At 59.2% G+C, this 115,343-nt stretch carries 105 protein-coding genes and 8 tRNA genes (2 of these 113 cut by a window edge); 17 read left to right on the top strand and 96 right to left on the bottom strand.

The genetic code is table 11. The features are described 5' to 3' along the window. The 10 genes from OU997_RS15795 to OU997_RS15750 all read right to left on the bottom strand — a co-directional run. A protein-coding gene (locus tag OU997_RS15795) for an efflux RND transporter permease subunit (protein ID WP_108486104.1) crosses the window boundary here: on the bottom strand, positions 1-448 show its start. It extends 1,931 nt beyond the left edge of the window; 448 of the gene's 2,379 nt are visible here — the first part of the coding sequence; it begins with the start codon at positions 446-448; its stop codon lies beyond the left edge, outside the window. A 19-nt stretch (positions 449-467) separates the two neighbouring features. Continuing rightward, positions 468-1,559, bottom strand: a complete 1,092-nt coding sequence (locus OU997_RS15790; protein WP_371920673.1) for a WD40/YVTN/BNR-like repeat-containing protein — start codon at positions 1,557-1,559, stop codon at positions 468-470. A gap of 195 nt (positions 1,560-1,754) precedes the next feature. Continuing rightward, complete coding sequence (locus OU997_RS15785; protein ID WP_108486106.1) at positions 1,755-3,125, bottom strand: DUF1329 domain-containing protein; 1,371 nt, start codon at positions 3,123-3,125, stop codon at positions 1,755-1,757. A gap of 64 nt (positions 3,126-3,189) precedes the next feature. Next, entirely contained in the window at positions 3,190-5,184 is a 1,995-nt protein-coding gene (locus tag OU997_RS15780) for a DUF1302 domain-containing protein (protein ID WP_267807444.1), read from the bottom strand. Between the two features lie 629 nt (positions 5,185-5,813). After that, positions 5,814-8,489, bottom strand: a complete 2,676-nt coding sequence (gene pepN / locus OU997_RS15775; RefSeq protein ID WP_267807442.1) for an aminopeptidase N — start codon at positions 8,487-8,489, stop codon at positions 5,814-5,816. A 54-nt stretch (positions 8,490-8,543) separates the two neighbouring features. Then, a complete protein-coding gene (locus tag OU997_RS15770; RefSeq protein WP_267807441.1) occupies positions 8,544-9,380 on the bottom strand; it encodes a DUF2797 domain-containing protein in 837 nt (278 codons plus the stop codon). Continuing rightward, positions 9,380-9,643 carry a YeaC family protein gene (locus OU997_RS15765; RefSeq protein WP_108486110.1) on the bottom strand — a complete coding sequence of 88 codons (264 nt, stop codon included), beginning with the start codon at positions 9,641-9,643 and terminating at the stop codon, positions 9,380-9,382. Before OU997_RS15765 ends, OU997_RS15770 begins: the two co-directional genes overlap by 1 nt. Positions 9,644-9,689: 46 nt before the next feature. Continuing rightward, positions 9,690-10,559, bottom strand: coding sequence for a rhomboid family intramembrane serine protease (locus OU997_RS15760; protein ID WP_108486111.1), 870 nt, complete (start codon positions 10,557-10,559; stop codon positions 9,690-9,692). After that, positions 10,556-11,530 carry a metallophosphoesterase gene (locus tag OU997_RS15755; RefSeq protein ID WP_108486112.1) on the bottom strand — a complete coding sequence of 325 codons (975 nt, stop codon included), beginning with the start codon at positions 11,528-11,530 and terminating at the stop codon, positions 10,556-10,558. Before OU997_RS15755 ends, OU997_RS15760 begins: the two co-directional genes overlap by 4 nt. Next, entirely contained in the window at positions 11,530-12,417 is an 888-nt protein-coding gene (locus tag OU997_RS15750; protein ID WP_108486113.1) for an NAD(+) kinase, read from the bottom strand. Before OU997_RS15750 ends, OU997_RS15755 begins: the two co-directional genes overlap by 1 nt. 97 nt (positions 12,418-12,514) lie before the next feature. On the opposite strand from OU997_RS15750, the gene OU997_RS15745 reads away from it, so the two are divergent. After that, positions 12,515-13,459: a DUF1853 family protein gene (locus tag OU997_RS15745; RefSeq protein ID WP_267809923.1), complete on the top strand. Its 945-nt coding sequence runs from the start codon at positions 12,515-12,517 to the stop codon at positions 13,457-13,459. Position 13,460: 1 nt separating this feature from the next. On the opposite strand, the gene OU997_RS15740 is transcribed toward OU997_RS15745, so the two are convergent. From OU997_RS15740 to OU997_RS15720, 5 genes are all read right to left on the bottom strand, one after another. Then, positions 13,461-14,570 (bottom strand): cyclic nucleotide-binding domain-containing protein, encoded by a 1,110-nt coding sequence (locus OU997_RS15740; RefSeq protein WP_108486114.1) that lies wholly within the window; start codon positions 14,568-14,570, stop codon positions 13,461-13,463. A gap of 27 nt (positions 14,571-14,597) precedes the next feature. Continuing rightward, positions 14,598-15,545: a 1-aminocyclopropane-1-carboxylate deaminase/D-cysteine desulfhydrase gene (locus tag OU997_RS15735; protein ID WP_267807437.1), complete on the bottom strand. Its 948-nt coding sequence runs from the start codon at positions 15,543-15,545 to the stop codon at positions 14,598-14,600. 2 nt (positions 15,546-15,547) lie between these two features. Further along, positions 15,548-16,918: a chromosome partitioning protein ParA gene (locus tag OU997_RS15730; RefSeq protein ID WP_267807435.1), complete on the bottom strand. Its 1,371-nt coding sequence runs from the start codon at positions 16,916-16,918 to the stop codon at positions 15,548-15,550. A gap of 265 nt (positions 16,919-17,183) precedes the next feature. Next, positions 17,184-17,552 carry a polyketide cyclase gene (locus OU997_RS15725; protein WP_108486135.1) on the bottom strand — a complete coding sequence of 123 codons (369 nt, stop codon included), beginning with the start codon at positions 17,550-17,552 and terminating at the stop codon, positions 17,184-17,186. A gap of 126 nt (positions 17,553-17,678) precedes the next feature. Further along, a complete protein-coding gene (locus tag OU997_RS15720; protein ID WP_267807433.1) occupies positions 17,679-19,712 on the bottom strand; it encodes an NADPH-dependent 2,4-dienoyl-CoA reductase in 2,034 nt (677 codons plus the stop codon). Positions 19,713-19,932: 220 nt separating this feature from the next. On the opposite strand from OU997_RS15720, the gene OU997_RS15715 reads away from it, so the two are divergent. Then, positions 19,933-20,970, top strand: a complete 1,038-nt coding sequence (locus OU997_RS15715; protein WP_267807431.1) for an AraC family transcriptional regulator — start codon at positions 19,933-19,935, stop codon at positions 20,968-20,970. 285 nt (positions 20,971-21,255) lie between these two features. Here the strand turns inward: OU997_RS15715 and OU997_RS15710 are convergent. From OU997_RS15710 to gspE, 12 genes are all read right to left on the bottom strand, one after another. After that, positions 21,256-21,332: transfer RNA gene (locus OU997_RS15710), tRNA-Asp, on the bottom strand. A gap of 98 nt (positions 21,333-21,430) precedes the next feature. Beyond that, positions 21,431-21,507, bottom strand: a tRNA-Asp gene (locus OU997_RS15705). 33 nt (positions 21,508-21,540) lie between these two features. After that, positions 21,541-21,616: transfer RNA gene (locus tag OU997_RS15700), tRNA-Val, on the bottom strand. Positions 21,617-21,741: 125 nt separating this feature from the next. Then, positions 21,742-22,263 (bottom strand): type II secretion system protein M, encoded by a 522-nt coding sequence (locus OU997_RS15695; RefSeq protein ID WP_108486121.1) that lies wholly within the window; start codon positions 22,261-22,263, stop codon positions 21,742-21,744. Beyond that, a complete protein-coding gene (gene gspL, locus OU997_RS15690; protein WP_267807428.1) occupies positions 22,260-23,396 on the bottom strand; it encodes a type II secretion system protein GspL in 1,137 nt (378 codons plus the stop codon). The genes OU997_RS15695 and gspL overlap by 4 nt, the downstream gene beginning before the upstream one ends. Continuing rightward, positions 23,393-24,358 carry a type II secretion system minor pseudopilin GspK gene (gene gspK / locus OU997_RS15685; RefSeq protein WP_267807426.1) on the bottom strand — a complete coding sequence of 322 codons (966 nt, stop codon included), beginning with the start codon at positions 24,356-24,358 and terminating at the stop codon, positions 23,393-23,395. Before gspK ends, gspL begins: the two co-directional genes overlap by 4 nt. Continuing rightward, entirely contained in the window at positions 24,355-25,050 is a 696-nt protein-coding gene (gene gspJ, locus OU997_RS15680) for a type II secretion system minor pseudopilin GspJ (RefSeq protein ID WP_267807424.1), read from the bottom strand. Before gspJ ends, gspK begins: the two co-directional genes overlap by 4 nt. Next, a complete protein-coding gene (gene gspI / locus OU997_RS15675) occupies positions 25,047-25,436 on the bottom strand; it encodes a type II secretion system minor pseudopilin GspI (protein WP_267807422.1) in 390 nt (129 codons plus the stop codon). Before gspI ends, gspJ begins: the two co-directional genes overlap by 4 nt. Further along, positions 25,433-25,975, bottom strand: coding sequence for a type II secretion system minor pseudopilin GspH (gspH, locus tag OU997_RS15670; protein ID WP_090252280.1), 543 nt, complete (start codon positions 25,973-25,975; stop codon positions 25,433-25,435). The genes gspI and gspH overlap by 4 nt, the downstream gene beginning before the upstream one ends. A 5-nt stretch (positions 25,976-25,980) precedes the next feature. Next, positions 25,981-26,406, bottom strand: a complete 426-nt coding sequence (gene gspG, locus OU997_RS15665) for a type II secretion system major pseudopilin GspG (RefSeq protein ID WP_267807418.1) — start codon at positions 26,404-26,406, stop codon at positions 25,981-25,983. Positions 26,407-26,409: 3 nt separating this feature from the next. Next, a complete protein-coding gene (gene xcpS / locus OU997_RS15660) occupies positions 26,410-27,627 on the bottom strand; it encodes a GspF family T2SS innner membrane protein variant XcpS (RefSeq protein WP_267807416.1) in 1,218 nt (405 codons plus the stop codon). Between the two features lie 3 nt (positions 27,628-27,630). Then, on the bottom strand, positions 27,631-29,127 hold the full coding sequence (gspE, locus tag OU997_RS15655; RefSeq protein ID WP_256583060.1) for a type II secretion system ATPase GspE: 1,497 nt from the start codon (positions 29,125-29,127) through the stop codon (positions 27,631-27,633). 237 nt (positions 29,128-29,364) lie between these two features. Here gspE and OU997_RS15650 point away from each other — a divergent pair, with 237 nt between their 5' ends. Both OU997_RS15650 and gspD read left to right on the top strand, forming a co-directional pair. Next, positions 29,365-30,009: a type II secretion system protein N gene (locus tag OU997_RS15650; protein WP_267807415.1), complete on the top strand. Its 645-nt coding sequence runs from the start codon at positions 29,365-29,367 to the stop codon at positions 30,007-30,009. Positions 30,010-30,013: 4 nt separating this feature from the next. After that, positions 30,014-31,963, top strand: a complete 1,950-nt coding sequence (gene gspD, locus OU997_RS15645) for a type II secretion system secretin GspD (RefSeq protein WP_267807413.1) — start codon at positions 30,014-30,016, stop codon at positions 31,961-31,963. A gap of 85 nt (positions 31,964-32,048) precedes the next feature. On the opposite strand, the gene OU997_RS15640 is transcribed toward gspD, so the two are convergent. The 16 genes from OU997_RS15640 to leuC all read right to left on the bottom strand — a co-directional run bounded on the left by OU997_RS15640 (position 32,049) and on the right by leuC (position 54,470). After that, a complete protein-coding gene (locus tag OU997_RS15640) occupies positions 32,049-34,793 on the bottom strand; it encodes a peroxidase family protein (RefSeq protein ID WP_108486132.1) in 2,745 nt (914 codons plus the stop codon). A 139-nt stretch (positions 34,794-34,932) separates the two neighbouring features. After that, positions 34,933-37,572, bottom strand: coding sequence for a LuxR C-terminal-related transcriptional regulator (locus OU997_RS15635; protein WP_267807411.1), 2,640 nt, complete (start codon positions 37,570-37,572; stop codon positions 34,933-34,935). 221 nt (positions 37,573-37,793) lie between these two features. After that, positions 37,794-39,005 carry an O-succinylhomoserine sulfhydrylase gene (locus OU997_RS15630; RefSeq protein ID WP_267807409.1) on the bottom strand — a complete coding sequence of 404 codons (1,212 nt, stop codon included), beginning with the start codon at positions 39,003-39,005 and terminating at the stop codon, positions 37,794-37,796. A gap of 96 nt (positions 39,006-39,101) precedes the next feature. After that, positions 39,102-40,610, bottom strand: a complete 1,509-nt coding sequence (gene purF / locus OU997_RS15625; RefSeq protein ID WP_108489090.1) for an amidophosphoribosyltransferase — start codon at positions 40,608-40,610, stop codon at positions 39,102-39,104. A gap of 45 nt (positions 40,611-40,655) precedes the next feature. Then, positions 40,656-41,210 carry a CvpA family protein gene (locus tag OU997_RS15620; protein ID WP_108489089.1) on the bottom strand — a complete coding sequence of 185 codons (555 nt, stop codon included), beginning with the start codon at positions 41,208-41,210 and terminating at the stop codon, positions 40,656-40,658. Between the two features lie 139 nt (positions 41,211-41,349). After that, a complete protein-coding gene (locus OU997_RS15615) occupies positions 41,350-41,946 on the bottom strand; it encodes an SPOR domain-containing protein (protein ID WP_267807407.1) in 597 nt (198 codons plus the stop codon). Next, the gene (gene folC / locus OU997_RS15610) at positions 41,930-43,237 is read right to left on the bottom strand and encodes a bifunctional tetrahydrofolate synthase/dihydrofolate synthase (RefSeq protein WP_267807405.1); all 1,308 of its coding nucleotides are present in this window, start codon (positions 43,235-43,237) and stop codon (positions 41,930-41,932) included. Before folC ends, OU997_RS15615 begins: the two co-directional genes overlap by 17 nt. Next, positions 43,234-44,118 carry an acetyl-CoA carboxylase, carboxyltransferase subunit beta gene (gene accD, locus OU997_RS15605; protein ID WP_108489086.1) on the bottom strand — a complete coding sequence of 295 codons (885 nt, stop codon included), beginning with the start codon at positions 44,116-44,118 and terminating at the stop codon, positions 43,234-43,236. Before accD ends, folC begins: the two co-directional genes overlap by 4 nt. A 202-nt stretch (positions 44,119-44,320) precedes the next feature. After that, a complete protein-coding gene (locus OU997_RS15600) occupies positions 44,321-44,941 on the bottom strand; it encodes a phosphoribosylanthranilate isomerase (RefSeq protein ID WP_267807403.1) in 621 nt (206 codons plus the stop codon). Between the two features lie 108 nt (positions 44,942-45,049). Further along, on the bottom strand, positions 45,050-45,916 hold the full coding sequence (gene truA, locus OU997_RS15595; RefSeq protein ID WP_108489084.1) for a tRNA pseudouridine(38-40) synthase TruA: 867 nt from the start codon (positions 45,914-45,916) through the stop codon (positions 45,050-45,052). A gap of 3 nt (positions 45,917-45,919) precedes the next feature. Then, entirely contained in the window at positions 45,920-48,772 is a 2,853-nt protein-coding gene (locus OU997_RS15590) for a FimV/HubP family polar landmark protein (protein ID WP_267807401.1), read from the bottom strand. Positions 48,773-48,925: 153 nt separating this feature from the next. Then, complete coding sequence (locus tag OU997_RS15585) at positions 48,926-49,936, bottom strand: aspartate-semialdehyde dehydrogenase (RefSeq protein ID WP_267807400.1); 1,011 nt, start codon at positions 49,934-49,936, stop codon at positions 48,926-48,928. Positions 49,937-50,082: 146 nt separating this feature from the next. Next, entirely contained in the window at positions 50,083-51,195 is a 1,113-nt protein-coding gene (gene asd / locus OU997_RS15580) for an aspartate-semialdehyde dehydrogenase (RefSeq protein WP_069521323.1), read from the bottom strand. Positions 51,196-51,249: 54 nt separating this feature from the next. Further along, positions 51,250-52,332 carry a 3-isopropylmalate dehydrogenase gene (gene leuB / locus OU997_RS15575; RefSeq protein WP_267807397.1) on the bottom strand — a complete coding sequence of 361 codons (1,083 nt, stop codon included), beginning with the start codon at positions 52,330-52,332 and terminating at the stop codon, positions 51,250-51,252. A gap of 51 nt (positions 52,333-52,383) precedes the next feature. Continuing rightward, the gene (gene leuD / locus OU997_RS15570) at positions 52,384-53,031 is read right to left on the bottom strand and encodes a 3-isopropylmalate dehydratase small subunit (RefSeq protein ID WP_108489080.1); all 648 of its coding nucleotides are present in this window, start codon (positions 53,029-53,031) and stop codon (positions 52,384-52,386) included. Between the two features lie 11 nt (positions 53,032-53,042). Beyond that, positions 53,043-54,470, bottom strand: a complete 1,428-nt coding sequence (gene leuC, locus OU997_RS15565; protein WP_267807396.1) for a 3-isopropylmalate dehydratase large subunit — start codon at positions 54,468-54,470, stop codon at positions 53,043-53,045. Between the two features lie 181 nt (positions 54,471-54,651). Between leuC and OU997_RS15560 the strand changes: the two genes are divergently transcribed. Continuing rightward, positions 54,652-55,545: a LysR family transcriptional regulator gene (locus OU997_RS15560; RefSeq protein WP_267807395.1), complete on the top strand. Its 894-nt coding sequence runs from the start codon at positions 54,652-54,654 to the stop codon at positions 55,543-55,545. Between the two features lie 103 nt (positions 55,546-55,648). Continuing rightward, entirely contained in the window at positions 55,649-58,948 is a 3,300-nt protein-coding gene (locus OU997_RS15555; RefSeq protein WP_267807394.1) for an EAL and GGDEF domain-containing protein, read from the top strand. Positions 58,949-58,995: 47 nt separating this feature from the next. Here OU997_RS15555 and OU997_RS15550 read toward each other — a convergent pair whose 3' ends face one another. The 6 genes from OU997_RS15550 to OU997_RS15525 all read right to left on the bottom strand — a co-directional run bounded on the left by OU997_RS15550 (position 58,996) and on the right by OU997_RS15525 (position 64,410). After that, entirely contained in the window at positions 58,996-59,439 is a 444-nt protein-coding gene (locus tag OU997_RS15550) for an Hsp20 family protein (protein ID WP_108489076.1), read from the bottom strand. 151 nt (positions 59,440-59,590) lie between these two features. Further along, entirely contained in the window at positions 59,591-60,571 is a 981-nt protein-coding gene (locus OU997_RS15545; RefSeq protein WP_108489075.1) for a tRNA dihydrouridine synthase, read from the bottom strand. 116 nt (positions 60,572-60,687) lie between these two features. Continuing rightward, positions 60,688-61,137: an acyl-CoA thioesterase gene (locus OU997_RS15540; RefSeq protein WP_108489074.1), complete on the bottom strand. Its 450-nt coding sequence runs from the start codon at positions 61,135-61,137 to the stop codon at positions 60,688-60,690. Beyond that, complete coding sequence (locus OU997_RS15535) at positions 61,134-61,784, bottom strand: bifunctional 4-hydroxy-2-oxoglutarate aldolase/2-dehydro-3-deoxy-phosphogluconate aldolase (protein ID WP_108489073.1); 651 nt, start codon at positions 61,782-61,784, stop codon at positions 61,134-61,136. Before OU997_RS15535 ends, OU997_RS15540 begins: the two co-directional genes overlap by 4 nt. A 35-nt stretch (positions 61,785-61,819) precedes the next feature. Beyond that, positions 61,820-63,628, bottom strand: coding sequence for a phosphogluconate dehydratase (gene edd, locus OU997_RS15530; protein WP_267809922.1), 1,809 nt, complete (start codon positions 63,626-63,628; stop codon positions 61,820-61,822). Positions 63,629-63,729: 101 nt separating this feature from the next. Further along, a complete protein-coding gene (locus tag OU997_RS15525) occupies positions 63,730-64,410 on the bottom strand; it encodes a 6-phosphogluconolactonase (RefSeq protein ID WP_108489071.1) in 681 nt (226 codons plus the stop codon). A gap of 93 nt (positions 64,411-64,503) precedes the next feature. On the opposite strand from OU997_RS15525, the gene OU997_RS15520 reads away from it, so the two are divergent. Then, positions 64,504-66,363: a sensor domain-containing diguanylate cyclase gene (locus tag OU997_RS15520; RefSeq protein WP_267807391.1), complete on the top strand. Its 1,860-nt coding sequence runs from the start codon at positions 64,504-64,506 to the stop codon at positions 66,361-66,363. Between the two features lie 134 nt (positions 66,364-66,497). Here OU997_RS15520 and OU997_RS15515 read toward each other — a convergent pair. The 5 genes from OU997_RS15515 to gltX all read right to left on the bottom strand — a co-directional run bounded on the left by OU997_RS15515 (position 66,498) and on the right by gltX (position 68,606). Continuing rightward, positions 66,498-66,573: transfer RNA gene (locus OU997_RS15515), tRNA-Glu, on the bottom strand. A 64-nt stretch (positions 66,574-66,637) separates the two neighbouring features. Beyond that, positions 66,638-66,713, bottom strand: a tRNA-Ala gene (locus OU997_RS15510). Between the two features lie 51 nt (positions 66,714-66,764). After that, positions 66,765-66,840: transfer RNA gene (locus tag OU997_RS15505), tRNA-Glu, on the bottom strand. Between the two features lie 63 nt (positions 66,841-66,903). Beyond that, positions 66,904-66,979 (bottom strand) — tRNA-Ala (locus tag OU997_RS15500). 145 nt (positions 66,980-67,124) lie between these two features. After that, positions 67,125-68,606 (bottom strand): glutamate--tRNA ligase, encoded by a 1,482-nt coding sequence (gene gltX, locus OU997_RS15495; protein ID WP_267807389.1) that lies wholly within the window; start codon positions 68,604-68,606, stop codon positions 67,125-67,127. 245 nt (positions 68,607-68,851) lie between these two features. Here gltX and OU997_RS15490 point away from each other — a divergent pair, with 245 nt between their 5' ends. Beyond that, on the top strand, positions 68,852-69,748 hold the full coding sequence (locus OU997_RS15490) for an EamA family transporter (RefSeq protein ID WP_108489068.1): 897 nt from the start codon (positions 68,852-68,854) through the stop codon (positions 69,746-69,748). An 80-nt stretch (positions 69,749-69,828) separates the two neighbouring features. Here the strand turns inward: OU997_RS15490 and uvrB are convergent, their stop codons facing one another. Continuing rightward, entirely contained in the window at positions 69,829-71,844 is a 2,016-nt protein-coding gene (gene uvrB / locus OU997_RS15485; protein WP_267807386.1) for an excinuclease ABC subunit UvrB, read from the bottom strand. Between the two features lie 175 nt (positions 71,845-72,019). On the opposite strand from uvrB, the gene OU997_RS15480 reads away from it, so the two are divergent. The 4 genes from OU997_RS15480 (at position 72,020) to OU997_RS15465 (ending at position 75,819) form a co-directional block, all read left to right on the top strand. Continuing rightward, positions 72,020-73,216 (top strand): amino acid aminotransferase, encoded by a 1,197-nt coding sequence (locus OU997_RS15480; RefSeq protein WP_267807385.1) that lies wholly within the window; start codon positions 72,020-72,022, stop codon positions 73,214-73,216. A 67-nt stretch (positions 73,217-73,283) separates the two neighbouring features. Beyond that, positions 73,284-73,359: transfer RNA gene (locus OU997_RS15475), tRNA-Asn, on the top strand. 567 nt (positions 73,360-73,926) lie between these two features. Next, complete coding sequence (locus OU997_RS15470) at positions 73,927-74,151, top strand: DUF2061 domain-containing protein (protein ID WP_108489065.1); 225 nt, start codon at positions 73,927-73,929, stop codon at positions 74,149-74,151. Positions 74,152-74,259: 108 nt separating this feature from the next. Next, positions 74,260-75,819 (top strand): beta (1-6) glucans synthase, encoded by a 1,560-nt coding sequence (locus OU997_RS15465; RefSeq protein ID WP_267807383.1) that lies wholly within the window; start codon positions 74,260-74,262, stop codon positions 75,817-75,819. Here OU997_RS15465 and OU997_RS15460 read toward each other — a convergent pair whose 3' ends face one another. Continuing rightward, positions 75,820-76,188 carry a hypothetical protein gene (locus OU997_RS15460; RefSeq protein ID WP_108490514.1) on the bottom strand — a complete coding sequence of 123 codons (369 nt, stop codon included), beginning with the start codon at positions 76,186-76,188 and terminating at the stop codon, positions 75,820-75,822. A gap of 173 nt (positions 76,189-76,361) precedes the next feature. On the opposite strand from OU997_RS15460, the gene OU997_RS15455 reads away from it, so the two are divergent. From OU997_RS15455 to OU997_RS15445, 3 genes are all read left to right on the top strand, one after another. Continuing rightward, complete coding sequence (locus OU997_RS15455) at positions 76,362-76,943, top strand: hypothetical protein (protein WP_267807381.1); 582 nt, start codon at positions 76,362-76,364, stop codon at positions 76,941-76,943. A 131-nt stretch (positions 76,944-77,074) separates the two neighbouring features. Then, the gene (locus OU997_RS15450; protein WP_108490512.1) at positions 77,075-78,373 is read left to right on the top strand and encodes a serine/threonine protein kinase; all 1,299 of its coding nucleotides are present in this window, start codon (positions 77,075-77,077) and stop codon (positions 78,371-78,373) included. Then, positions 78,366-79,142, top strand: a complete 777-nt coding sequence (locus OU997_RS15445) for a VacJ family lipoprotein (protein ID WP_420713203.1) — start codon at positions 78,366-78,368, stop codon at positions 79,140-79,142. The genes OU997_RS15450 and OU997_RS15445 overlap by 8 nt, the downstream gene beginning before the upstream one ends. Before the next feature lie 70 nt (positions 79,143-79,212). On the opposite strand, the gene OU997_RS15440 is transcribed toward OU997_RS15445, so the two are convergent. The 10 genes from OU997_RS15440 to ccmA form a co-directional block, all read right to left on the bottom strand. Then, positions 79,213-79,539: a hypothetical protein gene (locus OU997_RS15440; protein WP_420713202.1), complete on the bottom strand. Its 327-nt coding sequence runs from the start codon at positions 79,537-79,539 to the stop codon at positions 79,213-79,215. After that, on the bottom strand, positions 79,536-80,738 hold the full coding sequence (gene ccmI, locus OU997_RS15435) for a c-type cytochrome biogenesis protein CcmI (protein WP_108490510.1): 1,203 nt from the start codon (positions 80,736-80,738) through the stop codon (positions 79,536-79,538). The genes OU997_RS15440 and ccmI overlap by 4 nt, the downstream gene beginning before the upstream one ends. Further along, complete coding sequence (locus OU997_RS15430) at positions 80,738-81,220, bottom strand: cytochrome c-type biogenesis protein (protein WP_267807378.1); 483 nt, start codon at positions 81,218-81,220, stop codon at positions 80,738-80,740. The genes ccmI and OU997_RS15430 overlap by 1 nt, the downstream gene beginning before the upstream one ends. Then, a complete protein-coding gene (locus OU997_RS15425; RefSeq protein ID WP_108490508.1) occupies positions 81,217-81,753 on the bottom strand; it encodes a DsbE family thiol:disulfide interchange protein in 537 nt (178 codons plus the stop codon). Before OU997_RS15425 ends, OU997_RS15430 begins: the two co-directional genes overlap by 4 nt. Continuing rightward, positions 81,750-83,723, bottom strand: coding sequence for a heme lyase CcmF/NrfE family subunit (locus OU997_RS15420; RefSeq protein WP_267807377.1), 1,974 nt, complete (start codon positions 83,721-83,723; stop codon positions 81,750-81,752). The genes OU997_RS15425 and OU997_RS15420 overlap by 4 nt, the downstream gene beginning before the upstream one ends. Beyond that, positions 83,720-84,208, bottom strand: a complete 489-nt coding sequence (ccmE, locus tag OU997_RS15415; protein ID WP_108490506.1) for a cytochrome c maturation protein CcmE — start codon at positions 84,206-84,208, stop codon at positions 83,720-83,722. Before ccmE ends, OU997_RS15420 begins: the two co-directional genes overlap by 4 nt. Further along, positions 84,205-84,381: a heme exporter protein CcmD gene (gene ccmD, locus OU997_RS15410; protein ID WP_267807376.1), complete on the bottom strand. Its 177-nt coding sequence runs from the start codon at positions 84,379-84,381 to the stop codon at positions 84,205-84,207. Before ccmD ends, ccmE begins: the two co-directional genes overlap by 4 nt. After that, positions 84,378-85,136, bottom strand: a complete 759-nt coding sequence (locus tag OU997_RS15405) for a heme ABC transporter permease (protein WP_177480016.1) — start codon at positions 85,134-85,136, stop codon at positions 84,378-84,380. Before OU997_RS15405 ends, ccmD begins: the two co-directional genes overlap by 4 nt. Positions 85,137-85,209: 73 nt before the next feature. Further along, positions 85,210-85,881, bottom strand: coding sequence for a heme exporter protein CcmB (ccmB, locus tag OU997_RS15400; RefSeq protein ID WP_108490504.1), 672 nt, complete (start codon positions 85,879-85,881; stop codon positions 85,210-85,212). Beyond that, entirely contained in the window at positions 85,878-86,513 is a 636-nt protein-coding gene (gene ccmA / locus OU997_RS15395; RefSeq protein ID WP_108490517.1) for a cytochrome c biogenesis heme-transporting ATPase CcmA, read from the bottom strand. Before ccmA ends, ccmB begins: the two co-directional genes overlap by 4 nt. Positions 86,514-86,676: 163 nt before the next feature. Here ccmA and OU997_RS15390 point away from each other — a divergent pair, with 163 nt between their 5' ends. Both OU997_RS15390 and OU997_RS15385 read left to right on the top strand, forming a co-directional pair. After that, on the top strand, positions 86,677-88,221 hold the full coding sequence (locus tag OU997_RS15390) for a flagellar hook-length control protein FliK (RefSeq protein ID WP_267807375.1): 1,545 nt from the start codon (positions 86,677-86,679) through the stop codon (positions 88,219-88,221). Beyond that, positions 88,218-88,544 (top strand): EscU/YscU/HrcU family type III secretion system export apparatus switch protein, encoded by a 327-nt coding sequence (locus OU997_RS15385; protein WP_108490502.1) that lies wholly within the window; start codon positions 88,218-88,220, stop codon positions 88,542-88,544. Before OU997_RS15390 ends, OU997_RS15385 begins: the two co-directional genes overlap by 4 nt. A 23-nt stretch (positions 88,545-88,567) precedes the next feature. Here OU997_RS15385 and OU997_RS15380 read toward each other — a convergent pair whose 3' ends face one another. The 30 genes from OU997_RS15380 to fliG all read right to left on the bottom strand — a co-directional run. Beyond that, a complete protein-coding gene (locus OU997_RS15380; protein ID WP_108490501.1) occupies positions 88,568-88,972 on the bottom strand; it encodes a DUF2802 domain-containing protein in 405 nt (134 codons plus the stop codon). 3 nt (positions 88,973-88,975) lie between these two features. Beyond that, positions 88,976-89,455, bottom strand: a complete 480-nt coding sequence (locus tag OU997_RS15375; RefSeq protein ID WP_108490500.1) for a chemotaxis protein CheW — start codon at positions 89,453-89,455, stop codon at positions 88,976-88,978. 105 nt (positions 89,456-89,560) lie between these two features. Continuing rightward, positions 89,561-90,397, bottom strand: a complete 837-nt coding sequence (locus OU997_RS15370; protein ID WP_267807373.1) for a CheW domain-containing protein — start codon at positions 90,395-90,397, stop codon at positions 89,561-89,563. A gap of 87 nt (positions 90,398-90,484) precedes the next feature. Then, on the bottom strand, positions 90,485-91,273 hold the full coding sequence (locus OU997_RS15365; protein WP_267807371.1) for a ParA family protein: 789 nt from the start codon (positions 91,271-91,273) through the stop codon (positions 90,485-90,487). A 50-nt stretch (positions 91,274-91,323) separates the two neighbouring features. Beyond that, on the bottom strand, positions 91,324-92,193 hold the full coding sequence (gene motD / locus OU997_RS15360; protein WP_108490498.1) for a flagellar motor protein MotD: 870 nt from the start codon (positions 92,191-92,193) through the stop codon (positions 91,324-91,326). Positions 92,194-92,205: 12 nt separating this feature from the next. Continuing rightward, positions 92,206-92,946: a flagellar motor protein gene (locus tag OU997_RS15355; protein ID WP_108490497.1), complete on the bottom strand. Its 741-nt coding sequence runs from the start codon at positions 92,944-92,946 to the stop codon at positions 92,206-92,208. Continuing rightward, complete coding sequence (locus tag OU997_RS15350) at positions 92,946-94,061, bottom strand: protein-glutamate methylesterase/protein-glutamine glutaminase (RefSeq protein WP_108490496.1); 1,116 nt, start codon at positions 94,059-94,061, stop codon at positions 92,946-92,948. The genes OU997_RS15355 and OU997_RS15350 overlap by 1 nt, the downstream gene beginning before the upstream one ends. A 43-nt stretch (positions 94,062-94,104) precedes the next feature. Beyond that, entirely contained in the window at positions 94,105-96,351 is a 2,247-nt protein-coding gene (locus OU997_RS15345) for a chemotaxis protein CheA (RefSeq protein WP_267807368.1), read from the bottom strand. Positions 96,352-96,363: 12 nt separating this feature from the next. Beyond that, positions 96,364-97,152, bottom strand: coding sequence for a protein phosphatase CheZ (locus OU997_RS15340; protein WP_108490494.1), 789 nt, complete (start codon positions 97,150-97,152; stop codon positions 96,364-96,366). 19 nt (positions 97,153-97,171) lie between these two features. Beyond that, positions 97,172-97,546 (bottom strand): chemotaxis response regulator CheY, encoded by a 375-nt coding sequence (locus OU997_RS15335; protein WP_177480012.1) that lies wholly within the window; start codon positions 97,544-97,546, stop codon positions 97,172-97,174. A gap of 97 nt (positions 97,547-97,643) precedes the next feature. Then, positions 97,644-98,390: an RNA polymerase sigma factor FliA gene (gene fliA, locus OU997_RS15330; RefSeq protein ID WP_108490492.1), complete on the bottom strand. Its 747-nt coding sequence runs from the start codon at positions 98,388-98,390 to the stop codon at positions 97,644-97,646. Beyond that, positions 98,387-99,217 carry a flagellar synthesis regulator FleN gene (fleN, locus tag OU997_RS15325; protein WP_177480010.1) on the bottom strand — a complete coding sequence of 277 codons (831 nt, stop codon included), beginning with the start codon at positions 99,215-99,217 and terminating at the stop codon, positions 98,387-98,389. Before fleN ends, fliA begins: the two co-directional genes overlap by 4 nt. Before the next feature lie 77 nt (positions 99,218-99,294). Further along, positions 99,295-100,602 (bottom strand): flagellar biosynthesis protein FlhF, encoded by a 1,308-nt coding sequence (flhF, locus tag OU997_RS15320; RefSeq protein ID WP_267807363.1) that lies wholly within the window; start codon positions 100,600-100,602, stop codon positions 99,295-99,297. Positions 100,603-100,617: 15 nt separating this feature from the next. Then, on the bottom strand, positions 100,618-102,741 hold the full coding sequence (gene flhA / locus OU997_RS15315; RefSeq protein WP_267809918.1) for a flagellar biosynthesis protein FlhA: 2,124 nt from the start codon (positions 102,739-102,741) through the stop codon (positions 100,618-100,620). 134 nt (positions 102,742-102,875) lie between these two features. Beyond that, a complete protein-coding gene (flhB, locus tag OU997_RS15310; protein WP_108490489.1) occupies positions 102,876-104,012 on the bottom strand; it encodes a flagellar biosynthesis protein FlhB in 1,137 nt (378 codons plus the stop codon). Continuing rightward, on the bottom strand, positions 104,013-104,789 hold the full coding sequence (fliR, locus tag OU997_RS15305; protein ID WP_108490488.1) for a flagellar biosynthetic protein FliR: 777 nt from the start codon (positions 104,787-104,789) through the stop codon (positions 104,013-104,015). Between the two features lies 1 nt (position 104,790). Beyond that, complete coding sequence (gene fliQ / locus OU997_RS15300; RefSeq protein WP_090252096.1) at positions 104,791-105,060, bottom strand: flagellar biosynthesis protein FliQ; 270 nt, start codon at positions 105,058-105,060, stop codon at positions 104,791-104,793. Positions 105,061-105,062: 2 nt separating this feature from the next. Beyond that, positions 105,063-105,848: a flagellar type III secretion system pore protein FliP gene (gene fliP / locus OU997_RS15295; RefSeq protein WP_108490487.1), complete on the bottom strand. Its 786-nt coding sequence runs from the start codon at positions 105,846-105,848 to the stop codon at positions 105,063-105,065. Continuing rightward, on the bottom strand, positions 105,848-106,279 hold the full coding sequence (gene fliO / locus OU997_RS15290; RefSeq protein ID WP_108490486.1) for a flagellar biosynthetic protein FliO: 432 nt from the start codon (positions 106,277-106,279) through the stop codon (positions 105,848-105,850). The genes fliP and fliO overlap by 1 nt, the downstream gene beginning before the upstream one ends. Before the next feature lie 2 nt (positions 106,280-106,281). Continuing rightward, complete coding sequence (fliN, locus tag OU997_RS15285; RefSeq protein ID WP_267807358.1) at positions 106,282-106,752, bottom strand: flagellar motor switch protein FliN; 471 nt, start codon at positions 106,750-106,752, stop codon at positions 106,282-106,284. 37 nt (positions 106,753-106,789) lie between these two features. Beyond that, positions 106,790-107,761, bottom strand: a complete 972-nt coding sequence (gene fliM, locus OU997_RS15280) for a flagellar motor switch protein FliM (protein ID WP_108490484.1) — start codon at positions 107,759-107,761, stop codon at positions 106,790-106,792. A gap of 13 nt (positions 107,762-107,774) precedes the next feature. Next, positions 107,775-108,305, bottom strand: a complete 531-nt coding sequence (fliL, locus tag OU997_RS15275) for a flagellar basal body-associated protein FliL (protein WP_267807356.1) — start codon at positions 108,303-108,305, stop codon at positions 107,775-107,777. Between the two features lie 309 nt (positions 108,306-108,614). Continuing rightward, complete coding sequence (locus OU997_RS15270) at positions 108,615-109,877, bottom strand: flagellar hook-length control protein FliK (RefSeq protein WP_267807355.1); 1,263 nt, start codon at positions 109,875-109,877, stop codon at positions 108,615-108,617. 113 nt (positions 109,878-109,990) lie between these two features. Then, positions 109,991-110,344: an Hpt domain-containing protein gene (locus OU997_RS15265; protein ID WP_267807353.1), complete on the bottom strand. Its 354-nt coding sequence runs from the start codon at positions 110,342-110,344 to the stop codon at positions 109,991-109,993. A 30-nt stretch (positions 110,345-110,374) separates the two neighbouring features. Next, complete coding sequence (locus OU997_RS15260) at positions 110,375-112,069, bottom strand: fused response regulator/phosphatase (RefSeq protein ID WP_108490480.1); 1,695 nt, start codon at positions 112,067-112,069, stop codon at positions 110,375-110,377. Positions 112,070-112,083: 14 nt separating this feature from the next. Beyond that, the gene (locus tag OU997_RS15255; RefSeq protein WP_108490479.1) at positions 112,084-112,389 is read right to left on the bottom strand and encodes an STAS domain-containing protein; all 306 of its coding nucleotides are present in this window, start codon (positions 112,387-112,389) and stop codon (positions 112,084-112,086) included. 155 nt (positions 112,390-112,544) lie between these two features. Further along, on the bottom strand, positions 112,545-112,997 hold the full coding sequence (gene fliJ, locus OU997_RS15250) for a flagellar export protein FliJ (RefSeq protein WP_108490478.1): 453 nt from the start codon (positions 112,995-112,997) through the stop codon (positions 112,545-112,547). A 3-nt stretch (positions 112,998-113,000) separates the two neighbouring features. Next, positions 113,001-114,362: a flagellar protein export ATPase FliI gene (fliI, locus tag OU997_RS15245; RefSeq protein ID WP_267807350.1), complete on the bottom strand. Its 1,362-nt coding sequence runs from the start codon at positions 114,360-114,362 to the stop codon at positions 113,001-113,003. Next, positions 114,352-115,170, bottom strand: a complete 819-nt coding sequence (gene fliH / locus OU997_RS15240) for a flagellar assembly protein FliH (RefSeq protein ID WP_108490476.1) — start codon at positions 115,168-115,170, stop codon at positions 114,352-114,354. Before fliH ends, fliI begins: the two co-directional genes overlap by 11 nt. Before the next feature lie 3 nt (positions 115,171-115,173). Continuing rightward, positions 115,174-115,343, bottom strand: the 3' portion of a protein-coding gene (gene fliG, locus OU997_RS15235) for a flagellar motor switch protein FliG (RefSeq protein WP_108490475.1). It continues 847 nt past the right edge of the window; only the last 170 of its 1,017 coding nucleotides appear in the window; the start codon falls outside the window, past its right edge — the gene reads right to left on this strand; the stop codon is at positions 115,174-115,176.

Raw genomic sequence — 115,343 nt, 5'->3', positions numbered from 1 at the left:
CTTCAAGGCTTTCCGGGCTGCCATCATAGGTTTGCGGAATCACTTCGCCGCCGGCAAAACCTTCCTCGGTTACTTCGGTCCAGCGCACGCTCGGCGTCCACAGGGACTTCAGGCCAGAACGATCGACACCTGGAATATAGAACGCCTCGTCGTTGATCTGACGCAGGGTCTCCATGTATTCCTTGGTGAAGATGTCGCCATCTTTGGCTTCCACCGAAATACGCACCGTGTTGCCCAGGTTGGCCAGGTCATTACGGTGTTCCATCATGTTCTGAATGAACGGATGGCTCAGCGGGATCATTTTTTCGAAGCTGGTCGAAGGACGGATTTGCGTCGCCTGGTAGAACAGGAAAATGCTTACCAGCAAGCAGATCAAAATCACTGCCGGCCGGTTATTGAAAATCAGGCGTTCAAGAAAGCTCGCCTTGTCCTGGTGATGGTTACTCATCAAACGCTACCCCAGCTTATTATTGTTGGCCAAGACTGGCATCAGTCGACGCGGAAACATGTACGCCACCCTGCCCGACGAGGATCAGACGGCCATTGTTATCCATGGCCACGCCAGCCAAAGACAAACGATCCGGGCGATTCAGCACGCTGAAACTGCGCCCCTTGTCGATGCTGCGCAGCACACTGCCGCCGTGGCCGACAATCATGATGCTGCCATCTTTGAAGACGCTGCCATTGGCCAGGCCAAACTCCAGCTCTCCCTTGTTCGCGCCCTTGAGCGAAATACGCTCCCAGGTGTTGCCGAAGTCAGCCGAGCGAAACAGGTGACCACGCAAGCCATACACCATCAGCGCGTTTGGTTCGCCGACACCCAAGGCGCCGAACAGCGAACCCTCATAAGGGCTTTCCAGCTGTTCCCAGGTTTGCCCCCAATCCGGCGAACGGAACATCACGCCCTGTTCACCGACGATGATCAGACCGGAATCCTTCACTTCGACAATGGCATTGAGGTGATAGGCGTCCTCGTTGTCCATGCGATCGCTGACATCGTCCCAGGTCGCACCACCATCGGTGGTTGCCAGCAAGGCGCCATAGGCCCCCACCGCAAAACCGTTGTTGCGGTCCTTGAACCAGACATCCAGCAATGGTGCTTCGCGTTCGAGGTCTTCGAACTGCTTCACCCAGGTGCTGCCACCATCACTGCTGGCAAGAATCTGGGCGTCATGACCGACAGCCCAACCGTGGCTATCGTCGATAAAGAAAACGGCCGTCAACATCTGCTTGGATGGCACGCTGGCCTGAGTCCAGCTATCGCCATTGTCATCGGAGTACAGGATATGGCCACGGTCGCCTACGGCAACCAGGCGCTTACCGACACTGGCAACATCAAGCAGCAAGCTGTGCTGCGCCTTGGCGGAGACTACCGACTGAACTTCGGTTTTGGCAGTTTCGGCTTGCACGTGCACAGGCGCACTGGCGAGCATCAGTATGGACAGCACACTGCACAGCGAAAGCGCTTTAGTCAGTGGCGAGTGAACGCGGAACGCCGGCGTGCAGGACGACCCCACAACATGACCGGCCTGGGTGCGCCGCATAATGGGCTCACTCATATACCTTCCCCCTTATTCTTATAGGTAGCACTACCCTAATAGCAGTCCACCTATCCTACTGAGCTTTCAAAAGGCCTGACAATCGGTGCGACGTTATGTTTTGTTAAACCAGACCGTCTACCCTGCCCTGTCCGACCCACAAATAGCAAAGGGCCGCTACAACAGTAGCGGCCCCTTGTTCAACCTACACGCGAATTAGCGCGTGCCGCGACGGCGCAGAGCAGCTGGTTTGAAGTAACCATCGTCCGGAACCGGCTGACTGAAGTCGATCGTGCTCGGCTCTTCGTTGTCCAGGTTCTGTACGTGGTAACGACGGGCCTGCAGATCGTGGAAGGTATCCAGCGCAGACCAGGTGGTCGGCAGGTCGTAGTAGTTTTTCAGGTAGGCAATCGATACGCGCCACAGCTCGCCGCGACCGTCGTACTGATCAACCACTGCTGCTTGCCAGCTGTCCTCGTCGAGGAACAGGGTACGCTTGGAGTAGATGTGGCGAGCGCCGGATTTCAGCGTGCCCTCAACGACCCATACGCGGTGCAGTTCGTTGCGGGTCACAGCCGGGTTCAAGTGACCGACCTGCAGCAGGTCCTTGTACTTGACGTCCGGGCTGGTGACTTTGTAGCTGTTGTAAGGAATATAGATTTCCTTCTTACCGATCAGCTTCCAGTCATAACGATCAGGCGAGCCGTTGATCATGTCGGTGTCGTCTGCAGTGCGCAGACCGTCAGCGGCAGCAATCGGGGTGTCATAGGCCAGGTTCGGCGCGCGGCGTACACGACGCTGACCGGCGTTATAACCCCAAGCCTGACGCGGCTCTTTCACCTGATCCAGCGTCTCGTGCACCAGTACCGCACCACCAGCCAGACGCGCAGGGCTCTTGGTGAAGGACAGGTAGTAGAACATGATGTTGTTCAGGTCGGCTGCAGTCCCTTTCGGGTTGTAGAACTTGAACATGGCTTCCTGCTGCGAGGTCACCAGGGAGTAGCTGCCGTTACGCTGCACGGCCACTTCCGAAGCGCGACGCACAATGTAGGTACCGCGGTAGCGTGCGATGTGGTTCCACAGCGCTTCTACACCATTTTGCGGAATCGGGAACGGAATGCCGCCATAGGCATCAGCAAAACCGTTACCGCCGTCCAGCAACTTGGCCGTGGTGGCATTCTTGACGGTGTTGTCATACACCCACTGCGGCGCAGAACCGGAACGACGGGTCTGATAGACCGGCATCTGGTAGCTGTTCGGGTAGGTGTTGAACATGGCAATCTGACCCGGGGTCAGGTTGGCCTTGTACTGATCCAGGTTGGCTTTGGTGATGGTGAACAGCGGCTTGTCATCAGCAAACGGATCGACGTGGTGCTGGCCTGGCGTCTTGTAAGCCGCCGGCGCCTTGGTGATGCCACCGGTCCACTCCGGGATGGTGCCTGCAGCGTTACCGGCTTTCTCGGCACCGAATGGGGTGAGGCTTGCGCCCAACTTGGCGGCTTCTGTGGGCGAAACTGCAGCCAGCGCGCTGCCAGCGGACAGCGCCAGCGCAATGGCGGCACCAATCAGCGTGTGCTTTTTCAGCATCTTGATTCTCCGTGATAAGACATCAACCGAGCGCCCGCGAGCGCTCGGTATTTTCTAGTTATGTTTAGAAGGAATACTTGACGTTCAAGCCGACGTTGTCACGGTCACGGCCCGAGTTGCTCTGGCCTGCACCCATAAACTCGGTGTATTGAATTTCAGCTTCCAGGCTGTTCAGGTAGCTGGCGCGAAGACCTACGGTGTAAGCCTTGCGGTCTTCAATAAAGTTACCGGTTTGGTGCGAGTTACCCTGGAAGTCGTGCTTAAAGACAGTGAACGGCGACAGGTTTACGCCAGCGTAAACATCGTTCCAAGTACCGGACAGTACCAGCGTGTAGCCGTAAGCATCACTAGACGCACAATCCTGCTTAGCCATAGCCTCATCGGTCGAATAAGAGGTGTTAGCACGACCGGCGATACAACGAGTGTAAGTTTGTGGAGCAAACGGGTTTGCTGAGGAACGCACACCGGTGTATTTCAAACTGTCGCCACGCAAATGCTCGGAAGCAAGCTCTGCAACACCGAACAGCGAATCAAAGCTAAGGACGTTGCCAAAATTATGAATTGCACCGAGTGAAAGATTGAAAGACTCAACGCGGCGATAGTTACTTACAGAACCATCACGCGAAATTTGCTCACCTGAAATAATAGCTGTACCACTACCCGGAATAAGGCCAGAGTTATTCGCTAGCTTAGCGCCTTGGATTACAAGATCACCCAAAAGATCGTTAGTAGCCGCAATACCGACTGGCAGATTAGGCCGATATGCCACCTCACCGAAAACTGAGGTTTCATTGAGGGTTGTATTGAAGCTTAAGCCATACATACGAATATCTTCAGCATACTCGCGCTTTGCCTGAGTAGCACCAAGAATATCTACAGTGGCAAAACCAACGGCATTATTTAAACCACCAACAGCAGTAGCCAAACTATTAACATTGACACCTTTATAGCCATTCAAATCAGCATAAATCGTCGGCTCTTTGGCGTGATAATTAACCAAATAAGCACCAAATTCCGTGGAATTCAGCTCCTCAGCAATATATTTGAAAGACAGGCCATATTGACCATCATTCTTGGCATTCAAATCACTACTAACATCAGCAACTTTTAGAATATTGCCGAATGAAGTGTTCACGCCATTCTGATAGAGACCCGCTGCGCGAGCACCAGCAAGAGCAGGCCCACCAAAAGCACCGGCAGCCAAATTGTTATACCCTGCTATAGCAGCACGTATGGGCGCCACACTCGAAAAGTCGTTGTACGCAGTATTACCACCCTCACCAAACAAGTCAGTCTCAGAGAAATAAGTACCAACCGGATCAATCGCCGACTCTTTCCAGTTGAACTGGTAGAACGCATCCATGGAAATATTGTCAGTCAGGCCGACGCTAAAGCTCAGCGCTTCAACCGGCACCAGCACTTCTTTAACTTCTGCGCCAGGCAGACGGAACTTGCCGGCATCAACCGGGTTGGTGGTGTTTACACCACCGCGGTAGAACAGGCCTTCACCCCAGTTGAATACCTGCTTACCAAAGCGCACACCGACCGGCATGTCGGCGATATCCCAGTTACCGTAAACATAGGCGTCAAGGATTTCAGCGTTACGACCGGCCGAGTGGCGCGTGCCACGGGTGAAGCTGTCATCTTTCGGCACGTTCTGGCTTGGCTGATAGGCCAGACTGGTGTCGTAGTAGTCGTTGCGCTTATCCATGATCTGGGTGTCATAGAACGCAGTACCGCGCACAAAAGCGCCGTAGTTCTGATAAGTCACTTCCAGATCAGAAGTCACCTTGAATACTTCAGAAACCAGGCCGGTGTTGAAGTTACGGTTACCGTCGTTGGTGTTGATATCGTTGTTGGTCTTGTCCTGACCCTGTACGCGCCAAAGTTGGCCGTAGGACACGGTGGTGTCGATGGAGCCGCTGATTTCATCGTCGGCAAAACTGAATTCCACAGCTTGGGCATGCGCCGCAACCAGCAGGGGCAGAAGGCCGACAAAAGCAAAACCTGCCTTGGCAGGTGCGAAACGCAATACGGGCTTACGGGACTTAATTTCCATCGAAACGTTACTCCGTGGACAGATCATCTTTTTTGTACCCCAAACACTGGGGCACGCTATGGCCATACTGATGACGGCCTTAAATGTTGATTGGAAGGCAATCCCCCAACGCGTTGAAACGCTCCTCACGATTGGCATAACACCAAAGCAAGGTCAAAATCAGATTAACACCTGCAACCATAGTGCCAATTCAAACGAACGTATAAAAAAGTGCTGCTTACCTGAAGACCAACCAGACATCCATCTTGTGACTGATCATTCAGTAACCAGATAGCCGCTGCCTTGGCAAATTTTTCCTTTTTTGTCCTACCATCTGGCGCGATCAGTCGCCCCAGTGCCTTTTTGTACAAGCATGAGTTTCAAACAAATCGGCTGAGGTCAAGCCAAGCAGGCCACTCTAAATTGCGCAAACTTTACTTACACTTAGCCAGGTAACACCAAAAGTGTTACCCAACAAATGCAGGTAACACTTTTCAACGAAGAAAAGAGCCCAATCAAGAACCTGTAGTCCTTCGCACTGCATAGCGTTTCGCAGTATCGGTCTTTAGTGCTAGCGAAACTGTTCAGAAAACCAACAGCGTCAATACCAAGGCTGCTAACTACGCATCCATACTGTTACTGCACAACCATCAGCCCGCCAGACTCTTACTGACCACTTCATATACATCACTGGACAGCTCCCCCGAATCAAGAATGCGCTGCAGCTCAGCTTTCATTTGAGCCTGACGGGCACTGCCGTATTTGGCCCAGCGAGTCAGCGGCGCCAGCAAGCGTGACGCAATCTGCGGGTTGAGGGCATTCAAGGTAATCACCTGTTCGGCCAGGAAGCGGTAGCCACTGCCATCAGCCTGGTGGAAACCCAGCAGGTTCTGCCCGGCAAACGCACCGATCAGTGAACGAACCTTATTCGGATTCTTCAAGGTAAACGCCGGATGCTGCATCAGTTGTTCAACACGCTGCAGCGCACCCGGCAAGGCGCAGGCGGCTTGCACACTGAACCACTGATCCATAACCAGCGGGTTGTCCTTGAAGAAATCGGCAAAGCTGGCCAGGGCAGTGGTCTTTTCGGCCTCGAACGGCGAATTGACCAGCACCGCCAACGCAGTCAAACGTTCGGTCATATTGTCGGCATTCTCGAACTGCTCCAGGCAGGCCGCCAGCACTTCGGCTTTGTTGCTAAGCATCAAGTAGGACAAGGCAATGTTCTGCAGGCTGCGCCGGGCAAAATGCTCGGCCTCTGCCACATAGACACTGGCGCGGGACACCTCGCGGTTACGTTGATAGCGCTGCCACAGCAAATCGAACAGCGCGTCCGACAGTTGCTTGCGGGCAAACTCACGGGCCGCGTGGATCGCTTCAACATCGGCCACAGCACTGATTTCTGTCAGGTAGGCTTCACCGGGCAGCGAAAGCATCTCGGCGACCATGGCCTGATCCAGCGAGTCATCAGCCAACAACGTGCGGTAGGCCTCAACCAGACGCTGATCGAGCACAAGCGGTTCACCACGCTGATGCTGACCAATCAACGCCTGCAGCACCTGCACCGACAGTTGTTGCCCCGCTTCCCAGCGGTTGAAGCCGTCGCTGTCGTGCTGCATCAAGAACATCAACTGATCACGGCTGTAGGGGAAGCTCAGTTTGATCGGTGCCGAGAACCCGCGCAGCAAGGACGGCAGCGGCTTTTCCGCCAGATTGACGAAGGTGAATGCCTGCTCCGTCTCGGTTATCTGCAGCACACGGGAAGTGCCAACTGCGGCGTCTTCACTGACCAATTGCAGCGGCAGCTCACGCCCCTGAGCATTGAGCAAGGCCAGTTCGACCGGGATGACAAACGGCTGCTTATCTGCCTGCCCTGGCGTGGCCGGGCAGCTTTGGCGAAAGTGCAGGCGATAGCTGTTGGCAGCAGCGTCGTAGCTTTCACTGACCTCAAGGCGCGGCGTACCGGCCTGGCTGTACCAGCGCTTGAACTGACTCAGGTCGATGCCATTGGCCTCTTCCATCGCGCGGATAAAATCGTCGCACGTCACAGCCTGACCGTCGTGGCGTGCGAAGTACAGGTCGCTGCCTTTGCGGAAGCCCTCGGCACCGACCAGGGTGCGGATCATGCGCACCACTTCCGAGCCCTTCTCGTACACCGTCAGGGTGTAGAAGTTGGAAATTTCCATAAAGGCATCCGGGCGCACGGAATGGGCCATGGGGCCAGCATCTTCGGCGAACTGGTGCGTACGCAGATAAGCCACGTCTTCAATGCGTTTGACCGTGCGCGAGTGCATATCGGCGCTGAACTCGGCATCGCGGAACACGGTAAAACCTTCTTTGAGCGACAACTGGAACCAGTCGCGGCAGGTCACACGGTTGCCCGACCAGTTGTGGAAATACTCGTGGGCCACAACCGCTTCAACGCGCTGGTGGGCGGCGTCTGTAGCCGTTTCAGCCTTGGCCAGCACACAGCTGGAGTTGAAGATATTCAGGCCCTTGTTTTCCATGGCGCCCATGTTGAAGTCGTTGACTGCAACGATCATGAAGATGTCCAGGTCGTACTCACGGCCATACACCTCTTCATCCCACTTCATGGATTTCTTCAGGCTGTCCATGGCGTGCTGGCACTTGTCGATGTTTTCCGGCTCGACATAGATGCGCAGCGCCACATCGCGCTTGCTCATGGTGGTAAAGCTGTCTTCCACACACCAGAGATCGCCGGCAACCAGGGCAAACAGGTAGGCCGGTTTCATGAAGGGGTCTTCCCAGGTCGCCCAATGCCGACCGCCTTCTTCACTGCCGCTGGCAATCGGGTTGCCGTTGGACAGCAGCACCGGGTAGTCGTGCTGCACCGCGCTCAGGGTGGTGGTGAACTTGCTCATCACATCCGGGCGGTCGAGGTAATAAGTGATCTTGCGAAAGCCCTCGGCCTCGCACTGGGTGCAGAACATGCCGCTGGACTTGTACAACCCTTCCAGCGCGGTGTTGCTTTCCGGGTGGATGCGCACGCTGCTGTCAATCACAAAGCTGGTCGCTGTTGGCTGCAACGTCAGATGACTGTCGCTCAACTGGTAATCACCAGCACTCAGCTCGCGGTCGTCGAGCGCCAGACTGAGCAGCTCAAGCTGCTGACCGTCCAGCACCAACGGCGGCATGCGGGCGTCCGACAGACCGCTGCCCGCCGCCGGGTTGCGGCGCATCACCAGTTGCGCATGCACCAGAGTGTGATCCTCGAACAACTCGAAGGTCAGGTGCGTTTCATCAATCAGATAATCCGGGGCCTGGTAGTCCTTGAGGTAGATCATCTTCGGCTGTTCGGTGCGCATGGCTTGTGGCCCTTTGTCTGCGGCGCGCGGGCGCCGGGTTCGCGAATAAGTAACTCAGGCGGCCAGTTCGTGGACGGCCAGCTGGTAAGCGGTGTATTTGCGGATATTAATCACGCCGGTGTCGAACATCAGGTACTGGCCCTTGATGCCCAGTAAGGTACCTTCGGCCAGCGGATTCTTGTCCAGATTGAAGCTGGTGATCTTGGTCGGATAGGCCTCAATCGGATAACTGATCTGCACCACCGGCTGATCACTGAGCGGCTGAATGGCTTGAAGACCAAAGCGTTGTTGCAGCTCGGTGAGACCACTGGCGCAGGTGGCAAACAATTGCTCGCGCACAGCGTACAAATCCACCGGTTCGGCATCGCTTTTGAGCAACGCGCGCCAGTTGGTTTTGTCCGCCACCTGGCTGCGCAGCAAGTCTTCAACAAAGCCGGACTGCTGACGGGTGGCGACGCGCAAAATCGGCAGCGCTTGCATTGCGCCCTGGTCGATCCAGCGCGTGGGAATCTGCGTGGCGCGGGTGATGCCGACTTTGACGCCGCTGGAGTTGGCCAGGTAGACCACATGATCGGTCATGCAGAACTGCTCGCCCCAACTCGGCTCGCGGCAGGTGCCCGCCTCATAGTGGCAACGCTCCGGACTCATGATGCAGACGTCGCACTGCGCCAGCTTCTGCATACAGGGGTAGCAATAGCCCTGACTGAAGCTGCTCTTGGTCTTGCGTCCACAATGCGTGCAATGGATTGCGCCCAAATATTCCAGGCGCAGGGTCTTGCCGATCAGCGGGTTTACCGGCAGCAGGTCATCACCCAGACGAAAGCTGTATTGCACCGGCGCATCCAGCTGCGCCGCCATTTTGCTCAGGGCACCACGGGCCAACTCGCTCATCAGTGCAGGGTATCCGAGGACTTGAACAACAGATTGGGAATCGGCTCGGACTTGGAACTGCATTCCTGCGGGCCCATGTAACCAATGCGCTCTTCTTCCGGTAGGTTGTGGATTTCCCAGGCGATCAAGGCCTGCAAGGTCAGTTCCTTCTGTTCTTGGGTCAGCTTGCGGCCATCCGGCCATTTACCGATTTCCACAGCCAGTTTGAGGTTCTGATAAATCTCAGGGGTGATGTTTTCAATCGCTTCGAGAAAGGACGACATACGCGCCTCCAAATGCAAAGTGGCAGTTTACCAGCCTGTCACGCTACTACGCGTATCGCCGACGCGCCCAAAGACCGCCCAGCAGCCCGGTCAGACACCCGCTCAGCAAACCGCCGACGTGCGCCGCGTTGGCAATTGCACCGAATTGCAGCAACTCGAAGATGCCGGTCATGCAAATCAGCAGCCAGGCCAGCATCATCACCAATACGCCCGGCGGCAACCGATAGGCCGGCGTGGGCGCCAAGCGCTGGAAAATCCAGCAATGCCCAAGCAAGCCGTACAGCACCCCGGACAGACCACCAAACAGTGAGGGGCCAGCGTGCAGGTATTGGGCAAAATTGGCCGCAAGGCTAAACAGCAGCGTCAACCCCAGAAGCATCATGGCACCCTGACGCGCCTCGATCCGCCGACCCAGCTCCCAGTACCAGAGGCTGTTCATGGCCAGATGAAGAATACCGAAATGAATCAGCATCGGTGTCAGTAAGCGCCACCATTGGCTGCTAGCCAGGGTTTCATTCAGGTAAGCAAGATAGATATGGTCATCCTGAATGCGAAAATCGACAAAGCTAAACCAGCGAATTGTCGTGTAATTCTCACCTGTACCAGTGACAGCAAAGACTAAGAAGGTCAGTGCCAGCATCATGGCAGTCAACGGACTGCTTTTCAGCTGTTGGACAAAGCCCGGAGCGGCCTGCACAGAAGCCGGTGATGGCTCAAGCAATACCTCGGCATCACCCTGTGGGTAGCGCCCATAAAGCTCACGCACCTGCTCGGCCAACGGCTCTCCCTGCACCCAGAGCACCTGCTCGCCTGCCTCTTCCGCAACCCGGTGCGGCACCTGCAAGCGTTGCAACAAGGTAATAAAACCTGTCAGATCGACATCCTCAGGCAAACGCATTGCCGCAACAGCACTCATGGCCGCGCCTCCGGACTGTCGACATCGACCCAGACAAACTTGCTGGCCTCCAGGCGCTCTTCCTGGTCAAGCCGATAGGCCACCAGTTTGCCGTTCAAGACGGCGCTGTAATCCAGGCAGGCCAGGTTGCTGCGAATCGGTGCAGGCTTGCCGCTGCGCCAGTAATGGCCAACAAACAACAGTGGCTGATCGGCACCGTATTTAAGCAGTTCGGTTTTCTGCATCTCACTGAGCGGCATCTGCGCCGCCAGTTCCGGCAAGGCATCGGGCTGAAAGACGATATCGCCGTAGGTCTGCGGGTCTTCTTCCCAGAATTTGGTACGGAAATGCGCGCGGGTAAAACCGTCGTCGCTGGTCAGGGTCATGCCGTGTGGCAGGCGCATGTCGGTGCCGCGCAGCAGGCGATCCAGCGCGGTGTTGGCAAAGCTGCCGTATACAGCCGCCTGCTGCAGGAACTCTTCATCAATACAGCCATCGGCAAACTGCGCCCGCAGCGGCTCGATCAGGCTGTCGTCCCAACAGGCGTGGACCACCCGGAACCGTCCGGCATCAATAAACAGCGGCAACGCGTAGAACCAGTCGAGAAACGCCTGCCACTCAGCCGGGTAGGCGTCGAACTGCTCCAGGGTTTCCTTGATCAACCGCGCATGCCGCGGGTTGTGTTCGCGAACGAACTGCCGTCCACTGCCCGGCGCCGCCGGCGTGCTCCAAGCCAAGGCATTGAATTCGTGGTTACCCATGATGCACAGGGCCTGCCCGGCGCTGACCATGTCACGCACCAGATGCAGGGTTTCGCGGATCCGCGGACCACGGTCAACCAGATCACCGAGGAAGATCACCATGCGCTGCGGATGCCGCCAAACACCGGCCTGTAACCGGTAACCCAAGGTGCTCAGCAGGCGTTCCAGAGTTTTCGCGCAGCCGTGAATATCACCGATCAGGTCATAACCACGAGCAGGATCGAGGTGCATCAATCCCCTCCTCCAAGCCGGCTGCCCCAACCGAGTTTGTTGCGGCAGACCTCATAGTAGTTGTGGTCCAGCGGGTGAATCAGGCGCAGTTTCTGCGGCCGTTTGGCCACCGTGATGGTGTCTCCCGGCGCACAGGTGAAGTGGTTCTGCCCGTCACAGGAAACCAGCGGATAAATTTGCAGGTCCTTGGAGACGACGATTTTCAGCTCGCTGTTGGCATCCACCACAATCGGTCGGCTGGACAGGGTGTGCGGGTACATCGGCACGATGACGATGGCGTCCAGTTTGGGGTGCATGATCGGGCCACCGGCCGATAGCGCATAGGCAGTTGACCCGGTCGGCGTGGCGATAATCAGGCCATCAGCCTTCTGGCTGCAGACGAACTGACCGTCGATATACAGCTCGAACTCGATCATCTTGGTGGATTTGCCGGGGTGCAGCACCACATCATTCAGGGCGTCGCCCTGGCCGATGGCTTCGCCGCTGCGCCGCACCTCGGCTTCCAGCAGAAAGCGGTTTTCGGTCAGGTAATGCCCTTCCAGCACCTGAGCAACCTTCACCTCCAACTCATCGGGGCGAATATCGGTAAGAAAGCCCAGGCTGCCTCGGTTGATGCCCAACACCGGCACCTTATGTCGCGCCAGAGCGCGGGCAGCACCCAGCATGCTGCCGTCGCCGCCAACGACGATCACCAGGTCACAGACCTCCCCGAGAATCTTCCGCGAGGACGTCTGCAGACCATGCCCCGGCAGCACTTCAGCGATGGTGTCTTCAAGGATCACGTGCAGATGACGAGCGAGCAGAAATTTCTTCAGCCGGCGGATGGTGTCGAGAACCTGGGTGCTGCCCAGCCGACCGATGATGCCGATATTACGAAATTGCTCCATGGTGCTCCCGCCAGGCTCTGGATCTAGAGGGCCAGATTATGGGCGAAAGCCCATGGCAGCAGCAAACCGCCGTCCGGCTCTGCGCTATGCTCGCCACATGACGCCCTTTCCCTCACTCACCGACCTGCCCTCGCAATTGCGCCAGCCCGCCGTGCGTGACCTGGCCTGGGCGTTGCTTTCACCGCCCCTGCTGGAGCAGAGCGCCTGGCCACAGCGTTATCCTCTCAAGGCCAGCGCCTGGAGCCAGCAACCGGAGGCGCTGGCTGACTGGTTAATAAGCCTGGATGCCGACAGCCAGCCCCTGCAGCAATGGCTGAGCCAAAGCTCGGTACGCCGCCTGGGGCTTTACTACGAGCGCCTCTGGCAGTTTGCCCTGCATGCTGCACCGGGTATCGAAGTGCTGGCCGCCAACCTGCCCATCCGCCAGCAGGGTCACACCCTAGGTGAGTTGGATATGCTGCTGCGTGACGAGGAAGGTGTGCATCACCTCGAGCTGGCGATCAAACTGTACCTAGGCCAGCAACAGGCCAGCGGCAGCAACCTGGCCGACTGGCTCGGCCCTGGCAGCCACGACCGCCTGGATCTCAAGCTGGCACATTTGGGCCAGCACCAGTTGCCCCTTTCAGCCCGCCCCGAAGCCCAGCAGCGGCTGGCGGAACTGAATATTCGCTCGCCCAAGGCCGCATTGTGGTTAGGCGGTTACCTGTTCGCCCCCTGGCAGCAGTCGTACGCTGCCCCCCTGACCGGCAACCCCGCGCATCTACGTGGACGCTGGTTGCATCGCGCCGACTGGGCGCGTTTTGCCGCACAGCACGACGGCCACTGGCAGCCGCTGGCACGGCACGCCTGGCTGGCACCGGCACAGATCGAAGAAGGACAGCGGTGGTCGCGCGAGCAATTCAAGCAATGGTTGACGGCGCTGCCCGCAGACGCCAATGCGCAGCTGCTTGTACGTTTGGTCGAGGGCTCAGAGCACAGCTGGCAGGAAGCTGAGCGGGTATTTTTGGTCAACGATCACTGGCCGACGCAGCCGGCCAGCTAGTTCAGAGACTGCGTTCGGTACGCCCGCCCGAGCGCGCCAGATAACCCGAGCCGCTCTCGCACAGCAAGGCATCACGCTGCACCGCCGGCAGGGCATCCACTCCATCGCGCAGGGCATAGGCGCTGTACCCCAGTTGCGAAAGGAGAAACACGGCACTGCTACTGCGCTTACCGCTGTCGCAGTAGCACAGGTAGGTGCGCCGCTTATCGAGCAAACGGGCTTTCAGGCGCAGCAACTGCAGTGGCATGTTCAACGATTGCAGCGCATGGGCGCGCTCATATTCGTCCTGCAGGCGCACATCCAGCCATTGCGCCCCCGCCGCCAGCAAACGCGAAGCCTCCCCCAACGACACCTCATCGACCACCGGCGCCTTGAGTAGGGCGAAGAAGTCCTGACGATCCAGGCGCAGCACCACGCCATCGTCCAGCATGGTGACCGTGGCATTGCGCGGGCTGTCGGCCAACAAGGCCTCCTCACCAAAGCAGGCACCGATCTCCAGCTCAGCCAACACCTGCTGAGCGCTGCCTGCGCCGCGAATCACCTCAGCACGGCCATTTTTCAGGAAGTAACAGCTATCGCCCACATCCCCCTCTTGCAGCACGGTACTGCCGACCGGTAACTCGATGCGCTGCAGGCGCTCCAGCATCGCACGCACATTTGAGGGCGGCACCTTGGCAAACAATGGATTTTCCAGCATCCGCTCCAGCCACTCGACCTCTTCATGGTTCTGCCCCAGCTCCAGTAACAGGTCGTGATAGGCCAGACGCCAAGTCAGCAGTCGGTTGAGGGTTGCAGTATCCAATGCCAGCACACTGACATCCGTTATCGCACGCGCCTCGTGCAAACGCGGCAAACTTGGCGACAACGGGTGGCAACTGGCTTCACTGCCAGCCTGTAATCGCTGCTCCTGACCATCAACCGACTGCAGCAGCAACTCGCCCGCCAGCAGGTAGTAGGTCAAGCGCGCCTGATCCCCCGAGCGAAACAGCAACTGCCCCGCCAGCAATGGCTGCGGCACCAGCTGTGAACGCAGCTCGCGCCATTGCTGCTCGGACAGCACGTTGAGTGGCGTCAGGCTACGCAACTGTTCGGGATTGAGGGGTTCGCTCATGGAATATCCAGGCTCCGCTGGTGGAATTCAGTTTAGCCGCGTTACGCCTGTGTGCTTCGCCAACGCTGCCAAACGGCCTTGCAAGCCTCCGGTATGGACGAACACCAGGCGACTGCCGCGAGCAAAGTAACCGGCCTCGACCTGCCGGCGCAATGCCATTAACGCCTTGGCGGTATACAGCGGCTCCAGCGGAATACGGCTGGCGGCTTCAGTCGCCTGCATGAAATCCAGCAACGCGTCATCCACCTGCGCAAAGCCACCCCGACAAGCCTCATGCAGGTGATAGCGCCCTACCGGTCGCTCAGCCGCCTGCAGAATCGCCTGTACTTGCTGCTCGACGCCGTGATCGGCCGGCACAGCCAGAGCGCCATGCACAGGACGCTCGGTCGATTCACCCAGCAGCAAGCCAGCCAGGGTGGTGCCGGTTCCGGCCGCCAACCACCAGGCGTCATAGTCCGCCCACCCCAATACGGACAACTGCTCGCGCACTTGCTGCACCAGGCTCATGCAGCCCAAAGCGCCCGGCAGACCACCACCACCCTCCGGCAGCGCGTAGAAATGTGGATAGTGCGCCTGCCAGGGCAACCAGAAATCGGCGGCATGCCGAGCTCGATAACCGGCATAGCCCAACCAATGCAACTGCATACCAAATGCCTGTAGATCACTGACCGTTGGCGTTTGCTGCGGATGGCCGCGCAGCAGCCCGACCGTCTGAAAGGCAAAGCGCTTACCGGCGGCAGCCAATGCATGAAGATGATTGGAATGGGCACCACCCAGGCTGATGACACCCGCAGCCCTGCCATTCTGGGCGGCGGCCAAGTGCTGGGAGAGCTTGAACCACTTGTTACCGCTGATCAGCGGGTCCAGCAGGTCCAGACGCAACACCGCCAACTCAATCCCGGCCGCCTGAGCCCAATCCAGCGGCAACGGCTGCAAGGGCGCACAGGGCGCCCAGTCTGGCAGAAGGACAGACAAGGCTAACTGACAGTACGCAAACGGCTACTGGCCTTGTGCCGTGCACAGCAGCTGGATTCACCCTGGACAAACCGGCTGGGCGTATCGATACGGTCAATCGGGATGGCACAGCGTTCGCCACTGGGCAGCAATGACTCACAACTGGGTTGCTGATAGTGTGCCAGCCAATGCCGGTATTGCTGTTCACTGACAAAACACTTGGCCGCGGCATAGGCCAACGGATTGTCCTGATAGGTGGCAATATCCTGCAGTGGGATGGTCAGGTGCCCGGCCCCCGGGTGATAGACCACAAACACCACGCCGAGCTTGGCCAAACGCTCAAGAATCTGCTCGCCACCCTGGCTGGCCAGTTCCGTGTAAGCGCTCTTGAGCCGGTTGATCTCTTGTAACGCCTGGGTGTCCTGCTCGCTACGGTAGGCCAGCTCAACATCACGAATGGCAATCTGCTCTTTGTACTCGATCACGGCAGCAGCAATCTTGGCCTGCATCTCGCTCTCGAACTGGGCACGCAGGCTGTCAGTTTCACTGCGCCCATCACGTTCCAGCTCACGCAGTTGTGCGGTCATTTCCTCGCGGGACCGCTGGAAACTCACAGCCTGTGCGGCCAATTGGGCTTTCAGTGCCGCATTGTGCTCTTCCTGCAGGCGCAAGGCCTGATGCAAACCCTGAATCTGCGCCTGCAGGTTCTTGCTCTGCTCGTCACTGGCCAACTTGAACTTGGCCAATTCTTCTTCATGCTGCTGGGTCAGGCTGCTGATGCGCAGGCGTTGCTGCTTGATCAACTGCGCCGTTTTCAGGCGGTGCTCCTGGTCAAGCTTGTCACTCGCCCTGAGCGCATCTTCCTGCGCCAGATCGGGCGCATACCATTTGTCCTCGGAGGCCATCTGCAAGCGCTCGGGCGCAACGGCCGCAGGCAGTTCATCTTCCACCAGCAGACCCAGGCTGTTGCGCTTGACCACATCACGCAGCAACGCCAGATCATTGTTGCCGGGTACCAGGCTCGGGTCCCAGAGGTGCATCTGATGCCAGGACACCGGACACTGACTGCGGCACGCCAGACGAATCGGCCCAGCCCCCAGGTCCGGCCCGCGTCCTGCGCGCTCAGCCAGGTGCTGCAGAGGGATGTTCCAGCCAGAATCCGGCGCACCCTTCTCATCGAAATCCAGGTAGAAGAACACCAGTGACTTGATCAGCAAACGCGGGTTGATCAGCGCATAAGCCACACGCATCTGCTGGTCAGCAAACTCCGGCATGTTCACCACACCGTCGAGCAGCGCTTCGAACTCGGGGAAAAACATTTGCTTGCAGATGCCGCCGCGCTCACTGAAGAACAGTACGGCCTCGACCATCTGCGGCTTGCTCTGCATGCTCATTGGTTTTCCTCTAGGCCGAAACGGCACGATCCGCTCAGCTGTGACGCATCGTGCACATGCTGCGCAAAAATTGGCGCGCATAGCAAGACTGACAACATTCTGACGGGCCAAGCAAGACCTGCGGAGCAGACGCTGCACCCTTAGTTCAGGCAAGTCTAGGGGATAAACCAAGCCCAGCAATGTGACTGGGTTGGCAGTCACCCTGACAGCCAGCCGCTAAAAACCGACCGACAGGGCGAAACTGTGATGGATTTGGTGCAACGCGTCAGGCTTTGGCCGCCGCCAGAAAAGGAGCCAGGCGTCGGCCCATTTCATCACCCAAGGCCTGCAGGCCGCTCATGGGGCGAACCATTACTTCGAAATCGACAATCTTGCCGCTTTCATCAAAGCGAATCATGTCGATGCCTTTGAGCTCGCGCTCCCCCACCTTGGCGCTGAACTCCAGCACCACGTTGAGGCCATCAGCACTGGCCAGCTCGCGGTGGTAAGCAAAGTCGACAAACACCTTGCTCACCGTATTCAAAATCAGCGACACCACGGGTGCGCCGGCATAAGGCTTGTACGCCATGGGCGAGCGGAACACCGCCTGCGGGTGCAAGAGTTCAGGCAACGGACTCAAGTCATTGTTCTGCATCAGGGTGTGCCAGCGCGCCAGGGTGGCAGCGGCGGCCGGTTGCAGTTGAGCATTCTCAGTCACGGGCTTCTCCTTATTGTTGTGAGCCACATGCAAAAAGCCCCGCACAAGGCGGGGCGTCTGTTATCAGAGTTCGGCAGCGAGGCGCGAGCCCTGGTTGATTGCGCGCTTGGCATCCAGCTCGCTGGCGACATCGGCACCGCCAATCAGGTGCACGACCTGGCCGGCGTTTTCCAGGCCTTCCTGCAGTTCACGCAGCGGGTCCTGACCGGCGCAGACGATCACCGTATCCACCGGCAATACCTGCGGCTCGCCACCGGCGATGCTGATATGCAGGCCGGCGTCGTCGACCTTGAGGTACTCGACCGCGTTGAGCATCTGCACGTTCTTGTTCTTCAGGCCGGTGCGGTGAATCCAGCCAGTGGTTTTGCCCAAGCCGTCGCCGACCTTGGATTTTTTGCGCTGCAGCAGGAACACCTCACGCGCCGCCGGATGCGGATGGGCCTGCACGCCCGCCACACCACCGCGGGCTTCCAGGGCGGTGTCGATGCCCCACTCCTTCCAGAACTCGTCGCGGTTGAGGCTGGTCGCTTCGCCTTGATGAGTGATGAACTCGGAAACGTCGAAGCCAATGCCGCCCGCACCAATCACCGCCACTTTCTGGCCGACTGGCTTGCGCTGCAGAATGGCGTCCAGGTAGCTGATCACCTTGGGGTGCTCGATGCCCGGAATGGCTGGGGTGCGCGGCGCAATACCGGTGGCCAGAATGATTTCGTCGTAGCCACCCTTGGCCAGGTCATCGGCCGATACGCGGGTGTTCAGGCGCAGATCGACACCCGTGGTTTCCAGCTTGCGCTTGAAGTAGCGCAAGGTTTCAAAGAACTCTTCCTTGCCCGGCACACGCTTGGCCACGTTGAACTGGCCGCCAATCTCGCTGGCCGAATCGAACAGGGTCACGCTGTGGCCACGCTCGGCAGCAACCGTGGCCGCGGACAACCCGGCAGGGCCAGCGCCGACCACGGCGATTTTTTTCACCGTGGTGGTCGGGATGTAGTTCAGCTCGGTCTCATGGCAGGCGCGCGGGTTGACCAGGCAGCTGGTCAGCTTGCCGCCGAAGGTGTGGTCCAGACAGGCCTGGTTACAGCCGATGCAGGTGTTGATCTCATCACTGCGACCGGCAGCGGCCTTGTTGACAAAGTCCGGGTCGGCGAGGAATGGGCGCGCCATTGAGACCATGTCAGCGTCGCCTTCAGCCAGCACCTGCTCAGCCACTTCCGGGGTGTTGATGCGGTTGGTGGTGATCAGCGGAATGCCGACCTCGCCGCGCAGCTTGGCGGTAACCTTGGTGAAGGCCGCACGCGGTACCTTGGTGGCGATGGTCGGGATACGCGCTTCGTGCCAGCCAATACCGGTGTTGATCAGGGTCGCGCCGGCTTTTTCGATGGCTTTGGCCAACAGGACGATCTCGTCCCAGGTGCTGCCGCCTTCCACCAGATCCAGCATCGACAGGCGATAGATGATGATGAAGTTAGGGCCAACGGCCTCACGCACGCGGCGGACGATCTCCACCGGCAAGCGCATGCGGTTTTCGTAGCTACCACCCCAACGGTCGGTACGGTGGTTGGTATGAGCAGCGAGGAACTGGTTAATGAAATAACCTTCCGAACCCATGATCTCCACACCGTCGTACTCGGCCTGCTGGGCCAACACGGAGCAGTTGATGAAATCCAGAATCTGCTTCTCGATGCCCTCCTCGTCCAGCTCTTTGGGCTTAAACGGGTTGATCGGCGCCTGAATCGCGCTCGGCGCGACCGATTTCGGGCTGTAGGCATAACGGCCAGCGTGGAGAATCTGCATGCAGATCTTGCCATCGGCTTCGTGCACGGCGCGGGTCACGATCTTGTGCTTTTCCGCCTCTTCCGGAGTGGTCAGTTTAGCTGCGCCGGAATACACGCCGCCCTCATCATTCGGGCCGATACCACCCGTCACCATCAGGCCAACACCGCCACGGGCGCGCTCGGCGAAGTAGGCCGCCATGCGCTCAAAACCATTCGGCTTTTCTTCCAGCCCGGTGTGCATCGAACCCATCAGGGTACGGTTCTTCAGCGTGGTAAAGCCCAGATCGAGCGGGGCCAGCAGGTGGGGGTACTGAGCAGTCATGAAAATCTCCACATCGGGTGTTGGCTGTTCACGGAAATGCCGCAGCCTCTTGCTGGGTGCGGTCGATAGGGTCTAGACGATAATCAGCCGGGGCGGACGTCTCAATGACTAAAAATAACAACTTATTGATCATAAATAGCAGTGCAACTTGGCAAAGCCCTGGCACTTACCTACCCTGACGCCATCGCACCACCTGAGCAAAACAAGGCAGAACCGGGCAATGAAAAGCACACGGGTCAAACTGGGCGATCTTTCCGTCGGCTTTGTCGATAGCCTGGCCGATGCCATGCGCCATTGCGCCCAGGATCCACAACCGCTGCTCGACAGTTATGGCCTGGATGCCGCGCGCCTGGCCGAACCGCGCGCGCGGCTGTCGATCCCGCGTTATATGCGCCTGGGCCATAGCGCCATCCAGCAATGCGGCGAACCCGGCCTTGGCCTGCTGATGGGGCAAACCAGCCGCCTGAGCCAACTGGGCCTGGCTGGCGTGACGGCGATGCAGGCACCGACCGTGCGGGAAGCGGCGCGCGCGCTGATTCGCTTTGAGCCGCTGTATGCCAGCAACTACCGTGGCCAATCCAGTCTGCATGAAGACGCTCAGGGCGCCTGGCTGCGCTTCTATTCGATCAGCCCGTACAACGCCTACAACCGCTTCGTGGTCGACTCGGTGCTGGCCAGCTGGACGCAACAGCTCAGCAAGCTGGCGCAGCAGACGCTGCCCGTGGAGAAAGTGCAGATTGAATTTCCCGCGCCCGTTTATGCTGCGCAGTACAGCGAATTGTTTGCCTGCCCAATAGAGTTTGCCAGTGAGCACAACCAGCTGCGCCTGAGCCAGCAGAGCCTGAACTTACGGAACCCCGAACACTGTCCGAGCACCTGGCGGCACTTGCTAGAAATCTGTGAACGGGAACTGACGCAGTTGACCCGCACCCGCAACTTGCACGAGCGCATTACTCAGTTGCTCGGCCCGCTGCTGCACGGCCGCGAACCGGACCTCGCCGAAGTAGCGGCGCGCTTACAGCTACCGACCTGGACCCTGCGGCGCAAGCTGGCCGAGGAAGGCACGCAGTTTCGCAGCATCCTCAACGACACCCGCCGCGACCTGGCCATGGCCTATATCCGTGACACCGAACTGGCCTTCGGCGAAATCGCCTACCTGCTTGGTTTTGCCTCCGCCGAAGCCTTCCAACGCGCGTTCAAACGCTGGAATCAGCAAACCCCAGGCGAATATCGCCGCGAGCAGCGCCGAGCGCTCTAACAGCACTAAAAGGATCAGAGTTCGGTGGCGTCTTCGTCACGCTCCGGCACATCCAGCTCGGTGGCGCGCGCTTCCAGCAGCTCTTCTTGATAATCATCCATTGCCTGTTCCTCCCACTCGATATGTCAGCAATCACTCATTGCACAAACAAAGAGCATGCCAATCAAGCTAGAGCAGGCAGATGAATGCAAGATGACAGGTTGTCGCGTGGCGTCCCTTCAACTGAAACCACGGAAAACAGGCAATAAAAAACCCGCTGATATCGCTATCAGCGGGCTTCCTATATGGCGCAGCGGACGGGACTCGAACCCGCGACCCCCGGCGTGACAGGCCGGTATTCTAACCGACTGAACTACCGCTGCATGTCGGTGGACTTACGTCCGTAGAACTCTTGCTTCGTCTGATGCATCAGCCCTGAGGCTTCTTCATCTCAACCTGAGCTAACCCAGGCTGGAAAATATGGCGCAGCGGACGGGACTCGAACCCGCGACCCCCGGCGTGACAGGCCGGTATTCTAACCGACTGAACTACCGCTGCGCGTCGGTGGACTTTCGTCCGGTTTCACAAGAGTGGTGGGTGATGACGGGATCGAACCGCCGACCCTCTGCTTGTAAGGCAGATGCTCTCCCAGCTGAGCTAATCACCCGCTGCTTGCGAGGCGCGAAATTTACGCAAGGGCCGCACCTAAGTCAACACCCTGCTTCAAGTTTTTCTAAAAAAGTACAAAAAACGCTGCCCTTGCCAGGTGCTATCACAGGGCACGGCGCACCCTTATTGCGCCACCCGCAGACTGAGCCGAGCAGCCACCTTATTGTCTTCGGCGCGATCCAGCCCGGCTTCGGCGATTTGCACACCCTGCTCCTGCAGCACCGTGAACCAACGCAGCAACTGGGCAAAAGGCGCGGGTTGCAGGTTGAGCTGCACGGCGCCGTCGCCAGAGTTGTCCAGGCGTTCGATGGTCAGACCCTGGGTCGCAGCCGTGGCCGTGACCAAGCCTTGCAGCCGCTCCGGATCAATCGCCTGTTGCGGAGTGCTGACCAGATTGCGCGCCGCTGGTGCCTGACTATGCAGGTAGGCATTCAATTCACGCTGTGTTTCAAACGCACTGCGCGCTGCGACCAGGCGCTCCTGAGCCGGTTGCCAGAGCGTTAGATAAAGCAGCAACAGCAGCAGAAACGCGCCCAAGCTGCCAAGCGCGAACTGCTCACGTGGCGCCAATGCCCGCCAGCGTTGCAGCAACAGCGAATTATCCAGCTGCGCGGTAAAGCCTTTACCTTGCGAAACCATACTCATCCTCCGATCACCACGCGTGCGCTGACGCCTGCACCTTCACGGCTGGCGGAACCCAGTTGCACCGCCAGACCACTTTCCTGCAAACGTTCACGCAGACGTTCCAGTTCGGCAAAGCCGGCGGCCTGCACCTGCATGGCCAAATCGCCGCGCACCTCGCTGAAATCCACCTGACTGATCTGCACCTGCCCGCCATCGGCAGCCAGCGCGCCGCTGACCTGAGCCAGCAAGCCGAGCAAGCGGGTTTGTCCACTGCCCGCACCGACCTGCAGATGCTGATCAAACTGCGCACGCAGATTGACCAGCTTGCTGTCCTGCGGGAACAGCTCCTTGTACAACGCGGCGCTGGCGGCGGCGTATTCATCGGCCTGCCGCTGCAGGTGCCAGCCCTGCGCCAGATTGAGGCCCCACTGCAGCACCAACCACATACCCACCAACCCCAACAGTGGCCGCCAGCGTTGCCACTGGCCGTTGCTGCTTTGCACGGCGAACTCGCCCTGCGCCAGGTTGTTGCGCAGCGGCTGCTGAGCCAGCCAGACAAAGGGATCGGCAACCGACATCCGCTCATCCACAGGCTGCGGCACCGAATGCTGCGCATCACACCAGGCCACCTGCGGTTGCACACACAGGGGGCTCAGCTGCGGCCAGTCCTGCGCCTGCAGCGCCATCCGCGTAACATTCTCACCGCCCAGCAACCAGCGACCATGCAGCGACAAGAGCGCAGAACCCGGCCCTGGCAACAGATCGGCATCCACGGCAATCGCCTGCGGCGCTGTGGGGCACAATGCCAACCAACCGGCCAGCCAGCTGCGGCGTACGGCAAATACGCGATGGCGACCATCAGCCAGTTGCTCACCCAACGCCAGGTGCATCAGCTCGACTTCTTCGGCGAGCAGCTCCTCCACCGCAAACGGCAGCGCCTGGCGTAACCAACGGGCTTTGCGCGTCGGCAGAGTGACTGCGCAGGCCGTTACCGCCTCAACGGGCAGCACCAAGGTCCAGCTGGCGCCAAGCTGCGTCTGCGCATCACCAAACGCCAGGGTTTCGCTGACCCCGTCGGCCACCCACTGCACGGGTAGATCAGCCTGCGCGCCAGCACAGGCGGCGGGCGGCAGAAATACATAGGTCTGACTCATGGTTGCACTTCCTCGACAAGCACTGGCGCCATTGCACCCTGCCCCAAATCACGGGCTAGAACATAAACACGACCATCATTGGCGCGCTGCACGGTGCTGCGCAGAATCTGCCGGCGCTCGCCAACCGTGACCTCACTCACCACCTGAAAATATTGACTACCCACTGCCAGACCCTGGCTTTGCACCTGCAGGCCGCCGAGCTGAGCGGTAAAGCTCGGTACATCACGATAACCCTCACGGCCTCGCGCGGCGACCAACCCTTGCGCCGTGCTCAGCGGCAGACCTTCAGCCAGGCTGGCCAGCACTCGTGCGCTGGCGGTGTTGACGTTGAGGGTGGCATCCGCCGGTAAAGCGCTGACATAAGGCAACAGGCGTTGGTAATCCGCCTCGTTCATGTCCAGCAGCAGGCGCAGCTCGGACACATCGGCCAGCTCGCGGTTAGCCGCGCGATAAGGCGGCAGCGCCAGCAGATACTGGTTATCTTCGGCACCGTAACCACCGCGGGGCTGGTCATCGGCATCCAACCAGTCGAGCAGGCGTTCGGCGTAAGGCGTGTCGATCTGCAATCCGAGTAGCAGGCGGCGCAGTTGCCCGAGTGCAGCCTCGTTAGGCTGCCCCTGGCGCAGCAGGCTGTTGAGGTTGAAACGCCCCGTTGGGTCATTGATCTGCACCTGCAGTGTGCCCCCCTCATCCAGGCTGAACGGTGCCTGCGGCTTGGCCCAGATCTCGGCAAGATGATCAATCGGGGCACGTGGATCGCCCTGACGCAGGTCACGCTGCAGGATAGCTTTGGCCAGGGTTTCGCCGCCCAGGGCGTAATGCCAGGCCTGGCGGACGTGCAGCTGGTTAGCGCTGCTGCGGATCGACAATTGCTGGCGGGCGATAATCCCGGCGCTGACCACTGTGACCACCGCCACCACCAGCAAGACGGTGATCAGCGCCATGCCGCGCTGCCGACTCATGAGCGCGGCTCCTCGGGAATATCGCCACCGGGTTCGGCGGGCTCGTCAGGGTTCGGCTCGGGTGCTTGCTGCAGACGCTCTGGCAAACCTTCAGGCAGGCGCAGCACACGGCGCAGATCGCCATAACGGCGATGCTGCAACACCAGCTCAATGGCTTGAGGCAGAACTTTGAGCGCTTCGTCGGGGTTCTTTTCCAACGGCGGCCAACGGGTCTGCCAGGTGCCCTCCTGATCCAGATAGCGCAATTGCACCCGGGTCACCCCATCCAGCGCCTGCTGCACCTGCGGCTGGCTGTCCTGCGCTTGATCCAGCACCGTCCAGTACTGACGCTGCCACTGCTCGCCACTGAGTTGCCAGCGCACCCGCTGCAGACCGGAGCGCGACTGCCCCAAGGGATTGCGCCAGCCACTACGGGTCAGCTCCAGGGCTGGGTTATCGAGGTCTTCACCGAGCAAGGCGGCGCGTGGATCACCAAAGGGATCACGCGAGGGCCTGGCCTGCACCTGCAGCACATCACGCTCGAATGCGGCCATGGCGCGCACCAGCTCGCGCAATTGCAGTTCATGGGCGCGGGTGACCTTGTCGGTTTGCAATACGCTGTCGAGCATGCGGTAAGTACCCAGCCCCAGCAGGGCGAAAATGGCGATGGCAATGAGTAGTTCAAGCAGAGTGAAGCCACGCATTGTCCTCATGGCGTCACCCCCAGAAAACCATTCAGGCTGACCACCGAACGCTCGCGCACATCGCCGCCCGAACGCCCCTGTTCGGCGGGCGCAACCCACAGTGTGACGCGGCGCATATCCGCCTCGCTGGTGGCCTGCACCTCGCTTTGCCACTGCCAGCGCCGCCCGGCGAAGTCCACCTCACCCTCGTCGCGGCCATCAGCAACCGGGGTCTTCGACAACTGCAACTCCGCCAGCTGGTTGTCGGCGATCCACATGGCCAGGGTCTTTTCTTCCAACCGCGAGGCGGTTTGCAGGCTGCGCGCGCTAGCGGTCAATACGCTGGCGGCGACCAGGGCGAAAATTGCCAAAGCAACCAGCACCTCCAGCAGGGTAAAGCCGCCCACGCGCCTCATCGTTTGCGCCCTGCCGGCTGCTCGCTCTCAACCTTGGGCAATTGGAAACCATCGCTAACCAATTGCAGGCGCAGTCCATCGGCGCGGCGCTCGGCCAGGCGCAAACGAAACGGGCTGATTTCCCCGCTCGACAGCAACAACAACTGCGGCGTCAGTGCGCCTTTGCTGGGTTCTTCACCCTCTGGCAGCGGCAACTCCAGCGCCGCGCCTTCCAGCTCGACACTCAGCTCGGCCCAGCCCGGCAGCTTATGGGGCTTGGCCGACAAGGCCTGCCAACTCTGTTTCGCTGAGTCATAACGCAGCACTTGATAGGCCTCGCGACTGAGCAGCAGGCCGTATTCCTGGTTGTCCAGCACCGCTTCCTCGGCCAGCACACCAATCAATCCGGCCAACCGTTCAGCTTCGTTATGCAACTCGCGTCCAGGGCCGGCGATACCCACACTGAGCACGGCAATACCGATCAGGCTGCCAAGAATCACCAGCACCACCAGCAGTTCGATCAGGGTAAAGCCCCCAGCCTGGCTCGGTTGCTGGCGCATGAAGATCAGAGGTCCCAGTTACCGATATCGGTATCCTGATCACTGCCGCCCTCCTTGCCGTCGGCGCCCAGGGAATACAGGTCGAAAGCCCCCTTGGTGCCCGGTGCCAGGTATTGGTAGACGTTGCCCCATGGATCGACCGGCAAGCGCTTGAGGTAACCGTCGCGGTTCCAGTTTTTCGGCTGCGGGTTGCCAGAAGGTTTCTTCACCAGCGCTTCCAGGCCCTGCTGGGTACTCGGGTAGGCATGGTTATCCAGCTTGTACATATCCAGCGCGGCCGCTACAGCCTTGATATCGCCCTTGGCCACGGTGACCTTGGCTTGATCGGGCCGGCTCATGACCTGCGGCACCACCAGCGCGGCGAGGATGCCGAGAATGACCACCACCACCATGATTTCGATCAGCGTGAAACCCTTTTGACGCTTATTCACTGTTTACCCCACCAACTGATTGAGAGACAGAATCGGCAGCAGAATGGCCAGTACGATCACCAGCACCACCGCCCCCATAAAGACCAGCATAAAGGGCTCGAACAGCCCCACCAGCAGCGCCACTTGGGCACCCAGATCGTTTTCCTGATTGCGCGCCGTGCGTGCCAGCATCTGGTCGAGTTCACCCGAGCGTTCGCCGCTGGCAATCATGTGCAGCATCATCGGCGGAAACTGGCCGCTGGCCTCCAGGGCGCGGGTCAGGCTGCCGCCCTCGCGCACCTTTTGTGCGGCAATCACCACCTCAGCGCGAATCACCCGGTTGGCGATCACCTGCGCGCCGATGCCCAGCGCTTCCACCAGCGGCACACCGCTGCGGGTCAGAATCGCCAAGGTTGAGGCGAAGCGTGCGCAGTCGGTGGCGCGAATCAAGCGGCCCACCAGCGGGATGCGTAGCAAGAAGCCATGCCAACGCGCTTTGACCGCATCATCACGCAGCGCCCAGCGCAGGGCGAACACGCCCAAGATGGCGAGAATCACCGCCAGCCAGCCCCAACCTTTGACCCAATCGCTGAGGGTGATCAGGCCGCGCGTCAGCGCCGGCAGGGTTTGCCCGGAATCGACAAACACCCGCACCACGTCCGGCACCACATAGCCAAGCAGGAAGCCGACGATCAGCAGCGAGGCGCACATCAGAATCAGCGGATAGAGCAGTGCCAACTGGATTTTCTGCCGTGACTGCTGGCGTTGTTCGGTGTAGTCGGCCAGTTGCTCCAACACCGGGCCGAGATGGCCGGCATGCTCACCCGCCGCCACCGTGGCGCGGTACAGCTCGGGAAAGGCCGAGGGAAATTCTTTCAGGCTGCTGGCCAGGTCATGGCCTTCCAGCACGCGGGCACGCACGGCCAGCAGCATGCTTTGAATACGTGGCGCAGTGGCTTGTGCGGCGGCCGCACGCAGGGCTTCCTCAATCGGCAAAGCGGCTTGTACCAGGGTGGCCAACTGGCGGGTGATCAGCGCCAAATCGCGCGCCGAAATGCCCCGGTTAAAACTGAAGTGCGAGCCCGCCCCGGCATTTTCCCGCGTGCGCGTGGCTTTGACGTCCAGCGGGGCTAGCTGCCGCTCACGCAGTATCTGCCGTACTTGGCGCGCGCTGTCGGCTTCCAGCACGCCTTTTTGCTGGCGGCCTTTGCTGTCGAGGGCGAGGTATTCGAAGGCGGCCACGCGCTATTCCTCTCGCGTCACGCGCAACACTTCCTCGACCGTGGTCGCCCCTTCCAGCACCTTGCGCCGGCCATCTTCACGGATGCTCGGGCCGAGGGTACGGGCGTGACGGGTCATGTCCTGCTCGGAGGCGGCATTGTGAATCAGCGTGCGCAGGTGGTCATCGAACACCACCAACTCGTAGATGCCGGTGCGGCCACGGTAACCCTGCTGATGGCACTCGGCGCAGCCACGGGCGTGAAACAAGGTCGGCGGATGTGCGAACGGTACGCCGAGCAAGGTGCACTCGGCTTCATCGGCTTGATAGGCCTCTTTGCAATGCGGGCACAGCACCCGCACCAGACGCTGGGCCAGCACGCCGAGCAAGGACGATGACAGCAGAAACGGTTCGATGCCCATGTCCACCAGACGGGTAATCGCACCGATGGCGCTGTTGGTGTGCAGGGTCGAGAGCACCAGGTGGCCGGTCAGCGAGGCTTGCACGGCGATTTCAGCGGTTTCCTTGTCGCGGATCTCGCCGACCATCACCACGTCCGGGTCTTGGCGCAAAATCGCCCGCAGGCCACGGGCAAAGGTCATGTCGACCTTGGTGTTGACCTGGGTCTGGCCGATACCTTCGAGGTGATATTCGATCGGGTCTTCAACGGTGAGGATATTGCGCGTGCGGTCATTCAGGCTGACCAGGCTGGCGTACAGCGTGGTGGTCTTACCCGAACCCGTTGGCCCGGTCACCAAGAGAATGCCGTGGGGTTTGCGCACGGTGGCTTCCATCAGATCACGGTCACGCGCGCTCATGCCCAGGTGTTGCAGGTTGAGGCGGCCGGCTTGTTTATCCAGCAAACGCAGCACCACCCGCTCGCCATTGGCCGAGGGCAGAGTCGAAACCCGCACATCGACTTCACGGCCACCGACTTTCAGGGAAATACGACCATCCTGCGGGATGCGCTTCTCAGCAATATCCAGCCGCGCCATGACCTTGATCCGCGAGACCAACAAGGCCGCCAGCTCGCGCTTGGGTTCGAGCACTTCACGCAGTACGCCATCGACGCGAAAGCGCACCACCAGGCGTTTTTCAAAGGTTTCCAGGTGAATGTCAGACGCGTTTTCCTTGATCGCCTCACCGAGGATGGCGTTGATCAAGCGGATGATCGGTGCGTCGTCTTCCTGCTCAAGCAGGTCTTCGGTTTCCGGCACCTGCTCGGCCAATGCTGCCAGGTCCAGGCTGCCACCGATGTCTTCGGCCAATTGCATGGACGCCGAGTCATGTTGATACGCCTGCCCCAGCGCCTGCTCAAAGGCCTCAAGGGTCATGGCGTGCAGCGGCAGGCGCACGCCAACAAACCGCTGTGCTTCGGCCAACGCCACCAGTTCCACACCCGGGCGATAGGCCAGGCTCGGCAGCCCGTTGGCGCTCAACAGCACCACCCCATGGCGCTTGGCAAAACTAAACGGCAAACGCCGAACAGGAGCTTCGGTTAGCAACGCATTCATTCGTAACATGCCTTTGTCACAGTAACCGAAGCAGCGCCGCAGGACGCCAAATGCACAACAGCAAGCCAGGGCTCTGTGAATTAATAGTTGTAAGTAGCAGGATTTAGCAGGAAAACCGCGCGCTATCTTTAGCACATTGATCAGAACGACACACTACCCCAACGGGGGGCTGTCAAACTCCTGGCAAGTGTCTATGATCAGGGCGCGATCCACGCCACATAATAATAAGTTCTGGAGTGACGCCCCTTGCCCCTTTTGGCTTCCCAACGCTGGCTGCAGCGCCATGCCACCACCCTGGTGGGACTTGCGCTGGTGACCGTCATGAGCTTCAGCCTGACCTGGCAAAGTGCCGAGTGGCTACGCCTGCTGCGCACCCCGGCAAAGACAGCTGAAACCTCGGCGCACACCGCGCAAACCGCCGCACAACCCACTGAAATCGGCCAGCTGTTCGGCACCAGCAGCGTGACCAGCGACAGCCCCGCCCCCAATACCGACCTGCGCCTGACGCTGCTGGGCAGCTTCGTGCATGCCGACCCGCAGCGTTCCAGCGCGATTATTCGCAGCGAAGGCAGCAGCGCGCAGCGTTACACCATCAACAGTGAAATCAGCAGCGGCGTTCGCCTGCATGCGGTAGCCGCCGACCGCGTCGAGTTATTGCGCAATGGCCGCCGTGAAAGCCTCAGCTTCCCCCTCAGCGCTCTGGCGACGAGCAGCTTGCCAAGCAGTGTAAGCGAGACCTCAACAGACCCACTGGAACAGCTCAGCGAGCTGCAATCCGATGACCTGATTCAGCTGCGCGAACGCATGGATGCCCTGCGCCAGCAGATGCAGGCCTCCGACAGTGTGCCGGACACCCCAGAACCCACCGATTTGCCAACGGAAACCAACTGACACGATGACCCCGACTCTTTCGCGCCTTACCTTCGCTCTGTTGGCTGCGGGCCTGGCTTGCAGCCCACTGCCGCTGATTGCTGCCGTGACTGCTGTGGCGCCCAGCGCCAGCCAGCAGGAGGAAAGCTGGACCATCAACCTCAAGGGTGCCGATATCCGCGAGTTTATCGACCAGGTGGCGCAGATCAGTGGACAGACCTTTGTCGTCGATCCGCGGGTCAAGGGCCAGGTCAGTGTGGTGTCAAACAGCCCGCTGACGCTGACCGAGGTGTATCAGCTGTTTCTCTCGGTGATGGCCACCCACGGCTTCAGCGTAATCACCCAGGGCGACCAAGCGCGCATCGTGCCCAACACCGAGGCCAAGGCCGATGCGGACGCCGGGCGCAACGCACCAGACCGCCTGGAAACCCGACTGATTCAGGTACAGCATGGCTCGGCCACCGAACTGATTCCGCTGATCCGCCCACTGGTGCCGCAATACGGTCATTTGGCCGCCATCACCACAGCCAACGCGATCATCATCAGCGACCGTACCGCCAACATTGAACGCATCGAAGACCTGCTGCGCCAGCTCGATCAGAAAGGCCAGCATGATTACAGCGTGCTCAACCTGCAGCATGCCTGGGTCATGGACACCGCCGAAGTGCTGCGCAATGCCGTGGATCGTGGCCAGGCCAAGGGCGCGTCCGGCACTCAGGTGATTGCCGACGGCCGCACCAACCGCCTGATTCTGCTCGGCCCACCGGCAGCACGGGCCAAGCTGGTGGCCATGGCCCAATCACTGGATACGCCCACCAGCCGCTCGGCCAATACCCGGGTGATTCGGCTGCGCCATGGCGATGCCAAGAGCCTGGCGGAAACCCTCGGCGAGATTTCCGAGAAGCTCAAACCAGAAGCCGGTGGCGAAACCACCGGCAAACCGCAGACCATCCTGATCCGCGCCGACGAAAGCCTCAACGCCCTGGTGCTGCTGGCTGAACCCGATGTGGTGGCGACCCTGGAAGACATCGTGCGCCAGCTGGATGTACCGCGCGCGCAGGTTATGGTAGAGGCAGCGATTGTCGAAGTCTCCGGCGATATCACCGACGCCCTCGGTGTGCAGTGGGCCGTGGATGGCCGCGGCAGTACCGGTGGCCTGGGCGGAACCAACTTCAGCGGCACAGGATTGTCTGTGGGCCGTGTATTACAAGCCATTCAGGACAGCGGCAGCGACACTGATAACAACACCCTGGCCAACCTGCCGGATGGCGCCATCATCGGCCTGGGCACAGACAGTTTCGGGGTACTGATTACTGCGCTGTCGGCAAATAGCAAAAGCAATCTACTGTCCACGCCCAGCTTGCTGACGTTGGATCACCAGAAAGCGGAAATTCTGGTCGGGCAGAACGTGCCCTTCCAGACCGGTTCCTTCACCACCAGCGGTTCGGGCGCGGACAACCCTTTCACTACCATTGAGCGCCAGGACATCGGCGTTACCCTCAAGGTCACCCCGCACATTAACGAAGGGGCAAGCTTACGCCTGGAGATCGAGCAGGAAATCTCCTCCATTGCCCCCACCAGCCAGGGCGTCAATGCGGTTGACCTGATCACCAACAAACGCTCGATCAAGAGCACCATCCTCGCCGAAAACGGCCAAGTCATTGTGCTCGGCGGGCTGATTCAGGATGACGTCACCCAGGCCGACTCCAAAGTGCCGTTGCTGGGTGACATTCCATTGGTGGGAGCACTGTTTCGTTCGACCAAGGAAACCCGCATCAAGCGCAACCTGATGGTCTTTCTGCGCCCGACCGTGGTGCGCGATGGCGCCGGCCTGGCCGCGCTCTCCGGGAAGAAATACAGCGATATCCGGGTACTCGGTGATGTGCGCGAGGATTACCGCCCCGGCATCCTGCCGAGCAATCCGGATCACCTGTTCGACAAGGCCGAGCCCGGCGCTATCGACCTGCGCGAGTAACCTCTCGGCCGCACGCACAGAGCAGCACCGCAATAAAAAAGGCCTCGGTATCCACCGAGGCCTTTTGCTTTAGCGCGACTAACGCTTATTTGTCTTCGTTACGCTGGTGCTTGAAGAACACCCCGTTATCGCCGAACGCCGACGCGACAAAGGCCGAAGTCAGCTCCATTTCGCCAATCTTCACCGCACTGTTGCGCCGTTGAGCGGCGTAATTGCGGCTGATCGACGGAATGATCGAGGTCTTGATCTCCATCGACGTGGCGTACACGTCATAGACCTTGGTACCGGCATTGAGGGTCAGCAGGTCCGCACGGAAGTCATGTGCGGTGCTGGCGAAACGATTGCGCAGCTCGGTGCGCGGCACAAAGTAAATCTGCGTCGGTGCCTTGGGTTTGGCCACGGTGGCGCCGGCCTGGGTGACTTCTGCCATGTCGTTGAGCAGCAGCAGTGTCGGCTTGAGGCTCACCGCCGAGAACAGAATGGTCGTGCCCAGGGTGTCGTTGGCTTCCGGCACCACGTACTGCGACAGCTCGTTGGCGAAGAAGTTATGGTTACCGCCCTGCCCGCTCAGGGTGTAGAGGGCGGACACGTTCTCTGACGGTTTACCATCGACAAAGGCCTTCCATGCCAGGCCCGGGGCGAAGCCGCGATCGGCGGGATCACCGGTAACCGACAAGCGCAGCAGGCCGTTGTCAGAGCCCTGGAACAGCCCACTGTAGGGGTTGTTCGGCACTGCGACGAACTTCACCTTGGCCATCACGCCATGGGGATGAATTGGCTTTTCATAACCCGCTGGGGCTACGTCACTGCGGACCTTGACCTTGTTCCAGAGGATCGAGCCAATCAGCCCGCCCACATTCACTGGCTGCAACGCTGGCAGTTTGTCCGGCGCATATTGCGTGCGCAGCGCACCATTGACCCAGAGGTTTTCCTGCTTGTTGGCCCCTGGCCAGCTTTCATAATCCGCCGGAATGTTCAGGCCCCAGGGTTTGAAGGCGTTCTCCACCCCAACCAGGCTGGCCTGCAGCTGCGGATTGTGACGGCGCAACACATCGACCATGGTGGTGTGTTCGACCCAATCGATCCCTTCCGGGGTGTACACCTCAGGGCGATAGTCCTTGGTGTAGAAGCGGTCAGTCATCAGGCGGCGCGAGGCGTTCATGATGAAGATCTGGAACGCCGTTTCGCCGAAGGCAAAACCTTCCGGCCGCACGGTTTCGGCCAGCATGCCCACCAGGGTGTCGATGCGCTCGATGTTGTTGCCATAGATGCGTTTGAGTTCAGCCAGGGTCGCGGCGTCTTTGGTCAGGTCCTCGAACTTGGTGATCGGCTTAAGGCCGATCTGCCGGCGGAATTCGTTATAACGCGGCACGCCGCGCTCACGGTCACGCAGCACGTCGATGGTGGCCAGGTCGATATCACCCACCAGCGGCATCGACAGGTTACGCAGGAAGTTCGGGTAGTTGTTCAGCGTCAGCGAACCTGGGTTGGTGATACCGAAGGAGTACCACAGGCGCTCCGGACGCTCATCGTTAAGCAGGTTTTCGGCATCACGATCGCGAGTGTTCTGCAGGGCGATGGTGCGCGCCACCTGGTTGGAGCCGATGTCATACACCTGCACGTTGTCACGCATCAGCGGGTGCATGCGGTACACCGCGACGAACTCTTCGGTGAGAGTGAACGGTACGCCGTAGTTGTTTGGTGCGGTAGAGCCGACGATGCCGGTCAGGGCGTGGTCGATGGCGCTGTTACCCACGCCTGGAGCTACGTTCGGGTCGAAACCGAGGATGCGTTTGACGAAAGAATCGGACTTGGCCAAGTCCGCTTGCAGCATGCGCACTTCGGCCTGGAAGTCGTCACGCGGGCCGCCCTGGCCGAGCAGACCCCACCAGTTGGAGTACATGGCGCGCTCGGTGATCGGGTTGGCAATCACCGCCGGGGTCCACTCCACAGTATGGATCTTGGCCATCAGTGCCGAGTTGATCAGCCGCGCGCGGTCATACAGCCACTGATCGCTCTGCGTCGGGTACTTCTGCTTGAGTTTGCTGGCGATGGCGTTGTGCTCAAGGGTGAACAGCTGATGCAGCATGCTCAGCCCCACCCACCAGTTCTCGTTGAACCCGGTTACCGGCTTGCCGCTGAGCAGCTCGCTGGGCAGAGTGCCGTTGGCATTGACCTTGAGCTTACCGTCGACAAACGCGCGCACCTTGTCGTTGGTAGCCTTGTTGCTGCCGTACAGCTGCGAGCCGTCCCACCAGTGGGTGTTGTGGTTGCGGTAGGTCTGCGGCTTGCCAGCATCGGCGCTGCTGCGGCTCGGGTCCGGCTGGGTGCGCTTGACGGACATGCTGCCACTGCCCAGTACATCGCCCGGCGGCAACGGGAACTGGATCGGGTCGGCATCGGCATTCGGGCCGTGATCGAACCAGTCGTGCACCATAAATTGAATCCAGGCCGCAGCAATAAAGTTAAGACTCGGGGCCGGCTTGAACTCCTCGCGCGCCATCAGCAGGTTACTCACCTCACGCGGGTTGGGGCTGAGCAGTGTGCTGGTTTCGCCATGGGTGACCGCCGGGTTGACGTTGCGACCAAAGCGCCGGTACACCGAACCCTCGGCCGGGTTGCTGAGAATGTTACAGGTGCCATCCTCGGTGCGCGCCGCCAGGCTACGCGCATCGCAGGTGATGTTGGCGTTGTAGCCCGCGTAATTTTCGACATCGAAGAGGTTGTTCTCGAACAAGGCCTGGCGTTCGACCGCCAGCACCAGCAGCCCCGAGACGACGCCCAGCGTTCCCAGCTTGGTCAAAGCTGGCCAAGTGACCCATACCGACATGGCTAATGCTCCCGTTTTTATTGTTGTACGGACAATGCGGCTACCGACATAGCAGCGCAGGATCAAGCCTATTGGCCGGCCAGGTACAACGCCCCCCTCCCGCGGAGGGGTGGCGGCCAATCAGTCGGTGAGGGCTGGGCTAGCTGAGTGAGGCCCGCGGGCGTACGACGAGAATCGCTTCGGTGCGGCTGGAGACATTGAGCTTGGAGTAGATGTTCTTCAGGTGCCATTTGGTGGTGGACAGAGCAATACCGGTCTTGTCGCTGATCTGCGTATTCGACAGTCCGCTGAGCAGGCACTCGAACACTTCCACTTCCCGCCCGGTGAGCAGGCCACTGGCCAGTGGATCAAATGGCGGTGCGCTCTGCTCACCCTGCAGGAATTCGGCATAGTGCTCGCGGTACTTGTCCGGCACTGCGAGCAGACCGGCCTGCACCAGGCTCAGCACACCCGCGGCAAAACCCGGCGCCTCGTCGAACACCGAACGGTTGATATTGACGATGCCATGGGCCTCCACCAGACGGCTGAGGGCCTCGAGTTGTTGCGCTTTGCTCTGTGTGGTGGCGGCCAAGACCAGTTGATTGGCTTCAACGATCAGCCGTCGCGCGCGCATTTCGCTGCGCTGCAGCGCCGCACCAAGCACCTTGAGAATCCGCGCCGCCTGTACCTGCGCACCGCGCGCCTGCAACCAGTAGACGCAGGCCAGGCCCAAACGCTCCCAACTCTCGTCATAAGGCCGCACCGTCTCCCACTCCCCGGCTTGCAAACGTGCCGGCAGATCATAGCGCTGAGCCACCGCGTCCATGGTAGCCGCCTTACCGCCAAGCCAAGCCTGGCGCATGCTTTCCTGAGCCACCTGGCTGACAAATCGCGCGTAGTTACCCAGCTGCAGGATGCACGACAGCTGATCCAGCAGACGGCAGGCCCGGGCCTGCTGCTGACGCCGGTGCAACAGCCGTGACAGGGTAATGTAAACCGTGGCAATCGCCTCGGTGGCCGAAGACGAGTTGACCATCGCCATCAGCTCGTCGCACAGCTGTTGTGCCTCGTTCAGCTGATTCTGCTCGTACAGCACCACCACCATGGCCGTGGCACGGTTGACCCAGGCCGGAGACGTCGGATTGGTGCCCTGATAATCCAGGCATACCTGCTTGCGTGCGTGTGTTGCACGCCCGGCGTTGCGATGGCACAGGGCAATGATCAGGTCGGTGTAGCTCTCCAGGAAACTGTGCCCGCATTGCGCCAACAGTTGCTTGGACTCGCTGGCAAAGCGAATGGCCTCCTGCAAGCGTGCCCCCAGCAGGTGCTGATAGGCAATCACCGCCAGGGTGCAGGCACGGATTTCCAGGTCCTGCCCCGCGCCCAACAGGTCACGCCAGGCCGGCGGCGGCTCAAAGTCCTTGTCCTGCTCGAACAAGCCAAGCAGCAAAGCGAGAAACTGCCGCGTCGCCGGCTCCAGGTTCGCGCCAGGTGCACGCGCCTGCAGGCCATCGAGTAATTCCAGGTGGTAATGCGCCTGATGGAAGCGCCGTGACAGCGACAGCGCGGCAATCAGCCAGCCCAATAGTTTGGGCTGGGCCAGCAGCAGCGATTCCGGCAACGGCTCCAGCCAGCGCAGGATGTCACCGAACTGGCCGCTGCGAACCCAGGCCGCGCAGCTGTGCTCCAACAGCCCGAGAAACAGCTGCTGACCCGCACAGTGCTGGGCATGCTGTAAAGCCTGCTCATGCTCGCCCAGTTGCATGAAGTAATCCGCTGCGCGACTGTGCAGCTGATCCAGGCGGGCGTATTCCTCGATCAGCAGGCGTCGGCAGAGAAAGTCCTGCAGCAACGCATGGAAGCGAAAGCTGCCAGGCTGGTTTTCCACCGGCAGCAGGAACAACTGCCGCTCAGCCAACTCCTCCAATAACAGCGCTGAGCCCGTGCGCTGCAGCACATGGTCACAGAGCGCACCATCAAAACGCTCGAACAGCCCGCAGCACAGAAGAAACTCGCGCAGGTGCGGTGGCAACTGGCGCAGCACCACATGGCCAAAGTAATCGACGATTTCCGGCTGACTGCCGTTGAAACGTTGCAACGCCTGGGTGCCGAAGCGCGCATAGGCCAACAAGGCGATCTTCACCCCTGCCACCCAGCCTTCCGTCATACCCAGCAGGCTGTCGAGGTAATCCGGGTTCAGCGCCTGCCCGCCCAGGTGGCGGTTGAGCTGCTGCACCTGCTCGGCGGACAAGCGCAAGTCGTGCTGATCGATACACAGCAGGCGGTTTTCCAGCTTCAGCTGGCTCAGGGCAAAGCCTGGATGATTGCGGCTGGCGATGATCAGGTGAACATGGCTCGGCAGCTGCTCCAGCAGCACCGCCATCACCTCCAGAATACTGCGCGACTCAATCCACTGAAAATCATCGAACGCGATAAACAGCGGCCCTTCGACTCGCTCCAGCGCATCGCCGAACAGCTCGCCCAGCAGCCGTGGCGACAGGCTGGACGCCAGCGCCAGCGGGTTGAACCAGGACGTGTCGAAGTCAATGACCTGGGCGCGAATGCCCTCGGCCAGGTGACGGAAAAAGCACAGCGGGTCGTTGTCGCGTGCCTGCAGCGGGTAATGCACGAGCGTCGCCGCACAGCCAGCGCGCCAGTGCTGCAGCAAGGTGGACTTGCCGGAGCCAGCCGGGGCCAGCAGCAACGTCAGGGCAAAATCGTCACTGCGCCCCAGCAGGTCCAGCAGGCTCTGGCGGAGCACACCATTGGCAGACGAAATACACGGCTGAATTCGGTCCATGAGTCAGACCCTGTTCTTATTATTTGTGCGCGATCAGACGCCGCGCCTGCGATGAATGCTAGCGCCTGCGCCTGAAGAGAATTTGAAGTGCGTCAAAGTTCGCCCACGGCTAGCCAAAGGTTGGCCTGCAGCCGAACGCATCAGTGGACAAACCCAGCAATAAACAGCCGCTGTGGAGAAATGATGCACCTGGCGAGCAACCGCCAGGTGCTGGGAGCGGTTTAGAGTGCCGCCAGACCGCGAGCCAGATCCGCCTGCAGATCCGCCAGGTCTTCCAGACCCACGGCAACGCGAATCAGGTTGTCGCGAATCCCGGCATTGGCACGCTCGGCCGGGGTTAGACGGCCATGCGAAGTGGTCGCCGGGTGGGCGATGGTGGTTTTCGTATCACCCAGGTTGGTGGTGATGGAAATCACCCGTGTGGCATCAATAAACCGCCAGGCCGCTTCCTTGCCACCCTTAACCTCAAAGCTGACCACCGCACCGAAGGCGCTCTGTTGGCGCTTGGCCAGTTCATGCTGCGGGTGGCTGGGTAAGCCAGCGTAATACACGTGCTCAATGCCGTCCTGCTGCTCCAGCCACTGCGCCAAGTGCAGTGCACTGGCGCAATGGGCCTGCATGCGGATACGCAAAGTTTCCAGACCTTTGAGGAAAATCCAGGCATTGAATGGGCTCAGCGTCGGCCCGGCAGTGCGCAAAAAACCCACCACATCGGTCATCAACTTGGCCGAGCCCGCCACCACACCGCCCATGCTGCGGCCTTGGCCGTCGATGTACTTGGTGGCCGAATGCATCACCACATCCGCACCGAGTTTGATTGGCTGCTGCAAGGCCGGCGTGCAAAAGCAGTTGTCCACCGCCAGCAACGCGCCTTTGCTGTGAGCGATGTCGGCCAGTGCAGCAATATCCACCAGCTCGGCCAACGGATTGGACGGCGACTCGACAAACAGCAACTTGGTGTTGGTCTTAAACGCCGCCGCCCAGCCGTCGAGATCCGCCAAGGGCACATAATCAACCTGCACACCAAAGCGCTTGAGGTACTTTTCGAACAGGCTGATGGTTGAGCCGAACACACTGCGCGACACCAGCACGTGGTCGCCTGCGCTGCACAGGCTCATGACAATGGCCAGAATCGCCGACATGCCGGACGAGGTCGCCACAGCCTGCTCGGCCCCTTCCAGCGCGGCAATGCGCTCTTCAAAGGCACGCACAGTCGGGTTGGTGTAGCGCGAATAGACATTGCCCGGCACTTCGCCAGCAAAGCGCGCCGCCGCATCGGCCGCCGAACGGAACACGTAACTGGACGTCGGGTAAATCGCCTCGCTGTGCTCGCCCTCGGGGGAGCGATGCTGACCGGCGCGCACCGCCAAGGTGTCGAAGCCGACGCCTTCAAGATCGCTGTCCAGACGTCCCGCTTGCCATTCCTGACTCATACCTACCTCTTCACAGCAAAAGCCCGGATAGGCTCCGGGCTAAAAATTCCAAATGGGCCCGGATACATCCCGGGCCGAACGCCAAGGGCTGATGGTTTAGTTGTTGTACAAATCGATAATCGCACTGACCGCCTGCGACTTGACCTTGGAGGCATCGTTGCGTGCCTGCTCGATCTTGTTCAGGTAAGCCTCATCAACGTCACCGGTGACGTACTTGCCGTCAAACACCGCGCAGTCAAAATTGTCGATCTTGATCTTCTTGCTGCCGCTGACCGCTTCAATCAAATCCGGCAGGTCCTGATACACCAGCCAGTCAGCACCGATCAGCTCACACACTTCTTCGGTGGTACGGCCATGTGCAATCAGCTCATGGGCGCTGGGCATGTCGATACCGTAGACGTTGGGGTAACGCACTGCCGGTGCAGCCGAGCAGAAATACACATTCTTCGCCCCGGCTTCGCGGGCCATCTGAATGATTTGTTTGCAGGTGGTGCCACGCACGATGGAGTCATCCACCAGCATGACGTTCTTGCCACGGAACTCCAGTTCGATGGCATTGAGCTTCTGGCGTACGGATTTCTTCCGTGCAGCCTGCCCCGGCATGATGAAGGTGCGGCCGATGTAACGGTTCTTGACGAAGCCTTCGCGGAACTTCACACCCAAGTGGTTGGCCAACTCCAGCGCAGCGGTGCGGCTGGTGTCGGGAATCGGGATGACCACGTCGATGTCATGCTGTGGACGTTCACGGAGGATCTTGTCGGCCAGCTTCTCGCCCATGCGCAGGCGCGCCTTGTACACCGAGATGCCGTCCATGATCGAATCCGGACGCGCCAGGTAGACGTGCTCAAAGATGCACGGTGCATATGTTGGATTGGCCGCGCACTGACGGGTGAACAGCTTGCCTTCCTCGGTGATATACACCGCTTCGCCCGGTGCCAGGTCACGGATCAAGGTAAAGCCGAGCACGTCGAGCGACACGCTTTCGGAGGCAATCATGTATTCCACACCTTCATCGGTGTGACGCTGGCCAAACACAATCGGACGAATGCCGTTAGGGTCGCGGAAACCGACAATGCCGTAGCCAGTGATCATCGCCACCACTGCATAACCGCCCAAGCAGCGCTCGTGCACCTCCGTCACCGCGGCGAACACGTCTTCTTCGGTCGGCTGCAGCTTGCCGCGCTGCGCCAACTCGTGAGCAAACACGTTAAGCAGCACTTCCGAATCGGAGTTGGTGTTGACGTGGCGCAGGTCAGATTCGTAAATCTCCTTGGCCAGCTGCTCGACGTTGGTCAGGTTGCCGTTGTGCGCCAAGGTGATGCCGTACGGCGAGTTGACGTAGAACGGTTGCGCTTCGGCGGAGCTGGAACTGCCCGCCGTCGGGTAGCGCACGTGGCCGATACCCATATGGCCGACCAGACGCTGCATGTGGCGTTGTTGGAAGACATCACGCACCAGGCCGTTGTCCTTACGCAGGAACAGGCGGCCATCATGGCTGGTGACAATACCGGCAGCATCCTGGCCGCGGTGCTGGAGGACGGTCAGCCCGTCATACAGCGCCTGATTGACGTTCGATTTACCGACGATACCGACAATGCCGCACATGTGACGCAACCCCTACTCAATGGAACACGATGATTCGCAATGCACTTACGGCAGCTTGGGCTGCAGCAGCGCCTCTTTGAACGGTAACTCCACCGGCGCTGTCACGCCGCTGGCAAGCCACTGACTGGACACCCCAAGGATCAGGTTTTTCGACCAGTCTGCAACCATCAGAAAATGTGGCATCAGCGCTGATTCCTGCCACCAGCGGTCTTGCTGCACAGGTGCCAGGCTGATCAAGCCGACCAACACCACGACCAGCAGTCCACCGCGCGCTGCGCCGAAGACCATACCGAGAAAACGATCAGTACCCGACAGGCCGGTCACCCGGATCAGCTCACCGATCAGGTAGTTGACCAGGGCCCCCACCAACAGGGTGACCACAAACAGCATGGCGCAACCTGCAATCACGCGCGCCGAAGGGGTATCGATGTAGTCCACCAGGTGCTGCGACAGCGCGCCGCCGAACATCCAGGCGACCACGCCAGCAATGATCCAAGTAAGCAGCGACAGGGCTTCCTTGACGAAGCCTCGGCTCAGACTGATCAGACTTGAAATGGCGATAACGGCGATAATCGCCCAATCGACCCAGGTGAATGCCACGATGCAGGTTACCGACTGGAAAGGCGCTGCATTTTAGCAGAGCACCTACAAAGGGAGTAAGCAAAGGATTCACCAACCGCTGAAATGCCCGGCGAACCTGGCGACTTGCCTAGACTGACGGGCAGATCAGGCCGGTTGTTCAGCCCGCTTCAGGCTGGAAGCGCACCACAAAACCATTGAGTTTGTGCTGACGGTTGAGCTGATCACGTAGACGATCCGCCTCGGCGCGCTCGATCAGTGGCCCGACAAATACCCGGTTCATGCCATCAACGCTGCGGATGTAGGCGTTGTAGCCTTGAGTACGCAGGGTTTTCTGCAGCTTCTGCGCGCCATCGCTGCTGGACAGGCTCGCCAGCTGCACCGACCAGCTAATCGGCAGGCTATTGGCATCCAGCTTACTGGGCGCAGCAGGTGGCGCGGCCACTGGTGCAGCAGCAGGGGCAGGCACTGCGGCCACGGCCGGCTGCTCAAGCGACGGCGCCTCGACCGGCTCCGGACTTTGCATGGCGTCGGAACCAACCGGCTCATCCGGCAACAACTGCGGCTCAGGTACCGCCACGGCTTGCACCTCGAGACTGGGCATTTCAGGCGCAGCCGGCATTTCAGGGGCATCGACCTGCACCCGACGCGACTCGTCTTCACGCGATAACAACATCGGCAGGAAGATCACTGCCAGCGCCAGCAACACCAGCGCACCGACCATGCGCTGCTTCAATCCTTTATCCAGCAAAGCCATCCTGCACGCCCCCATTGGCTTGGCGGGCCAGCCAATCCAGGGCCTCGGCCACGCAGTAGAAAGATCCAAACAGCAGCACTTCATCGCCATCGGCGGCCCGCTCGCACTGAGCCTCCAGTGCGGCCTGCACACTGGCATAAGCAGCCACTTGCGCACCACAGTCCTGCAGATGCGCCTGCAACTCGGCAGCTTCACGGCTACGACTGGTCGGCAATGGCGCCACCGCCCAGCTGTCCACGTCAGCCAGCAAGGGGGCAATCACACCGTTCAAGTCCTTGTCAGCGAGCAGACCAAATACCGCCAAACGCTTGCCAGGCAGGACTCGCGAAGCCAGACGCTGAGCCAGATAGTCAGCCGCATGGGGATTATGCCCAACATCGAGCAGCAGCGTGAGTGACTTGCCCTGCCAATTGAGCATTCTGCGATCCAATCGCCCGGTGACTCGGGTCTGCAGCAACGCTTTGCGGATCGCCTCAGGCTGCCAGGGCAGCTGCATCACCGCATAAGCCTGTAAGGCCAGGGCTGCGTTTTCCATAGGCAGATCAAGCAACGGCAACTGATCAAGATGCAGCACTTGGCCCTGCGCATTGAGGCCATGCCAAGTCCAGTCATGCTCATTCATGCTCAGGTCATAATCGCGGCCACGCAGGAAAAATGGCGTGTCCAGCAATGCCACCTGATCGAGCAGCGGTTGCGGCGGATCAATATCACCGCACAAGGCAGGTTTCGCGGCGCGCAGAATACCAGCCTTCTCGAAGGCGACTGATTCGCGGCTATCGCCGAGCCAGTCGGCATGATCGATACCAATGCTGGTCACCACGGCAATATCGGCATCCAGCAGGTTCACCGCATCCAGACGACCGCCCAGCCCCACTTCCAGAACCAGAGCATCCAGCCCAGCTTGCTGGAATAGCCAGAAAGCTGCCAGGGTGCCCATTTCAAAATAGGTCAGCGAAGTGTCGCCGCGCGCTGCCTCAACCACGGCAAAGGCTTCACAGAGCTGGGCATCACTGGCTTCAACACCGACAATCTGCACACGCTCGTTGTAACGCAGCAGATGGGGTGAGCTGTAGACACCAACCTTGAGCCACTGCCCTTGCAGCAGCGAGGCGATAAAGGCACAGGTAGATCCCTTGCCATTGGTGCCGGTGACGGTGATCACCCGAGGTGCAATCCTGGCTAACCCCAGACGCTGCAGGACGATCCGGGAACGCTCCAGCCCCATATCAATGGCGCTAGGGTGCAGTTGCTCCAGATAACTCAGCCAATCGGCAAGGGAACGTTCAGTCATGCAGTCGCCGACAGTGCAACAGGCGATGGCAACCCCATCAGCTGGGCCAACAGACGCGCCAGGCGCGGACGCAACTCGGCACGGTGAATGATCATGTCGATGGCGCCGTGCTCTAGCAGGAACTCACTGCGCTGGAAACCTTCAGGCAGCTTCTCGCGCACGGTCTGCTCGATGACCCGCGGGCCCGCGAAGCCGATCAGTGCACGGGGCTCGGCAACAATCACATCACCGAGCATGGCCAGACTGGCAGACACGCCGCCGTACACCGGGTCAGTCAGCACGGAAATAAACGGAATACCTTCTTCACGCAGACGTGCCAGTACAGCCGAGGTCTTAGCCATCTGCATCAGCGAGATCAGCGCCTCCTGCATACGCGCACCACCGGACGCGGAGAAACATACCAACGGGCAACGTTGCTCCAGAGCGGCATTAGCGGCGCGGACAAAGCGCTCACCAACGATGGCGCCCATCGACCCCCCCATAAAGGAGAATTCGAATGCACAGGTGACCACCGGCATGCCTTCCAGGGTGCCACGGATGGCAATCAGGGCATCCTTCTCACCCGTCTGCTTCTGCGCGCCAGCAAGGCGATCCTTGTACTTCTTGCTGTCGCGAAACTTCAGGCGATCAACCGGCTCAAGTTCGGCACCCAGTTCTTCACGGCCATCGGCATCAAGGAAGATATCCAGCCGCGCACGGGCATCGATGCGCATGTGATGATTGCACTTGGGACAAACATCCAGGGTCTTTTCCAGCTCAGGCTTGTACAACACCGCATCGCAAGACGGGCATTTGTGCCACAGCCCTTCGGGCACCGAACTCTTTTTGACCTCGGAACGCATGATCGATGGGATCAGTTTATCTACCAACCAGTTGCTCATGCTCTTGACTCTCCAAAGCTGTTAACCGGGCGGGCTGCGCTATATGCGACCGGGCCTGCCAGGGAAAATTCATGAGTACAGCCATTTCAGGGACCGGTGCCGGCACCAGCCACCTTGAATCAACCGCCTGCAGTATTCATACAACCTGCAACAGGGTTATGGACGGCCAAGCCAGCAGCGTCGTCACATACCCCGACACCACTCACCCACGCTTGACCGCCTGCATGAACGCCTTGATCTTCGCCGCATCCTTAATGCCTTTGGCCGACTCGACACCGCCACTGACATCGACGGCGTAAGGACGCACCTGAGTAATGGCCTGGGCCACATTTTCGGCCGTCAGGCCACCCGCCAGAATGACCGGCTTGCCCAATTGCGCCGGCACCAGCGACCAGTCGAAAGCCTCGCCCGTACCACCCGGGACACCCGGCACATAGGTGTCCAACAGTACGCCGCTGGCATTCTTGTACAGCGCTACCTGCACAGCAATATCATCCGCCGGCTTAACGCGCAGCGCCTTGATATAAGGACGGTGATAACCATCACAGTCAGCCGGGGTCTCGTCGCCGTGAAATTGCAGCAAATCGAGCGGCACTGCATCAAGAATCTCCCCCAACTCACAGCGGCTGGCATCAACGAACAGGCCAACCGTGGTCACAAAAGGCGGCAAGGCATTAATGATGGCCCGCGCCTGCGGCACGCTGACCGCCCGCGGACTCTTAGCATAAAAGACCAGGCCAATGGCATCGGCCCCTGCCTCGACTGCAGCCAGTGCATCCTCTACACGGGTAATGCCACAAATCTTGCTGCGAACGGCTGACAACAGGATGACCTCAATTAATTCAGGAAAAGCCGGATGCTAGGGTCTGTTGGCGGCTCTGCGCAAGCCGCGCACTAACAAAAACGCAGCCCCCCCGCTGTTGATGCGCGTTCAGATCTCGACGGCGACGTCCGGCAAACCGGAGAGAAAATGCGGCCCCAGGTAACGCTTGGGCAAGTCGAATTCCTCGGGGTAGTCGACCTGCACCAGGTACAGCCCATAGGGATGAGCAGTCACCCCACCAGTACGCCGTACGCGGGTTTCCAGCACCTCCTGCGCCCATTCAACCGGCCGTTCGCCAGCACCAATGGTCATCAGCACACCGGCGATATTGCGCACCATATGATGTAAAAAGGCATTGGCGCGGATATCCAGCACGATAAACCGGCCGTACTGCAGCAATTCCAGGTGGTGCACCGTCTTGATTGGCGACTTGGCCTGGCATTGGCGCGCGCGGAACGCACTGAAATCGTGGGTACCAATGAAACACCGCGCCGCCTGGCGCATGCGTTCGATATCCAGCGGCCGGTGATTCCAGGTGACCTCTTCGGCCATATGCGCCGGACGAATCTGATCGTTATAGATCACATAACGGTAGCGACGCGCCATGGCACAGAAACGCGCATCAAAGTGCGCCGGCATCGACTTGGCCCAGGTCACGCTGATGTCGCCAGGCAGGTTCATATTCGCGCCCATCACCCAGGCATGCATGGAGCGCTCTACCGGTGTATCGAAATGCACCACCTGCGCACTGGCATGCACCAGCGCATCCGTACGTCCTGCGCAGCTCAGGGTAACGGGCACACCACCCGCGACTTTCGCCAGGGCTTTTTCCAGCGACTCCTGAATAGACGGCACACCGGCACGCTGACGCTGAAAACCACGATAACGTGAACCTTTGTACTCGACACCAAGGGCTATCTTGAAAACGCCAACGGCAGCCGAATCGGCTGCCGTTGTAGTAAGACCATCAGACATGTATCAAACCAGTTTAGCGATCAGCTCACGCGCTTCCTGTTGCTGACCTTCGTTACCTTCGGTGATGACTTCATCAAGGATGTCGCGAGCACCTTCGGTATCACCCATGTCGATGTAGGCGCGAGCCAGATCAAGCTTGGTGGCCGTCTCGTCAGTGCCGGAGAGGAAATCGAAGTCATCGTCATTGTCCAGCGCCGCGCTGGCAGGCACAGCACTTGTCGACAGATCCAGATCAGCAGGCTGATCCAGGTCATCGGAGAGCAGATCCAACTCGGCACTGACTTCGTCCAGTTGCGCAGCAAAGCTGTCGCTCGATGGCTGAGCAGGTGCTTCATCACTCAGCGACAGGTCGAAGTCAGCTGACAGGTCAAAGTCACCAGCCGTTTCTTCTGCTGGCAGCTCGAAGCTTGACTCTGCAGCAGCAGGCGTCGCACTGGGCTCATCATCCAGGCTCAGCAGGAAATCATCCTCAGCATCTGCCGCAGGTTTGGCTGGCGCATCCAGATCGAGACTGAAGTCCGCCAGATCACCCCCCAAGTCCAAGCTATCACTACTGCTGTCCGCCAGACTCAGGTCAAAGCCCAGGTCATCCTCCTTATTATCGGCCTGCTCAAGCGGCGAGCTAAAGTCCAGGTCGTTGTCCAGTGACAGACTGTCCAGATCATTCAGCGAGGCATTATCACCAGCTGCTTGCAGGTCACGGTCCAGTTCAGACTCAAGGTCATCCAGGCTCAGGTCAAATGCATCATCCTGATCACCAGCCGGTGCTTTCGGAGCCGGGTCATCCAGGGTCAGATCATCCAGGCTGAAGCTGTCGAGATCTTCGGCAGTCGCAGCCGCTGCAAAACCGGCTCCGGCAGCTACCGCTGCCATCGCAGGGTACTTGGCCTTGATTTGATCGACTTCGGCAGCGCTGCCACCGATTTCACGCAGTTCGTTGTCCTGACGGGCAAAGCCATTACGGTCCCCCATCTCGGCATAGACTTCCATCAGCTTCAGACGCAGATCACTGCGCTGTGGCTCGTCATTGATTGCGGTCTGCAGCAGCTCGGCAGCCTGCGGGAAACGGCCATAGGCGATGTAGATATCGGCCTCACCCAAAGCATCACCAGTCTGCGCGGTAACCCGCTCATCGCTCGGTACATCGGCTTGTTGGCCAGCGAGGTCATCGCTCAGTCCGGCAAAACTGTCATCAGGCAGATCCAGGCCTGCACCCAGGTCGGCGGCATTTTCATCAGAGGCCAGACTTTCCTGCAATTCCGCTTCTTTCATGGCATTGCGACGGGAAAGCATCATCAATGCGACGAGGAGCACCAACAACGCACCACCGCCGGCAACGCCCAGCAGCATCGGGTTAGCCAATAAATCATTAAAAGCGCTGCTCTCGGCCTGCGGCTCTGCAACCACCGGCGTTTCAACTACAGGAGCAGGCGGTGCTACCGGGGCTGGCTCAGGTGCCACAACCGGAGCAGGCACCTGTGCAACGGGAGCGGCCGCTTCAGGCTGCGCAGCAGGCTCTTCGCTGTAGTTGAAATCAGTCTCACCGGTCGCAGCCGGCGTAACCGAATCGGGCGTGGCAGCAGGTTTTTGTATTGCAGCGGCTGGCGCCGGGGTCACTGGGACCTCCGCAGCTACCGGCGTTTCAACTGCTGCCGCCGGTGCAGCCGCTGGAACCGGCGTTTTGTTTTGTGCTGCCAGGTCGGCCTGCAGCTTGGCCATCTGATCGTCTTTCAGCTGGATCAGACGCTGCAGCTTGTCGAGCTGGCTCTGCAGATCGGTCATACGACCTTTCAGCTCGTCATTTTCACGGCGACTGGAGTCCAGGCTTTCCTGAGTCACGGCCAATTTGTCGGTCAACGCTTTGCTGTCGGCTGCGCCCTTGTCGCTGCCGGCGGTGGCTTTACCACTATCAGCGGCAACCAGCTTCAGGCTATCGCCTGTTTCAACCTTGGCCGGTGCGGCAGCGGCGTTGGTGCGTTTGGTGGCATCCAGTTGACGGGCGCTGGCGGCTACACTACGACCTTCGCGCCAGGCGGCATTCTGCTCGGCAACCTGAGCAATAGCCTCACCTTGGGAACGGCTCTTGACCTGTTGCTCATCAGGCAAGCGCAGTACCTGGCCATTTTTCAGACGGTTGATATTGCCGCCGACAAAGGCATCCGGGTTCAAGTCCTGAATAGCCAGCATGGCTTGGTGCACACTTCCGCCCGCACGTGCACGCTGGGCAATCTCCCAGAGTGTGTCATTAGCCGTAGTTTTGTATTCATTGCCGTCCAGCGGCTTGGCTGCTGGAGCGACTGGGGCGACTGGGGCAGCTGGGGCAGCTGGGGCAACAGGACGAGCAACCGGGGCGACTGCAACGGCTGGACGGGTGGCTGTGGCAGGTGCCTGCACACGTGGTGCTGGTGCGGCAACAGGCAGCTGTGCAGCAGCCGGGATTACGCTCTGTGGACTGTAGAGTGGCGGATCCAGCAGCAAGGTGTATTCACGCAGCAAACGACCATTGGGCCACAGCACTTCAACCAAGAAGTTCAGGTAGGGTTCGCGCATGGGCTTATTGGACGTTACCCGAATGACACTTTTGCCATTGGGTTTGAGCACCGGTGTAAATTTGAGATCCGTCAGGAAGTACTGACGATCTACACCAGCTTTGGTAAATGCTTCAGGTGACGCCAGAGTCGGAATAACTTCACTTGAGGCCAGGTCGCGCACTTCCAGCAACTCGATCTCTGCGACCAGCGGCTGATTGAGCGCCGATTGCAGGGTCACCTCACCCAACCCCAGCGCGTGCGCCATACCGGATGACAGCGCCGAAGCAGCTGCTATTGCCAGCACCAGTTTGCGAACCCGAACCATAGCGTTATCCCTTGTTTTATCTTTTTTCTCGGCCAGCGAGAGGATATTGAAAATTGCTGCCTGCCCCACCCGAAGGTGTAACCCCATTCAGCAATCAACTCAGCCAGTATTGCCAAGCTCGAAAGATTCTTCAAATTTCTAGGTAAGTATCTTTTACAGATAGTGTTTTATCAACAACTCGGCTATTTGCACAGCATTCAGCGCCGCGCCTTTTCTCACATTATCAGACGTAATCCACAAATTGAGTTGGGCTGGATCATCCAAACCAGCACGCACCCGGCCCACATAGACCACATCCTGGCCGACGGCATCGCCTACCGCAGTCGGGTAATCATCCCGCTCAACCAGTTCCAGCGCAGGTGCGCCGTCTAGTGCAGCACAGACCTGCTGCAAGTCGATAGCCGACTCAGCCTGCAGAGAAACGGTCAAACTGTCGCCAAAAAACACCGGCGCCTGGATACAGGTAATAGCAACCGGCAGTTGCGGCACGCCAAGCAATTGCCTGAGTTCACCGGCGATCTGCCGCTCCAACGCAGCATGCCCGTCGCTATCGGCCTGTTCGACCTGCGCCAACAGATTAAACGCCATCTGCCGGTCAAACAGGCGCGGTTCAAGGGCCCGACCGTTAAGCAATTCGGCCGTCTGGCGCGCCAGTTCGGATACAGCTTCACGGCCACGACTGGAAACAGCCAGGCAAGCGGTCACGGTCAGTCGCTGGATAACAAGGGATTCAGGCAGCGCGGCCAGCACCGCAGCCAGGGCGATCGCCGGCGCGCTCGGGCTGGTCAGCAAGTATGGCGCATTCAGCGCAGCGAGCACCTGCGGATTGACCTCAGGCACCAGCCGCGGCGCCTGCTCGGCGGGCAGACCACTGGCCAGGTCAACCACTGCACAGCCGGCCGCAGCAGCCTGCGCCGCATACATCTGGGTAACCTTACTGCTTGCGGCAAAGAACGCCAGGCGCACACTGGCAAAATCAAAACCCTGCAGATCGCGAACGCGCAAGCTTTTGCCTTTGAAAGCCAGCGAGCGCCCTGCCGACTCTCCACTGGCCAGCAGGTGCAGATTGGCCACCGGAAACTCGCGCTCTTCCAGCAATTGCACCAAGGCTTCGCCAACGCTACCGGTGGCACCAATCACGGCAATATCAAAGGTTCGGGTCATGGCAACACTTCAAGCGAAATAAGCCCGGCACTGTATAGCCAGGCCCGCAAAATGCAAAGAAGCAGGCTGATGGGTGCTCGATTTGACTCGAACACCCAACAGCCCGCCCCTTTCAGGCAGCCCGTTTATGTATCAGCGCCGCGCGATCAACGCTCCAGCAGGATACGCAGCATACGCCGCAGCGGCTCCGCCGCGCCCCACAGCAGTTGGTCGCCGACGGTGAACGCGCCAAGGTACTGCGAGCCCATGTTGAGTTTGCGCAGACGACCAACCGGTACACTCAGGGTGCCCGTCACGGCAGTAGGGCCCAACTCGCGGATGCTTGCTTCACGCTGGTTAGGCACCAGTTTGACCCAAGGGTTGTGCTGACTGATCAGGCCTTCGATGTCCGACAGCGGCACATCCTTGTTCAGCTTGATGGTCAGCGCCTGGCTGTGGCAACGCATGGCACCGATGCGCACGCACAGGCCATCGACCGGGATCGGGTTCTTGAAGCGACCAAGGATCTTGTTGGTTTCCGCCTGCCCTTTCCACTCTTCACGGCTCTGGCCGTTCGGCAGCTCCTTGTCGATGTAGGGAATCAGGCTACCCGCCAGCGGCACACCAAAGTTATCCACCGGGAAGGACTCGCCGCGCATGGCTTCGGCCACTTTGCGGTCAATATCCAGAATGGCGCTGGCTGGGTCGGCCAGCTCATCGGCTACCGAGGCGTTGATAGCGCCCATTTGCTTGATCAGCTCACGCATATTCTGCGCGCCGGCGCCGGAGGCGGCCTGATAGGTCATGGCGCTCATCCACTCGACCAGGCCAGCCTCGTAAAGACCACCCAGCGCCATCAGCATCAGGCTGACAGTGCAGTTGCCACCGATATAGTTCTTGGTGCCGGCATCCAGTTGTTGGTCGATGACTTTGCGGTTGACCGGGTCCAGCACGATAACCGAGCTGTCGTCCATGCGCAGCGACGAGGCGGCATCGATCCAGTAGCCCTGCCAGCCGGCTTCGCGCAGCTTGGGGAACACTTCGCTGGTGTAGTCGCCACCTTGGCAGGTGAGAATCACGTCCAGGCTTTTCAGCTCATCGATGCTGTAGGCGTCCTTCAAAGGCGCCGTTTCCTTGCCAATCGCCGGACCTTGGCCGCCGACATTGGAGGTGGTGAAGAACACTGGCTCGATCAAGTCGAAATCCTGTTCTTCCAGCATGCGTTGCATCAGCACGGAACCGACCATGCCGCGCCAACCGATCAGACCTACACGTTTCATAACCACTACACCTATATAAGCTGACCACCGGAGACCTCCGGCGGGCCAGGAAGATTACAGACTGCGCAGCGCTTCGACTACCGCATCACCCATTGCCGCCGTGCCGACCTTGGTCGTACCCGCGCTGTAGATGTCACCAGTACGCAAGCCTTGATCGAGCACCTTGCTGACGGCTAACTCGATGGCATCTGCGGCGGCCACTTGACCAAAGCTGTAACGCAGCATCATGGACACGGACAGGATGGTCGCCAACGGGTTAGCAATGCCTTGGCCCGCGATATCTGGCGCGCTGCCATGGCACGGTTCGTACATGCCCTTGTTGTTGGCGTCCAGAGACGCCGACGGCAGCATGCCGATGGAGCCAGTGAGCATGGAGGCTTCATCGGAAAGAATGTCGCCAAACATGTTGTCGGTGACCATCACGTCGAACTGCTTCGGCGCACGCACCAGCTGCATCGCCGCGTTGTCGACGTACATATGACTGAGCTCGACGTCGGGATAATCCTTGGCCACTTCAATAACCACGGCGCGCCAGAGTTGGCTGGAGGCCAGCACGTTGGCCTTGTCCACCGAGCAGAGCTTCTTGCCTCGTACACGGGCCATGTCGAAACCGACGCGGGCGATACGGCGGATTTCGCTTTCGCTGTACGGCAGGGTGTCGTAGGCCATGCGCTCGCCGTTTTCCAGCACCTTGCTCTCGCGCGGCTGGCCGAAGTAGATACCGCCGGTCAACTCACGGACGATGAGGATATCCAGACCGGCAACGATTTCGCGCTTGAGGCTGGAAGCATCGGCCAGCTGTGGGTAGAGAATCGCCGGACGCAGATTGCCGAACAGCCCCAGCTGCGAGCGAATTTTCAGCAGGCCACGCTCTGGGCGAATCGCCGGGTCGATGGTGTCCCATTTCGGGCCGCCCACCGCGCCGAGCAAAATGGCATCCGCAGCTTTAGCGCGCTCCAGGGTTTCGTCAGCCAGCGGCACGCCGTAACGGTCGATAGCCGCGCCACCGAGATCATCGAAACTCAGCTCGAAACCCAGGTTGTACTTGTCGTTGGCCAGGTTCAGCACCTTGACCGCTTCGGCCATGATTTCCGGGCCGATACCGTCACCGGGGAGAATCAGAATCTGCTTGGACATGCTTTTTCTCAACTCATTAATCGGCGAGTGACGAATGCACTCGCCCGCTGATTACTTGATTGCACCGAACAGCCAGGGGCTGCGCTGCTGATAGGTGGTTTCAAAGGTCTTGATCGCGTCACTGTCCTGCAGGGTCAGGCCGATATCGTCCAGACCATTGAGCAGGCAGTGTTTGCGGAAGGCATCGACCTCAAAGTTGTACTGCACGCCATCCGGACGGGTCACGGTTTGCGCGGCCAGGTCGACGGTCAGTTGATAGCCGACGGTGGCTTCGGCCTGCTGAAACAGCGCATCGACCTCGTCTTCCGTGAGGATGATCGGCAGCAAGCCGTTCTTGAAGCTGTTGTTGAAGAAGATATCGGCAAAGCTTGGCGCGATGATGGTGCGGAAACCGTACTCTTCCAATGCCCAAGGCGCATGCTCGCGGCTCGACCCGCAACCGAAATTCTCCCGCGCCAACAGCACGCTGGCACCTTGATAACGCGCGAAGTTCAGCACGAACTCCTCATTCACCGGGCGCTTGGAGTTGTCCTGATTGGGCTGACCAACATCGTGGTAGCGCCACTCATCGAACAGGTTCGGGCCGAAGCCAGTGCGCTTGATCGACTTCAAGAACTGCTTGGGGATGATCTGGTCAGTATCGACGTTGGCGCGATCGAGCGGTGCAACCAGGCCGGTGTGTTGGGTAAAGGCTTTCATCTGTGTAGTCCTCAGGCCTGGATCAATTCGCGCACATCGATAAAGCGGCCGGTCACCGCCGCCGCCGCCGCCATAGCCGGGCTGACCAGGTGCGTACGCCCACCCGCGCCCTGACGGCCCTCGAAGTTGCGGTTGGAGGTGGAGGCGCAATGCTCGCCACTGCCGAGCTTGTCCGGATTCATCGCCAGGCACATGGAGCAGCCCGGCTCACGCCATTCAAAACCGGCCTCGATAAAGATTTTGTCCAGTCCTTCTTGCTCCGCCTGCGCCTTGACCAGACCGGAGCCAGGCACCACCAGCGCTTGCTTGATGCTGCTGGCAACCTTACGGCCCTTGGCCACTTCAGCGGCAGCGCGCAGGTCTTCAATACGCGAGTTGGTGCAGGAACCGATAAATACGCGATCCAGCTGGATATCAGTGATCGCCTGATTGGCTTGCAAGCCCATGTATTTCAGCGCGCGGATGATCGAGTCCTTCTTCACCGGGTCGCTTTCTGCCGCTGGGTCCGGCACGTTCTGGTCGACGGCCAGGACCATTTCCGGCGAAGTGCCCCAGCTGACCTGTGGCCTGATGTCTTCAGCGCGCAGCTCAACCACGGTGTCGAAATGCGCATCGGCGTCGGACACCAAGTCCTGCCACTGCGCCACGGCGGCGGCCCAATCGGCGCCTTTCGGGGCAAACGGGCGGCCTTCGACGTAGGCGATGGTCTTCTCATCCACTGCCACCAGGCCGACACGGGCACCGGCTTCGATGGACATGTTGCAGATGGTCATGCGCCCTTCCAGCGACAGATCGCGGATTGCGCTGCCAGCGAACTCCAACGCATGGCCGTTACCGCCGGCGGTACCGATCTTGCCGATTACGGCGAGCACGATGTCCTTGGCAGTGACACCAAACGGCAGCTTGCCTTCGACGCGCACCTGCATGTTCTTCATTTTCTTGGCCACCAGGCATTGGGTGGCGAGCACGTGCTCGACCTCGGAGGTGCCGATGCCGTGGGCCAGCGCACCGAAGGCGCCATGGGTGGAGGTGTGCGAGTCACCGCAAACCACGGTCATACCCGGCAGGGTGGCGCCCTGCTCCGGGCCGACCACGTGGACAATGCCCTGACGCACGTCGTTCATCTTGAATTCGAGAATGCCGAAGTCATCGCAGTTCTCGTCCAAGGTCTGTACCTGGATACGCGACACTTCATCGGCAATGGCCTCCAAACCGCCTTGGCGCTCAGCCTTGGTGGTGGGCACGTTGTGATCCGGGGTGGCAATGTTGGCGTCGATGCGCCACGGCTTGCGCCCCGCCAGGCGCAGCCCTTCAAAGGCCTGCGGCGAGGTCACTTCATGGAGGATATGCCGGTCGATGTAGATCAGCGAGGAGCCATCGTCGCGACGCTTCACTTCGTGCATCTCCCAGAGCTTGTCGTACAGCGTTTTGCCGGCCATCAGCTTTCCCTCATCAGCGTCTTTCTATGCATGGGCGAATAGCCCTTTGGCTTATGCGGCAATCCTATGAGCTTGAGTGAAATTACTCAAATTCATATTTTTTATTCAAAGGATTCCAAATCGGAATGCGACTGCGGCATGCTGACGCCAATCCACATACTCGCCCGCCAGGACTTGCCACATGGATCTCGCCACACTCAATGCCTTTATCGCCATTGCCGAACTCGGTAGCTTCTCGGAAGCGGCAGAGCGTCTATTTTTGACCCAGCCGGCCGTGAGCAAACGCATCGCCAGTCTGGAGCAGCAGTTGGGTGTGCGCCTGTTCGATCGCCTGGGCCGCGAGGTCAGCCTGACTGAAGCCGGTCGCGCGCTACTGCCGCGGGCCTACCAAATACTCAACGTACTCGATGATACGCGCCGCGCGCTGACCAACCTGAATGGCGAGATCAGCGGTCGCCTGACCCTGGCCACCAGCCACCACATTGGCCTACACCGCCTGCCACCGCTGCTGCGCGCCTTTACCCGCGCGCATCCGCAGGTGGCCCTGGATATCCAGTTTCTCGACTCCGAGGTGGCCTATGAGGAAGTGCTGCATGGCCGCGCTGAACTGGCGGTGATCACCCTCGCCCCGGAAACCCGCGAACCGGTGCATGCCGTGGCGGTGTGGGACGATCCACTGGATTTCGTCGCCGCCCCCGAGCATCCGCTGGCACGCAGCCAGGCGATCAGCCTGGCCGATGTGGCGCATCACCCGGCGGTATTTCCCGGCGGCAACACCTTTACCCACCACATTGTGCGGCGTCTGTTCGAAGCCCAGGGGCTGACGCCGAATATCGCCATGAGCACCAACTACCTGGAAACCATCAAGATGATGGTGTCCATCGGACTGGCCTGGAGTGTATTGCCACGTACCATGCTCGATGACCAAGTCGCGCGCCTGCCATTACCGGGCATCCAGCTGACCCGTCAGTTGGGCTATATCAGCCATACCGAGCGTACCCTTTCCAACGCTGCACGAGCCTTTATGAACCTGCTGGATGCTCACCGTGATGGCCTTGCAATGGCCAGCGACTAAGGGCTAACGTGGGCTTATAACGATAAGAAAGGTTTCTGCATGACTCTGCCCCGTTGCTCAGCCAGCGACCAGGAAACCCACGCATGCAAAGGAAGCGTTTGTCGTGGCTAAATCCAGTGATCGCCGTCCGCCACTGCCGTTTATCCCGGCACTGGATCCTGCCGAATTCGAAAGCACCTGGAACGATGCGCCACATCTATTGCGAGCGCTCAATGACGCCAAACTGGGTGCTTGGCTCTGGGACATCGAAAGCGGCCGAGTCAGTTGGTCACGGGGAGCCCAGGCCCTGTTCGGCCTCGACCCCAAACAGCCACTGCAAAAACAGATCGACTACATCGAACTGATCCCTGAAGAAGACCGCCCGGCAACTCTCCAACGCTTCGAGCAACTGTTCACCGGCGCCCCCAGCACACGTGCCTTTCGCCATCGTATTCGCTGGCCTGATGGCAGCCTGCATTGGCTGGAGATCAGCGGCAGCCTGCAGCAGGGTGCCGATGGCAAACAGCGGATCATCGGCGTGATCCGTGATATCACCCAACAACAAGCCAGCGAGCAAGCCTTGCGTAGCAGCGAGGAGAAATTCACCCAGGCCTTCAACTATAGCCCTGACGCAGTTGTCATCACCGAAAAGTCCAGCGGACGCTTTATCGAAATCAATGCCGGCTTCGAGCATCAATTCGGCTGGACCAGCGCCCAGACCTTGGGCCGAACCTCTCTGGAGATGGGGATTTGGGCCTGCCTCAAGGACCGTCAACGGATGATGAGTGCCGTGCACAACAACACGCTGAATGGCTTGGAAGTCCCGCTTTATCATCGTGACGGCAGTATTCGCAGAAACCTGTTATTTGGCGGTGAAATCAACCTGGCCGGGGTGCCATGCCTGGTGCTCTCACTGCGTGATATCACTCTGCAACGTCAGCAGGAACAGGCTCTGAAGGACAGCCAGGAACGTCTTGACCTGGCGCTGGACTCGGCTGCATTGGGCACCTGGGACTGGCACATCCCCAGCAACATGCTGTTTGGCTCGGCCCGTGCTTCCAAACTACACGGTCTGAAAGAAGAGCCGTTTCACGACGACTTCCGCAAGTTCTTCAGTTGCATTCCCCTGGCGGATCGCCATGCCATGCGCAAGCACTACCAGGCACTGGCTGAAGGTAGCAGTGAGGCTTATCAGGTCACCTACCGGGCGATCTATGCCAACCAGGAAGTGCACTACCTGGAAAGCACCGCCAAGCTTTACCGTGACGCTCAAGGTCAGCCTGAGCGCATGGCTGGAATCCTTATCGATATCAGTGAGCGGGTGCGCCGCGAACAAAGCCTCGCGGCCTCAGAAACCAAGTTTGCCAGCCTGTTTCAGGCCAGCCCTGATCCTGTCGCACTCACAACGCTGCCGGATGGCTTTGCCATGGAGATCAACTCCAGCTTCAGTCAGACCTTCGGCTGGCAACCTGACGAAGTGGTCGGGCGCAAGATGACCGAGCTCAATCTATGGGCTGACCTGAGCCAGCGCACCCACCTTTATAACAAGTTGCAGCGCGACCAAAGCCTGGACAATGAGGTGGCGGATTTCCTCGACAAACACGGCCAGCTGATTACCTGCGTGGTGTCCTCACGGCCGATCATGCTTAATGAGCAAAGCTGTATCCTCACTACCTTTCGCGACATCAGCGAACGCCAGAAAGCCCAGGCGCAACTGCAAGCCAGCCAGGAAAAGTTCGCCCTGGCATTTCACTCAAGCCCGGACGCCATCACGATTTCCGAGCGCGACAGTGGACGTTACATAGAGGTCAACGAAGGCTTCACCCGCCTGACAGGCTATAAACCCGAAGAAGTGATCGGTCAAAGCGCCATCAACCTCCAGGTATGGGCCGATCTGGCCGAACGCGATCGGATGGTGGACCGACTCAAGCACGATGGTCACGTCTACCACATGGAGATGCGCGGTCGTCATCGGGACGGACGAACCAAGCTGGTTGAAGTATCAGTCGAACCCATCGAACTCAACAACACACCCTGCCTGCTGCTGACTGCACGCGACATCAGCGAGCTGAAGGATGCCCAGGCCCAGGTACAGCACCTGGCTTACCATGACTCGCTGACCAATCTACCCAACCGCGCCCTGCTGATGGATCGACTGACCCAGCAGATCGCCCTGCTCAAACGCCATCAACTGCGCGGCGCCTTGCTGTTTCTCGATCTGGATCACTTCAAACACATCAATGACTCGCTCGGTCATCCCGTGGGCGATGCCGTACTCAAACTGGTCACTACACGCCTGCAGTCCAGCGTGCGCCAGGAAGATACGGTGGCCCGCTTAGGGGGCGATGAGTTTGTTGTGCTGATTTCCGGCCTGGAGGGAAATCGCTCAGCGGTGGTCGCCCAAGTACGGAGCATGGCGGAAAAACTACGTCGCTTACTGGCCGAACCCATGCTGCTCGATGGCCATCAGCTGCAGGTCACCCCGAGCATCGGTATCGCGCTGATCCCCGACCATGGCGAAACCCCATCAGACCTGCTCAAGCGCGCCGACATAGCCCTATACCGGGCTAAAGACTCTGGACGCAACTGCATTCAGCTGTTTCGCAACACCATGCAGAAGGCCGCCAGTGAACGCTTGCGCCTGGAGAACGACCTGCGCCTGGCCCAGGCCCGAGGCGAATTCGAACTGTACTTCCAGCCCCAGGTAGACGCACGCAACAACCAGATCATTGGCGCTGAAGCCCTGTTGCGCTGGATTCACCCGACGCTGGGGGCGCAATCACCCGCGATGTTCATCCACATCCTTGAAGAAAGCGGGATGATCCTTGAAGTCGGCGGCTGGGTACTCGCCGAAGCCTGCCACGCCTGCGCCCAGCTGTTGGCGCAGAACAAGCTCAATACTCGACAATTCAGCCTGTGCGTGAACATCAGCCCACGCCAATTCCGCCAACACAATTTTGTTGAGCTGGTAGAAAGCAGCCTGACCAGCAGCCAGCTGCCGCCCAATATGCTCAAACTGGAGATCACCGAAGGTATCGTGATCCAGAACATCGACGACACCATCGCCAAAATGAACCGTCTCAAGCGCCTGGGCGTAACCTTCGCCATGGACGATTTCGGTACAGGCTACAGCTCACTGACCTACCTCAAGCGCTTGCCGGTGGATGTCCTGAAAATTGACCAATCCTTTGTCCGTGACGCCACCCTGGACGCCAACGACGCAGAAATCATCCGCGCCATTGTCGCCATGGCCCGCAGCCTGAAACTGGACATGATTGCCGAGGGGGTCGAACAGATCGAGCAACTGGACTTTCTCCAGCAGCAGGGGTGCCACCACTACCAGGGCTACCTGTTCAGTAAACCGGTACCGCTTGAGCAGTTCCATCAACTGCTGCACGACAACCGCCTGCCCGTGCCCCTGTAAACAACAAGGGCACCTCAGCGGTGCCCTTGCTTACGATCGCGAACCGATTAACGCTGCAGTACAGCACCGTTACCAATCGGAATCCGCTTGGCCTTGGCCTCTTCAGGCACGATGCGCACCAGGTCGATATTCAGTAAACCATTCACCAGGCTGGCGGCCTTAACTTCGATATGATCGGCCAGGCGGAACGACAACTTGAAGGCGCGCTGGGCGATGCCCTGGTACAGATAGGTGACATTTTCAGCACTGGCGTCGCGCTTGCCACCGCTGACGGTTAACACACCGCGCTCGACCTGCAGCTCAAGGTCAGCCTCCTGAAAACCCGCAGCCGCAACCACGATGCGGTACTGGTCGTCGGCATATTTCTCGACGTTGTAGGGTGGATAGCTGCTACCCGCGTCGTTGCGCATGGCCGACTCGAACAGATCATTAAACCGGTCGAAGCCAACGGACTGACGGAACAGCGGAGTCATGGAAAATGCAGTGCTCATAAAAAATCTCCTGAGATTCAGCGAGTGAGTAAGCGCAGGACCCGACTTCGGCATCCCACATCACTGAACATGTGGTGACTCAGAAAAATTTCAAGTGCTGCATGTTTTGCACAGCGCCAGAGCGGCAGTACGGACACGGGCTGGCAGATCGTCAAGCACTGGCCTGCTCGACAGGCTCTACCTCGGCACACGGGATACCGAACACGCCATCAATACGCAGGCAATCGTTTTCGCGGCGCAGCAGATTGAACAGCGCGGTGGCTTCGGGGTAGCTACGGGTCAGCATGGCCAACCACTGTTTGAGCCGACCCGGTGCGTAGCGTGGTGACATTTTGCGCCGCGCCTGCAGCCAGAAATCCGCCAGCAGCGGCTGCAGCTCCGCCCAACTCATGGCAACCACGTCCTGCCCGGCCCTGGCAGCGGCAATCTGCCGGGCCAGATCCGGACGCGCCACCAGGCCACGGCCAAGCATGATGTCCTCCACCCCACTGACCTCACGGCAACGCCGCCAGTCATCCAGGGTCCAGATCTCGCCATTGGCAAATACCGGTACTTTCACCGCGTCCTGCACCCGCGCCACCCACTCCCAATGTGCCGGCGGCTTGTAGCCTTCAACCTTGGTCCGCGCGTGCACCACGATCTGCGCCGCGCCGCCCTCGGCCAATGCCTCGGCGCACTCAAGGGCATAGTCCTTGTGATCGAAACCCAGGCGCATTTTCGCCGTGACCGGAATCGCGGCCGGTACCGCGCGACGCACTTCGCGGACGATGGCGTGGAGCAGCTCGGGTTCCTTGAGCAATACCGCACCACCACGGGACTTGTTCACCGTCTTGGCCGGGCAGCCGAAGTTGAGGTCGATCACCGGCGCGCCAAGGGTGCAGGCAAACGCCGCGTTATCTGCCAGGCAGGCTGGATCGGAGCCGAGGAACTGCACGCGCAGCGGCGTGCCGGCGGCCGTTTGCGCGCCGCTGAACAATTCAGGCGCGAGCTTCTCATAGGTGCTGACGGGCAAGACCCGCTCGGTCACCCGGATAAATTCCGTCACGCACCAATCGATGCCACCCACCTGAGTGAGCACATCGCGAAGGATTTCGTCGACCAACCCTTCCATCGGGGCCAGGGCGATTTGCATAGGCAGTCTCTTGAAGATGCTGTGCCGCGCGTAAGCTAAAGGCCGCAGGAAGAAAAAACGCCGCGTAGTGTACGCGGCGGGGTGGTGAAACGCTCAGGCATTAGCCCAACGGTGCGTCACAGCTCCATGGGAAAAGGTGGCTGCAAGGCCGCGCCATAACCCTCAACAAACTCTGGCGGCATGCGCTTGGGCTTACCGCTGGACAGTTCGATGCAGACAAAAGTGGTTTTCGCCCGCAACAGGGTCACGCCGTCTTCCGGACGAATCAACTGGAAGCGCCGGTCCATCTTCAAGCGCTGGTCGGACTCGACAATCCAGGTGGCCATCTGCAGCTGCTGGTCTTCGTAGGCGCTGGCCAGGTAGTCGATCTCATGGCGCAGCACCGCCATGGCGCGGTCGAGGCGGCGATACTCAGCCAGGTCCAGCCCCAGAAACTGCGAATGGCGCCAGGCACAGCGCTCCAACCAGCTGACATAGACCGCATTATTGGCATGGCCAAGGCCGTCGATGTCCTCGGCCGTCACCTGAATATCAATGACAAAGGGATTGCTCAGTTCCCAACTCATGTCGACTGCTCCAGGCTACCAGCCAGGGCGCGCGCCTCGGCGGCCAACTGGGTGATCTGATCCCAGGCACGTGCGCGTACCAGGTTACTTGGCGCGATCCAGGTGCCGCCGACACAGGCCACGTTGGGCAAGCGCAGGAAGCCCAACAGGTTATCCGGAGTTACCCCGCCGGTTGGGCAGAAGCGAATACCGGTAAACGGGCCTTTGAAGCTCTTGAGCATCTTGATGCTGGTGGCGCCATCGGCCGGAAACAGCTTGAGCGAGCGGTAGCCGTATTCCAGTGCCAGCAGCACCTCGGACGGCGTCATCACCCCCGGCAAATAAGGTAGGCCGGAGTCTTCCGCCGCAGCGGCCAGGCGCTCGGTGCAACCCGGGCTGACGGCGAATTGCGCGCCGGCGTCGCGGGCCTCGCTAAACTGTTCGGCATGAATCAGGGTACCGGCGCCCACCAGCAGATCCGGCAACTCCTTGCGCATCGCCGCCAGCGCATCCAGCGCGCCGGGGGTGCGCAGGGTCACTTCCAGCACACGAATGCCGCCGGTGTGCAGCGCGCGGGCCAGGTCCAGCGCCAGGCTGATATCGTCGATCACCAACACCGGCAATACCGGGCGGGCCTGTTGCAGCACCACATCCATCGTCAGGCTCATGCCTTGCTCCCCGTTCTCAAATTCAATCGTCGCGTTCAGTCTTCAAACAGGCTGCTGGCGCCCTGCTCAGCCGAGCCGACCAGGCGGCGCTGCGCGGCGAACATTTCCAGACCATACCCCAGTTCAAGCTCGGCACTGGCAGACGCCAATGGCCGTGCGGCCAGTTGTTGCTCGCTCAGTTCGACCTGTAGCAATCCGTTTTGCGCATCCAGCACCAGCCAGTCACCGTCCTGCAACCGCGCCAAGGGGCCGCCGGCAGCGGCTTCCGGGGTTACATGCAAGGCGGTGGAAACCTGCCCCGAAGCCCCGGACATCCGCCCATCGGTAATCAGCGCGACGCGCTGGCCGGCTTGCTGCAGATTGGCCAGCAGCGGCATCAACTTGTGCAGTTCGGGCATACCATTGGCTTGTGGGCCTTGGAAGCGCACCACCAGCACCAGGTCACCTTGCAGCTCGCCGGCACTGTAGGCCGCCTGCACAGCCGCTTCCGAATCGAAGATGCGCGCCTGGGCGCGAATGTGCCAGAACGTCGGATTCACCGCCGAGGTTTTTAGAATGGCGCGTCCCAGGTTACCCGCCAGCAATACCAGCCCGCCCTCCTCGGCAAACGGCTCGGCCACGTGCCGGACAATATCCGGAGCCGGGCTTTGCGCCGGCAGCTCGCGCCAGACCAGACGATCACCCTCCAGCCAGGGCTCGCGGGTATAGGAACGCAAGCCATGCCCGGCAGCGGTGGCAACATCGTCATGCAACAAGCCAGCACCGAGGAGCTCACGCAGCAACCAGGCCGGCCCACCGGCGGCCTGAAACTGATTCACGTCCGCCGCGCCATTCGGATACACCCGCGCCAACAGCGGCACCACCTTGGACAACGCGGCGAAATCATCCCAGCTCAGTTCAAAACCCGCCGCTCGGGCAATGGCCGGCAGGTGCAGGGTATGGTTGGTCGAGCCGCCGCTGGCGAGCAAGGCCACTACCGCGTTGATCAGCACCCGCGCATCAATCTGCTGGCCGACCGGCAGATAGCGCTCGCCCTGGCGGCTGTTGTGTGCGACAAGACGCGCAGCCTCATCAGTCATGGCATCGCGCAGCGGCGTGTAGGGATGGACAAAGGCGCTGCCCGGCACGTGCAGGCCCATGGCTTCCATCAGCAGTTGATTGGTATTGGCCGTGCCGTAGAAGGTGCAAGTGCCCGCCTGGTGGTAGGCAGCCAGCTCGGCGGCTAGCAGCTCATCACGACTGGCCTCGCCACGGGCGTAGCGCTGGCGGACGGCGGCTTTTTCCTTGTTCGGCAGCCCCGACTGCATGGGCCCGGCCGGCACGAATACGGCCGGCAGATGACCGAAATGCAGCGCGCCGATCAGCAGGCCGGGGACGATCTTGTCGCACACCCCCAAATACAGCGCGCCATCGAAAATACCGTGGGTCAAGCCGATGGCAGCAGCCTGAGCAATCAGGTCGCGGGAGAACAGTGACAGCTGCATGCCGCCTTCGCCCTGGGTAATGCCATCGCACATGGCCGGCACCCCAGCCGCGAACTGCGAGGTTGCACCGGCCTTGGCCAGCGCCACTTTCAGACGTTCGGGATAGTCCCTGAGCGGCGCATGGGCCGAGAGCAGGTCGTTGTAGCTGGAAATGATCGCCACATGCGGTGAACCACCCTGCTTCATGATCAGGCGCACGTCATCAGGCTGGGCAGCCAGGGCATGGGCCAGGTTAGAGCAACCCAGGGCCTGATGTGCAGCGCGCGCGGCCGCCTGGGTCAAGCGCTGTAAATAGCGCTCCCGGCGTTTGGCAGAACGCTTTTCCAGTGCTGCGGTCACCTGCTCAACAACCGGATGCAACATGGCTACTCCCTTTCTCGGCGAGGTACAGGCCTGCAGTGTAACGGCTTAGCGCCTGTTTTAACGCAGCCGGCCTATATGCAGCAGACCTCAACATGCTCTCAGGGTGCCCAGTAGATATGTACTGGCAACGGACTGCGCTGCAGCCAGGCATACAGTGGCAACTCTCGAGCCGAAGATTGATCGGCCAGCACGGCATCAATCAGCTCGCGCTTGCGCTCGCCGAACGCCAGCAAACCGAGCCACTGGCCACGCTGCAGCATCGCCAGGTTCAGCGACAACCGCTCACGCGGCTCTTGCGGCGCCAGGGCCGGCAAGGCTGCAGGCTCGGCTTGCGGATCGAGCGCGCCAGCCAGGCCAGGCATGCCGGGAAACAGCGAGGCGATATGGCCGTCTTCCCCCATACCCAGCAGCACTGCGCCAAACGGCAGCCACTGCGCCAACTGTTCGCCCCAGCTCAATGCGGATAGCTCCAGTGTCGCGCCCTGGCGCGGATCCAGACAATTGGCCTGCGGTAACCCTTGCCGCAACAACTGCCAGTTACTCTCGGCCGCCTGCGCCGGCACCCAGCGCTCATCACTGGGGCTAAGGTGAATGCACTGACTGCCCAGCTGCTGCGCCAGCAAGGGCAACAGAGCCTGCGGGCTACTGCCGCCGGGCAGGATCATCCCAACACGGGGCTGCTGCGCTAGCGTGGCCTGAATCTGCGCCAACAGATCAGCGGCCAGCGCATGCAGGCAAGCATCGCGCTGAGCGTGGCAATACAGCAAATTTTGGCTCATAAGCAACCCCGGCTAAGCTATCGGTATGTCATAAGGCCGAGCAATAATGCAGCGTTGCTGAACCTGCTAACACCTTGCCACGGAAAGCCTGTTTTGACTGCGTTACTGCGCCTACTACTGCTGTTACTGCCCATATTGGGACACGCCGCCACCTTGCCATTGCAGGCCAGCGAAACGCCGATCCTGCCTGGCCCGTCCATGCACGTCTGGGCTGACCCCCTGGGCCAGGCAGACATCCACAGCGTGCGCCAGCTACCGGCGACCGCCTGGCAACCAGTGGCTCGCCGCGACGCCAGCTTTGGCTACAGCAAGCATGCTTACTGGCTGCGCCTGAACCTGCACAATCCATCCGACACGCCAATCAACTGGATCTTGCTAATCGGCAATCCACTACTCGATACCCTGGACGCTTATGGGCTGGATGGTGAACGGGTGTACGAAGCTGGAGACCAACGGCCTTTTCATCAGCGCTGGATTAATCACCGGCAGCTGGCGTTGCCCTTTAGCCTGAACGCCGGTGAGGAACGGCAACTGTTTCTGCGCATGCAAACCGATGGTTCAGCCAACCTCAGCGCCAGTTTGATGAGTGCTGAAGCATTCAACCATCACGAGCAGCGCATGTTGCTGCTGCAAGGGCTGTTCTTCGGCGCTCTGCTGGTGATGATCATCTATAACCTGTCGATCTTCATCATCACCCATGACCGCAACTACCTGTGGTACAGCCTGTTTGTCGCCAGCTTCAGTCTGTATCAGTTCATCCAGCTGGGCTTTGCCCTGCAATGGCTATGGCCAGAGTCGCTGGCCTGGCATCAGCGCAGTTTTCCATTCAGTTCGGCACTGGCCACCTTCTTCGGCATTCTGTTCACCCATGGTGTACTTGACCTGAAGAGCAGGCATCACGCCTATACCTGGATCTGCCGCCTACTGCTCGGCGCCAGCCTGCTGGTCATGCTGCTGGCACTCTCGGGCCCCTATAGCGTGGCCCTCATCGGCAGTTTTGCGCTGCTGCTCGCTTGCGCCGTATTCGGCGGGATTTTCACGACACTGCGCTGGCGTGACGGTTACCCACCCGCCAAGCTCTTTGCACTGGGCTGGTCGATGCTGATCATCGCCAGCCTGTTCAGCGTCATCAGCGGTACCGGCCTTATCGCCAACTCCCTGCTCACCCTGCATGCCCAGCAGATCGGCAGCCTGCTTGAACTGGTGATTTTCTCAATCGCCCTCGGCTTACGCATACGACTGATCCAACGTGCCGAGAAAGTCGCCCAAGCCAAACTGCTGGCCAACGCACATCAACTACGCCAGGAACAAGCCAAGAGCCTTGAGCTGCAACAACAGATCAACGGAGGGCTGGAGGCACGTGTAAAGGAACGCACTGCATCGCTGCAACAAGCCCTGCAGGAACTCTCCATGGCCAACCAACAACTGGCTGAACTGAGCCGGCATGACAACCTGACCGGCCTTTTCAATCGACAGGTGTTGAATGAAGAACTTGAACGCATGCTGGCACAGGCCAAACGCAGCCAGCAGCCGCTAGCAGTGCTGATGATGGATCTGGACCACTTCAAGAAGGTCAATGACGCCTACGGCCATCTGGTCGGTGATGCCTGCCTGCAACATGCCGCGCAACGCATGCTGCAGCGCATGCGCCGTAATGACCTGCTGGTCCGTTTTGGTGGAGAAGAATTTGCTGCAGTGCTCTGTGATACGACGACTGACGGAGCCATTGATCTTGCCGAGGAACTACGTGAAGACGTGGCCAGCCACCCCTGTGTCCATCAGGACCTTAACGTTGAACTCAGCTTGAGCATTGGCGTGTATGCGCTCACGCCCGAGGCTGATTGCGACCGCGAACAATTGCTTAGAAACGCCGACAAGGCGCTCTATCGCGCCAAGGCAAATGGCCGCAACCGCGTGGAAAGCTACCAGCCGGAAAAACCGGAAGAGGGTTGACCCACCACAGAAAGAACCGCAAAAGTTGCGGGCATCAATCCCGCGCCCACTGCGCAGATAATTTTCAGCGGCTGAAAAACAAAAGGGCCATTCAGTAATGAATGACCCTTAAAGTCCCGCAGAGCGGGTAAAAATGGCGTCCCCTAGGGGACTCGAACCCCTGTTACCGCCGTGAAAGGGCGGTGTCCTAGGCCACTAGACGAAGGGGACGAAACCTTCGAAGAACAAGGCCAGCTTTACGCTGGCCCGGTGGCAGTTGTAACTACTGCAAAATTGGTGGAGATAAACGGGATCGAACCGTTGACCTCTTGCATGCCATGCAAGCGCTCTCCCAGCTGAGCTATACCCCCAGATTTATCGCCTCTCGGCTCACAGCCCAAACCGGCGCTGCTTTTTGAAACTGGCGTCCCCTAGGGGACTCGAACCCCTGTTACCGCCGTGAAAGGGCGGTGTCCTAGGCCACTAGACGAAGGGGACGTAACCCTTCTACAAACAACCAGCTTCAAGAGCTGATTGTGGCAAGCCTTGCGGCTTTGAAGATGGTGGAGCTAAACGGGATCGAACCGTTGACCTCTTGCATGCCATGCAAGCGCTCTCCCAGCTGAGCTATAGCCCCATCTCAAGGACGGGGCGCATGTTAAGAGCACGCCCCACACCTGTCAACAAAATTTTTACCGCATCAGCATTCTTTATGCTGACAGAACAACCACTTACCCCATCCCGGCGCGCCAAAACGACGGCCGGACGGGGTATTCAGCTGCTTAGGCAATAGCTGCCAGCAGCTTCTCCCACTCTTTGTTCTCTTTCTTCGATACGCCACCGAGCAGCTCGATGGCCTGACGCAGGCGGAAGCGCGTCAGGTCCGGACCGAGAATCTCCATGGCATCAAGCACCGACACCGAACTGGCTTGGCCGGTTACAGCGGCAAACATCAGCGGCATGGCGTCGCGCAGCTTCAGTTCCAGGTGCTCAACCACCGCCTGGATGCAGCCGGTGATCTTGTCTTTTTCCCACTGACGCAGCGCTTCAAGCTTCCACAGGATCAACTGCATCAGCTGACGCACCTGCTCGGCAGAGAGCTTTTTGTGCTCGAACAGCGCGGCATCCGGTGCCACCCCGCCGGCGAAAAAGAAGCTGGCCAATGGTGCGATCTGGCTAAAGGTTTCCACCCGACCCTGCACATGCGGGGCGATCTGCATCAGGTACTTGCTGTTGAACGCCCACTTCTGCGCGCCAGCGGCGAACTCTTCGACGCTCAATTCACGCATCCACTGACCGTTAAGCCAGGACAGCTTCTCCAGGTCGAAGATCGGCCCACCGAGGGACACACGATTGATGTCGAAATGCTCGACCATCTCGTCGAGGCTGAACTTCTCGCGCTCGTCCGGCATCGACCAGCCCATGCGGCCGAGGTAGTTGAGCATGGCCTGCGGCAGAAAGCCCATACGCTCGTAGAAGGTGATCGAGGTCGGGTTCTTACGCTTGGACAGCTTGCTCTTGTCCGGGTTACGCAGCAGTGGCATGTAGCACAGCTGCGGCTTGTCCCAACCGAAGTATTCATAAAGCAGGATGAGTTTGGGCGCCGACGGCAGCCATTCTTCACCACGCAGCACGTGAGTGATACCCATCAGGTGATCGTCAACCACGTTGGCCAGGAAGTAGGTCGGCAGGCCATCGGTCTTCATCAGCACCTGCATGTCCATGCGATCCCACGGGATCTCGACCTCGCCACGCAGCATGTCCGGCACCACGCACACGCCCTCGGTCGGCACTTTCATGCGCACCACATTCGGCTCGTCAGCGGCCAAGCGCTGTTGCACTTCGTCAGCAGGCAGGTGCATGCAATGGCCGTCGTAACGTGGCGTCTGCTTGGCTTCCATCTGCTCGGCACGCACCTTGTCCAGGCGTTCGGCGCTGCAGAAGCAGTGGAAGGCATGGCCCTTCTCCACCAGCTCGGCGCTGTATTTCTGGTAGATATGTCCACGCTCGCTCTGCCGATACGGGCCGTGCGGGCCGCCGACGTCAGGGCCTTCACTCCACTCGATGCCCAGCCAGCGCAGGGCGTCGTAAATCTGTTGTTCCGATTCTCGGGTCGAGCGCACCTGGTCGGTATCTTCGATACGCAGGATAAATTCGCCACCGTGCTGACGGGCAAAGCACAGGTTGAACAGGGCGATATAGGCGGTGCCTACGTGCGGATCACCAGTGGGCGACGGCGCGATACGGGTACGAACGGTGGTCATGGCGGCTCTCAGAGAATGTGCAACGGGCAATCTTTCAAGGCCACGATATTAACAGGCTGGTAGCCGCCGGCTCCAGCCAGCACGGCTATTTCAGCTGCGCCCGCGCCCGCCGAGGGCTAACGCTTTATCCTGTAGTACGCAGCAGGCTGGACAACAACGTCAGCGCGCTTAGACTGACGCCCTCTACTGCGGGCCCCGCAGCTTTTCCCGCCACCTGCCCTGCCGACTTGCCAATTCAGATCACCATGTCCACACCATCACGCACCCGCAGCCTGCTGCTGATTGTCGCCTTTGCCACGCTCTATATCGGCTGGGGCACCACCTACCTGGCCAACCACTTTCTCCTACTGGAAGTGCCGCCGTTCGTCATCGGCAGCCTGCGCTTCTCGATTGCCGGCCTGCTCGCGCTGGCCTGGGTACTGCTCAGCGGTCAACTGCACATGCAGCGCAGTGACTGGGGCGGCGTACTGATTGGCAGCCTGGCCTTGATTGCGGTCGGCCAGGGGGCGCTGATCTACGCCAACCAGTATTTGCCGACCGGCATGCTGGCGATGCTCTACACCACGCTGCCACTGTGGAGCGTGGCACTGGAATGGCTGCTCGGGGAGCACCCGCCGCTGTGGGTGATGTGCGGCCTGGCGCTGGCCTGCGGCGGGATTGTGCTACTGATGAACAACGGCCTGGATCACAGCGCCTCCATCGAACAGTGGTTCGCCGGCCTGCTGGTGGTGTTTGCAACGCTGCTCTGGGCCGGCGGGGCCTGGCTGATGCGTCAGCGCCCAGCGTTTCGCTCCAGTTGGCTCGGCCTGAGCCTGCAGATGCTGATCGGCGCACTGCTGCTGGCCCTGTTCGGCCTGTGGCACGGCGACTGGCAAGCGCTGGACCTGCGCGCCATAAGCAGCAATGCCTGGTTGTGGCTGGCGTATCTGGTGCTACCTGTCAGCCTCGGCGTGTATCCGGCGTATTTCTGGCTGCTGCGCGAGGTGCGGCCGAGCCTGGTGTCGACCTTCGCCTTCGTCAACCCGGTAGTCGCGTTGTTGCTGGGCTACCTGCTGCTGGGCGAGCGCCTGAGCCTGCTGGCGATGCTGGCCTGTGGCATCACCCTCGGCGGTGTGGTGCTGATTATCTTCGGCCGACGTTAATCGCACACCTGAGAAAGGGGCTTTAGCCGCGGACAAACGGTCATCCTGTCGCGGCGAAAGCCCCTTCCACACCCAGCCAATCAGACCTGTAGCAGTCGATCACGCAGCTTCTGGATTTCATCACGCAGCTGCGCCGCGGCTTCGAACTCCAGGTCGCGGGCCAGGGCGTACATCTTTTCTTCCAACTGACGAATGCGCTTGGTGATCTCGCTCGGCGAGCGCAATTCGTTCTCGTAGCGCGCGCTTTCCTCGGCGGCTTGGGCCATGCCCTTGCGCTTCTTGCTGCGCGCGCCTGGCACCACGGCCCCTTCCAGGATGTCCTTAACGTCCTTGAACACGCCCTTGGGTGTGATGCCATTGGCTTCGTTGAAAGCGATCTGCTTGTTGCGCCGCCGCTCGGTTTCGCCGATGGCGCGCTCCATCGAACCGGTCATGCGGTCGGCATACAGAATTGCCCGCCCGTTGAGGTTACGGGCGGCGCGGCCAATGGTCTGGATCAGCGAACGCTCGCTGCGCAGGAAGCCTTCCTTATCCGCATCGAGAATCGCCACCAGCGACACTTCCGGCATATCCAGGCCTTCGCGCAGCAGGTTGATGCCCACCAACACATCGAACGCACCGATGCGCAGGTCGCGAATGATCTCGACCCGCTCCACGGTGTCGATGTCCGAGTGCAGGTAGCGCACCTTGACGCCGTGATCGCCCAGATAATCAGTCAGGTCCTCAGCCATACGCTTGGTCAGCGTGGTGACCAGTACGCGCTCTTCAATGGCCACACGCTTGTGGATTTCCGAGAGCAGATCATCAACCTGGGTCAGCGCCGGGCGCACCTCGATCTGCGGGTCAACCAGACCGGTCGGCCGCACCACCTGCTCGATCACCCGCCCGGCATGCTCGGCCTCGTAAGGCCCAGGCGTGGCGGAAACGAAGATGGTCTGCGGGCTGGCGGCCTCCCATTCTTCAAAGCGCATCGGCCGGTTGTCCAGCGCCGACGGCAGGCGGAAGCCGTACTCGACCAGGGTTTCCTTGCGTGAACGGTCGCCCTTATACATCGCACCGACCTGTGGCACCGAGACGTGGGACTCATCGATCACCAGCAACGCCTGATCCGGCAGGTAGTCATACAGCGTCGGTGGCGGCTCGCCAGGGCCACGCCCGGAGAGGTAACGCGAGTAGTTTTCGATGCCGTTGCAGTAACCCAGCTCAAGGATCATCTCCAGGTCAAACCGGGTGCGCTGTTCCAGGCGCTGCGCCTCCACCAGTTTGTTGTTGCTGCGCAGGTACTCCAGGCGTTCAGCCAGCTCGATCTTGATCTTCTCGATAGCCTCCAGCAGCACTTCACGGGGGGTGACGTAGTGGCTCTTGGGATAGAAGGTAAAACGCGGCAACTTGCGGATCACTTCGCCCGTCAGCGGATCGAAGGCCGATATGCTTTCCACCTCATCATCAAAGAGCTCAATGCGAATGGCTTCCAGGTCCGACTCTGCCGGGAAAATGTCGATCACATCGCCGCGCACACGAAAGGTGGCACGGGCGAAGTCCATGTCATTGCGGGTGTATTGCAGGTCGGCCAGGCGGCGCAGCAAGGCGCGCTGGTCCATTTTGTCGCCGCGATCGACGTGCAGCACCATTTTCAGGTACGACTCGGGGCTGCCCAAACCGTAGATGCACGACACCGTGGTGACGATGATCGCGTCCGACCGCTCCAACAGCGCTTTAGTCGCGGACAAACGCATCTGCTCGATATGGTCGTTGATCGAGGCGTCCTTCTCGATAAAGGTATCGGAGGACGGTACATAGGCTTCCGGCTGGTAGTAGTCGTAGTAGGAAACGAAATACTCCACCGCGTTGTTCGGAAAGAAGCTCTTGAATTCGCCATACAGCTGCGCGGCGAGGGTCTTGTTCGGCGCCAGCACCAGCGTCGGGCGCTGCACCTGAGCAATCACATTGGCGATGGAAAAGGTCTTGCCCGAACCCGTTACGCCGAGCAACGTCTGGTGCGCAAGGCCCGCCTCCAGGCCTTCGACCATCTGCCGTATGGCCTCGGGTTGATCGCCTGCCGGCTGGAAACGGGTGACCAATTGAAACTCGGACATGACAAACCTCGACAAGCGGCTGTGACGCGGCCTGAAAGCCTACGTCAAAACCGGTGAAAAGCGTGTGCCTGCTGTCGCAGCACAGGTTATGCGCCGGTATACTACCGGCCCACTTACGCAACCCCTAGCAGGGTGTTGCCTGATACTCACCTCTCCCTTCAGAGCTGCCGCATCCATGAGTCTGTTCTCTGCCGTCGAAATGGCTCCGCGCGACCCCATCCTGGGCCTCAACGAAGCATTCAACGCCGATACCCGTGCGACCAAAGTCAACCTGGGCGTGGGCGTTTACTACAACGAGGAAGGCCGCATTCCCTTGCTGCGTGCCGTCGCCGAAGCCGAGAAAGCCCGCATTGAAGCCCACGCCCCGCGCGGCTACCTGCCGATCGAAGGCATTGCTGCTTATGACAGCGCCGTGCAGAAACTGTTGCTGGGTGCCGACTCCGAATTGATTGCCGCTGACCGGGTAATCACCACCCAGGCTGTCGGCGGCACTGGCGCATTGAAAACCGGCGCGGATTTCCTCAAGCGCCTGCTGCCCAACACTGTGGTGGCGATCAGCGACCCAAGCTGGGAAAACCACCGCGCGCTGTTCGAGTCGGCGGGTTTCCCGGTACAGAACTACCGCTACTACGACGCCGCCAGCCACGGCATCAACCGCGCCGGCATGCTCGAAGACCTGAAGAACCTACCCGTCCGCTCGGTTGTTGTGCTGCATGCCTGCTGCCATAACCCGACCGGCGTCGACTTGTCGCTGGACGACTGGAAAGCCGTACTGGACGTACTGCGCGAGCGCGAGCATGTGCCATTCCTCGACATCGCCTACCAGGGCTTTGGCGACGGTATCGAGCAGGACGCCTTTGCCGTGCGTCTGTTTGCTCAAGCGGGTATCCCGTTCTTCGTCTCCAGCTCGTTCTCGAAATCCTTCTCGCTGTACGGCGAGCGCGTCGGCGCGCTGTCCATCGTCACCGGCAGCCAGGAAGAAGCCGGCCGCGTACTGTCGCAAGCCAAGCGCGTGATCCGCACCAACTACTCCAACCCACCGACCCACGGTGCCACCGTGGTCGCCAGCGTGCTCAACAGCCCTGAACTGCGCGCCCTATGGGAAGAAGAGCTGGCCGGCATGCGCGAGCGTATTCGCGGCATGCGCCTGGCCATGGTCGAGCAACTGGCAGCCCTGAACTGCAAACGCGATTTCGGCTTTGTCGCTCAGCAACGCGGCATGTTCTCCTACTCAGGCCTCACCGCCGAGCAAGTTGAACGGCTGAAAACCGAGTTCGGCATCTACGCCGTCAGTACCGGGCGCATCTGCGTGGCAGCGCTGAATCAGCGCAACCTGCCAGCAGTTACCCAGGCCATCGCCCAGGTACTCTGATCGTTCACAACGGGAGGTCATGGATACTTGACTTCCCGTTGTGAATCAGTAGGATACGCGCCGTTGTTCCGCGATAGCTCAGTCGGTAGAGCAAATGACTGTTAATCATTGGGTCCCTGGTTCGAGTCCAGGTCGCGGAGCCACATTCAAAAGCCTCGGTTAATGCCGGGGCTTTTTTGTATCCGCCGGACCCTCACCAGGGACTACGTCCCAGGTTATTCGCTACGCTCACCCCTAAGGGGCCGCGCTAAAGCGCGTTCAACTTCGCTGTCGAGTCCAGGTCGCGGAGCCACATTCAAAAGCCTCGGCTAATGCCGGGGCTTTTTTGTATCCGCCGGACCCTCACCAGGGACTACGTCCCAGGTTATTCGCTACGCCCACCCCTACGGGGCCGCGCGAAGGTGCGTTCAACTTCGCTGTCGAGTCCAGGTCGCGGAGCCACATTCAACGCCTCGGTTAATGCCGGGGCTTTTTGTATCCGCCGCCCCCCCCACACCAGGGGCTGCGTCCCGGTTATTCGCTCCGCCACCCTGCGGAGCCGCGCGAAGGTGCGTTAGCTTTAAAACCCAGCCCAAGCGCTGGCCTTTCATTACCCGCGACAATTAAATCAAGAAAAACTATCACAACAATTCAAATGAAATATTTTCCCAATAGAAGGTAAGCAACTAGGCTGCACCTCAATGAAGAATAATTCTCACTCGAGGTGGGCCATGCTCAAGACACTGACATTTACCCTGATGCATTTCTGCATTGCCTTCGGTGTTACCTACGCACTGACCGGCAGCGTTGCCGCCAGTGGGTTGGTGGCCGCCATCGAACCGCTGTGCAACTCGGTGGGTTTCTACTTCCACGAGAAGGTCTGGCAGCGTTTCGAGGGGCGTACCTCACAAACGGCCACGCAGCCCAAACATGCCTGGTTGCATCACCAGGCATAACCGTCGCAGATCGCCACAATGAGCGCTATCTGAGCGATAAAAACAGCCAGCCGAGACGTCGAGCAATCCGCTACTATGCGCGCCTCAACCACCATACGCGCACGTATCATGCCAGCCACTTCCCGTTTCCCTGCTGCACCCTACGCCTTGGCCTTCCTGTTCGGTTTGCTCGCCCTTTCAGGGCTCTGGTTTGGTATTGGCCAACCCGTTGAACTGGCCGATGCCGCCACGCCAACGCACAAACTGCAATGCGCCTCCTATACGCCGTTCGACAAAGATCAGTCGCCCTTCGATAAGCCCATGCAACTGCGGCCAGAGCGAATGGAAGCGGACCTGGCCTTGCTGGCCGAACGCTTCGAGTGCCTGCGCACCTACTCGGTGACCGGCCTGGAAGAGCTGCCGAACATGGCCCGCAAGCACGGCTTGAAGCTGATTGCTGGCGCCTGGGTCAGCCGCAACCCGGCCGACACCGCCGTAGAGATTGCTGGCTTGGTGAAAATGGCCAACGCCCATCCCGATGTGATCCAGTCGGTCATCGTCGGCAACGAGGCCCTGCTGCGCAAGGAGGTCACAGCCGAGCAACTGGTGGCGCTGATTGAGCAGGTCAAGGCACAGATCCAGCAGCCGGTAACCTATGCCGATGTCTGGGAGTTCTGGCTCAAACACCCCGAAGTTGCTCCTGCGGTGGACTTCATCACCATCCACCTGCTGCCTTACTGGGAAGATAACCCGGCCGGCATCGAAACAGCATTGCATGAAGTGGCAGAAGTGCGACAGACCTTCGGTAACGCCTATGCCCCCAAGGACATCCTGATCGGCGAAACCGGCTGGCCCAGCGAAGGCCGTCAGCGCGAAACAGCCGTACCCAGCCTGATCAACCAGGCCAAATTCATCCGTGGTTTTGTCGCCATGGCCGAACAGAATGGCTGGCGCTACAACCTGATCGAGGCCTTCGACCAGCCCTGGAAGCGCGTCAGCGAAGGCGCGGTAGGCGGTTATTGGGGGCTGTATGACGCTGACCGCCAGGACAAGTCAATCCTCGCCGGGCCGGTTTCCAACCTACCGCATTGGCCGGTCTGGTTGGCCACCAGCCTGATTCTGTTTATGGCCACGCTGCTGTTTGCCGGCCGCCCACAATCGAGCCGCGCTGCCCTGCTGCTGCCCCTGCTGGCTGCGCTGGCCGCTACCTGCATCGGCCTGTTTGCAGAGCTGACGCTGGTGACCAGCCGCTACCTGGGCGAATGGTTGTGGAGTGCAGCGCTGATAACGCTCAACCTGCTGGTACTGGCCCATGCGGCCCTGCAACTCAGCCAGGCCAGCGGCTGGCGCTTGCAGCTTCGCCAATGGTTAAGCAGCAAGGCAGCGCTGTGGCTGGTGCTGAGCGGTTTTGCCGGAGCGGTGATGATGCTGGCGCTGGTGATGGACGCGCGCTACCGCAGCTTCCCCAGCGCCGCGCTGCTGCTGCCGGCAGTGGTTTACCTGTGCCAGCCCGTCAGCGGCTACCGCCGCGAAGTGGCGCTGTTGGCCCTGCTGATTGGTGCGGGTATCGCCCCGCAGCTGTATCAGGAAACCTTCAGCAACCTGCAGGCCCTAGGCTGGGCACTGACCAGCGCCCTGCTGGTCAGTGCACTATGGCGCAGCCTGCGAGCCAAGCCGCAAACCGCCTGATCAGACAGTTTTAGGCGCACGCACCAAACGCAACAGCGCCAGCACCACGGCAAAAACCGCGAGGCTGGCGCTGTACAGCACCAATGCCGGCAGGCCCAGCAGCAAAGCCGGCACCGCCAGACGCTGCCCCCACAGCCCGGGCAGGACAAAGGCCAGCAGCGCGCAGCCCAATGCACCCAGCGACAGCACACGGAAGTGGATCAGCCAACCGAACAGGGCGCGCACTTCACAGCTCAGGCGTTCCGGCTCGGCCACGCACACCCCCACCCACAACTCATTCTCCATCAACTGGTAACGCAGCAGCAGACTGGCGGCCAGACTCAGGGCAGCAGCGATCAATACAAGGGCCAGGGGCAGGTAACGCGGCATATAAAAGCTCGGGACAAGGAAATGGCTGCGTAGGATAAGCCGACGCGCAGCGGATGACACCCCCCGCACGACAGGCAAAAGCGCTTGTCATGTCAACGCAGCCGTCTTGCAGCACAAATCAGCCGCACGCAAAGGGCTGTGAATGAAATACCAACAGGCCCTAGACTCTCCTCATGCCTATCCGTCGCCTGATTCTGATCACTGCCGGCCTGCTTGCCCTGTGGCTGCTCTGGGTGGTCCTACTACCCAGCCCTGGCAACCGGCCACCCAGCACCCCGCACGAAAGCGGCAGCTGGCGCGTGGCCGAGCATACCCTCAGCCGCCTGCAAGATTTCCAGTTGGAAGCACGGGTTCTCGGCCGTGAAGACTATTACTTCGATCGCGGCGCCAAGCTCTCGCCCACCGACCTGGCGCTCGGCTGGGGCCCCATGGCTGACCCCGAGGTGCTGCGCCATATCAGCATCAGCCAGCGCAACCGCTGGTACTTCTGGCGCGCCGAGCAACTGCCGATCGAGCGGCGGCAGATCGAAATCAACAGCGCCAACATGCATCTGATACCGGCTACCCCGGCAGTGGCCAGCACCCTGAGCAAACTCAAAGCGGGCCAGCAGATTCGGCTGACCGGGCAGCTGGTCCGGGTCGACGGCGACGATGGCTATCGCTGGGTCAGCTCACTCAGCCGTGAAGACACCGGAGATGGCGCCTGCGAGCTGATCTGGGTCGAGCAACTGCAACTGCTGCCCGATCCGTTGTGACACCAATATGCACTTCAGCCTGAAAACTTGGTTGCCTATAACTAAGCGGCACTTAGCCACGCTTATGTGGTCAAATCGATCCGCGTCGATCGCCGCCTCAGAACCAGCCCTAGCGCTCAAGAGATTTCGCCATGTTGCCTGTCCCTCGTCTGCTTGCCCTGCTCAGTTGCCTGGCCCTGACTGCCTCAGTCAGCGCGGCTGATATCGACGCCAGTAGCTATGGCTACCCCCTGCATAATGCGCTCGAAGCCACACTGGCGACCACCCCGCCCGAACTGAGACCTGCACTGCCCACCGATGCGGACATCGACCAGGCGGATTACCAAGCCAAACTGCGACCGGAGCGTGAGTTCGAGGTCCCGGAGAATTTCTGGCCGGTCACCAAGATGCGCTATCGCCTGGCCAAGCAATCAGGCGAGGCGCCATTGATCTTTATCATTGCCGGTACGGGTGCGCATTACGCCAGCAGCACCCCGGAATACCTGAAGAAACTGTTCTACGGTGCGGGTTATCACGTGGTACAGCTGTCATCCCCCACCAGCTATGACTTCATGACGGCCGCGTCGCGGTTTGCCACACCCGGTATCAGCCGCGATGACGCCGACGACCTGTACCGCGCGATGCAAGCTGTGCGGGCGCAGCATCCACGCCTGAAAGTCAGTGAATTCCACCTCACCGGTTACAGCCTGGGCGCGCTGCATGCCGCCTTTGTCAGTGAGCTGGACGAAACTCGGGGCAGCTTCAACTTTAAACGCGTGTTGCTGCTCAACCCACCGGTCAACCTCTACACCTCGATCAGTAACCTGGATCGCCTGGTGCAGACACGGGTCAAGGGCATTGATAACAGCACCACGTTCTACGAATTGGTGCTGGGAAAACTAACTCGCTATTTCCAGGACAAGGGTTATGTCGATATCAACGACGCCCTGCTTTATGACTTTCAGAACTCCAAGGAAAAACTCAGCGATGAGCAGATGGCCATGCTCATTGGTGCCGCCTTTCGCTTTTCCTCGGCCGATATCGCCTTCACCTCCGACCTGATCAACCGTCGCGGGCTGATTACCCCGATCAGCTATCCAATCAAGGAAGGCACCAGCCTGACCCCCTTCTTCAAGCGTGCCCTGCAATGCGACTTTGACTGCTATCTGACCGAACAGGTCATTCCCATGTGGCGAGCCCGTTATGACGGCGGCAGCCTGGCGCAACTGATTGATCAGGTCAGCCTGTATGCCCTGACCGGCTACCTGAAAAACAGCCGCAAAATTGCCGTGATGCACAACGCTGATGATGTGATCCTCGGCCCCGGCGACCTTGGCTACCTGCGCAGCACCTTTGGTGAGCGGCTGACGGTGTACCCGCTGGGTGGCCATTGCGGCAACCTCAACTACCGCGTCAACAGCGACGCCATGCTGGAGTTCTTCCGTGGCTAAGCCTCTTTCCCTTGCCCTGTTCGTGGGCCTGCTGCTGGGCAGCCACCTGGCCAATGCCGAGCACAGCGTCGACGCCGATGGTTTCAAGCGTCCACTGCAGCACTTGCAGTTCAACCCAGGGCTGGATGAACGCGAATTCGAGCGTTCGACCCTCACCGCCTTGAACGTCTATGACCCTCTGGAGTCATGGAACCGGCGCGTGTACCACTTCAACTATCGCTTCGATGAGTGGGTGTTCCTGCCGATTGTCGATGGCTACCGCTATATCACCCCAACCCTGGTGCAAAGCGGTGTCAGCAACTTCTTCAGCAACCTGGGCGATGTGCCCAGCCTGCTCAACAGCGCCTTGCAGCTTAAGGGCAAGCGCACCATGCAGACCACCGCACGGCTGCTGCTCAATACCACGATTGGCGTGGCCGGTCTGTGGGACCCTGCCACGCGCATGGGCCTGCCCAAACAGAAGGAAGACTTCGGCCAGACCCTCGGCTTTTACGGCACACCGGCTGGGCCATACCTGATGCTGCCATTGCTCGGCCCCTCGAACCTGCGCGACACCGGCGGACTGGTGGCGGACTTTACAGTGAAAAACCAGGTCAACTGGCTGAACGTTGCCGAGGCCAGTGTCAGCCACCCGGAAATCACCCTGCTGGAAGTCGTAGACCAGCGCTCCACGGTAAATTTCCGCTACGGCCAGCTCAACTCGCCCTTCGAATACGAGAAAATCCGCTTCTTCTACCACGAGTCACGCAAGCTGCAGATCGCCGAGTAACGCTAGTCGTAGAAAGGCCGCCGACAGTGCGAACTGCGGCGGCCTTGGGAGTTTCCAGCAGGGTGCGTGACTACTGCGCGTAACGACGGTACAACCCAGGCGGGACCCCACTGCTGTCGGTGGGCAACCAGGGCCCCTGCGGGTTACTCGCCCAACTCCAACCAGAGTTCCAGCGGTAATAAGTGCGCTCGCGGTAGTACAGATGAGAAGCGCCACCCACCACGTACACCCCCAATTGCGCATTCCACTGGCTGTCCACCCCAGGTGGCGGGGCGAACCGTGGGTGGTTGCTGCTGCCACTTGGGCTGGTAACCGGCGCAGTAGCTGTCGGTGTCTGCACGCAAGCACCGAGTCCGAACAGGCCAATCAGCACCACGCCACGCAGTAACAACCTCACGGTGTTTGGCTGTCGGCGCTGTCGATCACAAGCTGCTGCAACTCGGTGGTCTTGCTCGCCAGCGCCTGGCTGCTGCCGATCCATTCACCGACCGTGGCGTTGCCACTGCGCGAGATACGCGCGACCAGCTGCACTTGCTCGAACCCGGAGATTTTCAGCTGCGGCATCATCGCATCGCTGTCTGACAGGCTGACTTCAGCCGGCAGGTCAGCCACGCTCAGGCGCTTGACCGCCAATGGCATCGGCGGCCCGGAAACGGCACGAGCGAAGACAAACACTGCATCACCCGGCTGCACCTTGGCCTGCAGCGCCGGGGCCAGCTCGACCCGTACCGTCAGGCCTGGAGAGGTAGCTTGTGTTGACTGAGTGGCGGGCTCGCCCAATTGCTCCTGAGCACGCTCAATCCCACCCTGAATGGCCTGGCGAGACGGGTCTTCCGCCGGCAACACCGCTACCAGCTGCTGCCAATGACCGATGGCTTTCTGGAACTGGCCGCTTTCATAGGCCGCAATCCCTAACAGCCCCAGGCTGGTGACCTCCGCCGGATCGGCTTTCAGTGCTTCATCTGTCAACGCCTGCAATTGCGCGGTCCACTGCTTGTCACCGGCGAAATACAGCGCCTGTGCCCACTGCCCGAGCAACTCCGGCTCACGCCCGGCCACTCCGACAGCGCGCTCAAACGCCACGACGGCGTCGGCGGCACGTTCCTGCGCCATATAGGTACGCCCCAGGAAGTACCAGCTTTCCGCCGACTCAGGGTTGCTCTTTACTGCGGCCTCCAAGCGTGCGGTCATTTCCTCGATGGTCTTCGGCTGCGCTGCAAAAACCTGTGCGCGCTCAACATCCCCAATAGCGCCCCAATGCTGATAAAGGCCATAACCCAGCAGCGGCATCAGCAGCGCGGCAATCAACGGGACCGTGCTGCCCAGCTTGCGCTGGGTCGGCTGTGCCAGCGCACCCTCAGTATCCGCGAGCAGCTCGCGAGCAGCCTCGTCACGGCCACTGGCCAACTGCTCAGCATTCAGCGCCCCGGCAGCGTGCTGGCTTTGCAGATCCAGTAAGCGCTCCTGATAAAGAGTCACGTTAAGTGCCGTACGGTCTTCCTCAGCCTGGACCTTGCGTGCACGCAGCACCGGGATCAGCAGAAACGCCAGGGCCGTCAGCAACAGCAGACCGGCGCACAACCAGAATTCAATCATCAGTCTTTCTTATCCACAGGCGTTTGATTAAGCAGAGCGGTCAGACGCTGCTGTTCATCGGCAGACAGGCCGCTGGCGACAACGCCTGGCTTGCTACGACGGCGCAACAGGATAACCCCAAGCAGGACGAAACCACCGGCCAGCAAACCAGCCGGGCCATACCACAGCAGCAACGTGCGCGCGGTGACTGGCGGTTTGTAGAGCACGAAATCGCCATAGCGGCTGACCAGGAAGTCAATGATCTGCTCGTTGCTCTGCCCCTCTTCCAACATGCGGAAGATCTGCGCACGCAGGTCCATGGCTATCGGCGCATCGGAGTCGGCAATGTTCTGGTTCTGGCACTTGGGGCAACGCAGCTCTTCGACCAGGTTGCGGTAACGATCGCGCTCGGCCTCAGTGGCAAATTCGTAGGTGTCGATGGCGGCCTGGGCGGTGCCCAGCAAGGCCAGCCCCAGCACTGCAGCACTCAGTAGACGCTTCATGGCTGAGCCTCATCGACGAGAGCCTGATACAGCGGGGCCAGCTGTTCACGCCAGACACGCTCATCGATTACCCCGACAAACTTGTGGCGGATGATGCCGTCCTTGTCGATCAGGAAAGTCTCGGGGGCGCCGTACACGCCCAGGTCCAGGCCCAGGGTGCCGCGCGCATCGTTGATGTTCAGCTGATAGGGGTCGTGGAACTCTACCAGCCACTTCTGCGCGGCGGCATTGTCGTCCTTGTAATTGACCCCGTAGATGGTCACGCCGAGCTTGGCCAGTTTGTTCAACACAGGGTGTTCCACGCGGCAGGCCACACACCAGGTGGCCCAAACGTTGACCAGCGCCGGCTTGCCCTTGAGATCAGCCTCGGTGAGCGGCTTGCCATCCTGCACCGCCGGCAGCGAGAACGCCGGCAAGGGTTTGCCAATCAGCGCCGAGGGCAGTTCGGAAGGGTCGAGAAACAACCCGCGATAGAGAAACACCGCCACGCCAAGAAAGATAAACAGCGGTAACAGCAGCAGTAAACGCTTCATGCCTGCGCCCCCGCCATGCCCAGGGCATCACGCACGCGGGTGCGTACCTTCATCCGGTAGCGCTTGTCAGCTGCGGCGAGGAAGCCACCAAAGCCCATCAACAGCGCACCGAACCAGATCCAACGGACGAACGGTTTGATATGCACGCGTACCGCCCAGGCACCGTTTTCCAGCGGTTCACCCAAAGCAACGAACAGATCGCGGGTGATTCCGGCGTCGATGCCCGCCTCGGTCATCACCGACTGTTGCACGGTATACAGGCGTTTCTCCGGGTGCAGCACGGCAATTTGTTTGCCCGCTTCAAGGATGCGCACCGTGCCTTTATCCGACGTGAAGTTCGGCCCTTCAAAGTGCTCAGCCCCTTCGAAGATAAACTGGTAACCGCCGATGTCGACCGACTCGCCCGGCGCCATGCGCATGTCACGCTCAAAGCTGCCCACGCTGGTCAACACCACACCGAGGGCACACACCGCCATGCCCAGGTGCGCAGTTTGCATGCCCCAGTAGCTACGGGTCAGACTCGGCAACCCTTTGAGTAGGCCTTTGTGACGGGTTTTCTCAAGGATGTCGCGCACACCCGCCAGCACCACCCAAGCGGATAACAGGCAAACAGCGAGCACCGCCCAGTTGAAATCACCGACCAGGAAGGTGGCAATTACCGCCAGCACCACGCTGCCGATCAACACGGGGGCCAGCATACCGAGCAGCCACTGCAGCGGCGTGTCCTTCCAGCGCACAATCACCCCAACCGCAATCATGGCCATCAGCAGGCCCATCAGCGGTACGAACAGGGCATTGAAGTACGGCGGACCCACCGACAACTTGGCGCCCGTGGTGGCATCCAGCACCAGCGGGTAGAGGGTGCCCAGCAGGATCATCGCAGCGGACACCACCAGAATCAGGTTATTGACCAGCAGTAAGGTTTCCCGCGACCACAGGGCAAAACCGACCTGGCTTTTCACCACCGGTGCACGGATGGCAAATAGCGCCAACGAGCTGCCCACCACGATCAGCAGGAACACCAGAATAAATACGCCGCGCTCAGGGTCGCTGGCGAAGGCATGCACCGAGGTCAGCACCCCAGAACGGACCAGGAAGGTACCCAGCAGGCTGAGGGAGAACGCGGCAATTGCCAGCAGCACGGTCCAGCTTTTGAACACGCCGCGTTTTTCCGTCACAGCCAGGGAGTGGATCAACGCGGTGCCGACCAACCAAGGCATAAAGGAGGCGTTTTCCACCGGATCCCAGAACCACCAACCACCCCAGCCAAGTTCGTAGTAGGCCCACCACGAGCCCAGCGCGATACCTATGCCAAGGAAGGCCCAGGCGACGATGGTCCACGGCCGCGACCAGCGCGCCCAAGCCGCGTCCAGCTTGCCGCCCAGCAACGCCGCAATGGCGAAGGCGAAGGCCACGGAGAAGCCTACATAGCCCATGTAGAGCATCGGCGGGTGGATGATCAGACCGAAGTCTTGCAACAGCGGGTTGAGGTCGCGGCCATCAGCCGGGGTGTCAAACAGCAGCCGCTCGAACGGATTGGAGGTGATGATCAAAAACAACAAAAAGCCGATGCTGATGATGCCCATCACGGCCAGTACACGGGCGAGCATCTCTTCCGGCAACTGCCGCGAGAAGATCGACACGGCAAAGGTCCAACCGGCAAGGATCAGCCCCCACAGCAGCAGCGACCCTTCGTGGGCGCCCCACACGGCGCTGAATTTGTAATACCACGGCAGTGCACTGTTGGAGTTGTTGGCCACATAGGCGACGGTGAAGTCGTCGATCATAAAGGCGTAGGTCAGGCAGACGAACGCAAACAGCATAAAGGCAAACTGCCCCCAGGCAGCCGGCTGCGCCAGGCTCATCCATTGCCGGTCACCCCGCCAGGCTCCGATCAACGGCAATGTTGCCTGCACCAGCGCCATGCACAGCGCCAGGATCATCGCCAGATGGCCAAGTTCGGGGATCATTGCGCGTACTCCGCTGGGGACGCTTGCTTGGCCGCTTTGGCCGCGTCGTGCTGCTGTTTCATGCCGCTCTGCTCCAAGGCCTGCATGACTTCCGGCGGCATGTAGTTTTCGTCGTGTTTGGCCAGTACTTCATCGGCAATCAGCACGCCGCTGGCGTCGAGCTTGCCCATGGCGACGATGCCCTGCCCTTCGCGAAACAGGTCCGGGAGGATGCCGCTGTAGCGGATGGTCACGCTCTTGGCGCCGTCAGTGACGACAAAATCGGTGTCCAGTGAGTCGCTGGAGCGCTTCACCGAGCCCTCCTCAACCAGGCCGCCAGCACGGATGCGGGTGTCCTGCGGGGCTTCGCCATTGGCGATCTGCGTGGGGGTGTAGAACAGGTTGATGTTCTGCTGCAACGCGCTCAGGGCCAGCGCCACAGCGATGCCGACACCGGCGATGATTGCCAGGACGATATACAGGCGTTTTTTACGCACGGGGTTCACTTCAACTCCTCCCGGCGCAAACGACGCGCCTCGTCTTGCAGATAACGGCGACGCGCCAGGATTGGCAGCGCCACATTCAGCCCCAGCACAGCCAGGCTGATGGCATAACAGGACCAGACATAAGGCCCGTGGGTGCCCATGGCGAGAAACTCGCTGAAGCTGGCAAAACTCATAGCCCCTTCTCCACCTGCGCCTTGATCTCAGTTTTGGCCCAACTGCTGCGGGCCTCGCGCTTAAGCACTTCCAGGCGCATGCGCATCAGCAGCACGGCCCCAAAGAAGCAGTAGAAGCCCAGCACCATGATCAGCAGCGGCATCCACATCTCAAACGGCATGGCCGGCTTGGCCACCACACTGAAGGTTGCCGGCTGGTGCAGGGTGTTCCACCACTCCACCGAGTATTTGATGATCGGGATGTTCACTACACCAACAATGGCCAGCACCGCACAGGCCTTGGCCGCGCTGTCACGGTTGGTGATGGCATTGCCGAGCGCGATCACACCGAAATACAGGAACAGCAGAATCAGCATCGAGGTCAGGCGGGCATCCCACACCCAGTACGTGCCCCAGGTCGGCTTGCCCCACACCGCACCGGTCACCAGAGCGATCGCCGTCATCCAGGCGCCGATGGGTGCGGCCTGCTGCAAGGCGACATCGGCCAGTTTCATTTTCCACACCAGCCCAACAACGCCGGCCACCGCCAGCATCACGTAGATCGACTGAGCGAGAAATGCCGCTGGCACATGGATGTAAATGATGCGAAAGCTGTTGCCCTGCTGATAATCCGGCGGCGCAAAGGCGAGCCCCCAAACCAGGCCGACCGCCAACAGCACAGCGGCGGCCAGGGCCAACCAGGGGAGCCAGCGGCTGCTGATTTCATAAAACCATTTAGGCGAGCCGAGCTTGTGAAACCACGTCCAGTTCATCAGGTTACTCATCAGTGCTAGGGCTGATCAGGGCGCAGGCAGGCACCGCGATCAACCGGCCATTCAGGCTTATTGTCTACTCAGCGACACTGATCGTCAGACCAGCGGCGATGGCAAAAGGTGTCAAGGTCACCGCCAATGCGGTGAGGCTGGCCAGCCACAACAAGTGACCAACCGCCGGCAATCCTTGCAGGCTGGCTTGTAGCGCACCGCTGCCGAGAATCAGCACCGGGATGTACAACGGCAAAATCAGCAACGCGAGCAGCAGACCACCACGCTTGAGGCCTACCGTCAGCGCCGCACCGACTGCGCCCAGTAAGCTCAGCACCGGCGTACCGAGCAGCAGCGAGATCAGCAGCACCGGCAGGCAGCGCCCCGGCAAACCCAACATCAACGCCAGCAGTGGCGCCAACAGCACCAGCGCCAGGCCAGAGAACAGCCAGTGTGCCAGCACCTTGGCCAGAACCAGAAGAGCCAGGGGGTGCGGCGAAAGGACCCACTGCTCCAGCGAGCCGTCCTCGAAATCACTGCGAAACAGCCCGTCCAGCGAGAGCAGCACGGCCAATAACGCCGCTACCCACACCAGCCCTGGCGAAAGGCTTTGTAACAACTGAGTCTGCGGCCCCACCGCCAACGGGAACAATGCAATCACAATGGCAAAGAACACCAGCGGGTTCGCCAGCTCGGCCGGACGACGGAACAACAGGCGCGCTTCACGGGCCAGCAGCAGGGTAAAAACATTGCTCATGACGTGCGTTGCCCCAGATCAAGCTCGCGATAACCAGCCGGCTTGACCGTCAATTCATGGTGCGTGGTCAGCACGACCAGACCGCCCTGCTGACAATGTGCGGCCAGATGGTTCTCCAACTGGGCCACCGCTGCCTTGTCCAGCGCAGTAAACGGCTCATCCAGCACCCAGAGTGGCGGACCCGGCAAATACAGGCGGGCCAGCGCCACACGCCGTTGCTGCCCGGCGGATAGGGTGTGACAGGGCACATCTTCAAAACCGCGCAGCCCCACTGCCGCCAGCGCCTGCCAGATGGCCTCGCGCTCGGCCGGCTGATGCAGTGCACAGAGCCAGGTGAGATTTTCCTCGGCAGTGAGCAAACCCTTGATGCCGGCGGCATGTCCAATCCACAGCAGGTTGCGTGCAAGCTCGGCGCGCTGGGCGGCTAACGGGCGGCCATTGAGGCGAATCTCACCGGCAGTGGGCTGCATCAACCCAGCCAGCAATCGCAGCAGGCTGGTTTTACCACTGCCATTGGGGCCTGCCACCTGAAGCATTTCACCGGGAACCAGACGCAGCTCCAGACGCTCGAAGAGCATGCGCCAATCTCGCTCACAGGCGAGCGCAACGGCTTCGAGAAGAGGACTGGTCAAGGCATCGGCACCTAAGATGGATGGCAAAAGCTGTTCAAGTCGGCAGCGTCTTGGCCGCTATACTGACGCACAAGGAATGCGCAGCCGAACCGGACGGGGCGCGATTATACATGCCCAACTGCGCCTGCCGCAGCGGGCATTTTCGACAGGGTGTAACCCGCCAATGAGCGAAATCAGCAGCCCGCGGCCTATTGCGCCAACGCCCCCCAGCAGCCGCCCCAGCGCTGTCGCGGCGGATCTGGCAGTGAAACTGTTACAGCCCATGCAAGGCTTGCTGGCCAGTGGCGAAACCGCCAAGGCCGAAGTTATCGCCCTCAAGGAAGTGGCGCAAAGTTTTCAAATGCTGCTCAAACTGACCCTGAGCAACGGCAGCCAGACCACCCTGGAAGCCGCTAGCCCGCGCCCGCTGGCTCAGGGCACATCTGTAACCGTAACCGCCCTATCGGAAACCCGCCTGGCACTGTCCGTACTGCTGGGTGGTGACAAGCCTCTGACCAGCCTGGACCTCGACCAATTGCCCGTTGGCACCCTGCTGCAGGGCAAGGTAGTGGCCCGCGAACAATTGCTGCAGGGCCGCTCGCAACAGGTGATCTACAAGGTGCTGGTCAGCTTGCTCAATACTCCGCTGGCTGGCAGCAAGCTGTCGCTGGAAACCCCACTGGCACTGCCTTTGGGTAGCCTGCTCAGCGCTCAGGTGCAGGGCAGCCAGGCGCTGAATTTCCTACCCCTGAGTGGCCGCCTTGACCAACTTGCCCTGAGCCAGCAGCTGAGCAGCCAAAGCAATCGCCAGGGCGCCCTTGAAGGGCTGTTTGGCGCCCTGCAAGGACTGCGCGGCAACGCCGAGATGAGTGAAGGTCTGCGTACCAGTATCGACAAACTCTTCGGCGCATTACCCGACACGACTCAACTGAGCACTGCAAAAGGCCTGGCGGCGGCCTTGGAAAACAGTGGCATTCTGTTGGAGAGTAAACTCCTTGGAGGTCAGGGCCAGTCGATGCCGACCGACCTCAAGGCCAACTTGCTGCGCCTGATCACACAACTATTACCCAATATGCCCGCCGGCGCATTGCTTAGCGCAACCAATGCCGGCTCAGCGCTGGCGCAAGCCATGCCAACCCTGGCACGCGACCTGCTCAGCAGCCTCGGAAAGTCCAGCAGTCGCCAACAGGCGCTGAGTTTTCCATTGCCCTCACGAATCCTGCAGGGCATGGAAGACGACAGTGATCTGGAGGCCCTACTGAAGCTCGCCGCGGCCGCCATCTCGCGCCTGCAAACCCATCAGCTTTCCAGCCTGGCACAAAGCCAGGTCGGCCCAGACGGCAACCTGCTCACCACCTGGCAACTTGAATTGCCCATGCGCAACCAGCAAGAGCTGGTGCCTTTGCAAATCAAAATCCAGCGTGATGAAAGCAAGCCAACCAACAAACCTGGAAAAAAGGAAATTCTGTGGAAGGTCGAACTGGCCTTTGACCTAGACCCTCTAGGCCCCCTGCAAGTTCAAGCACAACTGGCGCAGGGCCGTCTATCCAGCCAGCTTTGGGCAGAACGAAACAGCACCGTCAACTTGATCGATGCAGAACTGGACAATCTGCGCCAACGCCTGAATAGCGCCGGCGTGCAAGTCGGCGAACTGGCATGTTCACTGGGTATTCCTCCGCGCGGCCCCCGCACGACCCTGGAACAACGTTGGGTAGATGAAACCGCATGAAAAAGACCACGCCACGCCAGGCCATCGCCCTCACCTATGACGGCCAGAATGCACCGGTGCTCAGCGCCAAAGGCGATGACGAGCTGGCCGAAGCCATTTTGGCGATCGCCCGCGAATATGAAGTACCGATCTACGAAAACGCCGAACTGGTGCGCCTGTTGGCGCGCCTGGAACTGGGCGAAGCAATTCCCGAACAGCTGTATCGCTGCATCGCGGAAATAATCGCCTTTGCCTGGTACCTGAAGGGGAAAGCGCCGACCAGCAACGAACATGACACGGATATCACGCCGCCCCTGCGCCTATTGGAAGGGCCGGCACATTGAGAGTTACTTGAGGATTGGGAAAATCAGGAACGCTGCAGTTTGGCCTGATGCATCTTGCTGACCAATTCCGCCTCAGCCTTGCTCAGGCCGCAGGACTGGGTCAGGTCATCCACACTGGCGCCCATGCCAGCCAGTCGCGCAGCCTGGGTAAATGACAGACTGCTGGGGTCACGCTGCTCAATCTGATTGAGCTTGTCCGGCAGAGGCGCAACAACTCTGCGCAACTCATGCAACTCTTCACCCATCTGCACGCTGCCAGTGAGATAAGCATCCAGTCGCCGACTTAGCTCCTTGAGCCGCCGATCACGTAGCGCATCACGCTCGCCTTGCAGCTTGATGGCCTCACGCAGCTGCCGGGTCAACCAGATGCATGCAGCGACCAGCCCCAGACAAACCAGGGCCACCGTGACCAGCAGCGCATCAAGCATGACTTAGATGCTCTCCAGCTCAGACCACTCTTCTTCGCTCATCATCTTGTCCAACTCAACCAGAATCAGCAACTCACCGTTCTTGTTGCACACGCCCTGGATAAACTTGGCGGACTCGTCATTACCCACGTTTGGCGCAGTTTCTACCTCGGATTGGCGCAGATAAACCACTTCGGCCACGCTGTCGACGAGGATGCCGATCACCTGCTTGTCGGCTTCAATGATCACGATGCGAGTGTTATCCGTGACCTCACTGGAATCGAGACCGAAACGCTGGCGGGTGTCGATCACGGTAACCACATTGCCGCGCAGGTTGATGATGCCCAGTACATAACTCGGAGCACCTGGCACAGGAGCAATCTCGGTGTAACGCAACACCTCTTGAACCTGCATCACATTGATGCCGTAGGTTTCGTTGTCCAGGCGGAATGTCACCCACTGCAGGATCGGATCTTCAGAACCTTGTGCAGAACTTTTCTTCATGTTCCTAGCCTCGTCATGAACCGCTCGCGGCGGCGATCACGGGTTAATGCCCCGCTGTCATTACTATAGTTGCAAAGCTGCAGTCATCGCACAGCTCAGTGTTATTCAATGTGCTCGACTGGATGCCATGCGCTTGGCGGCGCCACTGGCAATCAGCTCGGCCAGGGATGCAATATCCAGCAACGCACACATATGCTCGATGACAGTGCCGGCTAGCCATGGACGCTGCGTTCGCTGGCTGCGCCATTTAACCTCATTAGGATCAAGGCGAATCGAGCGACTCACCTGATGCACCGCCAAGCCCCACTCATACCCTTGAACAGAAATCACATACTGCAAACCCTCACGAAAATCGTCGCGATAGCGGTCAGGCATAACCCAGCGTGCGGTATCCAGAACCTTCAAGTTGCCTGCCTGGCTTGGCAATATGCCGAGGAACCATTCTGGCTGCCCAAAAAGAGGCGTGAGCTCCTGACCGGCCAGAGGATAAATCGACCCCAGGCAAACCAAAGGTACTGCCAGCGTTAGACCCGCCACATCAAACAGCAGGCACTCAAAGGACTCTTGCGCCCATTCGGGACGCCCCTGACGACCGGACTCTGGAATGGCCAACAAAGCATGAACAGCATCAGACTCAACAACGATGGGTTGCGCACTATCAATAGAAGGCGCGGCATACTCTACCGCCACTTCTGGCATGGGCATGTCGAACGTCGGCAAAACCAAGGATCGCGGTGCAAGCTCAACCAGAGGCTTGGCAATTTCAGCCTGACGAACAAGGCGCGCGTCACGCACCTGCTCTTCCAGTACCGCCGCTTCAAACTCATCCAGAGTAGTGCTTTCAGCCAGCTCTAACTCGCTTACAGCATCGCGCAACAAGCCATCCAGGTAGGACTGTAAAGCCAGTTGCGGACGTGTAGCAGTGGCAAGGGGACGACTCATGAACACAACCCACAATAACAATCTGTAGAGACTATCGGCCGCTCTTGCGACAGACTTGAGCCCAGGCATTCAGCATAGCCCTGCACCTTAAGCGACCTGCGCTGCGATCTGCTGCGATAGCAGGTGTTTAAGCAGCGCACGGTAGGCAATCACGCCACGGCTATTGTTATCAAACTGTGAAGGCGTAAGCCCTGCCCTGCTGGCATCACGCAGACGTGTATCAACTGGGATATAGGCTGGCCACAGATGATCTGGATAGCTGTTGCGCAGCACCCGCAAAGTTCCCATAGAGGCCTGTGTGCGCCGATCGAACAGTGTCGGCACAATGGTGTAAGGCAGAGCTTGTTGGCGCGATCGGTTGATCATCGCCAACGTATTGACCATGCGCTCCAGGCCTTTAACCGCAAGAAACTCAGTCTGCACCGGAATAACCAACTGCTGGCTGGCGGCCAGTGCATTGACCATTAGCACGCCCAGCAAAGGCGGACTATCAATGACAGCATGATCAAAGTCCTGCCAAAGCTGTGCCAGACTTTTGGAAATAACCAGCCCAAGACCGCTCTGCCCGGGAGACTGACGCTCAAGGGTGGCCAGCGCAGTACTCGACGGCAGCAGAGAAATACGCTCATGACTGGTCGTACGCAGCAACTGCTCAGGCAAGCCACGGGGCACTGAACCTTGATGCTGAAATAGATCAAAACAGCTGTGCTCGAGGCTATCCGGATCATGCCCGAAATAGCTGGTCATAGAGCCATGCGGGTCGAGATCAACCACAACTACGCGCTTGCCAGCATCGGCCAACAGACCTGCCAGTGCGATTGATGTGGTGGTTTTACCGACACCACCTTTTTGATTGGCTACTGCCCAGACTCTCATCGTTATCATCCTCCCGGTACAGCTGCAGCCAAACCGAGAACGGGGCCACCCTATGGGGCCGGCGACGGGGGATTGACGGCTCCCGCTTGCGGAGCCGGCGCTATCGGAGCATTAGCAGGTTGCGTGCCAGCTCTTTGCAGAGCCTGATCAGGCTTTGCATTGGCGCTGCCCACTCCACTGACACTTCGGCGCACATCAAGATTGCGCGATATCACCAGAACCACCCGACGATTACGACCACGGCCTTCAGCAGTAGTGTTATCGGCCACTGGCTGAAACTCGCCATAACCAACCGCGGCCAGACGTCCAGGATTCACACCGTCCATGCTCAGCATACGCACGATGCTCGCCGCTCGCGCTGCTGACAACTCCCAGTTACTCGGGAACTGCGCGGTCTGAATCGGCAGATTATCGGTAAAGCCTTCAACATGAATCGGATTTTCATAAGGCGCCAGTATTTTGGCGACCTTCTCAATGATGTCGAAAGCAGCATTGTTAGGGATCGCATCACCACTGGTAAACAACAAACTGGAGCTGAGCTCGATCTCGATCCACAACTCGTTACCACTGACCTTGAGCTGCTCGGACTGAATCAGATCACCAAAAGCCTCGCGCACACTATTGGCAATGCTTTCCAATGAATCGGCGGCTGACAAGGTGCTATCTTCATCAACCAGAGAGCGGTCGGGCTCGGTTGTACGCGGCCGCTCATCCCCAACGGGAATAGGCTTGATAGCACGATCTGGCTGATTGAACACGCCGGTCAGACTGTCCGAGAGAATTTTGTACTTGCCCTCGTTGATCGAGGAGATTGAATACATCACCACAAAAAATGCGAATAGCAGGGTGATGAAGTCGGCATAGGAAACAAGCCAACGCTCATGGTTTTCATGTTCTTCTTGGTGACGCCTGCGGGCCATATAGTGCCTCCATCAATCCATAAAGCCTTGCAGCTTTAATTCGATGGAGCGAGGGTTCTCGCCCTCGGCAATCGACAGGAGACCTTCCAGCAACATCTCACGATACCGCGACTGGCGCTGAGCGATGGCCTTGAGTTTGTTACCGATAGGCAATAACAACAGGTTGGCGAAACCGACACCGTAAATAGTGGCAACAAATGCCACTGCTATGCCGCTGCCCAACATACTCGGGTCAGCCAGGTTACCCATTACATGGATCAACCCCATAACAGCACCGATAATTCCTATGGTGGGAGCGTACCCCCCCATACTTTCAAAAACTTTAGCTGCCTGGATATCACGCCCTTCCTGAGTGTAAAGATCAACCTCAAGGATACTGCGTATTGCCTCCGGCTCTACACCATCGACCAGCAACTGAAGACCTTTGCGGGCATAAGGGTCAGGCTCAGCATCCGCCACGGCCTCCAACCCCAATAAACCTTCCTTGCGAGCCGTCATACTCCAACCGACTACACGGTTGATGCCACCTTGCAAATCAACGCGTGGCGGAAAGAAAATCCAGCTTATGATTGCCAGAGCACGCTTGAAGACGTTAACCGGAGCCTGCAGGAACGCAGCCCCCAGTGTACCGCCGACCACTATCAACGCAGCCGGCCCATTCAGAAGGGCAGCCGCATGACCACCTTCCAGATAATTGCCGCCTAAGATGGCCACAAAAGCCAGAATGACCCCAATTAGGCTCAATACATCCATTAACCACAGGCCTCAACCAGATGCCTGCCGATATCATCAAGCGAGTAAACAGCATCTGCCAAGTTGGCCTTAACGATAGCCATCGGCATACCGTAGATCACACAGCTTGCCTCGTCCTGAGCCCAGACCTGGCTTCCGACTTGTTTAAGCAGACGAGCGCCCTCGCGACCGTCTGCACCCATCCCAGTCAAAACTACAGCCAATACCTTATCGGCATACGACTTCGCCACGGATCCAAAAGTGATATCAACACAGGGCTTGTAATTGAGCCGTTCATCACCAGGCAGAATCTTTACTACCCCCCTGGCATCAACCATCATCTGTTTACCACCGGGAGCAAGCAAAGCCAATCCGGGACGCAACGTATCACCGTCTTCGGCCTCTTTGACACTAATCCGACAAAGCTTATCAAGGCGTTCAGCAAACGCTTTCGTAAATGCAGCAGGCATATGCTGAATTAAAACGATTGGGGCTGGAAAATTAGCGGGCAACTGAGTCAACACGCGTTGCAATGCAACCGGCCCACCAGTTGACGTGCCGATGGCCACCAACTTATAGGGTTTCCGTTTTGGAGCCGCCGCGACTGCAGCCTGCACGGGTGTTGCAGCAGAGACCGGCCTACCGGGCGAGGCAGTTGTTAAAGGACGAGAAGCGGGTTTTACCGGATTCGGCGCAGGCGCCACAATTGAGGGCGCGGGCGTGCTGAAATTCCGGCGATTACTGCGCGCAATTGTATGAATTTTCTCGCATAGCAACTGTTTAACGCGCTCTGGATTGCGCGAAATGTCTTCAAAATTCTTGGGAAGAAAATCAACCGCTCCCGCTTCAAGCGCATCCAAGGTAACCCGAGCGCCTTCATGCGTCAGTGAAGAAAACATCAAGACCGGTGTTGGGCAACGCTGCATGATGTTACGAACAGCCGTAATGCCATCCATCATGGGCATTTCATAGTCCATGGTGATGACATCAGGCTTGAGTGTCTGCGCCTGCTCGATGGCTTCACGGCCATTGGTAGCAGTACCAATGACCTGAATGTTTGGATCAGCCGAAAGAATTTCAGATACACGCCGGCGGAAAAATCCGGAGTCGTCCACCACCAACACCTTAACAGCCATAACCACTCCTAAACGGTACGACAGACAGCTGCATCACGAACAATCACATACGTCGTGCGTAACGTTTGAGCATGCTCGGTACATCAAGAATAAGAGCGATGCGACCATCGCCTGTAATTGTTGCACCCGACATACCCGGAGTGCCCTGCAGCATCTTGCCAAGAGGCTTGATAACCACTTCCTCCTGCCCAACCAGCTGATCGACAACAAAGCCTATTCGCTGACTGCCAACAGACAGAATAACCACATGACCTTCACCCTGCTCGACATGTGCAGCACTGCCAATTAACCAGCGCTTGAGGTAAAACAAAGGCAAGGCCTTATCGCGAACAATCACCACTTCCTGACCATCAACAACGTTGGTACGCGATAAATCAAGGTGAAAGATTTCGTTAACATTCACCAATGGGAAAGCAAATGCCTGATTGGCCAACATCACCATTAACGTAGGCATGATTGCTAGTGTTAATGGCACCTTGATAACAATCTTCGAGCCCTGCCCCTTCACCGAGAACACATTTACGGTGCCATTGAGCTGGGAAATTTTGGTCTTCACCACGTCCATGCCCACGCCGCGGCCCGACACATCGGATATTTCTGTCTTGGTCGAAAAGCCCGGGGCGAAAATCAAGTTGTAGCATTCAAACTCATTTAAGCGATCAGCTGCGTCCTTATCCAACAATCCCTTTTCTACAGCCTTGGCACGCAACACGTCAGCATCCATACCTTTGCCGTCATCAGAAATCGACAGCAGGATATGATCACCCTCCTGCTCAGCAGACAACACGACCTTGCCACCACGTGCCTTACCCGACGCCTCGCGCTCTTCTGGAGTTTCAATGCCATGATCGACCGCATTGCGCACCAAGTGCACAAGCGGATCAGCCAGTGCTTCAACGAGGTTCTTGTCGAGATCCGTCTCCTCCCCGACCAATTCAAGATTGATCTCTTTCTTCAGGCTTCTGGCCAAATCACGAACCAGGCGCGGGAAGCGACCGAAAACTTTCTTGATTGGCTGCATGCGGGTTTTCATAACAGCAGTTTGCAAATCTGCCGTTACGACATCGAGGTTTGATACAGCCTTCGACATCGCTTCATCGCCACTACTGGAGCCCAAACGAACCAAACGGTTACGCACCAGCACCAGCTCACCCACCATATTCATGATTTCGTCCAGCCGCGCAGTGTCAACGCGCACCGTGGTTTCAGCTTCGCTCGGGGGCGCAGCTTTATCTGCCACGGGTGCAGCGGGCGCAGAAGCTTTGGCTGTTTCAACCTTGGGGGCAGGCTTAGCTGCGGGCTTGGCAGCCACAACTGCAGGCTTCACGGGCTCTGCAGCTTTAGGCTCCGGCGCAGCGGCTACAGGTTTAATCGCTTCAGGCTCGACAAACTTGCCCTTACCGTGAAGCTGATCCAACAGTGCCTCAAATTCATCGTCAGTAATGTCTTCGCCAGGAACCTCGGACACCTGGGCAACCTTGGGGGCCGGTGTGTCTTCGACCGGAGCAGGTGGGACAAACTGACCCTTACCGTGTAATTGATCGAGCAGCGACTCAAACTCATCATCGGTAATTTCATCACTACTGGTGGCTGCTGCCGGCGCTGCAGAGGCCGGCACGGCGGCTGGAACATTTGCTTCAGCGACGAATTGACCCTTGCCATGCAGTTGATCGAGCAGTGACTCGAACTCATCATCGGTGATTTCGTCACTGCTGGCTGTTTCGGGCGTAACGGTGTCGACGCTGCCGCCATCAAGAGCGCCCAACAGCTGCTCGAACTCACTGTCAGTGATATCAGAACCTGCACTTGCGGCCTCTGCAACCGCTACTTCCTCAACGACCTCAATTGCTTCTGCGGCCGGTTCGACTAAAGGTTCCTCGCCGGCAACCTCTTCAGAACCTGCCGGCTCCGCTAGACGAGACAACGCTGCGAGTAACTCGGGAGATGCGGGTGTCAGCTCCGTCCGCTCACGCACTTCAGTGAACATGCCGTTGACCGCATCAAGAGCTTCCAGCACTACGTCCATCAATGCCGAATCAACACGCCGCTCACCCTTACGAAGGATGTCGAAAACGTTTTCTGCGATATGGCAACATTCAACCAGCTCGTTGAGCTGGAGAAAACCGGCACCACCTTTGACGGTATGAAACCCGCGAAAAATAGCGTTGAGCAGATTCATGTCGTCCGGGCGACTTTCCAGCTCTACGAGCTGTTCGGACAGTAATTCAAGAATCTCGCCGGCCTCTACCAGGAAGTCCTGGAGGATTTCTTCATCGGCGCCGAAGCTCATATAGACGTGCTCCTAAAATCCCAGGCTGGAAAGCAGATCGTCAACATCATCCTGATTCGATGCGACGTCTTCACGCTTATCGGCATGAATCTGCGGACCTTCACCACGAGAAGGCTCTTTTTGTTCTTCTCGCTCGGCACGGAGCAATTCGTGGTTATGCTCAATACCGGCAATCTGATCGACTGAACTGGCCATAATCACCAGTTTCAACAGATTACTTTCAACCTCGGTCACCAACTGGGTAACCCGCTTGATTACCTGACCTGTCAGGTCTTGGAAGTCTTGCGCCAGAAGAATGTCGTTCAAATGCGAAGACAGCTTGGCCCCGTCTCGCTCGCTACGCGCAAGAAACAACTCAACTCGCTTGGCCAACTCTCGAAAACCATCAGCACTCATTTCGCGGCGCATGAAACGCCCCCAGTCGGTGCTCAAATTGTGCGCCTCATCAGCCAGATCATTCACCAGCGGAGCGCTCTGCTCGACCAAATCCATGGTGCGATTGGCCGCTTTTTCGGTCATCGTCACAACATAGTTAAGACGCTCAGTTGCATCAGTAATTTGAGAGATTTCGGTTGCATGAGGTACGCGTGGGTCAAGCTGAAAATTCACAATGGCATTGTGTAGCTCACGGGTCAGTTTGCCGACTTCGTGATACAAGCCGCGGTCACGCGCTTTGTTGAGCTCATGTATCAGCTGTACCGCTTCACCAAAATTGCCCTGTTCCAGGCTGTCTACCAATTGGCGAGCGTTGTATTTCAGGGTTGACTCAAGGTCACCGTGAACGGAATCTTTATGTTCCATAGCACCCTCGTGGCAGACATCAGCCGTTGACTCGCTCAAAAATCTTTTCGATCTTTTCTTTCAGAACCTGCGCAGTAAACGGCTTAACCACATAGCCATTTACTCCAGCCTGAGCTGCCTCAATGATCTGATCGCGCTTAGCTTCAGCAGTCACCATCAACACGGGCAGTGTTTTCAGGCGATCATCCGCACGTACGGCGCGCAGTAGATCAATTCCCGTCATGCCGGGCATGTTCCAGTCAGTCACCAAAAAGTCGAAGCTGCCGCTCTGCAACATCGGCAGAGCAGTAGTGCCATCGTCAGCCTCTGCGGTATTGGTGAACCCCAAATCACGCAGGAGGTTCTTGATGATCCGTCGCATCGTTGAAAAGTCATCAACGATGAGGATTTTCATGTTCTTGTCCAAGTCGACCTCCGTACAGTCCCAAACGCACCCAGCACTCTGTGCGCGTCTTTAATCGTGAAACCGGCCCAGCGTTAGCAAATTCAACTCAATGTGCGCGCCAATCAGCCAGTCGAGCACGCAAACGAGCAGCACACTGACTGTGTAGTTGGCTTACACGAGATTCGCTAACCCCCAGTACTTCGCCGATTTCCTTAAGATTTAATTCTTCATCGTAATATAGCGCTAACACCAGGCGTTCGCGCTCCGGCAGATTGGCAATAGCATCAGCCAAAGCTGCTTGAAAGCGTTGATCTTCCAGATCACGAGAAGGCTCAAGACAGTTAATGCTCGCGTCTTCACCTACTCCACTGTGTTCACCATCCAGCAACAGGTCATCAAAACTGAACAAGCGACTACCCAGCGTGTCGCCAAGGATGCCGTAGTAATCTTCGAGACTCAATTGGAGTTCGGCCGCAACCTCTTGATCTTTAGCGTCACGACCCGTTCTGGACTCAATCACGCGAATCGCATCGCTAACCATACGACTGTTGCGATGCACCGAGCGCGGTGCCCAGTCACCTTTACGTACTTCATCAAGCATAGATCCGCGGATGCGGATGCCAGCAAATGTTTCGAAACTGGCACCTTTGCTGGAATCGTATTTTTTTGACGCTTCAAGCAGTCCGATCATCCCGGCCTGGATCAGATCATCAACTTGCACATTGGCCGGTAAGCGTGCCAGCAGATGGTAGGCAATACGCTTGACCAAAGGCGCATAACGCTCGATCAACTGGTGCTGGGAGTCCTGCGCCTGCGCCTTGCTATACATACGAAGTCCAGAGGCTGCTGTCATGTGGCCGTGTCCGCGATCGGTTGGTGCACCAGGCGTTCAACAAAAAACTCTAAATGGCCACGCGGGTTGGCTGGTAAAGGCCAGGCGTCAACTTTCTGAGCTATTGCTTTGAACGCCAACGCACACTTCGAACGCGGGAAGGCTTCATATACCGCACGCTGTTTCTGTACGGCCTTACGGACTGACTCATCATAGGGAACGGCACCAACATACTGCAGAGCCACATCAAGAAAGCGATCAGTCACCTTGGTCAGCTTAGCAAACAGGTTACGACCTTCCTGTGGGCTGTGCGCCATATTGGCCAGTACACGGAAACGATTCATACCGTGGTCACGGTTGAGCAACTTGATCAACGCGTAGGCATCAGTAATCGACGTAGGCTCATCACACACGACCACCAGCACTTCCTGGGCCGCACGAACAAAACTGACTACGCCATCACCGATACCGGCAGCAGTATCAATAATCAGCACATCAAGGTTATCACTGATGTCACTGAAGGCTTGAATCAGCCCAGCATGCTGCATGGGGGACAGCTGCACCATGCTCTGAATACCGGATGCTGCCGGTACGATTCGAATGCCACCCGGCCCCTGCAACAGCACATCACGCAGTTCACACTCACCACTGATAACGTCTTCCAGGGTGCGCTTGGCACTCAAGCCCAGCAACACATCGACGTTAGCCAGGCCCAGGTCAGCGTCCATCAACATTACCCTGCGCCCAAGGTCAGCCAGAGCCAATGCCAGGTTCACCGAGACATTGGTCTTGCCGACGCCACCTTTGCCGCCGGTTACTGCAATCACCTGAACGGGATGCATACCCATATTATCTACACACCTTGTCTAACTTCGACTGGAGCCACTTTAGCCGGTCAGGCCTACCACAAACCGAAAGGAACCTTTTAACTGACACGTCGCGCGGACTGCTGGTAAAGACCGGCAAACATCTCTGCCATTGTATCTTCGCTAGGATCCTGGGTTGCCTGCAGCCCTACGGCACGACTGACCAGCTGATGACTGCGAGGCACCTGTAAATCATCAGGAATTCGTGGCCCATCAGCGAGATAGGCTACCGGTAGACGCTGCGTAATAGCCAGCCCTAATACCTCGCCCAGGCTGGTTGCCTCGTCCGCCTTAGTGACAATACAGCCTGCCAACCCACAGCGCTTATAACTATGGTAGGCGGCTTTCAGCACTTGGCCCTGGCTAGTGGCCGCCATTACCAGATAATTTTTTGCGTTGACGCCGCGGCTGGCCAGTGTTTCCAGTTGCATGCGCAAAGCGGGATCGTTGGCTGGAAGGCCAGCCGTATCAATCAGCACCACGCGCTTGCGTGCCAAAGGCGCCAGAGCCTGGGTCAGTGACTGGCCAGGATCCACCAGGGTCACCGAAACATTAAGAATGCGCCCCAGGGTCTTGAGTTGTTCCTGCGCCCCGATGCGGTAGCTGTCCAGGCTGACCAACGCAATATGCTGCGCGCCGTGCTTGAGGACATAACGCGCGGCCAATTTAGCCAGAGTCGTGGTCTTGCCCATCCCGGCCGGCCCCACCAAAGCGATAACGCCACCCTCATCCATCGGTTCCTGCTTCGGCGTTTTGATCGCATGGGCCAGGTGCGCCAGCAGCATGCGCCAGGCCTGGCGCGGCTCGGCCACGTTGGCAACGCGCTCCAGCAGGACTTTGGACAGTTCGGCTGACAGCCCCATACGCTGCAGGCGACGCCACAGATTAGCCTGTTGCGGGCGACGACTTTGCAACTGGCCCCAGGCAATCGAACCCAACTGAACTTCTATCAACTCACGCAGCCCGTGCAACTCAAAGCGCATGGCATCCAGTGCATGCTGATCAGTCCCGGCGGCGGGCGGTATAGGCGTGCGGGATTTGCGCATAACGGCTGCGAGACTATCGGCAGGCAACTCCAGCTCTGCGCCAAACAACTGGCGATCCTTACCGGCATCTACCTTGGCACGGGTAGTCAGTTCGGCCTGCGCAGTGGCGATTTTCGCCTGAGTCTTGCGCAATTCAGCCTCCAGGGCTGGATTAGGCTGACGCGCTGGCGCTGCCGGCACCTGATAGTCCAGCGCCGCAGTCAGTTCGACACCGCCAGCTACGCGGCGATTGCCAATGATCGAGGCATCGGCACCCAGCTCATCACGCACCAATTTCATGGCAGTGCGCATATCGGCGGCGAAAAAGCGTTTGACCTGCATGGCCTGTGACCTCGGTTAGTTCTGCCCCACCGTCGCAACGATGGTGACCTGCTTGTTGTCCGGAATTTCCTGGTATGCCAGTACATGGATACTCGGAACCGCCAGCCGCGCGAATCGCGAGAGCATCGCCCGGACCGGGCCGGCAACCAGCAGAATCACTGGTTTGCCAAGCATTTCCTGGCGCTGCGCTGCTTCCACTAGGGAACGTTGCAGCTTCTCGGCCATGCCTGGCTCTAGAAGAATGCCATCCTCAGAGCCTTGACCGGCTTTCTGAATACTATTGAGCAATATCTGTTCCAACCTGGGTTCCAAGGTGATGACAGGCAGTTCCAGCTCTAGTCCCACAATGCTTTGCACAATTGCGCGAGACAGTGACACACGCACGGCAGCCACCATCGCGGCGGGATCTTGACTCTTCACGGCCACGTTGGCGATGGCCTCAGCAATGGTCCGGATATCACGTACCGGTACCTGTTCCTGCAACAGAACCTGCAGCACCTTGAGTAAGGTCGACAGGGAAATCATTCCCGGCACCAGTTCCTCAGCCAATTTAGGCGAGGTCTTGGCCAGCAACTGCATCAGTTGCTGCACTTCCTCGTGCCCGAGCAGTTCGTGAGCGTGCTTGTGCAGCACTTGATTGAGGTGAGTGGCAACAACTGTGCTGGCGTCCACCACGGTGTAGCCGAGAGACTGCGCCTGATCTCGTTGGCTGGGGTCGATCCACACCGCTTCCAGGCCAAATGCCGGGTCCTTGGCGGCGATACCATTGAGTGGTCCGAATACCTGACCGGGGTTGATTGCCAGCTCACGGTCCGGATACACCTCGGCCTCGGCCACACTCACGCCCATGAGCGTCAACCGGTAGGCGTTGGGCTGCAAATCCAGGTTGTCGCGAATGTGCACCGAGGGCATGAGAAAACCCATTTCCTGGGAGAGCTTCTTGCGCACGCCCTTGATCCGCGCCAGCAGCTGGCCACCCTGGTTACGGTCAACCAGCGGAATCAGCCGATAACCCACTTCCAGCCCCACCATGTCGACCGGCGTTACATCATCCCAGCCCAGCTCTTTGACTTCCTGAGCTTTCTGCGTCGGCAGCAACTCCTGCTGACGCTGCACTTCCTTCACCTCTTCTTCTTTGACCACACGCTGCTTGTTGGCAATCCAGTAGGCAGCCCCTGCTGCAATCAAGCCAAGGCCGATGAAGAAGAAGTGCGGCATGCCGGGCACCATGCCCATGATGATCATAATGATGGCAGTCACGGCCAGTGCCCGTGGCGAGGCGAACATCTGCCGGTTGACCTGCGCCCCCATGTCCTCAGAACTGGACACACGCGTGACCATGATGGCAGCGGCCGTTGATAACAACAGCGAAGGGATCTGCGCCACCAGACCATCACCAATGGTCAACAAGGTGTAGATTTTGCCGGCCTCAGCGAACGGCAGACCATGTTGCAAAACACCGATGGCAATACCACCGATGAGGTTGATGAACAGAATCAACAGGCCGGCGATGGCATCGCCGCGGACAAATTTGCTGGCACCGTCCATCGAACCGTAGAAGTCGGCTTCTTGAGACACTTCCGAGCGGCGCTTCTTGGCCTCAGCCTGATCAATCAAGCCAGCGTTGAGGTCGGCATCAATCGCCATCTGCTTGCCTGGCATGGCATCGAGGGTAAAACGGGCGCTGACTTCCGAGATCCGTCCGGCACCTTTGGTGACCACGACGAAGTTGATGATCATCAGAATGGCAAACAGCACAATACCGACCACATAGTTGCCACCGATCAGCACCTCACCAAAGGCCTGGATCACCTGCCCGGCAGCAGCATGGCCCTCGTGACCATGCATCAACACCACCCGTGTAGACGCGACGTTGAGTGCCAAACGCAACAGCGTGGCCGCCAGCAACACCGTGGGAAACACGGCGAAGTCCAGAGGACGCAAAGCATAAATACTGACCAACAACACCACAATCGACAGCGCAATGCTGAAGGTAAACAGCACATCGAGGAGAAACGGCGGAATCGGCAACATGACCATGCTGAGCATGACCAGCAACAGCAGAGGAATACCCAGGTTGCCCTGTTTCAACCCTGCCAGGTTGCTGCGAACATCACCGATCATTTGCGAGCGATCTATTGCCACACCACTACCCCAAGACCATTCAATCTTTTGACGCTATGCGCGCCTTTGAGGAGGGTTTTGCAAGAAGCTGTCCAACTTCCCCGTACCGCAGCAAAACAGGCACGGACTCGCAGCAACAGCAGACGCTATTACTCGTCGCGGCGTAAATCCGGAGGGATCGGTAGCTCCGGCAACGGCGCCGGGCGTTTGCCCTTGCCTGCCTGGTGCTGACGCAGCTGATAGACGTAGGCGAGCACCTGGGCAATGGCCAGGTACAGGCCTGCCGGAATTTCCTGATCCAGCTCGGTGGAATAGAACACGGCGCGCGCCAACGCAGGCGACTCCAGCACCATGACCTTGTGCTCATTGGCAATTTCGCGAATTTTCAACGCCGTAAAATCACCGCCCTTGGCCAGCAGAACCGGCGCACTGCCTTTGGCCGGATCGTACTTCAGGGCCACGGCAAAGTGCGTCGGGTTGGTAATCACCACATCAGCGTCGGGTACCGCCTGCATCATGCGCCGCTCAGCCATCTCACGCTGCAACTGCCGAATCCGCTGTTTGACCTCGGGCTTGCCCTCGCTGTCTTTGTACTCATCAATGACCTCCTGCTTGGTCATCATCAGCTTCTGCTTGTTACTCCAGAGCTGAAACGGCACATCCACCGCAGCAATCAGAATCAACCCACAGGACATCCACAAAGCACTCCAGCCCACCACCGTGGCCGAGTGTAAAATGGCCGCCTCAATCGGCTCATGAACAATCGCCAACAGGTCGTCCTGCCAAGCAGCCAACACCGCAATACCCACCAGCAGGATGAGCGTGAACTTGGCCAAGGCCTTGAGCAATTCCACCAGCGCATCAGTGGAGAACATACGCTTGAGCCCCGACAAGGGGTTCATGCGACTAAGTTTGGGGGCCATCGCCTCCGCGGAAAACAGCCAACCACCCAGTGAGATGGGGCCCACAATTGACACGATCAACAGCAACATAAACAGCGGAAACAAGGCTTCCAGGGCTAGCTGACCAGACGCAGCCAACCATAGCGCCATACTGCGCTCGTCCATGACGACATCCCGTGACAACGAGAAATTGCCGCGCATGATGTCCAGCATCGCGTTGCCCATGCTGGCGCCGAATGCCAGCAGGCCGCCGAAGCCCGCCAGTGTCACAGCCAAGGTATTAAGTTCTCTGGAGCGGGCAATCTGACCTTTTTCACGGGATTCGCGCAGGCGTTTCTCCGTGGGTTCCTCACTTTTGTCAGCACCACTCTCGGACTCCGCCACTTAACGCGCCCCCGCCATTTCCCGGAGAAACTGTAAGGCTTCAGTGGCAAATACCTGATACTGCGCAAGGATATCGGCCATGCCAATCCAGACGATTACCATGCCGAGTACCAACGTGAGCGGAAAACCGATGGAGAAGATATTCAGCTGCGGTGCCGCGCGGGTCATGACCCCAAACGCCAGATTGACCACCAGCAGCGCGGTAATTGCAGGGAGCACAAGCAGCAGCGCAGCGCCCAGTACCCAGCTCAGCTTGTGGGCAATCTCCCAATAGTTTTCCACCAGAAAACCACCCCCGACAGGCAAGGTGAAGAAACTCTCGGTGAGCACCTCGAAGACCACCAGATGACCATTCATGGCAAGAAACAACAGGGTCACCAGAATCATGAACACCTGACCGATCACCGGCACCGAAATCCCGTTGGCAGGATCAATCATCGAGGCAAAACCAAGCCCCATCTGGATCGCCACAATCTGCCCGGCAATCACGAATACCTGAAAGAACAACTGCAGGACAAAGCCCAGCATCATGCCAATCAGAATTTCCTGGGCAATCCAGATAAAGGCTTGCAGATTGATCGCATCCACTACCGGCATCGGCGGCAGTGTCGGCATGATCACCAGACAGATGGCCAAGGCCAGGTAGAGACGAACCCTGGCAGTAACCAACTGAGTACCGATAATTGGCATAAACATCAGCAGCGCCGCGATACGAAACAGTGGCAGCAAGAAGCTACCGACCCATGCCCCGATCTGCTCGTTGCTTAATTCGAGCATGTCAGCCGATCAACATCGGGATGTTCATGATCAGATTCTCGGTGTACTCCATCAGCTCACGCACCAGCCAGGGACCGGCAAAAATCAGCACCAACAGAATGACCAACAGCCTCGGCAGAAAACTCAAGGTCTGTTCGTTGATTTGAGTGGCCGCCTGAAACATCGCCACCAGCAAACCAACAATCAGACTGGGTACCACCAGAATGCCGACAATCATGGCTGTCAGCCATAAAGCATCACGCACCAGATCAACAGCCACTTCAGGGGTCATGGCTATGTCCCTCCGAAGCTGGCGGCCAGGGTGCCCATGATCAACGCCCAGCCATCAATCAGCACAAACAGCATGATCTTGAAGGGCAACGAAATGATCAGCGGCGACAGCATCATCATGCCCATTGCCATCAGAATACTGGCCACCACCATGTCGATGATCAGGAATGGGATAAAAATCATGAAACCGATCTGGAAAGCAGTTTTCAGCTCCGAAGTCACAAACGCCGGAATCAGAATGGTCAACGGTGTCGCTTCCGGGCTGGCGATATCGGTACGTTTGGACAGCCGCACGAACAGCTCCAGGTCGCTCTCGCGGGTCTGCGCCAGCATGAAATTCTTGATCGGCACTTCCGCCTTGAGGATCGCCTCTTGTGCGGGTAGTTGCTCGTTCAGGTAGGGTTGCAAAGCATCGCGGTTAATCTGATCAAACACCGGCGCCATGATGAACATGGTCAAAAACAGCGCCAACCCCACCAGAATCTGATTCGACGGGGTCTGCTGCAGACCCAGAGCCTGGCGCAGAATTGAGAAGACGATGATGATTCGGGTAAAGCTGGTCATCAGCATGAGGAACGCAGGAATGAAACTCAACGCCGTCATGATCAGCAGGATCTGCAGGCTGACGGAGTACTCCTGTTGCCCCTCAGTATCCGTGCTCAGGGTAATGGCCGGAATCGACAGCGGATTACTGCCCGATTGAATCAACGTGCTGACAGCCGGCGGATCAGCTGCGAACGCCAACGATGCCCCCAGGCTGAACAGCAACACCAGCAACAAACGCAGCATCAAGACTTGTCCTTCTGATCCTTGCCCAACAGCTCCATCAGGCGCTGGGCAAATTCGGTCGAGGCCGGCTGCGCATCAGGCAAATGCACAGGCTCTTTCAACACATGCAAGGCCGTAATGGTGCCTGGCGTCAGCCCCAGCAGCACCTGCTCGCCTCCCACCTGCACCAGCACCAGGCGATCACGCGGCCCAAGCGGCTGAGTAGCCAGCACGCTGATCACTTGCCCGCCACGTGGCACGATCTGCTGAACCCGACGCATGACCCAGGCCAGCAGAAAAATCAGTCCGATGACCAGTAACAGCCCCAGCAGCAGCTGCACCACCTGCCCGCCCATACTGCTACCAACGAGCGGTGCGGTGGTTTGAGTCACGGGTTCGGCTGCAAACACCACTGATGGTGCAAGCAAGCAGAGGAAGAGAGCTTTACGCATGATCAACGCAGCTTCTTGATGCGTTCGCTGGGACTGATCACATCAGTCAGGCGGATACCAAACTTCTCGTTCACCACCACCACCTCGCCATGGGCGATCAGGGTGCCATTGACCAGAACATCCAGCGGTTCACCTGCCAGACGATCCAGTTCGATCACCGACCCCTGGTTAAGCTGCAGCAGGTTGCGGATGGTGATATCGGTATTACCCACTTCCATGGAAATCGACACCGGAATATCCAGGATCACATCCAGGTTCGGGCCGTCCATGTTCACCGGCAGGTTCACCTTGGGCGCGCTGTTGAACTCCTCCATCGGCGCACGTGGGGCCGCTGGCACCGGATCACTGGCGGCAAGCATGGCATCGATATCATCCTGGCCGGCGTCGCCTGCCTCGGACAATGCCGCCGCCCACTCATCGGCAAGCGCCTGTTCCTCGGGGGAAGTGGCTTCGTTTTCGTTTTCGTCTGCCATCGTTTTTCCTCGGCTGGCGTTGAATGGGGTTTAACGGTTAGCGCTGGCGCTCAATCGGTTCAAGCACCTGCAACGCCAGATTGCCTTTGTGCGCACCCAGCTTGACCTTGAACGCCGGCACGCCATTGGCACACAACACCACGTTTTCCGGCAGTTCGACCGGAATCACGTCACCTGGCTGCATATGCAGGATGTCACGCAGTTTGAGCTGGCGACGGGCGACAGTTGCCCCCAGAGGCACGCTGACGCCCAGAATGTCTTCACGCAGCGCTTTGATCCAGCGCTCATCCTGGTCGTCGACATCGGACTGGAAGCCGGCGTCGAGCATCTCGCGGATCGGCTCGATCATCGAATACGGCATGGTGATGTGCAGGTCGCCGCCACCACCATCCAGTTCGATGTGGAAAGTCGACACCACAATCACTTCACTGGGGCTGACGATGTTGGCCAGGGCTGGGTTCACTTCTGAGTTGACGTACTCGAAGTTGATATCCATCACCGCATGCCAGGCTTCCTTGAGATCGATAAACGCCTGATCCAGCACCATGCGCACCACGCGCAGTTCGGTTGGAGTGAACTCACGCCCTTCGATCTTGGCGTGACGGCCATCACCGCCAAAGAAGTTGTCCACCAACTTGAACACCAGTTTGGCATCCAGGATGAACAGCCCGGTGCCACGCAACGGCTTCATCTTCACCAGGTTGAGGCTGGTCGGCACGTACAGCGAATGGACGTATTCACCGAACTTCATCACCTGTACACCGCCCACCGCCACGTCTGCGGAGCGGCGCAGCAAGTTAAACATACTGATGCGGGTGTAACGGGCAAAACGCTCGTTAATCATTTCCAGCGTCGGCATGCGCCCACGGACAATCCGGTCCTGGCTGGTCAAGTCATACTGCTTGACACTCCCCGGCTCGGCCTCGTCCTCGGTCTCTACCAGGCCATCATCGACGCCGTGCAGCAGGGCATCAATCTCATCCTGGGAAAGTAGGTCTTGCACTGCCATATACGGCTCCTGATTACTGCAATACGAGGTTGGTGAACAGCACTTGCTCCACCGTTACCTTACCGACCTCTTTTTCGGCCAGCTCCTGTACGCTGGCAGTGGCCTGCTGACGCAGCATTTCCTTGCCAACCGGGCTGATCAGCGAAGCAAAATCCTGACTGGAGAACAGCATCACCAAACGATTGCGCAGGACTGGCATGTGTATTTTGAGGGCATCTAACGCCACTTGGTCGCGGGTCATCAGAGCGACACTGACCTGCATGTAGCGCGCCCGCCCCTGGTGGTTGAAATTCACCACAAAGGCCGGTGCCAACTCTTCATAAATGGCTGCCTGCTTAACAGGCGCAGCCGGCTCCGCAGCCACCTCTTCCTTGGCTTTATCGGCCGCACCATCATCTTTCTTGCTCAGGAAAAACCAGGTTCCTCCGGCTGAAAGCCCTACAGCCAAGAGCACGGCAATAGCGATGATAATGATCAACTTCATCTTGCCCGCTGGTTTCGCCTCACCATCGGCCGGAGCTTGCGCTGCTTCTTTCTTAGCCATGCCAATAATCCGTCGCAGTTCGGAGTTTTATCCGATTTCAAAGGGTTAAGAGCAAGTGTTATGCCAGTCTGTCAGCAAACTTGCTCAATCTGGGGAGCCTCGCCGAGTACAGCGTGCGGCCAGGGCATCAGGTCAATCAGCACCCAAAACAAAATCGCCCGACGCCTATTATGGCCGTCGGGCGAAATGCAGTTTAGAACAGTGCGCTCAGCAACTACAGCAGCAAGGATGATCGACTGAAGGCTAAGTAGCCACCGACGCGCCAAATCACAACGCTACAGTGCATGCTGCTTAGTCCGGGCCAGATTATCAGGCGTAGTAATCCACCAGGCCTCGGGCAGTAACTGACGAGCCTCGGGCCACCTCCAGAGCGCTCGACTGGACCGCATCATCAGCCTCCTGCATACCTGTATTAGCGTTACCACGACCTTTTCCGCTGTCACTGTCCTGCCCCTGCCAACCGCGATTGAGTGACTGATCAGAGACGTTTACATCCAGCTGGTTCATCCCTTGCTGGGCAAACATTTCGCGCAAACGATGCATCTGCGAATCCAGCGCTTCACGGACCCCCGCGTGCGGACTGGCAAACGTCACCTGACTTTGCTCCTGGTTAACACTGATGCGCACCTCCAGGCGACCTAACTCGGCAGGGTCAAGCTGAATTTCGGCTGATTTGAGGTTCTGGCTGGACATCACCATGACTCGGTCCACCACCGCCTCACTCCATCCACTCTGCTGCAGAGAAACGGGTTGGCCAACTACAGGTGCCCGTGTCGCCAACGGGCTCTGCTGCCCGATAGCCTGACTCAGCGCATTAAGTTTGCTGACAAAATTATCCGAACTGTTGTTCGCCGTTCCCTCTTTCAAGGCTTCGAGAGTCTTGCCGGTGAGCGCTTCCAGCTGAAGCTCTGGCAATTCGAGCCCCCCTTCCTCCACGGGCACCTCGTCCTGAACCACCTGACTGGCCAGAAGACTCTGGCTTGCGTTCTGCGTGGCTTTATCAACCTGCGCTAAAGGTGCTTGCACCTGAGCAGCCGCCGCATTCTCTTTGGCGCCCATTTCCAATGCCAGGCGCACAGCAGGAAGCTGATTGAGCGCGTCCAGTTCGGCGTCGAAACTGGCCTCAGTCATGCTGGCAGGACCAGAACTGAGCAAGCTACCCGAAACAACCGGCAAGGAATCCGTCTCTATTGGCAGCTCTTCCGTCAGCGCTACAGGCGGCAACTCACCGGTAATCCCCAACATCAATAACGGGTCGAGCACAGCCCCCTCAACAGCCGGCTCTTCCGGCAAAGACTTGCCGCTCTCGGCAACCGCACTTTGCCCAGGGGCGGCAACAGCAGGCTGCGGTTCAGCACTCGGGTCTTGTTCGGCTTTGCGCTCGCGCACAGGTTTTGCAACGCTATCATTGCGTTCTGACGCTTTCGCCTGACGCGCCCGTGCGTACTCCTGAGAAAAGCTTGAAGGCTCATTACTGCTGGGCTGGGCGGGCTTGTCAGGCGTTTTGGCTGCAGTCGCACGAGGCTTTACTTCAGGCGCCGACTTGAGCAACAGATCAGGGGCAACGGACATGGATACTCTCCGCTCGGGGTTAGATGTGCGGAGAGTTTTGCAAGGGACGGGCCAACTTACGGGTCAACAGGCCCGCTACAGAACGATGCAGGCGCAAACATCACACGACAAAACTAATGCCGGTAACGCTGACGCTCAGATTTGAGCAGAATGCGCACAATAGCGAACTCGCGCTCAATCTGCTCCAGCAACTCGGGCGCAAGTTCAAGCTGCTCACGCCGCCCGGCCTCCTCGAGCTGCCTGCACAAGTTCGCCAACATCAGAGCCCCCATATTGCTGCAGCTACCTTTGAAGCTGTGCGCCGCCAAGCGCAAGTTCTGCGCATCTTCATCACGCTCAGCCTGACGCAACAGCAGCAAACGCTCTTCAGAATCGGACAAAAAGGTATCCAGCAGCACCGGATACTCGTCCTCCATGACATCCTGCAACGCAGCCAATACGGCACTATCAAGGTGAATATCGGACAACGGCTCGCTCTCCCCGCGTTAGGCGCTGGATTATGCCCCAGCCTGCCAGGAAAACTCCACGCACACACCTGACTCACCACCGCCCCACCGGCACCGCTCGCTCAACTGCTCCACCAGAGCCAGACCACGGCCACTCAGACGACGGGCATCCGCTGTGGTTTTACGCAGGCTATGCGCATCAAACCCTGGCCCGCTGTCTTGGACACAAACAATCAGCCGCCCTCCACCAGCTTCAGGCAGTAACTGCAAATGAAAGCGTACGAAGCCATCAGCTAATGCCGCCAAGCGCACGCTGCGCAGACGGTAATACTCAGCAAACCCTGCGGCATCAGCCTTGAGGGCGGAATCCAGGCCTAATACGCCATGCTCCAGCGCATTCGAGTAAAGCTCTGCCAGCACACTGAACAATGCACCGCCTTGTGGACGCAGTCCCTGGACATCGAGAAGCAGCTGCAAAAGAAACGGCAGTGGGTTGAAGTGGCGCAGGGTTTCCCCACGAAACTCAAAACTGGCAGACCAGTCCAGCGGATGGATCTGGCCACTGTCAGCAAAAGCCAGTGGCGGCCGACTCAATTGGCCATCGTCAATCAGGCTGACTTCCAGCAGGCTGACATCGTCCTGTTGCGCCCCACTGAATAGAAGCAGTGCCTGCTGAATCTCCGCAAACAGTGTTTGCGGGTGCCGGTTGGCAGCAAACACATCGAGCAACCGTTCCTCGCCAAACAGTTCTCCCTGTTTGTTACAGGCCTCCAGCACACCATCAGAGAGCAGGAAAACCCGATCCCCATAAGCCAGTGGATAGACCTCAAGCTTATCGTTGAACGCCCCTGGCTCCAGCACCCCCAGCGGTAAATGCCGCGACACCAGGGGTATACGCTGACCGGTGGCCTGGAGCAGGTAACCATCGGGCAGGCCGCCATTCCACACCTCAACCACCTGGCGCTGAAAACTGATATTCAATACAGCGGCGCAACAGAACACGCCACGCGGAAGAATACGCTTGAGCTTGGCATTGATCTCGCGCAGTACTTCAGCCAGGGAATAACCCTTGGCAGTCATGCCATGAAAAACTTCAGCAAGCGGCATCGCACCAATGGCCGCGGGTAAACCATGCCCGGTGAAATCGCCCAGCAGCACATGCATGCTGCCTGATGGCTTGAAAGCTGCCAGCAGCAGGTCACCGTTGAACACCGCGTAAGGCGATTGCAAATAACGGATATTCGGCGCATCCAGACAGCCCGAGTGCGCCACTTTATCGAACACGGCCTTGGCCACACGCTGCTCATTGAGCAGGTGCTCGTTGTGCCGTGAGATCAGATCGCGCTGCTGCAGCACGGTTTCCTGCAGACGGCGCAGACGATCCATGGCCTTGATCTTGGCTTCGAGAATGACCCGGTTGTAGGGCTTGGCGAGGAAATCGTCCCCTCCAGCCTCAAGGCAACGCACCAGTGCTTCGCCTTCGGTCAGAGAGGTGAGAAAAATGATCGGCACCAGCTCTTCGCCAGCCGCATGCTTGATTCGCCGCGCCGCCTCGAAGCCATCCATTACTGGCATCAAGGCATCCATCAGCACCAACTGTGGGCGCTCCTGCTCGAATAAGGCCACAGCCTCCAACCCATTGCTGGCGGTCAGCACTCGATGCCCCTGGCGGCTGACGATAGTCGACAGCAACATGCGATCAGCCGCGTTGTCCTCAGCAATCAGGATGGACAAGCGCTCGGCCATGACACGCCCCCGAGTCAGGCGATCTTGAACAGCTGCTCGAAGTTCGAGATAGCAAGGATCTTACGCACATCCGGATTGCAGTTGAGCAAGCGGATTTGTGCACTGTCACCGCCGGCATGGTCACGCAGCAGCAGAAGCATGCCGAGTGCCGAGCTATCCAGGTAGGTTGTGTCTTGGAGGTCTACTACATAGCGTTGCGGGGTACTGTTGACGCGCTCATAAGCATTACGAAACTCCTGATGAGCGCCGAAATCGAAGCGTCCTTGAATCAGGATGGTCAGCTCTTGCCCGTCAGATGAGGGCAGCGAGGTGATGGCCATGAATTACTCCTATCAACGAAAAGACCAAGCCAAAGATCAGCTGGGTCGGGCAGCAGGTTATGCATGATCAAGATGTAGCATCGCAACGCCCCGGCGGCAAATGTTTAGCACGCATGATCTCGTCATGGCTCAGGCACTGATATGCGCAAACCGACCTAATAGACACCATCGCGCGACGCCAGGCGCTGAGACAGCTCATCGAGCAACTTTTGCTCACGCTTGTCTTCTGCCAGCCGCGCTTCGTCCTGGTAGCGCCTGACCAATTTGCGCAGGCCTTCCAAACGGGCATAACGCTGCTGCCAGAGCTCACGGACCTTTTCCATATTGGAACGGTGCCAGTCCACACTGGTGCGTTGCTGGCCAATAGCGGTTTCCAGCTGCGAAAGGAAGCGCTGGTAGTTCATCAGCCACTGCCCGGAGACCCCGCGCTGCCCCTCAGTGATCCATTGCTGCTGATAATCGCCGCGATAACGTTCCAGATCCCCCAACTGGACCTCGGCCTGGCGCAGTAAGCCTTGGCAATGTCCCAACTGCAAGGCTGCCTCGCGCTCGGCACGCTCGGCCATGTCCACCACCGGTGCCAGCCGGGCGGCGCGGCTTTGTGCCATGGTTTAGGTCCCAGCAACAACGGGATTGAAGGTGGCCGCCAGCTGGGTGCGGCTGTTTTCCAGACTTTCGTTATCTTGCAGGCTCTGGCGCAGGTACTTAACCATGGCCGGCTGGCGGGCAATGGCCAAATCGGTGTCAGCATCACCACCGGGCACATAGGCGCCGACGCTGATCAGATCGCGACTCTGCTGATAACGCGACCACAACTGTTTGAAGCGCTGCGACAGGCGCAGGTGCTCTTCACTGACCACCTGCGGCATCACCCGGCTAATCGAGGCCTCGATATCAATGGCCGGGTAATGGCCCTCCTCGGCCAAGCGGCGAGAGAGCACGATATGCCCGTCGAGTACACCACGCGCCGCATCGGCGATCGGATCCTGCTGGTCATCGCCCTCGCTCAGTACGGTGTAGAACGCAGTAATCGAACCACCTCCTGCCTCTGCATTACCTGCGCGCTCCACCAACTTGGGTAGACGGGCAAATACCGACGGCGGATAACCTTTGGTCGCCGGTGGTTCACCAATGGCCAAAGCGATTTCCCGCTGGGCCTGGGCAAAGCGGGTCAGCGAATCCATCAGCAGCAGCACGTTCTTGCCCTTGTCGCGAAAATACTCGGCAATGCGCGTGCAATACATCGCCGCGCGCAGACGCATCAAGGGCGCATCATCCGCCGGCGAAGCCACTACCACTGAACGCTTGAGGCCCTCGTGCCCGAGGATCTCATCAATGAATTCTTTTACCTCACGACCCCGCTCACCAATCAGCCCGACCACGATGATGTCGGCCTCGGTAAAGCGCGTCATCATGCCCAGCAACACCGATTTACCAACACCAGTACCGGCAAATAGGCCGAGACGCTGGCCACGGCCAACGGTTAGCAGGCCGTTAATGGAACGGATGCCAACATCCAATGGTTCGCTGATCGGGTGCCGATTTAGCGGATTGATGGTCGGGCCGTCCATTGGCACCCAGTCTTCGGCTTTCATGCCACCTTTACCATCAAGGGCACGACCAGTGCCATCGAGCACCCTGCCCAGCATCGACATGCCCATCGGCAGACGCCCGGTATCCGGCAACGGCACCACGCGGGCACCGGGGGCAATGCCCGCCAGACTGCCAACCGGCATCAGAAAGATCTTGCCATTGGCAAAACCCATCACTTCAGCCTCAACCTGGACTGGGTGATAGCTGTCGTCGTTAATCACCAAACAGCGACTGCCCAATGCTGCGCGCAAGCCCTCGGCTTCAAGCGTAAGCCCCACCATGCGCAACAGACGCCCCTCCACCTGCGGCTGGGTCGGTAACTGCACGGCATCGGCATAGCCGGCCAGCCGCTTGGCGAAACTTACCCGTTCAAGACGCATCCTGACTCGCCTGATCAATGGCCGGAGATGCCTCCAAGTCCATAAGCAGATCAGCCTCCAGCGGGTGCGCAGCGTGCTCACGCTGTTGCGCAAAGAGTTGTTTGAGTGCCTGATTCAAACGGGTTTCCACAGTGGCATCAATGCGACTGAGCTCGCTTTCTACCCGGCAGCCACCGGGTAGCAGAGAAGCATCTTCAAGGATCCGCCAGTTCTCTTCATGGCGCTCGCGCAAGACTTTGATTAGCTCAAAGTCTTGCGGGTTGACGTGAATACGGATGTTACTGGTGCCCATGGGGAGCAGCTTGAGCGCTTCGCTCAAAACCTGGCGAATCTGACTGGAATCGCTGACCAACTCACGCTGAATCACCTGGCGCACCATCTGCCCAAGCAATGTCACCATGGCTTCTTCCAGCTGTTGATCCTGGGCGGCAATGGGTTCGAACAGCTGAGTCATCAATTGCTCAAGACCGGCGATTTTCACCGCCAAGGCCATATCGGCTTCCTGCTTGGCCTTGAGTTGGCCAGCATGAAATCCATCTTTCTCACCGGTGGCGAAACCTTCGTTGTAGGCATCCTGCCGAATGGCCTCAAGCTCATCCAGTGTCAAGGGTTTGACATCTTCCAGCGCAACGTCTTCGCTTTCAACCGCCGCCGGATCTACACCTTGAACGGCAGTGTCGTCGCCGGGCGGAGCCTCAACAGGCTCGGGCGCTTCAACTTCTGGGTCGAAACTGGGCAACGTCCAGAGATCAAACGCCTTCAGATCCTTGGCGCGAATCAGCTCACTGGGCGGTTCTTTGCTGGACATGCCTTACACCATTTCCTCGCCACCTTTGCCGCCCAGGACAATTTCCCCGGCCTCGGCCATGCGGCGTGCAATGGTGAGAATTTCCTTCTGAGCGGTTTCCACGTCACTGACGCGCACCGGGCCCTTGGCTTCAAGATCATCGCGAAGCAACTCAGCGGCACGCTTGGACATGT

The sequence above is a fragment of the Pseudomonas sp. SL4(2022) genome (assembly GCF_026625725.1).
Taxonomy (GTDB): domain Bacteria; phylum Pseudomonadota; class Gammaproteobacteria; order Pseudomonadales; family Pseudomonadaceae; genus Aquipseudomonas.
The sequence above is the reverse complement of the archived record's forward strand: the minus strand, read 5'-3'. Positions and strand labels throughout refer to the sequence as shown.

Coding starts and splice junctions, on each gene's coding strand:
- OU997_RS15370 (WP_267807373.1), bottom strand. CDS start 90,397: ATGAGTCGTCCCCTTGCCACTGCTACACGTCCGCAACTGGCTTTACAG.
- fliM (WP_108490484.1), bottom strand. CDS start 107,761: ATGGCAGTGCAAGACCTACTTTCCCAGGATGAGATTGATGCCCTGCTG.
- gspJ (WP_267807424.1), bottom strand. CDS start 25,050: ATGAGGACAATGCGTGGCTTCACTCTGCTTGAACTACTCATTGCCATC.
- motD (WP_108490498.1), bottom strand. CDS start 92,193: ATGGCCCGCAGGCGTCACCAAGAAGAACATGAAAACCATGAGCGTTGG.
- fliL (WP_267807356.1), bottom strand. CDS start 108,305: ATGGCTAAGAAAGAAGCAGCGCAAGCTCCGGCCGATGGTGAGGCGAAA.
- leuB (WP_267807397.1), bottom strand. CDS start 52,332: ATGTCCAAGCAGATTCTGATTCTCCCCGGTGACGGTATCGGCCCGGAA.
- asd (WP_069521323.1), bottom strand. CDS start 51,195: ATGAAACGTGTAGGTCTGATCGGTTGGCGCGGCATGGTCGGTTCCGTG.
- OU997_RS15615 (WP_267807407.1), bottom strand. CDS start 41,946: ATGGCTTTGCTGGATAAAGGATTGAAGCAGCGCATGGTCGGTGCGCTG.
- OU997_RS15380 (WP_108490501.1), bottom strand. CDS start 88,972: ATGCTTGATGCGCTGCTGGTCACGGTGGCCCTGGTTTGTCTGGGGCTG.
- fliH (WP_108490476.1), bottom strand. CDS start 115,170: ATGTCCAGCAAAGAACCGCCCAGTGAGCTGATTCGCGCCAAGGATCTG.
- OU997_RS15635 (WP_267807411.1), bottom strand. CDS start 37,572: ATGGACCGAATTCAGCCGTGTATTTCGTCTGCCAATGGTGTGCTCCGC.
- gspL (WP_267807428.1), bottom strand. CDS start 23,396: ATGAGTCAGACCTATGTATTTCTGCCGCCCGCCGCCTGTGCTGGCGCG.
- fliI (WP_267807350.1), bottom strand. CDS start 114,362: ATGCGTCTTGAACGGGTAAGTTTCGCCAAGCGGCTGGCCGGCTATGCC.
- uvrB (WP_267807386.1), bottom strand. CDS start 71,844: ATGTCCGAGTTTCAATTGGTCACCCGTTTCCAGCCGGCAGGCGATCAA.
- OU997_RS15420 (WP_267807377.1), bottom strand. CDS start 83,723: ATGATCCCCGAACTTGGCCATCTGGCGATGATCCTGGCGCTGTGCATG.
- OU997_RS15725 (WP_108486135.1), bottom strand. CDS start 17,552: ATGCAGAACAATGACTTGAGTCCGTTGCCTGAACTCTTGCACCCGCAG.
- OU997_RS15385 (WP_108490502.1), top strand. CDS start 88,218: ATGAAAAAGACCACGCCACGCCAGGCCATCGCCCTCACCTATGACGGC.
- OU997_RS15470 (WP_108489065.1), top strand. CDS start 73,927: ATGCTCAAGACACTGACATTTACCCTGATGCATTTCTGCATTGCCTTC.
- OU997_RS15490 (WP_108489068.1), top strand. CDS start 68,852: ATGTCCACACCATCACGCACCCGCAGCCTGCTGCTGATTGTCGCCTTT.
- gspE (WP_256583060.1), bottom strand. CDS start 29,127: ATGTTACGAATGAATGCGTTGCTAACCGAAGCTCCTGTTCGGCGTTTG.
- OU997_RS15590 (WP_267807401.1), bottom strand. CDS start 48,772: ATGGTTCGGGTTCGCAAACTGGTGCTGGCAATAGCAGCTGCTTCGGCG.
- OU997_RS15430 (WP_267807378.1), bottom strand. CDS start 81,220: ATGAAGCGTCTACTGAGTGCTGCAGTGCTGGGGCTGGCCTTGCTGGGC.
- OU997_RS15770 (WP_267807441.1), bottom strand. CDS start 9,380: ATGAGCGAGTTGGCCCGTGGTGCCCTGAGCAAAATGGCGGCGCAGCTG.
- OU997_RS15765 (WP_108486110.1), bottom strand. CDS start 9,643: ATGTCGTCCTTTCTCGAAGCGATTGAAAACATCACCCCTGAGATTTAT.
- ccmI (WP_108490510.1), bottom strand. CDS start 80,738: ATGATTGAATTCTGGTTGTGCGCCGGTCTGCTGTTGCTGACGGCCCTG.
- OU997_RS15560 (WP_267807395.1), top strand. CDS start 54,652: ATGGATCTCGCCACACTCAATGCCTTTATCGCCATTGCCGAACTCGGT.
- OU997_RS15460 (WP_108490514.1), bottom strand. CDS start 76,188: ATGCCGCGTTACCTGCCCCTGGCCCTTGTATTGATCGCTGCTGCCCTG.
- fliO (WP_108490486.1), bottom strand. CDS start 106,279: ATGCGTAAAGCTCTCTTCCTCTGCTTGCTTGCACCATCAGTGGTGTTT.
- fliR (WP_108490488.1), bottom strand. CDS start 104,789: ATGCTCGAATTAAGCAACGAGCAGATCGGGGCATGGGTCGGTAGCTTC.
- OU997_RS15355 (WP_108490497.1), bottom strand. CDS start 92,946: ATGGATGTATTGAGCCTAATTGGGGTCATTCTGGCTTTTGTGGCCATC.
- gspK (WP_267807426.1), bottom strand. CDS start 24,358: ATGAGTCGGCAGCGCGGCATGGCGCTGATCACCGTCTTGCTGGTGGTG.
- OU997_RS15730 (WP_267807435.1), bottom strand. CDS start 16,918: ATGAGCATGCAGAGCAAGCCGCAGATGGTCGAGGCCGTACTGTTCTTC.
- OU997_RS15790 (WP_371920673.1), bottom strand. CDS start 1,559: ATGAGTGAGCCCATTATGCGGCGCACCCAGGCCGGTCATGTTGTGGGG.
- OU997_RS15335 (WP_177480012.1), bottom strand. CDS start 97,546: ATGAAAATCCTCATCGTTGATGACTTTTCAACGATGCGACGGATCATC.
- OU997_RS15585 (WP_267807400.1), bottom strand. CDS start 49,936: ATGACCCGAACCTTTGATATTGCCGTGATTGGTGCCACCGGTAGCGTT.
- fliN (WP_267807358.1), bottom strand. CDS start 106,752: ATGGCAGACGAAAACGAAAACGAAGCCACTTCCCCCGAGGAACAGGCG.
- truA (WP_108489084.1), bottom strand. CDS start 45,916: ATGTCTGATGGTCTTACTACAACGGCAGCCGATTCGGCTGCCGTTGGC.
- OU997_RS15375 (WP_108490500.1), bottom strand. CDS start 89,455: ATGAAGAAAAGTTCTGCACAAGGTTCTGAAGATCCGATCCTGCAGTGG.
- fleN (WP_177480010.1), bottom strand. CDS start 99,217: ATGGGTATGCATCCCGTTCAGGTGATTGCAGTAACCGGCGGCAAAGGT.
- OU997_RS15535 (WP_108489073.1), bottom strand. CDS start 61,784: ATGAGCCTGACGATGGATGTGGTGCTGCAACAGGCCCGCCCGGTATTG.
- OU997_RS15455 (WP_267807381.1), top strand. CDS start 76,362: ATGCCTATCCGTCGCCTGATTCTGATCACTGCCGGCCTGCTTGCCCTG.
- OU997_RS15750 (WP_108486113.1), bottom strand. CDS start 12,417: ATGGAGCAATTTCGTAATATCGGCATCATCGGTCGGCTGGGCAGCACC.
- OU997_RS15270 (WP_267807355.1), bottom strand. CDS start 109,877: ATGTCCGTTGCCCCTGATCTGTTGCTCAAGTCGGCGCCTGAAGTAAAG.
- OU997_RS15760 (WP_108486111.1), bottom strand. CDS start 10,559: ATGAGTGCTGTTGCGGCAATGCGTTTGCCTGAGGATGTCGATCTGACA.
- OU997_RS15780 (WP_267807444.1), bottom strand. CDS start 5,184: ATGGAAATTAAGTCCCGTAAGCCCGTATTGCGTTTCGCACCTGCCAAG.
- OU997_RS15755 (WP_108486112.1), bottom strand. CDS start 11,530: ATGCACCTCGATCCTGCTCGTGGTTATGACCTGATCGGTGATATTCAC.
- OU997_RS15260 (WP_108490480.1), bottom strand. CDS start 112,069: ATGGCCGAGCGCTTGTCCATCCTGATTGCTGAGGACAACGCGGCTGAT.
- OU997_RS15450 (WP_108490512.1), top strand. CDS start 77,075: ATGTTGCCTGTCCCTCGTCTGCTTGCCCTGCTCAGTTGCCTGGCCCTG.
- OU997_RS15480 (WP_267807385.1), top strand. CDS start 72,020: ATGAGTCTGTTCTCTGCCGTCGAAATGGCTCCGCGCGACCCCATCCTG.
- OU997_RS15540 (WP_108489074.1), bottom strand. CDS start 61,137: ATGAGTTGGGAACTGAGCAATCCCTTTGTCATTGATATTCAGGTGACG.
- fliJ (WP_108490478.1), bottom strand. CDS start 112,997: ATGGCACAAAGCCGCGCCGCCCGGCTGGCACCGGTGGTGGACATGGCC.
- OU997_RS15785 (WP_108486106.1), bottom strand. CDS start 3,125: ATGCTGAAAAAGCACACGCTGATTGGTGCCGCCATTGCGCTGGCGCTG.
- leuC (WP_267807396.1), bottom strand. CDS start 54,470: ATGGCCGGCAAAACGCTGTACGACAAGCTCTGGGAGATGCACGAAGTG.
- gspH (WP_090252280.1), bottom strand. CDS start 25,975: ATGCGCCAGCAACCGAGCCAGGCTGGGGGCTTTACCCTGATCGAACTG.
- OU997_RS15345 (WP_267807368.1), bottom strand. CDS start 96,351: ATGAGCTTCGGCGCCGATGAAGAAATCCTCCAGGACTTCCTGGTAGAG.
- OU997_RS15425 (WP_108490508.1), bottom strand. CDS start 81,753: ATGAAGCGTTTACTGCTGCTGTTACCGCTGTTTATCTTTCTTGGCGTG.
- OU997_RS15715 (WP_267807431.1), top strand. CDS start 19,933: ATGAAAAGCACACGGGTCAAACTGGGCGATCTTTCCGTCGGCTTTGTC.
- purF (WP_108489090.1), bottom strand. CDS start 40,610: ATGTGCGGCATTGTCGGTATCGTCGGTAAATCGAACGTCAATCAGGCG.
- OU997_RS15745 (WP_267809923.1), top strand. CDS start 12,515: ATGACGCCCTTTCCCTCACTCACCGACCTGCCCTCGCAATTGCGCCAG.
- OU997_RS15720 (WP_267807433.1), bottom strand. CDS start 19,712: ATGACTGCTCAGTACCCCCACCTGCTGGCCCCGCTCGATCTGGGCTTT.
- OU997_RS15465 (WP_267807383.1), top strand. CDS start 74,260: ATGCCAGCCACTTCCCGTTTCCCTGCTGCACCCTACGCCTTGGCCTTC.
- OU997_RS15390 (WP_267807375.1), top strand. CDS start 86,677: ATGAGCGAAATCAGCAGCCCGCGGCCTATTGCGCCAACGCCCCCCAGC.
- gspI (WP_267807422.1), bottom strand. CDS start 25,436: ATGAGGCGCGTGGGCGGCTTTACCCTGCTGGAGGTGCTGGTTGCTTTG.
- fliA (WP_108490492.1), bottom strand. CDS start 98,390: ATGACAGCAGCCTCTGGACTTCGTATGTATAGCAAGGCGCAGGCGCAG.
- OU997_RS15350 (WP_108490496.1), bottom strand. CDS start 94,061: ATGGCTGTTAAGGTGTTGGTGGTGGACGACTCCGGATTTTTCCGCCGG.
- OU997_RS15640 (WP_108486132.1), bottom strand. CDS start 34,793: ATGTCGGTATGGGTCACTTGGCCAGCTTTGACCAAGCTGGGAACGCTG.
- accD (WP_108489086.1), bottom strand. CDS start 44,118: ATGAGCAACTGGTTGGTAGATAAACTGATCCCATCGATCATGCGTTCC.
- fliQ (WP_090252096.1), bottom strand. CDS start 105,060: ATGACCCCTGAAGTGGCTGTTGATCTGGTGCGTGATGCTTTATGGCTG.
- OU997_RS15740 (WP_108486114.1), bottom strand. CDS start 14,570: ATGAGCGAACCCCTCAATCCCGAACAGTTGCGTAGCCTGACGCCACTC.
- flhF (WP_267807363.1), bottom strand. CDS start 100,602: ATGCAGGTCAAACGCTTTTTCGCCGCCGATATGCGCACTGCCATGAAA.
- fliP (WP_108490487.1), bottom strand. CDS start 105,848: ATGCTGCGTTTGTTGCTGGTGTTGCTGTTCAGCCTGGGGGCATCGTTG.
- pepN (WP_267807442.1), bottom strand. CDS start 8,489: ATGCGCACCGAACAGCCGAAGATGATCTACCTCAAGGACTACCAGGCC.
- leuD (WP_108489080.1), bottom strand. CDS start 53,031: ATGAAAGCCTTTACCCAACACACCGGCCTGGTTGCACCGCTCGATCGC.
- folC (WP_267807405.1), bottom strand. CDS start 43,237: ATGACTGAACGTTCCCTTGCCGATTGGCTGAGTTATCTGGAGCAACTG.
- ccmD (WP_267807376.1), bottom strand. CDS start 84,381: ATGAGTTTTGCCAGCTTCAGCGAGTTTCTCGCCATGGGCACCCACGGG.
- OU997_RS15545 (WP_108489075.1), bottom strand. CDS start 60,571: ATGCAAATCGCCCTGGCCCCGATGGAAGGGTTGGTCGACGAAATCCTT.
- OU997_RS15365 (WP_267807371.1), bottom strand. CDS start 91,273: ATGAGAGTCTGGGCAGTAGCCAATCAAAAAGGTGGTGTCGGTAAAACC.
- OU997_RS15550 (WP_108489076.1), bottom strand. CDS start 59,439: ATGAGCACTGCATTTTCCATGACTCCGCTGTTCCGTCAGTCCGTTGGC.
- OU997_RS15695 (WP_108486121.1), bottom strand. CDS start 22,263: ATGAGTATGGTTTCGCAAGGTAAAGGCTTTACCGCGCAGCTGGATAAT.
- gspD (WP_267807413.1), top strand. CDS start 30,014: ATGACCCCGACTCTTTCGCGCCTTACCTTCGCTCTGTTGGCTGCGGGC.
- OU997_RS15255 (WP_108490479.1), bottom strand. CDS start 112,389: ATGGCCATCACCTCGCTGCCCTCATCTGACGGGCAAGAGCTGACCATC.
- OU997_RS15340 (WP_108490494.1), bottom strand. CDS start 97,152: ATGGAACATAAAGATTCCGTTCACGGTGACCTTGAGTCAACCCTGAAA.
- ccmB (WP_108490504.1), bottom strand. CDS start 85,881: ATGAGCAATGTTTTTACCCTGCTGCTGGCCCGTGAAGCGCGCCTGTTG.
- OU997_RS15525 (WP_108489071.1), bottom strand. CDS start 64,410: ATGAGCCAAAATTTGCTGTATTGCCACGCTCAGCGCGATGCTTGCCTG.
- gltX (WP_267807389.1), bottom strand. CDS start 68,606: ATGACCACCGTTCGTACCCGTATCGCGCCGTCGCCCACTGGTGATCCG.
- OU997_RS15630 (WP_267807409.1), bottom strand. CDS start 39,005: ATGAGTCAGGAATGGCAAGCGGGACGTCTGGACAGCGATCTTGAAGGC.